Source organism: Nitratireductor mangrovi (assembly GCF_007922615.2).
GTDB lineage: Bacteria > Pseudomonadota > Alphaproteobacteria > Rhizobiales > Rhizobiaceae > Mangrovimarina > Mangrovimarina mangrovi.
The window spans coordinates 1013779-1128300 of record NZ_CP042301.2 but is presented as its reverse complement, the minus strand read 5'-3'; the positions used below and the strand labels follow the sequence as shown (position 1 = coordinate 1128300).

The following is a 114522-nucleotide window of genomic DNA, read 5'->3' as shown; positions in this document are numbered from 1 at the left end:
CGTCCCTTTTCGCCGATTTGAAGCGGCCCGTGCTTGCGGACTTTATACCCGGCCATCGCGGCCCGCTCGCCGGGCTTCACACCGGCCTGGTCTGGGCCGCGAACGAAGGATTCGATAGCCTGGCGAGCGTGGCCACCGACACGCCGTTCTTTCCGCAAGACCTGGTGGCGCGCATGGCGACTGCACGGCAAAGCGCGGGAGCGTCCATCGTGCTCGCCGCCTCGGGCGGCCAGTTGCATCCGGTCTTCGGCCTCTGGCGCACTGAGCTTGCCGACGAACTTGCGGACTTCTTGTCGAAAGCCGACGATCTCAGCGTCGCTGCCTTCTGTGCCCGGCATGAGACGGCAGCGCTCGAGTTCGCTGAACTGGAAACGGCCGCCGGAAAGATCGATCCGTTCTTCAACGTCAACACGCCGGACGATCTCGACGAGGTGCGGCGTCTTGCGAGAGAGACGCAATGACGGCACAGCGCGTATTCGGCATCACCGGCTGGAAGAATTCCGGCAAGACGGCGCTGACCACCGCGCTGGTCAGCGAGTTCCGGCGCCGCGGCTACACGGTCTCGACGGTCAAGCACGCGCACCATGAGTTCGACATCGATCACGAAGGCACCGATTCCTTTCGCCATCGCCAGGCCGGCGCCGGCGAGGTGGCGATCGTTTCCGGCCGGCGCTGGGCGCTGATGCACGAGCTGGAAGGCGAAAACGAGCCGTCGCTCGACGACGTCCTGGCACGGCTGTCGCCCTGCGATCTGGTGCTGGTGGAAGGCTACAAGCGCGACGCCCATCCGAAGATCGAGACACGGCGGCTCGAAGCGCGCAGCCGCGAGCCGCTGACCGCGATATCGCCCAACGTCGTCGCGGTCGCGAGCGACCACCCGATCGATAACGAGAACGTGCCGGTGTTCGCGCTCGACGACATCCGGGCCATTGCCGACTTCATCGAAAGCGCGTGCGGCCTCGCCAGAGCCCGAAGCTGATCGCGACCAGGCCCGCGAAGGCATGTCCTTTGCGGTTGCATTTCCCGCAACAACAATGGGAGTATCGGGTTTCGGCGCGCGTTTCGGCGCCCGCCCAACATCGCGGGCGGCGCGGGGGCGCAAGCCAGCCAATAAACAGAGAGGAACAACATGCGTATTCACCAGCGTCTGGCGATCACCGCTTCGGCCGCCTTCCTTGCCCTTTCCCTCGGCGCGGCACATGCCCAGGACATGATGAAGCTCAAGATCGGCACAGAGGGCGCCTATCCTCCGTTCAACAATCTCGAGGCCGACGGCTCGCTGGTCGGGTTCGACATCGACATCGCCAAGGCGCTCTGCGAGGAGATGAAGGCCGACTGCGAATTCGTCACGCAGGACTGGGACGGCATCATCCCGGCACTTCAGGCCGGCAAGTTCGACGCCATCATCGCGTCCATGTCGATCACCGACGAGCGCAAGGAAAAGGTCGACTTCAGCGAAAAGTACTACAACACGCCGCCGGCGATCGCCGTGCCCAAGGACAGCGACATCACCGAAGCGACGGACGCGGCACTCGCCGGCAAGGCGCTGGGCGCGCAATCCTCGACCACGCACTCCAACTATGCCGAGGAAAAGCTGCCGTCGACCGACCTGAAGCTTTATCCGACGCCTGACGAATACAAGCTCGACATCGCCAACGGCCGTATCGACGCCGTGATCGACGACGTCATCGTGCTTTCGGAATGGCTGAAGACCGACGACGGCGCCTGCTGCAAGATCCTGTCGACGCTGACGCCGGACCCGGTGATCAACGGCGAAGGCGCCGGCATCGCGGTGCGCAAGGGCGAAACCGAGCTGGCCGACAAGTTCTCGGCCGCCATCAAGGCGATCCGCGAGAACGGAAAATACAAGGAAATCAACGACAAGTACTTTGACGTTGATGTCTATGGCGGCTGACGCCGAATGAAGGCCGGGGCCGGACGGGCTAACCTGCCCGGCCCCTCTCTCCGCCGGGGCACCGGTGGGGGCAGGCCGACGGTCTCATGGACACATACCTGACACTTCTGAGCTTCGGCGACCAGGGCTGGGGCGACGAAATCGCCCTCGGCGTCGTCACCACGGTAACGCTGGCGCTCGCCACCCTGCCGGTCGGACTCTTCGTCGGTTTCCTGATCGCGCTCGCCAAGCAGAGCGAGGAATGGACGTTCCGGCTGGCGGCCGACATCTACACGACCATCTTTCGCGGCCTGCCGGAATTGCTGACGCTGTTCCTGGTCTATTTCGGCCTGCAGATCGGCTTCCAGCAGGTCTTTCGCGCCGTCGGCATCGAGACCGGCATCGAGATCAACGCCTTCCTGGCCGGCGTCATCGCGCTGGCCTTCGTGTTTTCCGCCTTCGCCAGCGAGGTGTTCCTGTCGGCGTTCCGGGCCATTCCGCGCGGCCAGTATGAAGGCGGCTACGCGCTCGGCCTGCATCATGGCAAGGTGATGCAGCTGGTGGTGCTGCCGCAGCTGATCCGCATCGCGCTCCCGGGCCTCTCCAATCTGTGGATGATCCTGCTGAAGGACACTGCTCTGGTCTCGGCGATCGGCCTCACCGACATATTGCGCCAGACAGGGGTGGCGGCGCGCAACACCAAGGAAGCCTTCCTGTTCTTCGGGCTGGCGGCACTGCTTTACCTGGTGCTGGCGCTGATTTCCTCCGTAGTGCTCGGCCGCATCGAGGCGGCAGCCAAACGCGGCGAGGCGGCCCGGTGAGCGCGCTCGACAGCATCGCAGACACCGTGCGGCCGCCCGCCCCGGCGCGTCCATGGACACCGGCGCGCATCGCCGGCAACGTTACCCTCGCCTTCTGGCTGATCGCCGGCGTGCTGCTTGCCTGGTACCTGGTTCTGGCGTGGGCGCCGGAGAAGGTCGCCAAATACGGGCCGAGCTACATTTCCGGCCTGCTCGTTACGCTGCAACTGGTCGGCATCTCGATCCTGATCGGCGCCGTCCTTTCAATTCCCGTCGCGATCGGGCGCATGTCGACAAATCCGGTCCTGAGCCGGCTTGCCTTCGCCTATGTCTACGTGTTTCGCGGCACGCCGCTGATCGCGCAGCTGTTCCTGATCTATTACGGGCTTGGCTCGTTCCGGCCGCAGTTGGAGGCCGTCGGCCTCTGGGCCTTCTTCCGCGAGGCCTGGAACTGCGCCGTCTTCGCTTTCGCGCTCAACACCGCCGCCTATCAGGCGGAGATCCTGCGCGGCGCCATCGAAAGCGTGCCGAAAGGACAATGGGAGGGTGCCGCGGCCCTCGGCCTCGGACGGTTCCAGACCATGTACAAGGTCATCCTGCCGCAAGCGATGATCGTGGCGCTCAGGCCCTACGGCAACGAGATCATCCTGATGATCAAGGGCTCGGCGATCGTGGCGCTTGCCACCGTCTACGACCTGATGGGCGAGACGCGCCGCGCCTATTCGCGCACCTACGATTTCCAGACCTATATCTGGGCGGCGATCTTCTACCTCGTCATCGTGGAAACCTTGCGCAATATCTGGAACCTGATCGAAAACCGCCTCACCCGGCATCTGAAGCGCTGACGCGCGGCAGGCCGGGAAGCGCAACCGAAAGAATGGAGGGCCGCATGGCCAAAGTCGCATTTCTGGGTCTCGGCGTGATGGGTTACCCGATGGCCGGGCACTTGAAGAACAAGGGCGGCCACGAGGTGACTGTCTATAACCGGACCGCCGAAAAGGCTGCGAAATGGGTCGAGGAGCATGGCGGCGGCCTTGCCTCGACGCCGGCGGCTGCGGCCGAAGGCCAGGACTTCGTCTTTTCATGTGTCGGCAACGACGACGATCTGCGCTCGGTCACGCTGGGAGAGGACGGCGCCTTCGCCACCATGAAAAAGGGCGCGGTCTTCATCGACAACACGACGGCTTCGGCCGAGGTCGCGCGCGAACTCGACGCGGCGGCGAAGGCTGGCGGCTTCGGCTTCCTCGACGCGCCTGTTTCCGGCGGACAAGCCGGCGCGGAAAACGGCGTCCTGACCGTGATGGTCGGCGGCGAGCAGGCAACCTTCGACAAGGCGAAGCCGGTGATCGACGCGTATGCCCGCATGGTCGGGCTGATGGGACCGGCGGGCGCCGGCCAGCTGACCAAGATGATCAACCAGATCTGCATCGCCGGGCTGGTGCAGGGACTGGCCGAGGGCATCCATTTCGGCAAGAAGGCCGGCCTCGACATCGACAACGTCATCGACGTCATCTCCAAGGGCGCGGCCGGCTCCTGGCAGATGGAAAACCGCCACAAGACCATGAACGCCGGCAAATACGATTTCGGCTTCGCGGTCGACTGGATGCGCAAGGACCTCGGCATCTGCCTGGCCGAGGCCGACCGCAACGGCGCCAAACTGCCGGTGACCGCGCTTGTCGACCAGTTCTACAAGGACGTGCAGGCGATGGGCGGCAGGCGCTGGGACACCTCCTCGCTCCTGGCGCGGCTGGAGAAGTAGGCAGGCGCAAGAACGCTTGGGAGCGACCTATTTTCAGGTTCTTGAGATCGCGGAAACGAACCGACGCTCAGTATGGCGAAGCCTACGCCGCACTGCTGTGTAGCAAGCGTCCGGACTTTCTGGTCACCAAAACCGGCCAACTCGCGTTGGCGGTTCTTACTGCCGGCGGGTTCCGGCATGACGTCTCCCTGAGAGATGCCTACGCGGACTATCTCCGGCTAGATATCTCGCTAAAGGATTCAATCACCCATCATGCGTCCGCTGTGGTCGCGGCTATCGATGCCAATCGGGCAAACTTCACCCTGAGCCTTGACGACATCCTGCCGGTCGTCCGCAGTCACGACTACGTCCGTGGGCTTCAGGACCTATTCCAAAAGCAAGGAATCGCCCTGGACCTGATCTGTGATGAAATCGCTGACCCGTTCGTTCTTCTGTTTTGCCAACACAAAGACGAGAATATGACCCTGCTGGGCTCCGAGTATCTGGGAAACGCCAAGATCGAAACTCTACGAGCCCTCAGCGTGAACAATCTTCGCCGCGCGTTCCCTACCGCCAAACATTTAAGGTCAGAGGATGGCCTCTATTTTGTAGCGGCTCGGGGAACTTTCGAGAGCAGCTTTCTCGTTGACAACGAGTTCTGGAGAGAAGTTACAGAACAATCCGGCGGAGATATCATTGCGATCGCTCCGGCACGTGGAACCGTCTTGTTCAGCGCCAGCGACACGACCGAGATTCGCGCGTACCTCCGTCGCCTTGCGAAACACATGTACGAGACTGAAAGCCATCCAATCGCCGACTCACTTCTTGTTCGGCAAGGGCATGTCTGGGTCACCGCAACAGATTGAGGATATCCGATGAGCGCCCTAGCTCCCGAGTCATCCGCCAGCGAGGTCATCGCCCATCTGAAGACGCTCGCCTCGGCCGACAACCGCGAGGGCATGAAGCGCTACGGCATCAAGACCGACCGCGCGCTCGGGATTTCGCACGGGGTTCAGCGCGATATCGCCAAAAAGATCAAGCGCAACCACGTCCGCGCCTTCGAACTCTGGGCGAGCGGCATCACCGAGGCGCAGTTCATCGCCGCGCGCAGCGCCGACCCGAAGCTGTTCACCGCCGCTGACGCAAGGCGCTGGGCGTCGGAATTCGATTCCTGGGATATCGTCGACGGCGTCGCCGACCTGTTCGTCGACACCGAGCCTTGGAGAGAGCTGATTGCGGAATTTGCCGAAGACGAGCGCGAGTTCGTGCGCCGCACCGCCTTCGCGATGATGGCGTGGGCTGTGGTGCACCGCAAGAAGGAGCCGGAGGAGACGTTTCTGGGCTTCCTCCCGCTGATCGAAAAACACGCGACCGACCCCCGCAATTTCGTCAAGAAGGGTGTCAGCTGGGCGCTGCGGTCGATCGGCAAGCGCTCCCCCGCGCTGAACGAGGCCGCGCTCGCGCTGGCGCAGCGGCTTGCCGACCGCGACGACCGTACCGCGCGCTGGATCGGCAAGGACGCGGTCAAGGAACTGACGGTGGAAAAGACGTTGGCACGGTTCGAAAGGAAGAAGGCGGCCGGAGCGCGTTGACGGCGGAGGCCGACGGCGTTCAAATGCGGCCATGTTCACCACCCTCCCCAGCATGCGAGCGCGAATTGCCGCGGTCGCGGTCACGATCTCCCTCGCCGTCGGCAGCGCTGGCGCGGCCGAAACGCTGCCGATCGGCTGGAACGATCTGCGCGCCGACATCAGCGGCGAACCGGCGGTCCCGGGCCAACAGGCCGAGCCCGGCAAGCATCTTGCGCAGGACCTTCGCGGCCGCGCGGTCGAGATTTCCGGCTACATGCTGCCGGTCGACCGCGAAGGCGACCTCGTCTACGAATTCATGCTGGTGCCGGCCAAGGGCAGTTGCAGCCACAGGGTGCCGGCGGCCAATCAGGTCGTGCATGTGTTTCCGAAGGAACCGTGGCGGGCACGCGGCATCTACGAACCGGTCTCGGTGACCGGGCATCTCAGGCTCGGGCTGTCGCAGACCCAGCTCTTCGTGCTCGACGGGGTCGCGGTGGTCGAATCCGGCTACCGGGTCGGACAAGCGAAAATCGCCCGCCTTGCCGAAGGGCCTGATGCGCCACCGGCCACGGGCGGCCGCAACCCGTGGAAGCGGCTTCAGCGGCAGTAGGCGTAGCGCAGTCCGCTCAGGCGGCGCTGGCGCTTTCCTTGTCGAGCACCATGTAGTCGAGCGGCAGCTGCGTCGTGTATTTGATCTGCTCCATCGCGAAGGCGGACGAGACGTCGCGGATCTCGATCTTCGAGATCAGCTTCTTGTAGAAGACGTCATAGGCGGCGATGTCCGGAACCACGACCCGGATCAGATAATCGACGTCGCCGCTCATGCGGTAGAACTCGACCACCTCCGGAAACTCCTGCACCACTTCCGAAAAACGCTTCAGCCATTCATGGCTGTGGGAACTGGTGCGGATCGAGATGAAGACATTGACGCGGGTGTTGACCCTGACCGGATCGAGGATGGCGACGCGGCGCTTGATGACGCCCTCCTCCTCCAGCTTCTGAATGCGCCGCCAGCACGGCGTCGTCGACAGGCCGACCTTCTTGGCGACATCGGCCACGGCCAATGTGGAATCCTCCTGGAGGAGGCGCAGGATTTTCTTGTCGAGACGGTCCATGACAGCACCCGTGAGAAATTTTTGCCGAATCTACGCCTCATCGCGCAAAGGACAAGAAATCTTTTCTCCCAGACGCTTAATTTCCGTAGCCGGTGTTCTCTCGCACCTGGCGCAGCCGGTCGGAAATTTCCCGTCTCAGCACCGGCAGCAATTCGGCCTCGAACCAGGGATGCCGCTTGAGCCAGCCGGTGTTGCGCCATGACGGGTGCGGCAAGGGCAGGATTTTTGGATGACCGCTCCCGGAAAACGTTTCCCGCCAGGCCGCAACCGTCTCGGTCAGCGATTTGTTGCGGCGCGGGCCGAGATGCCAGTCCTGGGCGTATTTGCCGATCGCCAGCAACAGCCCCGCCTGCGGCATGCGTGCGATGAGTTCGGCGCGCCAGGCCGGCGCGCATTCGCGTCGCGGCGGCAGGTCGGAGCCTTTGTCATTATAGCCCGGAAAACAGAAACCCATGGGCACGATGGCGAACAGTTCCGGATCGTAGAACTCCTCCCGCGTGACGCCGAGCCAGTCGCGCAGCCGATCGCCTGAACGGTCGTCGAACGGCAAACCCGACTCATGAACACGCAAGCCCGGCGCCTGGCCGGCGATCAGCACCGGGGCCGTCGACGACGCGACGACCACCGGGCGCGGCTCATGCGGCAAAGGCCTGCCTGCCGGCGTGTCGCGGCAGATGCGGCAGGCGCGGATTTTCCGCGTCAGTTCCTCGAGCGTTCCGGCGCCGTCGTCTTGCGTCATCACGCCTTGGCGCTGGGGCGGGCGGCGACGGCGGCGTACCAGCGCCTGACATTGGCCAGCTTCTCCGGCATCTCGATGCGGGCCGGCTTCATGAAATCGACGCCGATCATGCCGGTGATGTCGGCGATCGAAAACGTGTCGCCGGCCACGAATTCGCGTGTCGCGAGCTCGCGGTCGAGGATTTCCAGGAACTGGACCGCACGCGGCTTGTTGACCTCGCCCCATTCCGGCAATTGCGGAACCTCCCATTCCTTCATCGCCGGGTGGATATGGCGGAAAGCCTGGCTGACGCAGAGCATGAAGTTGAGCTCCATGCGCCGCTGCCACATCTCGACCTGCGCCTTGCCGACGGCCCCGCGGCCGAACAGAGCCGGCTCGGGATGAAGCTCCTCGAAATAGCGGCAGATCGCGACGGATTCCGTCAGGATCGTTCCGTCGTCGAGTTCGAGCACCGGCAGCCTTTGCAGCGGATTGCGTACCGTAACGTCAGCGCCGCGATGACCCATAGCGTTCATGTCGATCGGCACCAGCGGCACCTCTATGCCCTTTTCGGCCAGGAACATCCGCACGCGCCGGGGATTGGGCGCCCGCCCGCCGTCGAACAATTTCACGTCGTTCCTCCCGAATAACCGTCTCGAACCTGCCGCTCAGCGTGCACCAAACAGCGCCGTCACCCAAGCCCACAAGCGCGTGAAGAGACCGACCCCGTCGTCTGTAGCGTCACCATGCATGGCGCGCCAGTCACGCGGTTGGTCGAATTCGCCAGCCCAGATGCCGCGGCCGGCGGCGCGGGCCTCGGCCTCGGCATCCTCATAGCCGCCATACGCAACGGCCCAACCGTCCGCCACCTGGGAGCGGTTGAGGTCGGTTTCGCCCGCCATGCAATAGGCCAGGAGCCGCCCGAAGCGGTCGCGCTCGCCGCCGCTACAGACAACCTTTCCCGCATTCACAAGGCGCCGAAGCGCCTCCCGCGACTGCCGGCCGCAGGCATAATCGCCGCCGGCGCGTCGACAGGATTGCGCGAGTTCCGGTGCGTCGATGTCCTTCAGCCGCACACGGTCGCCGCCGATGGTGAGCGAATCCCCGTCATTGACGACCGCCGACCCGGCGAGCTCGACACTGGCAAAGCGTTCCAGTCGCCCCGCAACCATGAGCAGCAGACCGAGGATGGCGGCGGCCAGCAACGCATCCAGGAGCCAGCGAAAAGGGCTGCGGCTGGTGCTTGGCGGGCGGCGTCGGAACGAAATGCGGCTCATCCCCGGAAGGGTCTCTTAACCATTCGGAAGTAATTCTTCCCCGTTGATCCTCAACAGGAATTTCACCGGTCCGATGGCGCCCCGACCCTCGAAAACGGCGGACAAGAACATTGTGGACCGCACCCGGGCGCGCCGCAACGCCGATGTCGCCCGCACGGTGAAGGAGACGCGCGACCGGCTCTCACAGCAACCCGGCAATCCCGCTTTCGACCGCGAGATGCTGAAGCTGCACGCCGGTGCGCTGACGGCGAGCGCGGCGGTGCTGCCGCTTCTGGCCTTCGCCGTCGCTGTAGGCGGGCTCTTCATCGGCATGGGGGCGGCGGTGGCACTTTGGGCGGCCGTGACAGCGCTGTCCTATGTCGGCCTTTTCATCTATGCCCGCCATGTCAGGCACACCGACGCCGCCGACATCGATATCGGCGCCATCCATCTCCGCTTCCTCATCGCCCATGCGGCCACGGGACTGTGCTGGGCCTGGTTCGCCACGCTCGGCTGCGAACCCTGCCAGATCGAACAGTTTCCGATCATGAAGGCGGTGATCCTGCTGATCGCGGTGGCGGCAACCGCGATCCTTGCGCATGCGCTGCGCGGTTCGCTGCTCGCCACCTTCGCGCTGCCGGTCCTCGCCTATGTCGGCTTCGCCGCCAATCTCTGGCAGCCGGTCGAGGCGGCGATGGCCGGGCTGCTCGCCGCCTCCCTGCCCTTCTTCAGCTTCGTCTCCGGCCATCTTCACCGTTCGGCGGTGATGCTCCTGTCGTTCCGCACCGAAAAGGACGGGCTGATCGCCGAACTGGAAACGGCAAAATCGATCTCCGACGAAGCGCGCCGGCGCGCCGAGGAAGCCAATCTCGCCAAATCGCGCTTCCTGGCCTCGATGAGCCACGAATTGCGCACGCCGCTCAACGCCATCCTCGGCTTCTCAGAGGTGATGGCGGAGGAGGTGCTTGGGCCGCTGGAAAACCAGACCTATCGCGACTATGCGCGCAGCATCCACGATTCGGGCAACCATCTCCTGACGCTGATCAACGAGATCCTCGACATCTCGCGCATCGAGGCCGGCCGCTACAAGCTCAAGGAGGAGCCGGTCGACATCGCGCACACGGTGGAGGAATGCTGCAACCTGGTCGAGCTCAAGGCCCGCAACAAGGACTTGCGGCTGATACGCGAGTTCGAGCCCGACCTGCCACAGCTTTATGCCGACGAGCGCGCGGTCAGGCAGATCGCCCTCAACCTGCTTTCCAACGCCATCAAGTTCGCGCCCACCGGCAGCGAAATCAGGGTACGCGCCGGATGGACCACCGGCGGCGGGCAATATGTCTCGGTCAAGGACAACGGTCCCGGCATTCCGGCGGAGGAGATCCCGGTCGTGCTGTCGGCCTTCGGGCAAGGCTCGATCGCCATCAAGAGCGCCGAACAGGGGACCGGGCTCGGCCTGCCGATCGTGCAGGGGCTGCTCGACATCCATGGCGGGCGTTTTGAGCTGCGCTCCAAGCTGCGCGAGGGCACCGAGGCGATCGCCATCTTCCCGACCACGCGCGTGATGCCGTCGCTGCCGGGCGACGGCGCACGCCGCAAGACCTCGAGCGCGGCCTGACGGCAGCCGTTCAGCCGGCAGGCGACGGCAAGGGCCGCATGCCGGAAAGGCACAGGGTCGCCGCACGAACCATGCCGGCGGCAAGCGCGCCGGCGGCGCCCGCCGAACGCGCCGGCGCATCGCTCAGCATCGGTCGAAGCGAAAGCCGCTCGGCCGCCCGGCGGTGCGCAATCAGCGGCTCGATCGCCGCAAGGCGGCAATGCGCGATCGCGCCGGGTTCCACCGCATGGAGGACGGCGGCGGCGGCCGTTGCCGGCAGCCCGTCGAGGATGACCGGCACGTTCTGGGTGCGCGCCGCCAGGATGGCGCCGGCGATGGCCGCGAATTCGCGGCCGCCGACCCGACGCAGCGCCTCGAGCGGGTCGCCGAGATAGCCGGAATGGCATGCGAGCGCGGCATCGACCACGGCCCGCGCCGCCTCTGCCACGAGCGCCCCCTGCCCTTCGTCGTCGCCGATCCAGTCGGTACCGCCGCCGCCGAAAAGCGCCGCCAGCAGTGCCGCGGCGACGGTCTCGTTGCCCGCGCCGAGATCGGACATTACCACAAGATCCGCCCCTTCGGCGACCGCTTCCATGCCGAAAGCCATGGTGGCGGCGCAGCCGCGCTCGTCGAGAGCGGCCTCGCGGGTGATGTCGTCGGTGGGAAGGTCGAGAGCCAGGTCGAACACCTTGAGCGCGACGTCATTGGCAAGGCAGGCCTGATTGACCGCCGCGCCGCCGGCCGCGCAATGCTCGACCATGGCGGCGGTCCAGCCGGTAGCCCGCCCCGAGACGCCGTGGCGCTCCACACCGTGGGTGCCGGCAAAGACGGCGACCTGGGGCCGCGCCAGAACCGGCGGCATGCGCCCGCGCCATTCGGCGAACCATACGGCGAGGTCGCCGAGCGGGCCGAGACGTGCGACCGGTTCGAGCTCGCGGATCCGCGCGCGCGCCGCGCCGGCCGTGACCGGGTCCGGCGCCGGGAGTTTGCGCAGCAGCTGGCGGATATCGTCGAAAGGAAGGCCGGAAATCATGAAGGTCCATCGCCAAGGTGCGCCCGCCGCAATAGCCGCACTTGCCGGCCGGCACAATGGCCGGCGGCATGGCAGGGCGGAAACGGGTCTGCGTCTGCCGCCCGCCGACTTGCATCGCGGCGCGAAGTGAACCATGTGATTCCGACGCCAAGGGAGTCGGAATGGCTGCGATTGAATCGCCCTGCATCCTCGTCTGCTCGATCGACATGAAAACGGGCTATTGTTTCGGTTGCGGCCGCACGCGCGACGAGATCGCCGGCTGGATCGGCATGACACCGGACGAGCGCCGCGAGATCATGGGCGCGCTGGCGGAACGGCTGGCGACCGTGGAACGCAAGCCGCGGCGCGAGACCCGCCGTGCGCGCATGGCGCGCGAGCGCGGAACGGCGGGCTGACCCTTGCCGCGATTCTTCTGGATCATCATGGCACTGATCGGCGGCGGGCTCATCCTGCTGGTGACCAGCGGCGACCGCGGCACCACGCTCGGCATCGAAAGCGACGCGTTTGCCCGCACGCTCTATCTCGGCATCTGGGGCGTCGTGCTGGGCGCCAGCATCTTCGCCACCCGCGTGCCGCTCGGCGACGTTGCCCGCAATCTGGCGATCTGGCTGTTCATCATCCTGCTGCTCGTCGCCGGCTACCAGTATCGCTACGAACTCCAGGATGTCGCCAGCCGCATCACCGCCGGCATCGTGCCGGGCAGCCCGCTGTCGGTCGGCGCGGACGGACAAACGGTACGCCTCGACATGGGGATGGACGGCCATTTCGCCGCCCGCGCCGAGGTCGACGGCGCCACCATCCTGTTCCTGGTCGACACGGGCGCGACCACCACGGTGCTCAACGCCCGCGACGCGGCCGCGGTCGGCATCGACGTCGACGGGCTCTCCTATTCGATCCCGGTCTCGACCGCCAACGGCATGGCGCGCGCCGCAAGGGCCTCGGTCGACGAGATCCGGCTGGCGGGAATCGTCAGGCGCGGCATGACGGTGCTGGTCGCCGCGCCCGGCTCGCTCGACCGCAGCCTGCTCGGCATGAACTTTCTCGGTTCGCTTTCGGGCTTCGACGTGCGCGGCGACGTGATGATCCTGCGCGACTGACCGCCTGCTACAACAGGCTGGCCACGAAGCGGGCCGCCACGATCAGCAGGAACAGGCCGAAGCCGATCTCGAGATGCCGGCGTTTCAGGGCATGGGAAAGCCGCGCGCCGAGCGGCGCCACCAGGACGGTGACCGGGATGATCAGCGCCAGCGCGATCCAGTTGACGTAGCCGGTCGAGCCGACCGGCAGCAGCGGGTCGCCCCAGCCGGCCCAGATATAGCCGACGGTACCCGGAACCGCGATCAGCACGCCGACGCCGGACGAGGTCGCCACCGCCTGGTGGATCGGGCGGCCATAAAGCGTCATGAAGGTGTTGTTCATGACCCCGCCGCCGATCCCCATGAGTGTCGAAAAGAGCCCGATCAGGAAGCCGATTGCGGCGCGCCAGGGATGGCCGGGAATGGTGTCGCCGAGACGCCATGAATCGCGGTTGAAGACCAGGCGCAGCCCGACGGCAAGTGCGATCGCGGCGAAGATCAGCCTGAGCCCGGCGCTGGAGATGAAGGCCGCGATCAGGCTCGCCACCACGACCCCGGCCGGAACCGCAACGAGGAAGCTTCTCAGAAGGGCAGCATCGACGGCGCCGCGCGCGAAATGCGCCTGGAAGGAGCGCAGCGAGGTCGGCACGATGATGGCCAGCGAGGAGCCGACAGCGACATGCATGCGCACCGCCTCGTCGATGCCGAGCGGGCCCATGGCCTGGTAGAAGACCGGCACCAGCACCGCGCCGCCGCCGATGCCGAACAGCCCGGCAAGCAGGCCCGACACGGCACCGGCCGCAGCCGCGCCGGCGGCGAAGCCGAAAATCTCGCCGATCGGCATTTCCGTCATAAGGATCCCTCGCCCGCGCCGCGGTCGCCGCGGCCATGACATCGTTTCGGACGAAACCGGCGCCCGATCAAGCGCGAGGCGGCGTTATAGCCCGCAGGAAGGGATCACCATGGAGCTGCCTCGCAATGCAAAGGGCCGGACTGTGTCCGGCCCTTGTCAGTATTCGCTCGGCACGAAGGCTCAGAACTCTTCCCAGCCGTCCTCTTCCTGCGCGGGTTCGGCCTTGAGAGCGGCGTTGCCGGCGGTGGGATAGGATTTGGCGGCCGGCTTCGGCGCCGGTTGCGCCACCGGTTTCTCGGGCCGCGAAGCGGCGGCGGGCGCATCGGCAGCCGCACCGGAAAGGCGGAAGCGCGCCATGAGGTCGGCGAGGCTTTCGGCCTCGCGCGCCAGCTGGTGGCTGGCGGCGGTGGTCTCCTCGACCATTGCCGCATTCTGCTGGGTCACCTTGTCCATCTGGTCGACGGCGGTGTTGATCTCGCCGATGCCCGAGGCCTGTTCCTGTGCCGAACGCGCGATCTCGGCGACGACGCCGTTGACCAGAGAGACGTGCTCGGAAATGCGCTTCAGCGCCTCGCCGGTGCGGCCGACGAGGTCGACGCCGGTCTCGACCTGCTCGGTCGAGGTCGAGATCAGTTCCTTGATCTCCTTGGCCGCCTCGGCCGAACGCTGCGCCAGCGCCCGCACTTCCTGGGCGACGACGGCGAAGCCCCTGCCCGCCTCGCCGGCACGCGCCGCCTCGACGCCGGCATTGAGCGCCAGAAGGTTGGTCTGGAAAGCGATCTCGTCGATGACGCCGATGATCTGACCGATCTCGGTCGAGGATTTTTCGATGCCGCCCATGGCATCGATGGCCTGACGCACGACGGTGTCGCTCTTTTCGACCTCGCCGGTGGCGGCGCGCACCGCGTTGTGCGCCTCGGCCGCCCCGCGCGATGTCTGGTTGACGGTGTCGGTGATCTCGCCGAGCGCGGCCGCCGCCTCCTCGAGGCCGCTCGCCTGCTGCTGGGTGCGCATGGACAGGTCGTCGGCCGCGTTGGAGATCTCGCCCGAGCCGCTGCGGATCGCCGCCGTGGTCTTCAGGATGGCGGCAATGGTCTCCGAAAGCGTGCCGACGGCGCCGTTGAAGTCCTTGCGCAGCCCCTCATAGGCGTCGGGGAACGGCTCGTCGATGCGCGTCGTCAGGTCGCCCTTGGCGAGCCGCGCCAGGCCGTCGGCGATGGAGGTGACGACCTGCGTCTGCGCCTGCTCGGCTTCGGCGCGCAGCGCCTCGTTGCTGGCCCGCTCGGCATCGAGGGCCTCGCGCTGGTCGGCCGCCTCGAGTTCGGCCTGGCGCTCTACGACGGCCTGCTTGAAGGCGTGAAGGGCCTGGTTCATGCGGCCGATCTCGTCGCCGCGCGCCGAATGCGGCGGCTCGGCCGACAGGTCGCCCTGCGACAGGCGGTCGAGCACGTCGGTCACTTCCAGGAGCGGCTTCATGATCTGGCGCCGCGTCATGAGCAGGATGGCGCATGCGATCAGGCCGCCGAGGACGAGCAGGCCGATCATCAGGTTGCGGCCGACGGCGGCGAGCGACAGCGCAGCCCCGGCATCGCTCGCCGCTGCGGCTTCGATCTTGCCAGACGCTTCTTCCATCGCCACCGCGAGGGCGTCGAACTGCTTCTTGAATTCCGGGAATTTTTCCTGGGCGCCGAAGGCCGACGCCTGGGTCTCGTCGACGACGGCGCGGGCGCTGTCGAGATAGGCCAGAAGCGGCGCCTCGACCGCCTGCAACGAGGCGACGATCTCGGGATCGACCGCGCTTGCCTTGGCCTTCTCGATCGATTCCACGAAGAGCTTCGAGTGCTCCTCGAATTCGGCGGTGATTTCCTTGATGTCGAAGCCGATGCCGATCGACGTCGACTGGATCGCCGAGACGACGTCGGCGCGCAACGCGTCATGCATCATGTCGGCCGTCAGATGATGGCGCGCCACCTGCGCGTTGCGCAGCGAACCGTCGATGGCGCCGCCGAGCGTCACGGCAACATAGATGCCCGCCGCGGCCGTCGCCGCGCAGACAAGCCCGGCTGCGCCGACGCTGCCGGTCAGCTTGGTTTTGAGAGAAGCCATTTCGCCCCCTTGTTGAACCTGCCCATCCCCATGGTGCAGGCGAGAAGATGGCCAAAAACGGTTAACGGAGGGTGTGTCGCAGGCTCGTGCAAGACAAAGCCGCGGGCGGCCCGTCAGGCGGCCTCGCTGGCCGCGCTTTCGGCCACGGCGGCAAAGGCGGCACGCAGCACCCGGCCATCGGCGCCGGGCCGGGTCGCCTCGGTTGAGAGGATCTGGCGGAAGCGCCGCGCGCCGGGCAGCCCGTGGCACAGGCCGACCATGTGGCGGGTGACATGGGAAAGACGGCCGCCGGCGGCGATATGGGCGTCGGCGTAACGCGCCATCTCGTCGACCACCCCGGCAATGTCGGCGGCGACCGCGCCGGGATCGAAGAAGCGCCGGTCGGCCTCGGCCAGGATCGCCGGCGTGTGGTAGGCCGAGCGACCGAGCATGACGCCGTCGACATGGGCGAGATGGGCGGCGGCCTCGTCGAGCGTCGCGATGCCGCCATTGATGCCGACGAAGCGGTCCGGCAGGCGCGCTTTCAGCCGGTAGACGCGCTGATAGTCGAGCGGCGGGATGTCGCGGTTCTGCTTGGGGCTCAACCCTTCCAGCCAGGCCTTGCGGGCATGCACCCACAAGGCGTCGGCGCCGGCGGCGAAAACGCCGTCGGCGACTGCGTCGAGCGCGGACTCGGTGTCCTGATCGTCGACACCAAGGCGGCACTTGACCGTCACTGGAACCGCGACCGCGGCCTTCATGGCGGCGACGCAGTCGGCGACCAGGCCCGGCGTCCTCATCAGGCAGGCGCCGAACGTGCCAGACTGCACGCGGTCGGACGGGCAGCCGACATTGAGGTTGATCTCGTCATAACCGGACGCCGCACCGATCCGCGCCGCGTCGGCGAGCTTTCGCGGCTCGGAACCGCCCAGTTGCAGCGCGACGGGATGCTCGTCGGCGTGAAAGCCGAGCAGACGCTCGCGGTCGCCATGGATGACAGCGTCCGCGACCACCATCTCGGTGTAGAGCAGCGCATGCCGCGTCAGCCGGCGATGGAAAAACCGGCAATGCCGGTCGGTCCAGTCCATCATCGGCGCGATGGCAAACCGCAGCCGCGAATAGTTCATATTCGCGCGCATTCGTCCTGACAATATTTCGTCTCCAATGCACCTTTCAGATGCCTGTGCCAGATATAACCGGCGTCCCCTCCCCCCGCCAGTCTGTTGACACCACCATAGTCCAAGCGGACGAGGCACTCGTCAAAATCGATCAGCTACCGATCCAAAGCGGCAATCGGGCTACATTGCGCGCAGCGTCCGCTTCGCGCCCTCATTGTTGCCGTTCAATGTCGATCATTCCAACTCCGAAAGCCGCCGTTCATCCAATTGTTTCGGCGGCTTCGTACCCAAGAAGCGTCTATCTGCGCGAAGACCGCGATAGCGATATCCTCCGATGGTTCCTGCCGCTGGCCAAATCATTCATATCGGCTTGAATGGCAATCAGGGTCGCTGATTTGAGTGAGGGTACAACGCGAGGACGAAACCCCTTAGGGAGATAGCTTCTTGGCAACCTTGGATCCTCGCCTGATCCAGCTCTTCGAGACGCTTGTGGAATCCGAGGCGGACTGGCTCGTGCCGGCGATGGCAGTACAAGACAGAATTGCCAACGACTTCGAATAGCGCAACTTGGCGCGGCGAAGGTCATCCGAGGTGCGTTCAGACAGCCGCCCATCCCTGACGAAGTAATATCAACTGGGGCTTACCCCAGCGGCGACATGGAGATCGTGGCGTCGGGGAAGTCGTTCCGGTCGGAATTCTTGTCCCAGAACGAGCCTTCCAGCATCTGTGTTTCCTTGTTGAGATAGAACTGAAAGAAATGGCCGTCGAGAGTGAAGTCCATGAATTCGCCGGGCTGCTCAGAGGCGACGATTTCGCTGCATCGAGTTTCGCCGATGCAGTATTTTCCCTTGATCCGGTTGCCCGTTAGCGTGGCGGGATAAAGCGTCAGGTAGAAATAGGTATTGGCGTATTTACTGGCGGCAGCCGCGAATTTTGGATTGCTGGCCCATTGCCATTGCCCCCCGAAGTTCCATTCCTCGGCCAGCGCCGCAGGGACGCCAACAAGGAACAGCAGGGCGGCTATTGTCAGTTTTCTTTTCATGACGATGATCTTTCATGTCTGGTTATTCGGCGCGTTTTCCGCCACTACCCTATGGCCTCGAATTTTGGTTCCTCGGTGAAGTGTTCGTCCGCGACTTCGATTCACTGACAGCAACCGGACGCCCGATGCCCGACGCGCTTCCGTCTAGCGCTTGAATTGCGATATATGCCTCGTCTGCGTCTGGCATTTCGACATAGCCGTAACCCTTGGAGCGGCCAGTCTCCCGGTCTAGTATGACTCTTGCACTTGTGACCTCGCCAAATTCCCAGAACAGCTGGGAAAGCTCCTCGTCCGTCGTCTGAATCGGTAAATTTGCGACAAGGAGTTCCAATGCCGGCGCGCTGGTTGCTGTCGCCATCACGGTCGCTGCAGAGGCGATCAAGGTTTTCTTCATCGCGGTTGCTTATTGTTCTATTGAACTCGCTTCCAGCCGCCCGCGCCGTCGCTGGTCACCAGCGTCAGGCTGGCGGCGTCGATATCCTGGTAAGCATCCTGCCCCAGATTGAAGAACCAGGCTCTCCGCTGGAAGATGCGCCAGAAGGAGACGCCGTCATTTTCCCCGAACGGCCCGCAGAGCCCGACAGCACCATAAGGCTCTAAATATTCAGGCTTATCGTTCCTATGCTCGGGCATGAGGCCTATGACGATATGATCCGCCGGGAGGCCGGTGTAATCCGTGGGCAGAATGCCGCATTTCGGCTGCATGGCCGAGTCTTCCATCTCCGAGCGCACCCGTACCAGCAAATTGGCCCTTAGATCGCCCTCGCCAGGATCCGCGATCCGCACCAACGGATAGCCGGGCGGGGTGAACGGTTCTTCGGAGTAGGCGGCAAAAGCCGAGTCGACTACCGTCAATTCGGAGTAATGCGCGCCGCCGGCATAATCGAGCAGCGATTTGCGGCCCTTGCACTCGGGCACGTAATAAAGAAGATAGCCGGGGCCGTCGAGGGTTGGGAATGGCGTCTCATTGATCGCCCATTTGCAGTCCTTGTAGGGGTCGAAAAACGCTTCCTGCGAGGGCTTCTCCCCACCGATCAGCGCCGCCGCCTGCTCGTGGGTGAGGCCGGTGCCGGGAAGCTTGCCCGTATCATTGTCGCTCACACCGTTACCACCGGTGTCCGGCGGCGCGTCGACGACGAAGGTGATGGTCTGAGCGCCGGGCTCGACCTCCTGATAGGCGCAGGAGCCGCCATCCGTCGCCATCCACAGATGGCCGGCATAGGTGTTCATTTGTATCGACTGTCCGGGCGCGATCTGCCCATAGGGGTGCGAAGTCCCATTGGGGTCGATCCAGAACAGGTCGACCGGGACGGGAACGCTGTTGTCCACCCGGAAGGTCACCGCGGTTTCCGGCCCGTTCCGTTCGGTTCTCACCGACCCGGCCGGCTGGCACATCTCGAAGGTCGGGTACAGGTCCGTTTGCGATTGCGCGGTGGACGCAGCCGAGGCGTTGCCGCCCGCGCCCTGCCGGCTGACGCATTCCTCGATCTTGGTGATGACGGCGGCGGTGCCCTTCAGAGACAAGTCTATCGAGGCGCGGGCGATATCGAGGATGATTTCGCTGCCGTTTCGCACCTCGTCGAGTTCCTGAAGGCCCAGCCACATGAACGACCAGCCATTTGCGGCAACGCCGCTGGCGGGCATACGCCTGCCGTCGATCTCATACTCGCCCTGCCATTCGCCGGTGGAGGGTGCATAGGGCACGCCGAGCTGCCATTGCATCCCGTCAGTGCCCAGTCGCCATTGACCGCCAGCGTGCGTTTCCCCGGCACAATAGGCAAACTTGCCGTCCACCGTGGCGGACGAGACAGTCCAGCCGCCCGTCTCGCCATAGGCGGTTTCCCTGCCGCCGAAAATGTCATACCCGCCATAGACATTGGTTCCCGCCCATGCATGGCCAACAAGGGCCGGGGCGGCGAGGGCGAGAAGAGCAGTGCATCGTGCAAATCTTGTGATCATCTATCCCTCGATCGTCGTCATTCCGGTTGCGATGTGTTTGGCCTTCATCGACGCTTCGTGAAGAAGCTTCAGGCAGGCCCGCTGGTGCGGTTCATAGGCAGCCTACAAGAGCAGCCTCCCAACCTTTTCGGCGAAGCTCGGCACCGAATTCGATGCGCCCGCTGGCGGCCGCCATGATGAAGACCATGCAGCCGATCAGCCCCGGCGCCAGCGCGGATAGATTTCTCGGGTGAGAGAGGTGTTTTCGGCATGCGTGTTCTCCCTGCAGCTTGAAAGAAGCCCGGAGCGCAGGTGCTCCGGGTGGTCCATCACTGATATTGGCAAATCCTGGGCTCGACCGGCGCGCTCCAAATCACCAGTACCAGTTCTCACTTCGCAGGCCGATCTTTCCAGCGCCCAATGGGACTTGTCGCCAGAATCGTTACGGTACGACGGCTGTGCAGACGCCAGCTAGAGCAACAGCCAATCTCGGATCATACCAGTTCGAGTACCATTTTCCGTGATCGTATATTTTGTGATGGGTCAGCGAACAGACGCCCAGATGTCCTTTTAGTCCGAAATCGTACTCCGCCACTATTCTAAAGGACGAAGTCAGGTTTGGGCGTGCCCACAGCCCCACCCGAGATCTGAAACAAGGAATGGGGCTGCACGCGCCGCCAGAAGGCGCTACATAGGGATGGCAAACCGGGATCGAACGCGTTGTCGAAAGATTGCAGACAGTGGCGGGATCGGTTGTGCCCTCCGGCGCTCTCACATCGAGCGGGAAATGTCCTGGCGCCCCGCGATAAGTATAAACAGCGATAAGATCCTGTACCCCCACGTTCCCCGTGTTGAGCTGGTTGAACTTGTCCTGGCAATTGTTCGCATAAGCTCGGCCGGGGGTGCACCAAGTTCCGGAGAATCCTTGGTAGACGTCATTCGCGTTCAGGCCCGCCGCCCGCATGATTTGAATGTGCGTTCGCGGCCCTTCGTCAAATGTCTGGGGGTACACGCCCAACTGCCGAAAATAGTCACCGATGTTTTCGGGCGGGTAGTTCCCGGCTGCGAGCAGCGCGTAGGTCCACGTCGCGTTGTTCCCGATTTCGGGGCTCGCCGCCTGAATCATCGCGGTCGCGTATTCTATCTTGTGATTCATCGCTCTCATGAGCTGGATATAGCTAACGGCGCCTGCAGCCCAGGTCCTCTGGTCCGCGCTTGCACTTTGGGCCAGGGCGGGGCTGGCCGCGAAAGAAAGAAACAACACAACCAGAAATTCTGATACTCTTCTCACCGCTTCCTCCATCTACGTCTTTCGAATTCGGGGCAGCTGCCAAGCCGCTGGCCCACCCGCAGATATCTGTCTTATTAAGGAAGTCGGCGACGTCAGTCATACCTACTAGTGGGTATGCAAATGACTTTTCAGCGCGAGTTTGTTGCCGGTACCCAGTGTCAGAGCCGGTCGATCACGCGGCGCCAATGGCTGTAGAACAGGAGGTTGCCCGCTCCCTTGACGATTTCCCGCGTGGCGGTCGGCACCTGTTCGACGAAGGCTGCGGAGAATTCCGGCCGGGTGATGAGGTCGTCTGCGCCCTGGATGATATGCATGGGATGCGGCAGGGCGCGCGCCTCGGCTGTCATGTCGATGTCCATCGCCTCCCAGTCCCGGCAGAAGGCGTCCGGGCCCTGGACCAGCCCAAATTTGATGCCGTCCTCCATCAGGCGCAGCGTTTCCGGGTCGTCCAGCGCGCGCAGGTCGGCCTCGCTTTCCTTGACCGACTGGCGCAGAAAATCGTTGCCGTCCTGGCGGTTCACGTAAGAAAGGATCGCCCAGATCAGTACGTTGGCAAGGCTCGGCATGTATCTGAGCATGGTCGAGATCAGCTTCTGGCGCTGTGGCAGAAGCCTGTACCACTCGTCCTTCCAGATCGGCGCCCGCGTCAGCATTAAGATGGATGTAACCTTGTGCGGGAACATGCTGGCGAAACGGATTGCGTAGCTGGAGCCGCCGCTATGGCCAAGCAGCACGGCCTTCGGTGCGTCCAGGTGGGTCAACAGCTCGTCCGCATCGCGGGCGACCTGGTTGAACAGATCGTCGCGAGTGACGCCCGGGAGCGGGCCGGACCGCCCGTGCCCGGGGCGCAGCGGGGCGATGATCTTCAAGCCCCGTGCAGCCGCCGCGCGTATACCCGCTTCCGGCAGGACAAGGCCGTAGGGCATATTGTGGAAGGAAAGCACGGAGCGCCCGTCAGGAGCGCCCTGGACGATGTATTCCATCTGGCGACCGTCGCTTAATGTGAACATGCCGGAGGATGCCGATGTGCCGTCGACCAGGGGCGACTGATGGGGCGTCAGCGTGCCGTTTGGCGCAAGGATCCCAACCGCATACCCGCAGATCAGCCTGACCAGGCGCGGCAGATCGCGGGCCCGCGTCTTGTGCTTGATCGACTTGATTTGGCTCCTCACCGTCACCAGCGAGACCGAACGGTCGCGAGCGATTTCCTCTGCGTTGAGGCCGCTTGCGAGCAGCACGGCCACCGAGGCTTCCGCATTGGTAAGGCCGTAGGCATCGCGGAAACTGACCCGCGTTGCCTCGTCAAAACCGAAGTCTGCAATCGTTAGCAGAAAGAGGTCGCCGCCCTTCCGGCCGCTGAAACCCGGATGAATACGCTTCAGAAGGGCACAACTGTTCAACCCGTTCGCAAGATCCGTGGCAAGCGGAACCGACGCGAAATCGCCCGTCAAACCGAGAGCGGATACGGCTTTCCTGATTTTCGTCAATTCGTCGCGGCTTCCGGTCATGTCGGTCAACTTTGGGGTGCCTGTCAGGGATTGCCGCCGCGCCGAGCGGTTGGCCGCAACAACGCGCTCGCTGGCGTCAAAGACGATCGCCGGGCTTGGAACGCAATCGGCGATGAACTGGACTTTCTCGGCGTTATTGTCGAAATGTCCGATCCGCTGCTGGATCACGTTTGCAGTTCGGATGTGCTGTTCAAGATCGGCCAGCGCGTCTCGGTCGAAAAAGCGCTCTAGGCTGTCGGGGAGCCTATGGCCGGTCTCGCCGACCCCCTTGGTTCGTTCCACTATAGAACTCAACTGGTCCGCCAGGTCAGCGACCAGATCGTTGAACCCTTCTGGCGACAGCGTCGCTGCGTAAATCGTTGCGATCAGACTCTGCTTTGTGCGCTCTGACATCAACAAACCGCACGACGATCAGACGCCGCCAGCCCCCAAATATTAGCCCGAGTGCTTTCTGCATTCGGTTGCGCGATAAATCCAGCGTAATGTTGGGTCTAGGTTAGCGGGGGCATCACGCTGCGGAATCGAAGCTGCTCGCGCGTGACTGTCGCTCCACCTTTCAGCTCGAGAGCGGACAGGCCGCTAGCGGCCCCGAGGCTAAATGCGAGCAGACTTCCGGCATGATCGTCATAACCCCGGAACTTCTCCGGCTACTTGCGCTTGAAAACCAGCTGGCAGTCGCCGACCCTGTTATCGATGGAGGAAAGCCAGTTCCGGGCCGCCGCATCGCCGGCCAGATAGTCGTCGAGAAAAGCCAACGTCACCTGGAACACCGCGTCCTTCTGGCCTGGCACCTGCACCTGCTCGGGGACGGCTATGCCGCCGAGATAATGGTCGGCGTCGGTCAGCAACGCGAGATATTTGTCGCCCGGCGGCGCGAACTCGTAGGGCTCCACCTTCCAGTGCCAGTCCTGCCCCTTGGCGCCGCCGTCGCGCGTGCCGGTGACGTTCAGCATCGGTCCGGTGATCCCGTCCCACGAGCCCTCGCGCAGGCCCTGCTGGTCGCGACCCTGGGCGCTGAGCAGGATAGCCGCAGCGAACCGGTCGTCCCTGAAATTGGCAGCCCCCTCGCCCGGAAGGTCGATCTCGCAACCGGCGAAAAGCTGCGACGTGTAGGCGCCGAAAGAGTGGCCGGTGATTGCACCTTTGATCGATTTCGGCTGCGGCCCGCAGGTCTGCTCGAAAACCGTTTCGAGATTGTCCATGACGTGGCGCACGATCGCCAGCCGCGCCAGCCAGTACTCGGGCGTGTGCAATATCTCGAACAGCCGTGCCCGCATTTTCGGATGCGTCGCCCATGCAAGACCGTTACCGCCCGGTTCATAGCCGAGTCCGGGTTCTGCTCTGGCGACTGCGTCGACCCAGTCGCGAAAGGTCGGGATGATGACGAGGTAGCCGTTCGCGGCCCAGTGGCTGCAAAGTTCGGCATAGTCGAGCCCGCAGGCGCTCAGCCCGTGGCAGAAGACGGCAAATCCTTTGATCTCTCCGGTCTCCGGCCAGCGGCACACGAGCGGCAGCGGCGAAATGTCGAGAAGACCCGACGGCGTGATGTCCTCACGGAGCTTGACCGCCGCCGGGCGCGGGGAAGCGGGGTAGCGCGGCGGACCGGTCATGAGGCGATGCGCTCCGGCTCCCTGGTATGTTTGGCGCTCTGCTCCACCTCGGGCGCCAGGAGAAAGCAGTTGGCGACGCCGCCGCCGTCCACCGGGTAAGCTGGCGGCATTTCCGTCTGGCACCGCGGCATGACGAACGGGCAGCGGTTCTTGTAGGGGCAACCGACGTCGGCGATCCGCTGCATGTCCTGCGCCGGCTGCAGCTTGCGGCTTGCCCGGCGCGCGCGCTGGCGTTCGGGATCGAGCAGCGGCACCGCCTCGAGCAGCGCCCTGGTGTAGGGATGCGCAGGGTTCTTGTAGACCCGGTCCGATGGCCCCTCCTCCACGATGTGGCCGAGATACATGACCGCGATGCGGTCCGAGATGTGGTGCACCAGCGCCAGGTCGTGGGCGATCAGCAGGTAGGCGATGCCGAGCGCGTCACGACGTTCGTAAAGCAGGTTGATGATCTGGTTCTGCGTTGAAACATCGAGCGCGCTGACCGGCTCGTCGAGCACGATCAGCTTCGGCTGCAGCGCTAGCGCCGACGCGATCGCGATGCGCTGGCGCTGCCCGCCGGAGAACTGGTGCGGATGGCGCGACAGATGTTCTTCCGAAAGAGACACAAGCTTCAGAAGTTCGACCGCGCGCTCCCGCCGCCTAGCCTTGCTCATGCCGGTGTGGACGCGCAACGGCTCGGTAACGATTTCCTCCACCGTCATGGACGGGTTGAGCGAGGAATACGGGTCCTGGAACACCGCCTGGATCTGGTTGCGCACCTCGGAGGGATAGCGTGTCTTCATGGCCACGAGATCGTGGTCGCCGAAGCGCATGGATCCGGATGACGCAGGCACCAGCCCGAGCACCGTGTTGGCGATCGAGGATTTGCCCGATCCGGATTCGCCCACAAGCCCGAGCGTCTCGCCGGCACGGATTGAGAGGTTGGCGTCTTTCACCGCTACAAACGGCTTGCCGCCGAAGCCAAGCAGCGAGCGCCCCCAATAGGTCACCGACAGGTCCTTGATCTCGAGCAGAGGCTTGCCGATCATGTGCCCGGCCTCAAATCGAGTTCGTCGGCGCGAATGCAGCGGACCAGCCGTTCGCTGCCGGTCAATGGAATGCGCCGGTGGCAGGCGTCGATGGCGAAATCGCAGCGGTTGGAAAAGCGGCATCCCGTCGGCCACGATCCGGGCCGCGGGACGTTGCCGCGAATGGTCGGCAGCGGCGGATTGCGGTCGGAGGCATGCGGCATCGCGGAGAGCAGGCCGGCGGTGTAGGGATGCAGCGGCTTGTCGAACAGCGCGTTGACCTCGGCCATCTCCACCATTTCTCCCGCATACATCACGCTGATGCGATCGCAGATGTCGGCGGCCACGGCGAGGTCGTGGGTGATGAACAGGATCGCCATGCCGAACTCGTCCTGCAGGTCGCGGAAGAGATCGAGGATTTCCTGCTGCACCGTCACGTCGAGGGCGGTCGTCGGCTCGTCAGCAATGAGCAGCGAGGGATTGCAGCTCAGCGCGCGCGCAATCGCGATGCGCTGGGCCATGCCGCCTGAAAGTTCATGCGGATAGGCACGGGCGCGCATCACGGGCTGGGGGATGCCTACCCGTTCGATCAGGCCTACGGTCTCTTCCCAGGCCTGTTTATGTGAGAGTCCGTGCTTGGTGCGCAGCACCTCGGCGATCTGGCTACCAACCGTGAAAGCGGGGTTCAGGCTGGTCGTCGGGTCCTGGAAGACCATCGCCACTTCCTCGCCGCGCACCTCCTCGATCTCGGCGGATTTGAGGGGGCGCAGATCGGTGCCATTAAGAACGATCGAGCCCTTCGTGGTCCGAAGCGCCGGGCCCATCAGTCCGAGGATCGCCAACCCGGTCATGGTCTTGCCGCTACCGGACTCGCCGACGAGCCCGAGCGTCTCCCCGCGCGCTATCGTGAATGACAGGTCGGTGATGATTGGCACACCGTGATCGGAGCCGACCACCACTTCGAGGCCTTCGACACGCAACACCTCGTCGTCGCGCGCCTCCAGAGGTCGGGCCGGCAGGATGGTACCTGGAGCGTTTGCAGCGGGGCGGGGCGCTATCTCTTGGCGGGAAGCGGTTACGGCGATGCCTCGGCCTATCGAGTCGCGCAGAACGTCACCCAGAAGGTTCACAGACAACACCGTCAAGATAATGGCTATGCCGGGCGGGATTGCCAGGAACCAGTTCAACTGCATGAACTCGGCGGCGGTATTCAGCATCGTGCCCCAGCTTGCCTGCGGCGGCTGAACACCAAGACCGATGAAGCTGAGCCCGGCTTCAGAAAGTAGCACCGCGCCGACGGTCAGCGTCACCTGCACGATGAGGGGCGGCGCGATATTGGGGAATATGTGGCGCAACAGGATACGATTGTCCGAGGCGCCGACGACCTTGGCGGAGCGGACATAGACCTCCTCGCGCTCGGCCAGAACCACGCCGCGTGCCAGTCGCAGGAAGGATGTCGAAAACAGGATACCGAGCGCTATCATGGCGCGGTGAAGACCGGGGCCAAGGATTGCTATGATCACGATGGCGACCATGATGCCGGGGATCGACACTACGGCTTCCACGATGCGCATAACGGTCCAGTCCCACCATCCGCCGCGATAGCCGATGAACAGTCCGATCGGGACGCCCAGCAGCACGGCGATGGCCGTTGCTTCCGCTGCGGCGATCACGGCGATGCGGCAGCCGTAGATCAGCCGCGACAGCACGTCTCGCCCGAGATCGTCCGTCCCCAGCCAATGCTGCGCGGACGGACCCTGTAGCGCCTTGATCAGGTTCTGCCGCAACGGATCGTACGGCGAGATCACGTCGGCGAAGACGGCCAGGAAACAAAGCAGTGCCAGAATGAACACCGCAACGCCCACGATGGCGTTTGACGCGGTCATCCGCCGCGGCTTGCCGTAGGCGCCGGTGCCGTTACTTTCGGTATTCTCGACGGTCACGTTGGCCGCGCTTTGGGGTTAAGGAGCCCGTAGATCACGTCGGTGAAAAGCTGGACGGCCACGACCAGCCCCACCATGACGAGAACGAGCCCCTGCAGCATCGGAATGTCCTGCTGGCGCACCGCCGCGATGGCGAGCGTTCCGAGCCCGTTTATGGCGAAGACCTGTTCCACGATCAGCGCACCGCCCAGCAGAACCGTGATCTGAAAGGAAAGCACCGCCACAACCGGGATCATTGCGTTGGTCAAGGCGTGTTTGAAGAGAACGCGCCGCGCCGAAATACCCTGCGCCCGTGCTGCCCTGATGTAATCCTGCTGCAGAACGCCGACCATGGACGAGCGCACCTGCCTCGCTATCGCGGCGCTGGACGAAGTGCCGAGCGCAATCGAGGGAAGGATCACGCTGCGCAGCCACTCCCAAGGAGAATCCGTGATAGGCGTGAAACCGGTGGCGGGGAACCACCGCAGGCTCACCGCGAACACCGCCACGAGGATCAGTCCGAACCAGAAGTTCGGGATTGCCTGACCGAAGGTCGCGCCGAGCGTCGCGAAACGGTCGACCCATGAGCGCGGGCGAAGCGCGGCGGCAACGCCTGCGGCGACCCCGACGACGATGGCTATGAGCGCCGAAACCGCGGTCAGGGAAAGCGTGACGGGCAGCCGCTGCATCACGGCCCCCATCACACTCACGCTATTGAAGTAGGACGATCCGAGGTCGCCCTGCACCGCCCGGCTTAGCCACTGCACGTACCGGACGTGGATGGGTTCGTTCAGGCCCATGCGCTCCCGCAGCATCTCGTGCTGTTCGTCCGTACCCGTGTCGCCAAGAATGAGGTCGACCGGATCGCTGGGCAACAGCGACGTAAACGAGAACGTCAGCACCGACACGATGAACAGCAGGGGCACCAGCGCAAGAAGCCGCTGGAGGATGAGCCTGAACATGGAACCAGCTTGTCAGTCGTTTGCCTTCAGACCGCGAAGATTAATGGAATCCTCGCCGTACCGGTAGACAACCGTCGGATTGTCGGCCGTCGCGTTTGTGACGCCGATCAGGATCGGGGAGTTCGCCACGAAGATCAGGAACGCCTCTTCCGCGAGCCTCGCCGCCATCTTCTGGTATTCGGGTCCACGGACGTCGGTGTCCACCGACTCCAGGCCGGCGAGAGCCGAAGCCAGCAGTTCCTCGCTCGGCTTGGTCTGGAACGGATTGTAGGCAGCATCCTCATAGATATAGCGCAACGCCAGGAATTTCGGATCGTTGTTGGTGGCCCAAACGAGATTTGTGGCCGGGAAATCCGTCGTGCGGCTGCGGCGGGCCAGAGTACCCGGCTCGACCGGTACTATGTTCATCGTGATGCCGATTTCGTTGAAGAATCCTGCCAGCGCCTCCAGACGCGACTGGTAGATCGGGATCGAGGGCATGTCGAAGGTGAACCCATCCGGGAAGTCCGACTTGGCCATGTACTCCTTGGCCTTCTCGACATTGTAGGCATAGGCGCCCTCGACATCCGGATTGTGGGCCCAGTGCCCTTTTGGATAGGGCTGGTAGGTATCTTCCGACAGACCGAACAGGATCGCCTTGCCGAAAGCAGCGCGGTCGATCGAATGCGCCATGGCCTGACGCACGTTCACGTCGGCGAAAGCCGGTACCTGCGTGCCATTCCGGTCGGAAATGATGACGTGATAGTTCAGACCGCCGGTGTTGCGGACAAGCGTAAGATCCGGCGCACTGTCGATGATCGCCGACTGCGGGTTGGCGAGCCAGTTGCCGGCATCGATCTGACCGGTCTTGAGCGCATTGAGGCGCGCCGTGTCGTCCGGAATCTCCCAGACTTCATAGCGCTCGAGGCCGATCATGTCGGGGTCCCAGTAGGTCGGGTTCGGCGTGTAGACCTGAACCTCGCCCTCGCGCGATTCTTCCTTGCTGTGGACATACGGCCCGGTGCCGATGGGATTGCGGTCAATCGTGGGATCGGCCATCGCTTCCGGCGCCAGCATCATGCCACCCGTGTGGGTGAGGCTGTCGATGATGGCCGGATCCTTCTCCTTCAGCTTGATCGTGAAGGTGTATTCGTCGTTCGCTTCCGCGCTTTCGACGGTCTTCAGACCCTCGATGATCGCAAGTTCGACGCCGCGGTTGATGTTGGCCGCGGCGACCTCGGCGTTGAAAGCTTCGCCATTTGAGAACTTGACGCCCTCGCGCAGCGTGATCTTCACATTGAGGCCGTCGATCTCGTAGCCGGTCGCCAGAAGCGGAGCCGGCTTGCCGTTCTCGTCCCGCTCGAAAAGCGATTCATAGACCGGGCGCAGATAGGGAACGCCGCTGCCGCTCTGTTGCTGCGGGTCCATGGTGATGAGCTTCACCTGCTCTGCATATTTGAAGGCGCCGGATGGTTCGGCATATGCCGTCGTTGCGCCGATACTCATTGCGGCGCCTGCCGCAAGTGAGACAAACAGCCTTCTCGTAATCGGGTTCATTTCCATTCCTCCCTGTTAAGCGTCGGGAAGCTCGGTGTCTTTCCCGACAGGTAGCCCGTCATGTCACGTTCGCCCGGTGAGGCGAGGCCAACGCCGCGCCGGAATTCAGGAGATCGGTATCCGCTCCAAGCCGCGGCGCGGCAGGCAGCGACGGCGCTCCGAGATCACCCCAGCGGAAAGCCGGTCCAAGCGCGACCGGCTCGCCCTCAACGCCGATACCCGGTGTCTGCGGATAGAGCGTGGTGAGATATTCGCCGAGGTCGCGCACTTTTGACGAGGGCACGCCGTTCTCGTTGAGGTCGGCCTCAAGCGTATCGGCATTCATCGTTGCGAATGCGCTGGCAAGCTCGCGGCGCAATTCGTCAGTCGCCGCATTCGCCAAGAACGCGCCGGCACCAAGCCCCGCCGGCACGTGTGGCGGTTCGGCCAGGTCCGGCCTGCCGAGCTCGCGGCACAGTGTCCTGAACTGGCCCATCGTGTTGGCGGCAACGGATATGTGGCCATCCGCAGTCGCAAAGGTTTCCGCGCCCGGACTGCCGACGAAACCGCGGTTGCCGACGCGGTCGGGCGCCTTGCCGGTGGCCAGCGTGTTGGCGGTCGGGCCCGACATCAGAGCCAGCGCGCAGTCGACCATGGAAACGTCCAGCGTGATCGGCGCTTTGTCGCCGCGCAGCCGGCGAATGAGGGCAGCCATGATCCCTTCTGCCGCGCTCATTCCCGTCGCTATGTCGATGACGGGAAAGCCGACCTTGACCGGCGCATCATCGGCGGTGCCGCCCTGCAGCGCCATCATGCCGGTTGCGGCCTGTATGACATGGTCATAAGCGCCGCGCGTGCTGTTGGGACCGCCATGCCCCCATCCCGAGATCGAACAATAAATGACGTCCGGCCGGACAGCCCTGATATCGTCCGCACCGAGACCGAAACGTTTGGCGACGCCTGGTCTGAAATTCTCCACGAAAACGTCGCATGTCGCCGCAAACCGGAGGATGGCCTCGCGCCCCTCTTCGGTCGCAAGGTCCACGACGATCGATTTCTTGCCCGCATTGAGCGCGCGGAACCCGGGCGGCAGGCCATCGAATTCCGGCTGCATGTCCAGCGCCCTCATCGGATCGCCACCGCCCGGCCGTTCGACCTTGATCACCTCCGCGCCAAGACAGCACAGGTGATGCGTGGCGCACGGACCGGCGAGGACGTGGGTCAGGTCGAGCACTCGAAACCCGTCGAGCGGTAGCATGCGGTTCTCCTGTCGTGGGCGACGCAAGGCGCGTCGTCCGGAGCTGCGGGTGCACAGGCAACGGCTCCTCCCAGAGCCACATGCTTGACCATAGGAGCGGATCAGATGTTACCGGTAGTTATCTTTTCTAAGATCAGTGTTATGATCTGCTGAAAGCAAATAAGGGTTGCAGATGGACCTCAGGCAAATCCGCTATTTTGTCGCTGCCTGTGAGGAGGGCTCGCTGAGTGCCGCCGCGACGAGGCTGAACTGCACGGCATCGGGCGTCAGCCAGCAGATGAGCGCGCTGGAAGGCAGGCTCAAGACCGGCCTCTTCGAGCGCACGCGGCGCGGTGTGAACCCGACCGCGGCAGGGTGGCGGCTGTATGACCGGTGCCTTGCGGTCTTGAAAGCCGTCTCCGAGGCAGAAATGGAGATCGAGGACTTCTCGTCAGGGCTGAGCGGTTCTGTCTCGGCGGGTTTTGCGCCGGGCCTTGCCAAGGCGGTGCTGCCGGCGGCGCTTGCCCGCTTCGTGCGTGAATATCCCCGCATCGATGTCGACATCGCAAGCGGCACTGCGGACGCGCTCGTCGCCGAAGCATCGGGAGGCGCGCTGGACTTCTATGTCGGGCAATTCGCCAAACCGCAGGTGGGCCTGACCGCGACTGCCATCGGCAAGTTTCCCGTGGCCCTGATCTCGGGTTCGCGCCGCGGCCTTATGCCGATGCAGCCCGTGCGGCTAAACGAAATCGCCCCGCTGAAACTCTCGATACCGTCAGCCACCCACAGTCTGAGGCCCAAGATCGATGCCGCGATCCGCAACGGAGAGATCACGGTGGAGCGTACGATTTCGATTGCCAGCCTCTCAACGGGACTTGAATTTCTCAGTCTCAACGACTGGTCCACAATCCTGCCGTTCTGGATATGCCTCAAGGAACTGGGCAACGATCGCGTCACGGTCAATCCGATCGTGGACCCGGTTCTTGATGTCGAACTGGCACTCATCCATCCAACGCAGCGGCCCCTATCGCGTGCGTCACGCCAGCTGCATGACTATTTCCGGCAGGAACTGCAGCGCAGCGCCGAGGAATGGAACCGGATGGTTGGCTAGCTTCTGCTTTAAGCAAGTATAACGGAAATCGTTAGAAGAAATTAGTTTTCCTGATCCCTTGGCGAACCTAGGCTCGGTCGTGGAGGACTGCGGCCAACGCCGCGCATGTGTTTTCGGCGAGCCGCGCTCGCGAAAGCTGGGAGGAAGACATGACAATCCAACACAACGACAGCAGCATATCTGGCCGCAAGTTCAGCCGAAGGGCGTTTGGCGGGTTGACGCTGGCCACAGTGGCCGGCGCGCAGATGGCGGGCACATTGCCGGCAGCGGCGGCCGAACTCGAACTCAAGATGCAGTTCGCCTCGCCCGACGGCACACCCTGGAACGACATGGACCGCCGCTTCGCGAAACAGATCGAGGATATTACCGGCGGCCGCGCCGAAGTGGCGTTCTTCCCGCCGAATTCGGTTACGCCATTCAAGGACTGGCTGCAGTCCACCGGCGCCGGCCTGCTGGACATCGGTTTCGTCTGGCATCCGGTTCTGCCCGGCAAGTTTCCGCAGATGGATCTGTTCAGCCTGCCGGGCCTGTCCAAGAACCAGACGCTCGCCACGATCGTCTACTGGCGGCTTTGCGACCAGTTCCCCGAAATGGGCGAACTCTACAGCGATGCTGACAACGTGGTCGATATCGCCACCTTCGTGGCGATGGGTTCCCACCTGCATACCGCCGAACCGGTACGTACACTGGCTGACGTGAAGGGCAAGGTCTATGCAGCGCAGGACCCGGCCGGTGTCGCAGTGCTCGAGAAGCTTGGTGTCAGCGCCAGCGTGATGGTTGGACCCGATGCATACCTTGCTTTGCAACGGGGGGCGGTGGATGGGGTGTTGTGCGCCTGGGGCTGGGTCAACAACTTCAAGCTGAACGAAGTCACGACCTATCACACGCTGCTTAACCTCAATCCGGGCAGTTACTCGACCGTGATGAACAAGGACACGTGGAACAAGCTGACGCCGGCGGAACAGGCGCACATTTCGGACCTGCAGCCCGTCTACTTCTTTTATAACACCACCAATGGCGCGGCGGCCGCGACGGCAAGCATCCCGCCCGAAAACCTGTTCACTCTTTCGTCGGAGGACGCCGAAACGCTGGCCGGCGAGATGCAACCCTTCTGGGCCGAGTGGGTGCAAAAGGCGGACGCGGCCGGAATGCCGGGGCAGGAAATCCTCGACGAGGCCGTGCGGCTGATGAAACTCTACGACCAGAACTAGGCCGCACCCCTTCCACTCGCCGCCGGAAGCGTCGAGTAACCTCCCGGGCCGTGCCGGCCCAAGTCAGCCAGCACGGCCGAAACCAGTCTCACGCGAAGGACAAGAAGTGGCACAAGCGGCCGATTCCGGCGAAGGCGATCGCGGCTTGCCCGCCGGTCTCGAGCGGTTCGCACAGGCAATCCGGCGCCTGATCGACCTTCCGGCCCGCGCGTCGATCTACGTCGGGGCGGCAGCCCTCGCGGCGATGATGATCCTGACAGTCTCGGACGTCTCGCTTCGCAACATGTTCTCGCTTGTGGTGCCCGGGGGGATGGAGTTTACCGGGCTGCTGATGATCATCGTCGCCCTCACCCCGCTGGCCGCGGTGGAACGCGAGGGCGGCCACATAAGGGTGGATTTGCTGCTGCGCCTGGTGCCGGGCTGGCTGCGCGCGCCGACCATCGCCGGCGGCCTGCTGCTGACGCTGGCGACCATATTGATCACCGGCTACCGCATCTTCCTGCAGGCACGCTATCTCAGCGACAACGGCATCGTCACCGGTGTCACTGGTTTGCCGGAGTGGCCATTTGTTGCCGCCGCGACGCTGTTCATCCTCCTTTTCGCCCTCGCGCTTCTTGGCAGCCTCGCCTCCGCGCTGCACGCCACCGTACAGCTTCGCGACAGCCGGTCGCTTGCCGTCCTGCTGGCGTGGCCGGTCGCGGTCGGCCTCATCCTGCTTCTCGCGCTGTTTCCGCAATACGCGCCGTTCGAACTGCCGCGCAGCGCGCGCGGACTGTTCGCGATCAGCCTGTGCTTCATCCTGATCTTTCTCGGCGTCCACATCGCGGCGGCGATGGCCGTGACCGCGCTTGTCGGCATCAGCATCCTCGTCAGCTCGACGGCGAGCCTGACCAGTCTCGGGACCACCACCATCGATGTCGTTAGCGACCAGACATGGAGCGTCGTGCCGCTGTTCACCTGGATGGGACTGATCGTCGTCGCGTCGGGCTTTGCCGAAGACCTGTATCGGTCCGCCTATCGCTGGATCGGACACCTGCCCGGCGGGCTGGCATCCGCCAGCACGGTCGCCTGTGCCGGCCTGTCCTCGATTGTCGGCGATACTTTGTCAGGCGTCTATTCGATGGGCTCCATCGCCCTGCCGCAGATGCGCAAATACGATTACGACATGAAGCTCGCGACCGCATCGATCGCCTGCGCGGCGACGATCGGCGTGATGATCCCGCCGAGCCTCGCCTTCATCGTCTACGGCATGATTACCGAGGTTTCGATCGGCAAGCTGTTCATGGCGGGCATTTTACCCGGCATCCTTTTCGCCTTCATCCTCGTCGGCCTGATCACGATCCGCGCATGGCTGAATCCCGCGCTCGCGCCGCGCGGCGAGGTCAGCAGCTGGAATGAGCGGTTCTCTTCGAGCGCCAAGGTCTGGCCCATCGTCGTTCTGATGCTGCTGGTGCTCGGCGGCATCTATACGGGCGCGGTCACGCCAAACGAGGCGGGCGGCATCGGCGTGTTCGGCGCGCTGGTCGTTTCCGCGCTCACGCGCCGCCTGACATGGGCGACGCTGTGGCAGTCGATCGAGCGGGCACTGCTTCTGTCCGCGGCGATCATCATCATCTTCATGTTCGCGACGGCGTTCAGCAGGTTCATCGCCATCAGCGGCCTTACGCAGCAACTTGCCGATCTCATCATCGGATTCCAGCTCGGCACGTATCAGCTGATCGCCGCCATCCTCGTCTTCTACGTGCTGATCGGCATGTTCATGAATGCGCTGCCGGCGCTGGTGCTGACCGTGCCGCTGTTCTATCCCGTCGCGATGAGCGCCGGGTTCGATCCCGTCTGGTTCGGGGTGGTCGTCGTCATCATGGTCGAACTCGGTGTCGTCACGCCGCCGATCGGCGTCAACGTCTTCGCCATCGCGGCGATCGCCAGGGACGTCCCGATGTACGACGTGTTTCGCGGGGTGCTGCCGTTCTGGACCGCCTTCCTGATTCTGATCGTCCTCATTGTGGCCTTCCCGCAGATCAGCCTGTTCCTGCCCTCGCTGATGTAATCCTGTATCCGGTATCCGGGCAAAATTTTCCTGGCGAAGGCCCTCTGAGCCGTCGTTACCGAGCCGGCTTTGTGAATGTCTTGCCTGGGGCAGAGTGGGAACGTGATCCGGCGCGTATCATGGAAGCTGCCTTTTCGGCAATCATGACGACGGGTGAAGCCGTGTTCCCCGATACGATACGAGGCATGATGGATGCGTCGATCACGCGCAGCCCGTCCAAGCCGTGCACCTTCAGATCGGCGCCGACCACGGCCTTGTCGTCATTGCCCATCTTGCAGGTGCCGACCGGGTGAAAGATGGTCGTGGCGATATTGCCCACCTGTTCCAGCACGGCTTCGTCGGACTGGTGCTCGGTGCCCGGCAGGAACTCCTCGGGCAGGTAGGGTTGCATCGCGCGCGACGTCATCATCCGGCGGGCCTGGCGTACCGCCTTCACGGCGGTTTCGCGGTCGCTGGACGTCGACAGGTAGTTCGGCCGGATTTCCGGTTGCTCGAACGTGTCGGGGCTCTTCACATGCACGCTGCCGACGCTGTCGGGCCGCAGATTGCAGACCGAAACGGTGATTGCCGGAAACGGATGCAACGGGTCGCCGAGCTTGTCGGTCGACAAGGGCTGGACGTGGTATTCCAGATCGGGTGTGGCCTTGGCGGGATCTGACTTCGTGAACATGCCGAACTGGCTCGGCGCCATGGAAAGCGGACCGCTCTGCGTCAGCGCATAATGCAGCCCGACACGCGCCTTGCCCAGCGCGGTGCGCAGCATCGTGTTGAGCGTCCTGGCGCCTGTCACCTTGAAGGCCGTGCGGATCTGCAGGTGGTCCTGCAGGTTCTCGCCGACGCCCGGACTTTCATGCGCAACGTCGATGCCCAGATCGCGCAGCAGCTCCGGGCGGCCGATGCCCGACTGCTCAAGCAGCTTCGGCGAATTGATTGCCCCCGCTGTCAGCAGCACTTCGCCTGCCGCAGATGCTTCATGCATCACGCCGTCGCGGCTGAAGCGGATGCCGGTCGCCTTGGGGCCGTCCAGAACCAGCGCTTCGACATGCGCGTGGGTAACCAATCTGAGGTTAGGGCGCTTCAAGGCCGGACGCAGAAAGGCTTTCGACGCGTTCCAGCGCAGGCCGCGGCGCTGGTTGACCTCGAAGAACCCCGACCCCTCATTGTTGCCGTCGTTGAAGTCATCCCTCGGCAGTATGCCGAATTCCTTTGCGCCTTCCTGGAAGGCGCGCAGCACATCCCAGGTCAGGCGCTGCTTCGATACCTTCCACTCGCCGCCGGAACCATGCATGGGGCTGCTTCCGCCGTGATGGTCCTCCGATTTGAGGAACCAGGGCAGCACGTCGTCCCAGCCCCAGCCCGTGTTTCCGAGTTGGCGCCAAAGGTCGTAGTCGGCCGCCTGGCCGCGCATGTAGATCATGCCGTTGATGGAAGAGCAGCCGCCGAGGACCTTCCCGCGCGGATAGGCGATCGACCGGCCGTTGAGGCCGGGCTCGGCTGCGGTCTTCATCATCCAGTCGGTGCGCGGGTTGCCGATGCAGTAGAGATAGCCCACGGGGATATGCACCCAGTGGTAGTTATCGCTTCCGCCGGCCTCGACCAGCAGCACGCGGGTCGACGAATCCTCGGTCAACCGGTTCGCCAGAACGCATCCAGCCGTGCCCGCGCCGACGATGACGTAATCGTATTCGCCTTCGTTGTGGGGAGCCTTCATCATCAGGCTTCCAGATCCTTCCAGATCGGTTCCATGGCGGCGGTGAGCCGCGTCCATATCCCGTAGCGGCGGTCATAATGGGCTGCCATGCCGACCTCGGGCGCGTATGTTCGTTCCGGCCGTGTCATCGCCCGTACTGCCGCAACATCGTCGGCATGGATGCCCACGCCGACTGCCGCAGCGATTGCCGCGCCGAGCGCACCGGTCTCGCGCGCCTCTGCAACAGTCACGGGAACGCCCAGCCCGTCGGCGAACATCTGCGGCCAGCAGCGCGACCGCGAGCCGCCGCCCGACAATGCCGCCTTGTCGAAGCGGACACCGGCCTTGGCGAGGACTTCGACATGGCGCCGATGCTCGAACATCACCCCCTCGAACAGGGCCCGCAGCAGATGGCCCTCTCCATGCCAGCCGCCGAGGCCGTAGAACCCTCCACGCTGATGAGCGCCCATGCGGCCACCATAAAGAAACGGGTGGAACAGCGGGTCATCGGGCGCCGGCCTCACTGCCTCGACAAGCTCGTTCACCATCGCAAAGGGATCGTCGTGGTGGCCGCCGCGCTCGATCAGGGTACGCACATACCACTCCAGATTGGCCGCCGACGTCGCACTGTTTTCCATGTTGGCGAAGCGCCGGTCGCCGTAGGCCGAGATCATGAAGACGCGATCGTCGCGAACCGGCGCGTCGGAAAACACCTGGTTGATCGACCAGCTTCCAGCGACAATCGAGGCATCGCCCGGACCGACCGCGCCGGAACCCAGCGCCGAGGCGACGACGTCGAACAAGCCACCAACGACGGGCGTACCCTCGCGAAGACCGGTGGTCTCGGCAGCCGTCGCGGTAACACGGCCGGCGATGCCCGTCGGCTGGTGGAGCGACGGCAGCATGGCCCGAGCGTCCTCGAGACCGTAAAGCGCCAGCAATTCGCTGTCATAGGTTGCTTCCGGCAGCCGCAGCAGACCCGCCCCGGACATGTCGGAAATCTCGCTCGCGCGTTCTCCCGTCAGATGGAACGTGACGACGTCCTTGGCGAAGAGCAGAGTTCCAGCCTTTGCGTAAAATTCGGGCTCGTGGCGTTTCAGCCAGGCGAGCAGAACCGGCGTCTGAGACGGCCACGGCCGCTGCAGGTTGATGGCGTGCATTGCCGCGCCGCTAGCTGCGTCGAGCTCGCTCGCCAGTGCCGCCGCCCGCGTGTCCAGCGACTGGATGCCGACCAGCGCCTCGCCGTCGCGGTCAAGAAGATAAAGCCCGTTGCCGTGGCCGGCGGTCCCGACCGCCGCAATCTGCGCGGGTTCGATCCCTGCTTTTGCGATACAAGCACGGATGGCTTCACGCGCATTGGCCCACAACTCGTCCACGTCGCGCTCGACACAGCCGGGCTGCGGCGTGCGCGAGTGGCCATCGAGCCCGTGCATCGCGACCTGGCGGCCGTCCGCGTCGAACAGTACCGCCTTGATGACAGTGTTGCCGGCGTCGAGGCCGAGCAGATAGGGACCGTTCTCAGCCACGGTCGTAGATTTCCCAGGCTTCCTCTCCGTCGGCGCCACTGTGGATCATCGCCATCAGCGCGTTGACGACAGCCTTCGGGTTGTCGTGCTGGTAGATATTGCGTCCGTAGACCATGCCCTTCGCGCCCTGCTTCATCAGTGCGGCGGATTTCGCCAGAACCTTCTTCAGATCCTCCTTGCCGCCACCGCGCACAAGAACCGGAACGCGCGCCGCCTCCACCACCCGATGGAAATCGTCCGGATCGTCGGTCGGATCGGCCTTGATGATGTCGGCTCCCATTTCGGATGCCAGCCGAACCAGGGTGACGATCTTGTCGGCATCGCCGTCCACCTGATAGCCGCCGCGAACCTCGTTCGGGAGCATTACCAAGGGTTCGATCATCAGCGGCATGCCGTATCTGTGGCACGCCGCGCGCACCTTGCTGATGTTTTCGACGCACTGGCGAAAGAGCTCCGGCTCGTCAGGGAGCATGAACAGGTTCACGACGACGCAGGCGGCATCCATTTCGAGCGCGCCAATGATCGGTTCGTCGTGGTTCTGGAGCATGGACCACATGACCCGGTGGCGTTCGGCGTTGTAGGGATTGCCCATATCGATGCGCATGACGAGCGCCGGCTTGTCCTTCTCAGGCCGCGCCTGCAGCAGGTCCGCCTGGCCGTAGGCCATCTGAATGGCGTCGGGCTTTGCCTTGATCAGCGTGTCGACGACGCTCGCCATGTCCTCAAGCCCTACGAGGAAGCCCGGTTCGTTGCAGACACCGTGATCGATGGCCACGTCGAGGCAGCCCCCGTTGGTGAACATCCGGTTCATACGAGCCTTGGTACTTATGCGCATGTTTCGCTCCTGTCGCGGGTTCTGCGTTCGAGCATCTCAGCTGAGACGCCGTAGAACTCTTCAAGTTCGCTCCGGAAATCCTGGATCTCGTTGAGGGTCTTTGCTTCATCCCAACCGGCCTCTGCCGCCACGATCGCGGCCACCCGGTCGATAACGGTGTCCGAAATCTCGCCGCGGATGGCCAGAGGCGTGCGACGCAGCAGAATGTCGCCAAGTCGGCACACCAACTCCTGCTGGACGAGAAAGGCGATTTCCGCAGCGCTGGTGTGGCAAAGATTGTCCACAGGTGTATCGTCGGCCCGGTCCGCACAGAAGACCACCACCTCGTCGGCGCGCGTGCCGTAGAGATCAACGAGATAAGCGGCGCGGTCAGCCGAAATGGCGTGCCGGTCCGCCAGTTGCCCGGCATAGTCATCGGAAAAGCCGGCGCCACCGCCAATGGCCATGTCCAGGGTGCCGGTTTTTCGTGTCTGTTCGAGTTCGGCCAGCACCGCATCTACAGTCTGCTCGGCGAAGGCGCGGAATGTCGTCCACTTGCCGCCGACGAGGCAGAACTGCGGGATCGTGCCGTCAAGGCGATGGACGAAGTGACTTCGCGAAATCCGGCCGGTGAATTCGTGGTCGCTCAGCGGCAGCGGCCGGATTCCGCTGAAGCTGAAGACCACATCGTCACTACGGATGGCGACCGACGGGAAGACGGCACGCAACGCCTGGAAAATATAGTCGCGCTCCTCCGGTTCGCAGCGAACGCGACTTGCCTTGTCGACCCGGATGTCGGTCGCGCCCGCGAGCACCTTGCCGAGATAGGGAAAGACGATGCAGACCCTGCCGTCGGTGTTCTCGAAATAGATCATGTGCCCGTTGAGGGCATGGTAGAGCTCCGGGTTGTCGATGACGAGATGAGAGCCCTTGGTGCCCGCGACGAGAGGCTTTGAACCACGGCTGTTGTCCGTCAGCCTTTCGATGGCATCGTCCACCCACGCCCCGGTCGCATTGACGATGGCGCGTGCTTCCACCGCGAAAATCTCGCCCGACATCAGGTCTTCGAGGCTCAACCCGCCGTTGGGAGATGTCACCTCTGCATAGTTCAGCGCAACGCTTTCCGGCGAGAGCTTCTCGGCGTCCAGGACGAGTTCGATGCCCATCCTTTCGGGATAACTGATCCATGCGTCGTAGTAGGTCGCAGAACAACGCAGGTCTGGATTCAGCTTCGGCCACAAATGCAGCGTCTGGTCGCGACCGCGGAAGGTATGTTTCGGAAATGCTCGCCGACTTCGGGTAATCCAGTCGTACATCGTAAGGCCGATCTTGATCGGCACCGCGCCCCGGCTCGACGGCTGTCTGGAAAGCCCGAGGAAGCTCGCCGTGCCATTGAGGAGGCCCGAGAATATCGACGTGACCGGGATCGTCGTCGGCAGCGGCCTGACCATGTGTGGAGCGTTGGACAGCAACGCGTCACGTTCGCACAGTGACTCGCGCACCAGATCGAACTCGCCATTTTCGAGGTAGCGCAGCCCCCCGTGGATCATGCGCGATGGAGCGGCACTGCAACCGGAGCAGAAATCGTTGCGCTCGACCAGAAGCACGCGCAGGCCCTGCGCGGCGAGTTCGCGATAGACGCCTATGCCATTGATTCCGCCGCCAACGACGATGACGTCAAAGTGGCCATCACGGCGTAGTCCTTCTATCTTCTGGTCTCGTTGTTCTGGCATAGCTGCGCCGTTCGCCACGCTGTCGCGGCGGCTGGGCTCCATCGTTGAGGACGTTGAATCAGGCGTCGAGTTCGGTCAGGTTGCTCGTGGCGGCCTCGCTTATTGTCTGGAGTTCTTCGGCTGCGAGGCGGATGCGGGCCGCCGCGGCATTTTCCACTGCCTGTTCGGCATTGCGTGCGCCGCACAGGGAAAAGGTGATGCCCGGCTGCTGCAGCGTCCACGCGATTACGATCTGCGCGGGCGTGGCTCCGCGCGCGTCGGCGATCGGTCTGATCGTGGCCATCAGCCGCGCGACCTTCTGGCGGTTGGCGGTCGAAAAGAGCGGATTCTCCTTGCGCAGGTCGTCGCCTTCAAAGACGCGTTCGGGACCGATCTTCCCCGACAGCAGGCCAAGCGCCAGCGAAGAGTAGCTGAGCACCGAGACGTTGTGCTTGAGGCAGGCGGGAACGAGCGTTTCCTCGATCCCCCGCTTGACCATGTTGTATTCTTCCTGGATCGCGTCGAGTTTGCCGGTCGCCAGATAAGCAGCGAGATCCTCTTGCGACAGGTTGCTTGCGCCGATGGAGCGTATCTTGCCCTGCTGCTTCAGCTTCTGGAGGGCCTCGACCGTTTCCTCGATCGGTGTGGTCGGGTCCTGCCAGTGCGTGATGTAGTGGTCGATCCGGTCCGTGCCGAGCCGTTTCAGGCTCTGCTCGACTTCATGGATGATGGAGTCGGCGCCGAGGTAGCGATGCACCGGCCCGTCATCGTAGTCGAAAAAGTGGTTGCCCTTTTGGGTGTGCCAGACGAGGCCGCATTTGGTCGCCAGCACCACCTTGTCGCGGCGGCCGGCAATCGCCTTGCCGACGATCTCTTCGGACAAGCCCTGGCCATAGGCCGGCGCGGTATCGATGAGGCTGATGCCCTCGTCGATAGAGGCCTGGATCGCGGCGATGGATTTCGCCTCGTCCGTGCCGCCCCACATCCATCCACCGATCGCCCAGGTGCCCAGGCCCACCGCCGAGGCCCGGATTCCGGACGATCCGATTTCCCGGACGAGGACTTCATGCGACATCTTGCAACTTCTCCATTTTTTCAAGCACCGCCCCGGCGGTCACCTCGTCGACGACGAGGGAATTCAGAAAGCGGCCATTGAGCGCCGCCTGGATCGGCAGCACCTTCTCTGCGCCCGCCACCACGCCGATCCGGCGCGGGATTTGCGACAGTTCGGCCGGGTCGAGCGCCACGAGGCGTGAGTTGAGCGGGTAGTCGGCAAGCGTGCCATCTTCGCGAATCAGGTGGGCGAGAAACTCTCCGCGCACGCCGCTGCGGATGATCTGTTCGCGATCCGGGTTGGAGACGGGGTGCAGATCGTAGTAACTGGAGCCTGGTGTATCGATCGACCCGATGCCTACCACCGCGATCGCCGCCTTGCGGGCGAGATCGAACACTTCCCTTATCGACGCCATGCCGAGAAGCATGTTGCGTTGATCCTCGTTCTCCGCAAACAGCGGCGCGTGAACAAGCATGGTCTTGCCGCCCAGCCGCTCGGCGAGTTGTGTGGCGAGATGATTCACGTCCGTGTAGTACTTGCCCTGGACGCCTCCAGTCAGCGGAACCACGGTCACGTCGAACGCTCGTTCGGCCTGCATGTTCTCGACCACCGCGCTGACCGCCTTGCCGCCGGTGATGGCGATGACGTCGCCGTCGCGCAGCGTCTCGAGGACCTGGTTGGCCGCTGCCTTGCCAACCTGCTGCAAAGTCGATTCCGGGCTTCCCGAAACCGTGGGGGTAACCACGCTCGTTGCGAGCCCCGCAATGCGGTCCAGCCGCTTTTCGATCTCGACGAGGCGCTGGAACGGGCTTTCGATGGCGATCCTGACCATGCCGAGCTTGCGGCCCTGCGTGATCAGCCGGTTGACCTTCGAGGTCGACAGGTTGAGCGCCTTTGCGATCTCCGCCTGCTTCAGGCCGTCGACGAAGTGCAACACCAGAACCGTGTGGATCTGCCTGACCGCTTCGAAATCGGGTTTGTTCTCAGCCATGACTTTTCCAGCCCACCCAGCGCTCAGCCGCGGCGCTTGTTGAGGTAGTGGTCGATCGTCACCGCGCTGAGCAGAATCGAGCCGCGAATGATGTCCTGCCAGTAGACCGAAACGTCGAGCAGGGCGAGCGAACTGGAAACCACCGACAACAGGATGGTGCCGAGGATCGCGCCGAGGATCGTTCCGGTGCCGCCGGACAGGCTGGCGCCGCCGATCACCGCGGCTGCGATCACGTTTAGTTCCATACCGATGCCGAATGTCGGCTGCGCCGAGCCGAAACGCGCCATGTAGATGACGCCGGCAACGCCGCACAGCGCCGAGCACAGCGTCGTCGTCAGGAACACGACCTTCTTGGTCCGGATGCCGGAATAGGCGGCGGCCTTCTCGTTGCTGCCGGTGTAGAACACCTTGCGGAACATCGTGGTTCGGCGAAGCATGAAATCGAAGGCTACGACCACCACGACGAAGATGACGATCACGACCGGAATCATGCCGATCGATCCCTGGCCGATGAACTTGAACTCCGGTGGCAGCGTGAACAAGCCAAGCGGCCGCCCGCCGGTTCCGAGCAGGCAAAGCCCGCGAGCGATGACCATGACCGCCAACGACACGATGAAATGATGCAGCCCGACGCGGGTGACGAAGAAACCCATACCGGCACCTATGGCGGTACATGCCGCGATGGCGAGAATCGAGGCGGACCACGGATCCACCCCATTGAGAAACAGCAGGCCGGCAATCACCATCGCGAGCGCGGTAACTGATCCCACGGACAAATCGATACCGCCGGAAATAAGCAGTATGGTCATTCCGACGACAACGATGCCTTCGACCGCGAAGGCCATCGCCATGGCGCGCATGTTGGCCCAGGTCAGGAAATATTCCGACGCGAAGGACATGGCGATGAACAGCGCCAAGATGATGAATACAAGCCCGGTCTCGCGCATGCGAAGGAGCCGCCTGAGACCAGTGGCGGTCCCTCGCGTGCCTTCGTCGTTCTCGGGGGTCGCGGTTGTCACCGTCACCTGATCTCCTCCGCCGCTCATGATGCCAGACGCTGCTCTTCGCCGATCGAAGCCAGATACATGATGCGGTCCTCGGTCATGTCCGCGCCCGAAACCTCGCCGGTGATGCGCCCCTCGCGCACGACGAGTACACGGTCGCACACGCCGATCAGCTCCGGCAGTTCCGAGGAGATGACGACGATACCGACCCCGCTGCGCGCAAGGTCGCGCAGGATGCGGTGGATCTCCGCCTTGGCGCCGACATCGACACCGCGCGTCGGTTCGTCGAGAAAGATCACGCGGGGGTTCACTGACAGCATCTTGGCGATGGCGACCTTCTGCTGGTTGCCACCCGAAAGCGCGGAAACCGGCTGGCCGATATGGCCGTATTTCAGGTTGAGACTTGCGCCCAGGCGTTCGCCAAGCGCCGCCTCCCGATGCTCGTCTATGATGATTCCGCGCGACGCCACCTGCTCGACGCGCAGCGCCGACACGTTGGCGGCGATGGACATTTCTAGGAACAGCCCGTCGCCCTTGCGGTCCTCGGACAGGTAGACGACCCCGCTGTCGATGCTCTCGCCGTAGTTTGCCAGGCGCAACGGCTTGCCATGCAACTGGACCTCCCCCGTCACCTCGCCCTCAAGCCGGCAGATGCCGCGCGCGATCTCGCTGCGGCCCGCGCCGATCAGACCTGCAAGGCCAAGTATTTCGCCCTTGCGAAGCTGGAACGATACGTCGTGGAAGCGCGTCTTTTCGCTAAGGTTTCGGACTTCGAGGATGATCTCTTCGGAGCGCTCGCTGTCGCTCTGCTTCTCGGGATATAGACTGTCGATGACGCGCCCGACCATTGCGCTGACCACGTCGCGCGGCGTGGTGTCGGCGACGTTCATCGTCTTGATGTAGCGCCCGTCGCGCAGAACCGTGACGCGGTCGCAGTTTTCGAAGATTTCGACCATGCGGTGCGAAATATAGATGATGGAGATGCCCTGCTTGGCCAATGCGCGAACGATGTCGAACAGCACCTTTGCCTCGCGCTCGGTCAGCGCTGCGGTCGGCTCGTCAAGGATTAGCACGCGGCAGTCGAGTGTCAGCGCCTTGGCGATCTCGACCAGTTGCTGCTGCGATATGGAAAGACTGCGAACAAGTGCGGAAGGATTGATGTCGCCCAGCCGGCGCAGGATTTCCGCAGCGCGGCGCTCGATGCCGCGATAGTCCATAAGTGCGGCGCGGCTCGTGCTGGTAACGCCCATGAAGATGTTCTCGGCGACCGTGACGTCCGGGCACAGCGCGATCTCCTGGTGCACGAAGCCGATGCCGAGGCTTTGAGCCATGGCCGGCGAGGTTATGCGGACCTCCTTCCCGTCGAGGAACATCTGACCGGAGTCCGCCTGCAATATGCCGTCTATGATATTCATCAGCGTGGACTTGCCCGCGCCGTTCTCCCCGGCCAGCGCATGAATCTCGCCACGGCGAAGCTCGAAACTGACGTTTCGCAGCGCGCGGATCGGTCCGAACGACTTGCTGAGATCGGTGATCGCCAGGATCGTTTCGCTCGATGCGGTGTTCATGCCGTGCCTTGAAAAAGGTGGGTGCCATTGAGGCCCGCGCCGCCGCAAGCGGTGCGGCGCGGGTATCGCTCCTGCGGTCTGCTCAGCTCGGATCGCGACCTTCCATGTACGTGTTGAGGTCGAAGGAGTCAGCGTTCTCCTTGGTGATGACCGCGAACCCGTTATCGATGAACGGAATCTGCATCGGGTTGTAGCCCGACACCTTGTAGTCGTTGAACGGATCGAACATTTCGGGACGCGTCGCCAGGAACGTGGCGATGAAGCCCATGAAGCCCTGCACGCCCTGGTTGGGATTGAGCGACATGTGGATGTTGCCGGCCTTGATGTGCTCGAGCGTGGTCGGCGTCACGTCGGCATGCATGATGAGCACGTCGGCATCGGCTTCAAGCACGGCAGCGACCGCGCCTTCTGCCGAACCAGCTTCGGGAATCCACATAGCCTTCAGGTTAGGGTTGGCCTGAAGAATGGATGCCGTGGCGCGATAGGCGGCATTGCTGTCCTGGTTGGTCGCCTGACGGCCCACCAGCTTCATGTTGGGATAGTTCTGCTCGAAATAGTCGATCAGCGCGGTCACGCGCAAATCGTGATTGCTCTGGCCGGGGTTCTCGAGCACGGCGTATTCGGCGCTGTCGCCGACCTGCTTGACGATTTCCTCGGCAGCGAATTTCGCTTCCGCGAGGTTGTCGGAAGTGATGTAAGCCGTACGCTTCGAGTTTGGCGAATCCGCCGCAAAAGTAACCACCTGGACGCCATCTGCGATGGCCCGGTCAATCGGTTCGATAAACGGATCGGACTGCATGGGATGAAGCAGAATGCCCGAAGGTTTCTTGATCAGGTCCTGCTCGAAGGAGGCGATCTGCTTGGTGATGTCGTAATCGGGCGTGCCCGAAAAAGCGGTTTCGCAGCCCATGGCGGCCGCCGCCTGCTTGAAGCCCTGGTAGACGGGCACCCAATAGGGGTGGGCCGATACCATGACGTTCATCACGAATGTCTCTCCCGGCTCGCACTGGAATTTGCTTTCGGCGGCCGCGCCGCTTGACGACGCAAGGCCGAAAGACACCGTTGCCGCGGCAAGAAGCCCGGCCAATCCAATTCTGCTCATTTGATCCTCCGCTTGGTTTCCTGCCTTGGCCCGATCGTGTGACAAGCCGGCCTGCGCAAGAAATTTCATTCTGCGAATTTTATCGCAGGATGAAATCTAAAAACAGCACTCGTCCGAAGAGTCAACCGTTTTAGCAGAAAATTCATGCAATGAAATTTATTTCACGATCGTTCGTGACGCATCCCCGGTGGTGTGCCAGTCCATGGCCTGTTCGAACTCCTCCGGCACATCCTATCCAGGGCACCGGACTTTGCGCCGATGGGTTTTTTCAGAACGCACCTCGGGCCACAGCGAGGTCCCCCGTGCCCACCGCATGAACATCCGCAACGTGCCGATCTAATATCCAGCTGGTCGCCACGGGAGCCATCATCGTCGTAGGGTTCGCCACAGTCAGCCGCCGCCCTGACCTGACGCGCAGACGGCGAGCGCCACGAGCGGCCGCGGATCAGAGAGGCGCGACCTGCCCTTGCCGCCTGGCCGTTTGGTCCGGCGCCGGATCGTGTCCCGATGTCGACCTCAGCAACGTCGCCTTGGCCGACATGAGGTGCGCGCAGCAGGCAAGCTCAATCATCGAAGCGTTCCGGCTCAGCAGCGCCTCGATGTAGGTCAGGTGCTCGCGAATAGCCACTTCGTTGCGGTGCCGCTCATCCTGCTTGTTCCACTGGTAGTGGTAGTGGAAGATCAGCGTGATGATGTCGTAGAAGTCGTCGATGAAGCGGTTCGGCGCCGCCGAATTGATAAGTTGATGGAAGCGGCTGTCGAGGTCCGAGAAATCGTGATAGCGGTGCTCTATCTCGTCGAGGAGTTCCAGATGCTCCTCACGGAGCGTTGCAATCTTTTCCCATTGGGCTGAACTCGCCGGCAACTCGCCGAACGCTCGCGCTGAGCGGAGTTCGAACATTTCGCGTATCTCGAACAATTCGAGCGCGAAGGAGGCGGTGAATCCCTTGAAAACCCAGCCGGCGTTCGGGCGCTTTTCAATGAGCCCGAAATGCTGGAACCGGTTCAGAAACTCCCGGATGCCGGTGGTCGCCATCCCGAACTGCCGCGCGAGTTCCAGTTCGTTGATCGCCGTGCCCGGGCGCGCATTGTCGCGCAGCATCCATTCCATGAAGCGCTTTTCAACCTGGGCGGCCATCGGAACGGTTTCCGCTTTGGGAAACAGTTGCACCGTCCCGTTGACCGACCTGACCACGCGATGGCGACCGCTGCCGCCGATCATCCCCCGATCGTCCAAGGTCGAAAGGATCTTCCGGACGGTCGTGCGGCTGACCTTCAGTGCCCGGCTCAGCGTGTTTTCGGACGGCAGCGGATCGCCGTCGTTGAGCTTGGAAACAATATCCACGGCATCGTTGAAGGCGCGTTTGTAAACGGTGTCGGTTTTCACGTAATCAGCCGCTCTGTTCTGACCCTAATCCATAAAAAACAATTTGACGGGAGGTCAAGTATTGTTTTTTCTCTATAAGATACAATCTATTGGAGATTGCCCGAGGGAATGAGTGAGCAACGGGAAATTGCCCCCACTTCTCTTGCGGCGGAGCCGCCTCGCAGAGGTATGACAGCAGTATCGCTCGGGCTGCGTCTTCTGAGCGTCGGGCCGCTGCTGATCCTTTTCGCGCTGATCGTCGTCATCAGCTTTCTAACCCCGCACTTCCTCAAGCCGGGAAACATCAGCAACATTCTCGCCCAGACGGCAGTCATAGCGATCGTTGCGATGGGTCAGCATCTTGTCATTCTGACCCGCGGGATCGACCTGTCTGTCGGGGCAAACCTTGCGCTTGCCACCGTTATCGGCGCCCTCGCCTACCGTGTGGCCGATTCGTCTGTTGTCGTCATACTGGCGATGGTGGTGACGGGTGGGCTGGTCGGCGCCGTGAACGGCATAGTCTACGTCTTTGGACGCTTGCCGCACCCCTTCATCATAACGCTCGCCACGCTCAGCGTCTGCCGGGGGCTGGCCCTCGAATTCGCGGTCGGCCATACGACGATGCGCGGCATGCCGGATTTCGTCTCCTCGCTGGGCGGCTCCTGGATCTTCGGCGCACCGAATTCGTTCTTCGTCGTTTTTGGCGTGGCGGCAATTCTGCTGGTGCTGACCAGGATGATGGTATGGGGTCGGTGGACATACGCCGTCGGCGGAAAGCCTGAGGCGGCGGTGCAGATGGGTATCCCGGTGCGCTGGGTCCTCGTCTCGGCTTACGTGATCTCCGGCCTGTGCGCCGGCATCGGTGCTGTTGTGCTTGCGGGCCGCACGCAAGCAGGCTCGCCTCTCTACGGCAACCTGCTTGAACTCGATACGATCGCCGCCGTCATCATCGGTGGGGCGAGCTTCCTCGGCGGGCGCGGCCACATTGGCCATGCGCTGATCGGTGCGGTGATGATCGGCGTCATCCGCAATGCGCTCAATCTGCTCGGCGTCGATGTCTTCTTCCAGATGATTGCGATCGGCCTGGTCATCGTGATCGCCGTGGAAGGCGACGTGCTGCGCAACCACCTCGAGGCGCGGGCCAGGACCATGCAGGCTGGGAGGGCGTGATGAACACCTCGACACCGGCCCTTGCTGTGCATCAGGCCAGGAAACGCTTTGGCGCCGTGGACGCTCTCAGGGGCGTCAGTCTGGCGGCGCACGCCGGCGAGGTGCTTGCTCTGCTTGGCGACAACGGTGCGGGCAAGTCGACGCTCGTGAAGTGCATCAGCGGGGTGCACGCGCTCGACGAAGGAGAAATCCAGATCGACGGCGTTCCGGTCGCAATCTCAACCCCGGCTGCCGCGCGGAGCGCGGGTGTCGAGACCGTGTACCAGGACCTTGCGCTGTTTGATAATCTGACGCCGGCGCAGAACTTCTACTGCGGCCGGGAATTGTCTGGCCCCGCCTGGCTGCCCCGCGGCCTTCGGTTCCTCAGCAGCCGCGCGATGGACAGCCACGCGGCCGAAATAATCGACCGGCTCAAGGTCAAACTACCGAAGTTCGATGCCCCCGTGGCGTTGATGTCGGGTGGGCAACGGCAGGCTATAGCCGTCGCCCGCGCGGCCATGTTCGCCCGCAAGGTCGTCATACTCGATGAGCCCACGGCCGCCCTCGGGCTCCGTGAATCGCGAAAGGTTCTCGACCTGATCCTTCAGCTGCGAGCCGAGGGTAAGGCGATCATCCTGATTACGCACAACATGGAACACGTGATCGAGCTTGCGGACCGCGCGGTGGTGCTTCTGCAGGGCCGCAAGGTCGGCGAGTTGAAACCGGATCGCACCAATCAGCAGGAGCTCGTCTCAATGATCGTGGGTGCGGGGGCATAGAGGAATTCGCTGCCGCGCAGGCGGCGATGAGCGGGATCGGTTCAGATTGAAGCGATCCAGAATGGGAGGAGTAGGATGAAACTACGAATGCTACTGGCGGGACTGGCGCTTGCATTTGCAGGCTCTGGATCCGCATCGGCGGAGGACATCAAGCTGGGCTTCATAACGAAGTTCCCGGTTCCGTTCTTTGCCACGATGGAGAATGCCGCCAAGGCCTATGCCGAGGCCAACCCCGGCGTGGAAATCGTCTATGGCCAGGGCACCTCGGCCACCGACATCGAGGGGCAGATCGCCCTGATCGAATCGATGGTCACGCAGGGCGTGCAGGGCATCGCGATCACTCCCGTCGATCCGACCGTCGCATCCACACTGGACAAGGCGATCGAAGCGGGCGTGAAGGTTGTTCTCATGGACAACAATATTCCGGACTGGGATGGCCGCACGGCACTGGCCACCACCGACAACTACAACGCCGGCAAGATCGCCGGTGGGTACCTGAAGTCGGTGCTGAAGGATGGCGACACACTGGGCATTCTCGAAGGGGTGCCGGGCGTTCCCTCACTCGATGACCGCGTCAACGGCATGTTGGAAGGGCTTGAGGGCGTCAACGTCAACATCGTCGGCAGGGGTGCCACCAATTGCACCGAAGAGCTCGGCATCAATGTCGCCGAGGATCTGCTGACGGCAAATCCCGACCTGAGGGCCATCTATGCGGCCTGCGGACCGCCTGCCGCAGGTGCAGCCCGTGCCATCACCAATGCGGGCATCGCCAATGACGACATCGTTCTCGTCGGTTTCGACTTCTGCTGCGGCGAGGAAGAAGCGCTGGAGGCCGGTACCGAAGATGCAACGGTCGCGCAGTTCCCGTCCAAGATGGCGGAACTGGGTGTAGATGCTCTGGTCAAGGCCATTCGTGGCGAGAAGGTCGAGTCGCTGATCGACTCCGGTGCCGCTCTTGTCACCAAGGACAATATGGCAGAGTTCAAGTGAGTCGAACCGGGGGCCGGAGGAAAGCGCCGGCCCCCGTTCAATCTGTCAACAACTTACGCTGTTACTGGAGTGGCAGGCGGTGGAAGCGCTCGTTTGTTTAGAGCCCGGCAAGTTGAAACTGACCGAGCTGGCTGCCCCCAAGGCCAACCCGGGAATGGCATTGTTGCGCCCGCATCGGGTCGGTATTTGCGGCACGGACTATCATATTTTCGAAGGCAAGCACCCGTACCTCGAATACCCGCGGGTCATGGGACACGAGCTTGCGGTCGAGGTCGTGGAAGCACCAGCTGGTACCGGTTTCGCTGCCGGCGACATCTGTGTCGTCAATCCCTATCTGTCCTGCGGTCAGTGCGTGGCATGCCGGGCGGGGAAGCCGAACTGCTGTACAAAGATCTCGGTACTGGGCGTTCATCAGGATGGCGGAATGGCGGGGTTGCTCGCCCTGCCGGCGGGGAATCTCATTCCGGCCAATGGACTGACCGTCGACGAATGCGCAACGGTCGAGTTTCTGGCGATCGGCGCGCATGCCGTGCGTAGAGGCGGCACGACCGGCAATGATCGCGCCCTCGTCGTGGGCGCCGGCCCGATAGGCCTGGGTCTAGCGATATTCGCAGCGCGAGCCGGTGCGTCCGTGACGATACTCGATGTCGATCCGGAGCGTACGGCTGCGGCGGGCACGATTGCGAAGGTGGAAACCGTGGCCGCCGGCACCGATGCGCAACAAGCACTCGACCTTGTCACCGACGGCGACGGCTTTGACATCGTCTTTGATGCGACCGGCAGCCAGAAGGCTATGGAGAACGGCTTCGAATGCGTCGCCCACGGCGGGCGGTATGTTCTGGTCAGCGTGGTCAAGGATTCGATCACGTTTTCCGATCCGGATTTTCACCGCAAGGAGATGACGTTGCTGGGAAGCAGGAATGCGACGTCGGCGGACTTCGAAGAGGTTATCGCGGCGATCAAGGATGGGACGGTTCCAGTCGATCGCCTGATCACACATCGCACCAGCCTGCGCGATGCAGCCGAGGATATCCCTCGCTGGGCAACGCAGAAGAACGGGCTCATCAAGGCACTGATCGAAATCGACTGAGGAAGACGCCGCCCGTCCAGCCATGGCACACCAGTGCCGCGCCCCCCGAAACGCTCGATCACCGGCAGCAGCGTCAGCAGTCGTGCGTAATCCGCCGTGCCGTGCTGCAAGTCGACGGTCAGCGCGTCTCATCCGCCGGCCGCAAGCGCCTCGGCCGACAGGATCGAAGGGCAGGCAATCCAGCCATTCGCCGCTGCGCGGCCCTCCGCCCATATCTCGCGCAACGGATTGGCAAGTTCGGCCGTGCCGAGTTCAGGCCGCCATGAAATGGGTGAGCTTCACATTGGTGTAGTCGAGGATCGCCTGCCGCCCGCCTTCCCGACCCATTCCCGAATGGTCGACGCCGCCGAACGGCGCCTCGGCATGCGCGATCATGAAAGTGTTGACGCCCACCATGCCCGCCTGAAGCTTGGCGCTCAGCGCTTCCGCCTTGGTCTGGCTTGAAGTGAAGCCGTAGGCGGAAAGACCGTAGGGCGTGGAGTTGGCACGCTCGATCGCATCGTCGAAATCTCGGAACGTGGCGATGGGCGCCAGTGGGCCGAAGGGCTCTTCGCGCATGATGCGGCTGCCGTCGGGCACGTCGGAGAAAACGGTCGGTTCAAAGAAATGCCCCTTGTTCCGGCTCGCTGGCCGACACCCGCCGGTTAAGCACTTGGCGCCGTCGGCAACAGTTTCGTCCGACAGTTTTTCCACCCGGTCGCGCTGCGAGGCGAGCGTCAGCGGGCCCATCGTTGTCGCCGTGTCCTGGCTGTCACCCAGCACCAGAGCACGCGCTGCCTCCACCATGCCGTCGCTGAACCGCTGGGCGACGTTCTCATGGACATAGAACCGGTTGGGCGCGATGCAGACCTGACCGGCGTTTCGGAACTTGAACGCCGCGCATTGGGTGGCAGCGGCGTCCACATCGGCGTCCTCGCAAATCACCACAGGCGCATGACCGCCGAGTTCCATCGAGGCGCGCTTGACCGTTTTCGCGGCTTCAGCCAGCAGCATCTTGCCGACGCGCGTGGAACCGGTCAGCGAAATCTTGCGAACCTCCTCAGCCTCCATCAGCAGCGGCGTAACGATGTCCGCCTTGCCGTGCAGCATCTGCACCACACCTGCGGGCGCCCCGCCTTCAACGCAGGCCTCGGCGATCAGCGTAGAGGTGAGCGGCGTCTGCTCGGAGGGGCGGCAGATGATCGGGCAGCCGGCGGCCAGCGCCGGCGCGATCTTGCGCGCGATCAGGTTGACGGGGAAGTTCCAGGCGGTGAACGCCGCCACGACGCCGACCGGTTCCGGCACGGCTTGCAGCCGCCCGCCCTGGCGCGAGGGGATCGTCTCCCCGAAAAGCCGTTCGGCCTCGCCGGCGAACCAGTCGAACTGCTCGATCGCGATCGCCACCTCGCCGTCGGACTGGGCGATCGGACGTCCGATTTCCAGCGACAACGCTCTCGCGATATCGCTCTTCTTCCGTTCCATCGCGCGGGCGATGCCGCGCAACACCTTGGCACGCTCCCAGCCGTGCACGGCCGCCCATTTCGGAAACGCCTGGCGGGCGTGGTGCAGCGCCTCGGCAACCTCGTCCGGCCCTGCCGCCGGCGCCGTCCAAAGCACATCTTCGGTACAGGGATTGATCACCTCCGCTGGCGGTTGACCCGTGCTTGGGCGAAATCGTCCGGCAATCAGGAGGCTCGGCGTCGTTGCATTCATGGCATCTGCTCCGCTGTCACAGAATGGCCGGCTCGCCCGGCGCGGGGCCGAACCCAGTCTGCAAGAAATCGAAATCGCAGCCCTCATGCGCCTGCATGATGTGGCGCGAGAACATCCAGCCATAGCCGCGTCCGAAGCGTGGCTGCGTCGCCGGAAGCGCGGCGCGGCGGCTATCAAGCTCGTCCTGGCTCACCCGCATGTCGATACGCCGCGACGCGACATCGACTTCGATCACATCGCCTGTCTTCACCAGCGCCAGCGGTCCGCCGACATGCGCCTCGGGCGAAACATGCAGGACGCAGGCGCCGTAACTGGTGCCGCTCATGCGCGCGTCGGAGATGCGCAGCAAGTCGCGCACGCCCATCTTGAGCAGCTTCTTCGGGATCGGAAGCATGCCCCATTCCGGCATTCCGGGGCCGCCCTGCGGGCCTGCGCCGCGCATGACAAGTACGGTGTCGGCCGTCACGTCGAGATCCGGATCGTCGATCCCCTGTTTCAGCTCAGCGTAGGAATCGAATACAAGCGCCGGGCCGGCATGCTTCAAGAGGCGCGGGTCGGCCGCGGAGGGCTTCATCACGCAACCGTCAGGCGCCAGATTGCCATAGAGCACGGCCATCGCCGGTTCCGACGAAACCGGGTTGTCGAGCGGCCGGATGACATCGTCCTTGAACACCTCCGCGTTTGCATAGCTCTCGGCGAGCGAGCGTCCCGAGACGGTGATCGTGTCGGCGTGGAGGAACCCGCGGAGCCGGTTCATCAGGGCGCGTAGCCCGCCGGCATAGTAGAAATCCTCCATCAGGTAGTGGTCACCAGATGGCCTGACATTGGCGATGACCGGAACCCGCCTGCTTGCAGCCTCGAAATCGTCCAGTCCGACATCGTGGCCCGCTCGGCGGGCCATCGCAATCAGGTGGATGACCGCATTCGTCGAACAGCCCATGGCCATTGCGACAGCTATCGCATTCTCGAAGGCGTTGCGTGACAGGATCGCGGTAGGCCGCAAGTCCTCGTTGACCATTTCGACGATCCGTCGCCCGCTTTCCGATGCCATGCGTATGTGGTTGGCATCCGCGGCGGGGATCGAGGAGGCGCCCGGCAATGTCAGCCCCATCGCCTCGGCGATTGCCGTCATCGTGCTGGCGGTGCCCATCGTCATGCAATGGCCATATGAGCGGGCAATTCCCGCCTCTACGGCTTGCCATTCCTCATCGCCGATCGTGCCGGCCCGGCGTTCATCCCAGTATTTCCAGGCGTCCGACCCCGAGCCGAGGACCTCGCCGCGCAGGTTCCCGCGCAGCATCGGACCGGCAGGCATGAAAATCGCCGGCAGGTCCATGCTGATTGCGCCGAGGATCAGCCCGGGCGTGGTCTTGTCGCAGCCGCCCATCAACACCGCGCCGTCGATCGGATGCGACCTCAGCAATTCCTCGGTCTCCATCGCCAGCAGGTTGCGGTAGAGCATGGTCGTCGGCTTGACGAAATTCTCCGACAGCGAGATCGCCGGCAGCTCGAGCGGAAAGCCGCCGGCCTGCAGCACGCCGCGCTTCACATCCTCGATGCGCGCCCTGAAGTGCGCGTGGCAGGGATTGATGTCGGACCATGTATTGACGATCGCGATCACCGGCCGCCCGTTCCAGTCGTCCAGGCTGTAGCCCATCTGCATCAGGCGTGACCTGTGGCCGAACCCGCGCAGATCGTCGGTGTCGAACCATCGGGCGCTGCGTAGCGGTCGCTTGGTCATTGACTTGCGGTGACCCCGCCGTCGACGAAGACGATCTGCCCGGTCATGTAGCTCCCGGCAGGTGCGGCGAAGGCGATGATCTGCCCCACAACCTCGACCGGCTCGCCGATGCGGCCGAGCGGATTGCGTTCGAGGATGAAGTTGCGGAAATCTTCGCGTTCGAGATGGTTGCGTATGCGTTCCGACTGAATGAAGGTCGGCGCCACGCCGTTGACGGTGATGTTGTGCGGCGCGAGTTCCATCGCGTGCTGCTTCACCAGCATGGCGAGCCCGCCCTTGGTGGCGCAGTAGCCCGAATAGCCGCGCCCGCGCAGCGCCAGTTGCGAACGCACCGAAAGAAGGTGAATCTGGCGTCCGCCCTTGCCTTGGGCGATCTGCTGGCGCGCCACTGACTGTGCGAGGAACATCGCCGATTTGAGGTTGATCTGGTAGATCTCGTCAAACGCGTCTTCGGTCACCTCTAGCAGCGCCTGTTCCTTCTGGATGCCGACGCAGTTGACCAAGACATCAATACCGCCCAGCGCTTCCGCCACGCTTTCGGAGACTTTGGCAATCCTGTCGGGATAACGCGCATCGAGTTCCAGCCCGACGGCAGTTGCGCCGTGGTCCAGCAAGCGCTTTGCGAAAGCCTGTGCACGCGAGCCGTCGCGGCCGGCAATGGCGACTGCCGCGCCTCGCCGCGCGAAGGCCCAGGCAGTTGCTTCGCCGATTGCGCCGTAACCACCGGGAATGAAAACACGCAGGCCGGTAACGTCGAACAGCCGGTCGACGGCGCCAAATTCGACCTCCGGTGTCAGGTTGGGTTCTGGCCTGTTCATGCAGCGATCTCCACGCCGGCAGCCCTGTAAGCCGATTCCATAAGTCGCAAGGTCTCCAGATTGTCGAGGCGGTCCGTCTCGAATGGGGTGCCATGCCTCAGACCGGTGAGGAAGGAAGCGATCACGGCGTCGAAGCATTCCTGATAGCGGCCGAGCAGATCGACCTCTTCCGCCTCGCCCTCGGCGCCCACGAGGTAGACCCGGTTGTAATCCATGATGACCGTCGCGCGCGTGCCGATGATTTCGAGCCTGTCCCCATGCAGTTGGGGATAGCCCGGCGCGCAGATCGAGCCATCGGCGGTCGCGATCAGGCCGTCATCGCCTTCGAGCAGGATGGCCGCCGTATCCTCGCCGGGCAGGTCCTCGGCCAAACGGCTGAGGCGGGCAGCGATCACCCTTAGCGGTCCGCACAGACAACGCAGGACATCGAGATGGTGGATCATCGTTTCGAAGACGAGATTGCGCCGGAAACCCCGCAGATAGGGCTGCCGCTCCAGCAGGAACGGCTCCGCGCCATCGCGCGGGCACAAGCCGGAGCCGCGGCAGGAGATCGCGGCGTGACGGACCTTCCCGATGCGGCCTTCGTCGATCCAGCGGCGCACGGTCATGTAGTGCGGCCGGAAACGGTAGTTCTCGTGCACCATGAAGCGCACGCGATCACCGACGGCTTCGACCAGTGCTTCCGCTTCCGCGACCGTTTCGGTCATCGGCTTTTGCAGCATGACGTGGACGCCCTGGTCCGCTGCGAGCCGTGTGACCGGCGCATGTGCGCCGACCGACGCGGCGATGTCGACAACGTCGAAGCCACCGTCGCGAAACAAGGCCTCCGGATCGTCGTAGATCCGGTCGATACCGAACTCCGCTGCCCGGCTTTCTGCCTTGCCGCGGTCGATGTCGCACACGGCGACAACCGGAATGCCCGCCGCCTGCCAGGCCCGCAGATGATACACGCTGATCATGCCAGCGCCGGCCAGCGCCACCCTGATCGGGCTATCGCCGAAGGCGGCACTCATGCGGCGCGCTCCGTCAGGAGGTCGGCAAGGTATGCCCGGCACGGCTCATGTGCGATCAGGCTGTCATAGTCGGCAATGGGCGTGACGGAGCCGCGCTGCACGAAGACGAAGCGCTCGCAGATTTCCTTCATGATCTCCAGATGGAAGCGCTCGTTCGGATGCACGCACAGGAACACCAGCCGGCCCTCTCGGCGCAGCTTGCGGAAGAAGTCGAGCATGAAGCCGATATAGCCATCCTGCGTATTGAACTGCGGTTCGTCGAACAGGTGGACCAGCGGATAGTCGCTGCCGGCGCGCTCCATCAGCGCGTTGGGTTTGAGCGAACGGAAGCTGCGGACCTGATAGGATTGGTGATAGTGGATCGCCAGCCTGTCGCGCTCGTCCGTGCGCACACGATGAATGTCGCGGCCGCGCACCGTCACGCTGCCCGAAGTCGGGCTGTTGGAGCCGGTGATGAGCTCGAACAGCGTCGTCTTGCCCGAGCCGTTCGGCCCCATCATGCCGACGATCGCCGGCTCTTCGATCGCGAAATCGGCCTCGAGCCGGAACGTCTCCCGCGGATTGAGCAGGCCGCGACGGTAGACCTTCGTCAGCGATTTGACCTGAAGCATCGGTTCCATGTCACATTCCGATCAGGCTCTGGCGCAACTGCGCGTCGTCGAGAAGCTGGCGCGCCGGCCCTTCATGCACGATCCGCCCGTGATCCATCACATAGGCGCGGTCGGAGACCTCGAGTGCCGCCAGCGCGTTCTGCTCCACGATCAGTGACGAGATGCCTTCGGACTTGAGCAGCCGCACCGTGCGAAGCACGTCCTGCACGATCTTCGGCGCGAGCCCCTGGCTTGGTTCGTCGAACAGGACAAGTCCCGGAGAAGCGAGCAGGGCGCGCGATATCGCCACCATCTGCATTTCGCCGCCGGACAGGTTTTCGCATTCCCGTGGCATCAGATATTCGAGCGCGGAGAAGATGGCGAACATCTCCCCCAGTTCCCATGAGCGGAAACCGGTCTTCCGCCGCGCGATCTGAAGGTTGCGCGCCACTGTCAGCGTGGGGAAGACGCGCCGGTCGTCCGGCACCCAGCTGATGCCAAGGCCGGAAATACGATGTGTCGGCCAGGCCGTGATGTCGCTGCCGCCAAAGCTGATGCGGCCTGCCCGCGCGCGCGTCAGGCCGAGGATGGAGCGGATGGTCGTCGTCTTGCCGGCACCGTTCGGTCCCAGCAGCGCGACCACTTCTCCCTCGCCCACGGTGAGCGAGGTGCCGAACAGCGCCTGGGTCTCGCCGTAGAAGGCTTCGATGTTTCGGACATCAAGCATCGGCGGTCTCCCCGAGCGCGGAACGCCGAACCCATTTGTTCGATCGCAACTCGTCCGGCGTGCCCTCGGCGATCACCTGACCCCAGTGGATGACCGAGATGCGGTCTGCGAGATCGAACAGGAAACGCATGTCATGCTCGATCATCACGATCGTGTAGCGCTTGCGCAGCCGCCGCACGAGCGCGGCCAGATTGCGCGTCGCTTCCGCGCCAAGTCCCGATGTCGGCTCGTCGAGGAAAAGAAGCCGGGGCCGAGCGGCGAGCGCCACGCCGATCTCCAGCGCGCGGCGATCACCGTAGCTGAGCGCGGTCGCCTTGTCCCATGCACGCTCGGCGAGGCCCACCTGGTCGAGTATGTCGGTCGCGGCATCGACCAGCTCCGTCTCTGCAAACACGTTCCCGGTGAAGTTCAGGCGGCGCGCACGGAACTCCGGGAGGGCCAGCATGACGTTTTCGATGACCACTGAATCGTCGAACAGATTCATGATCTGGAAGGAGCGCGAAATGCCGAGCCTGGCGATCTGCTGGGGCGCCAGGCCGGCGATCGAGCGGCCCTCCAGCAAGATCTCGCCGCGATCCGGACGATGCAGACCGGTCAGAACGTGAAAACAGGTCGTTTTGCCCGCGCCGTTCGGCCCCATGATGCCGCTCACCTGCCCTTCCCGGATGGAAAGGGAAACGTTTTCCAGCACCACGCGGGAGCCGAACCGCTTGTGAAGATTGTGCGCCTCGAAGAACGCCATCAGACCTTCTCCGCAGCATATTCGGGATTGGCGCGCGCGCCGCGGACGCGCCGTCCGGCAAGATGGAACATGCCCGCGAGGCCTTCGGGTCTGATCATGACCATGACCACGAACATCAGCCCGTACCAGAGCAGCCATGTTTCGGTGAGACCGCCGAGCACGTCGCGCGCGATGAAGTAGATCAGCACGCCGAGCACCGGCCCCCAGAAGCTGACCAGTCCGCCGCCAACGAGCACCATCATCACGATCAGCCCGGACTGGTGAAGGCTCATCACATCAGGGTAGGCGCTCTGCTGCGCCATCGAGAACAGCCCGCCGGCGAGGCCGGCGAAGACGGCCGATATGACGAAGGCGGCCCATTTGAAGCGCCAGACGTCGTATCCGGCGAAACGCGCCCTTGTTTCATTCTGCCGGATCGCCTGCAGAACGCGCCCGAACGGCGAGTTGGCGAGGCGCCAGAGAATGAAGACCGAAACGAGCACAAAGGCGGCGGCAAGATAGAACAACGCAATGTTCTGGTTCAGATCGGCCTCGACGCCGAAGAAGCCAAGCGGCGGACGCGGGATTCCCAGCAGGCCGTCCTCGCCCCCGGTGACCGAATGCAGCTTCATGGAGGTGAACCAGAATATCTGGCCGAAGCCGATCGTCAGCAGCGCGTAGTAGATGCCGCGACGGTGCGACACGAACGCGCCGACAATGGCGCCGGCAAGCGCCGCGGCCGCAATCGCCGCCGCGAGGCCGCCCCAAAGGCTGATCGCGACATGCTGCTGAAACAGGCCGAACGCATAGGCTCCGATGCCGAGATATGCTCCGTGGCCGAACGAATGCAGTCCCGCATAGCCGAACAGCAGGTTGAAGCCCATCGCGAAGATGATCCAGATCGCGATCTCGATGCCGAGATACTGGTAGAGGCCGACCGCGGGCAGCCACCAGGGTGCCGTCAGCAGCGCGGCGGCGAGTATGCCGATCGGAAGCGCGCGGGATGCGGGCGAACGCGATGGAATGTCGGAAAGCGTGATCATGGTCAGTTTTCCAGGGCGCTCTTGCGTCCGAGGAGACCGCGGCTCCGGAACCCGACCACCAGTATGAGAAGGATGTACATCGACATCGTCGCCCACGCGCCCGCGTACGCGCCGGTCAGCCCGACGGCCAGCCCGACCATGATGGCCGCGACCACCGCGCCCCAGAAGCTGCCGATGCCGCCGACAACGATGATGAGAAATGCCGGGATGACGACGTCGATGCCGACATGCGGCCGCAGCCCCCAGATCGGCACCATGACGACACCGGCCAGCCCTGCAAGAGACGCCCCGAAGCCGAACACGAGAAGGCGCAGGCGGGAAAGGTCGTAACCGAGAGCACGCACCATTTCGCTGTCATGCGAACCCGCCTTGATGATCGCGCCATACGGCGTCCGTTCCAGGAACAGCCAGACCGCGACTATTGCCGCGGCGCTGAACGCCGCGGCGAAAAACTTGTACTTGGAGTAGATCAGCCCGCCGACGAAAACCGCGCCGTCGATGGAGCGCGGCAGCATCAGGTGCTGCTCGCCGGTGCCCCATACGAGCCGAATTGCCTCTTCGATGACGAGTGCGGCGCCAAACGTCAGAAGCAGGCCGTATAGCGGTGCCTTGCCGTATGTCGGCCTCAGGCACATTTCGAGAAGCAGGCCCGCACCGGCCGCCAGTATCGGGCCAAATATCAGCGCCGCAATGTAGCGGGATGCCAGCGGCAGGGACGTCCACCACTCGGCCGCCGCGGTGGCGCCCAGCCAGTCGCCGCCCAGCACGGTCAGCGCGAAATAGGCGCCAAGCGCAAACAGCGAACCATGCGCGAGATTGATCACCTCCATGACGCCGACGATCAGGGTGAAACCAAGCGCGATGAGTGCAAACAGCAGGCCGAGAGTGAGGCCGTTTAGAATATGTGGCAGGACGGCCATCATCGTGATGATATTCCAGGCTGTAGAATCCGCGACCGGCCGGCGGCCGGTCGCGGATCAATGTATGGGATCTTTCGGAGACTACGCGTCGAAGGTCGGCGTGTCCTCATAAGATTCCAGTTTGCACGCAGCCGCGGCGTCGCTGTCGAGTACAGCGTCGGGCGAGGAATGGTTGACGATCTTGAACATGTCGTCGGCATCCTGCGTCCCGCTGTTCGCGGTAGCCAGATAGATCGTCTGCTGGACCTGGTGGGTGACCGGATCGATCCACGCATCGTCGTGCTGCATGCGTTCCGCCGCCGGCATCTTGTGGCCTTCCAACTGCTTGATGATGGCGATGTTGTTGGTCGATCCGGCACGCTCGATGGCTGCCAGCAGCTCACGCGTAGCCATGTAGCCGTTGTAGAAGACGTTGCCGGGCACTCGCATCTGCGTATCGGGGTAGCGCTCCTGGTACTTCTTGACGAAGTCGGCAACGCCGGGCAGGTCCAGCTTGTAGTACCATGTCGTGCCGAACACGCCGAAGAGATTGTCGAGCGGCAGGCCATAGACATCCGGCCAATCCTGCTGGCTGTTGATCCAGGCCGGCTTCTCTCCCATGCCGAGCTGGGCCACCTGCTGGCGCATGGCCTTCTGGTCGTCGCCGCCGACTGCCGCCGACACGACATCCGGGCCCGACTGCTGGATCTTGAGCAGGGCGGCACTGAAATCGCGAGTGCCCTGCGGAACCAGAATTTCCTCCGTGACCGTGCCGCCATACTCCTCGAGCAACTTGCGCGTCGCCGCGGCGGTGTCGTGGCCCCACACATAGTCGTTGGTCAGCAGCAGCCAGTTCTTGCCGTAGGTCGCGATGGCATTCTTGACAGCGGCCTTGGCGAAATTGGTGCCGTTGCCGTCCCAGACGAACTTGACGCGATGGCAGTTGGCTCCGGATTCCGATGGCGAACTGGAGTTGGTGTTCAGGTAGATGACGCCGTATTTCTGCGCCACCTGGCTGATCGCATTCGCGACGCCTGAACTCACGGCGCCGATCAGGAAGCCGCATTCCTCGCGCGAGATCATACGTTCGGCGACACGGCTGCCGGTTGCCGGCGTCGTCTCGGTGTCGAGGTGCACGAACTCGATCTTGCGACCGAGCACGCCTCCCGCCTCGTTGGCCTCGTCGATGGCCATCATCATGCCGCGCCGGTCGCTAGCGCCGGAATTGGCGTACTGGCCGCTGGCGTCCGACGTGATGCCGATCTTGATCGGCTTGTCAGACCCTGCGGCCCATACGCGATTGTGCTTCCATGGCCCTGCAAAAGCGGCAATCGCGCCACCCGTGGCAGTCGCCCCCAAGAGTGAGCGACGGGAAATAAGCTTTTTCGACATGCGTTCCTCCCTGGACATTTTCTGCTTCGCCTCCGCCGTTCCCGGCGTCCAGCGCATATATAGAAAATATTTTCTATTAGAATGAATTTTCTTTCAGACCTTGTCAAGCGCGTGCGTTTGCGAAACTTTGGCTACGCGCATGACCAGCCAGAGATTCGCGAGGCCATTGGCGTTGAACGAGAATTCACCACCCGAGCAGACCACCGCTGCATCGGCCGAAGGGCCGGAAACGTTCGATGCGCTGCGCAAAAGCGTGCGCCACAGATTCGAGACTTTGAGCCGGCACCTGCAGCGCATAGCTCGTGCGACTCTGGAACAACCGAATACGATCGCACTCAACACCACCACCGAGATTGCTGCAGAGTTAGGGGTGCAACCCTCGACGCTGATCCGTTTTGCAAAGGAATTCGGCTACAGCGGCTTCTCCGAAATGCAGCGGATCCTGCGCCACCGTCTGATCGAGGGCGCTGCCGACATGCGCGAACAGGTCTACGAGACGCAGACATCGCGGCCTCCTGCCGACCTCGGCGCAATCCTCGAGGGATCGGTGGGCGCCTTGGAGGCGTCGCTCGAGGAACTCAGGAAAAATGTTTCGATTGAAGACCTGTCACGCGCCGTGTCCATGCTGCGCAGCGCCAATCACGTATACATTGCGGGGCTGAGGCGATCGCGCGCCATCTCCGCCTATCTTGCCTACGGGCTGGCGCGCTCCGAGCGGCAGTGCAGTGTCCTTGATTTCGGCGGCGGCATGGCCGCCCAGCAGGTCGTTAACATGCGGCCCGACGATCTTCTGGTGGCGGTCGCCTTTCAGCCCTATTCGGAACCTGTGGTCGATGTCGTCGTCGATTGCCATTTGAGCGGCAAGCAGGTGCTGGCACTCACCGACAATGCGCAAAGCCCTTTGGCCAGGCACGCAAAGTTGGCTTTTTACGTCGACAATGCGGCGACCGGACAGTTCAGGCCGATCTCCGGAGCCATCGCACTCGTGCAGACCCTGGTTTCGGGTCTCGGGCAGGAAGTAGGCACCGAGTGAGGTGGGCTACGGCGTCGAGCGCGTGAGGCATTTGACTACTGCGCCAGCCGCCATTCGGCCCCCCGGCAAATCGACGCTTCCGCTGTAGTTCCCAGGCCGCGCACGGCCAGCAGCCGCACGGGTGCCTCAATAACCGTCTGAACTTTCTGCGCTTTCGGTCCAGTGCATCAAGGGGGCGACGCCAGTTTCAGATGTGTTTCCGTCATTTACGCATTTTTCCTGCGTAATCCCGCTCGGTCGTCATTGTCACTGTCGCGATATGTGAGCCGTTTCGCTCCATTTTCCAAAACACGGGCAAGGCCGACCGAGCTCTACGGCAGCGTCAGCGCGTTGCGTATGAGCCGCCGAAGCTCGCCGGGAAAGTCGGCCTGCATGGCCAGAAACGCCTCGCCGCCGAAGACGGCTTTCAGCGTTTCGTCGGAGACGAGGAAATATTCGATGCTGCCGAGCAACTGGTAGGTGAGCACCCGGGCCTGCGAGGCGCTCACCTGCCTCGGCCCGGCCGCCTGCTGCAACAGCCCGGCCAGTGTCTTCAGGAAGTCGGCGAGATACCAGGTCCGCGCGTCGCGCGCGCGGGACCGGTTGTCGAGAATTTCCCGCATCAGAAGGATGCGCTCTTCCGGGTCGTTCCTGCCCATCTCGAGCAGGCCCAGCAGAATGCCTTCGAGCTGCTCCAACGGGTCGTCGGAACCCGCGACGATTCCGTCGACATGGTCTGACAGTCGCTCGGATATTGCGCGCAAGACTTCCGAATAGACGTCCTCCTTGCGGCGAAAATGGTAGATGAGCGCCTGCTTGGTCAGGCCAATCTCGCCGGCGATGCCGGACAGGCTGGCCCCGTAGAAGCCGTAGCTGGCGAATTGCCGCTTGGCGACGGCCAACAGTCGCGCGCGCGTGCCATCGATTTCATCGCTTTCTGAGTGAACGCCGGAGCGCGGTTCCTCGAGCATGGCGGCGACGATAGTCGACTGTCATGAGGGACGCAACGCCGACTTACCGATCGGTAAGGAAAGAGTTGACACTTACCGCTCGGTAAGGCAGTACGTGAACTTACCGCTCGGTAAGGATCAACACGATCAGGGGGACGGAAATGGACAAGCAGGCGCTTTACGAGAAGCACGGGGCGATCGCGACGATCACGCTGAACCGCCCGGAAAAGTACAATACCTTGCGCCCGTCGCTGCTGAACGATCTCGACGCGGCATTGCGCGAGGCCAATCTGGACAACGAGGTGAAGGTCATCATCCTCGCCGGCGCGGGCGACAGCTTCTGCGCCGGTTTCGACTTCTCCGCGGGCCTGGAGCATTACGAGGAGATCGTCGAGGAAAACTACGACCCCGGGATGGACGTGAACCTCGTCGTCAACCCGTACAAATCCTACCTGACGCAGTTCATGGGATTGTGGCGGGGCACCAAGCCGGTGATCGCCAAGGTCCACGGATATTGCATGGGCGGCGGCTCGGAAATGGCCCTGTGCGCCGATCTCGTGGTGGCCTCGGACGACGCCCGCATCGGCACGCCCTATGCGCGCGTGTGGGGTTGCCACCTTTCGGGCATGTGGATCTATCGCCTCGGCCTGGCCAAGGCCAAATATTACGCGCTGACCGGGGAATCCATCAGCGGCAGGGAGGCGGCCGACATCGAATTGATCAATTTTTCCTGCCCTCTGGAGGAACTCGACCGACAAGTGCAGGAACTGGCCGAAAGGCTCGCCCGGATTCCGCTGACGCAGCTGATTTCGATGAAGCTGATCGTCAACCAGGCCTACGACAATATGGGGCTCGGCTCGACGCAGATCCTCGGGCCGATCCTCGACGGCATCATGCGCAACACGCCGGAAGGGCGGGAATTCGTCAACGTCGCCAAGCAACACGGCGTCAAGGAAGCCGTCATCCGCCGCGACCGTCCGTGGGGAGACTACAGCCAGGCGCCGAAGGAGCAGCGCCCGCGCCTGAAAAGCGAACTGGGCCTGAAGTAGGCTTCCCTTACATCACGGCGCCGACTTGCCAGGGCACGAACTCGTTGTCGCCATAGCCAAGTTGTTCGGATTTTGAGCGCCGGCCCGAAGCCGTCTCGACCAGAAGGCGGAAGATGTCGCGACCCTTTTCCTCGACCGATACACCGTCGAGGATATCGCCGCAATTGGCGTCCATGTCCTCGGTCATGTTGGCATAGAGTTCGGAATTGGTGGCGAGCTTGATCGACGGTGCCGGCTTGCATCCGAACGCCGAGCCGCGGCCGGTGGTGAAGGCGACGATGTTGGCGCCGGAAGCCACCTGGCCCGTCACCGAGCACGGATCGTAGCCCGGCGAATCCATGAACACGAAGCCGCGCCTGTCGACCGGTTCGGCGTAGCGGTAGACGCCCGCCAACGGCGACGTGCCGCCCTTGGCGGCCGCACCGAGCGATTTTTCGAGGATCGTGGTCAGGCCGCCGAGCTTGTTGCCGGGCGACGGGTTGTTGTTCATGTTGCCGTCGAGCTTGGCGGTGTAGTCCTCCCACCAGCGGATCAGCTCGACAAGCTTCTCGCCGGTCCCGCGGTCGCAAGCACGACGGGTGAGCAGGTGCTCGGCACCATAGATTTCGGGCGTCTCCGACAGGATGGCGGTGCCCCCGGCTGCGACCAGCAGGTCTGCGGCATGGCCAAGCGCGGGATTGGCGGTCACGCCGGAATAGCCGTCCGAGCCGCCGCACTGCAGCGCCAGGGTCAAATCCGAAACCGGCATTTCCTCGCGTTCGACCGCGTTGACCGCCGGCAGCATGTCGGCGATGGCGGCAAGCGCGGCATCGATGGTGGCGCGTGTGCCGCCGCTGGTCTGGATCGTCATGGTGCGAAACGTCGGCGACTCGCTCAAACCGTACGCTTCCAGAAGCCGCGGCAGCTGGAAGACCTCGCAGCCGAGGCCGATCATCAACGCGCCGCCTACATTGGGGTTGGCGGCGTGGCCCCAGATCGTGCGCTGGAGCAGGTCATAACCCTCGCCACGGCTGTCCATGCCGCAGCCCGTACCATGGGTGAAGGCGGCGATGCCGTCGACATTCGGATAATCGCGCAGCATGCCGCTGTCGACGGCCGCGCGTGCTGCGAAGCGGGCGACCGAAGCCGAGCAGTTCACGCTGGTGAGGATGGCGATGTAGTTGCGGGTGCCGGCGCGGCCGCCGGGCCGGCGAAAGCCGCGAAAACTCGCCGGCAGGCCGGCCAGCGAGGGCGGCGACCATGTGTTTTCGGAAGCAAAGGCGTAGTCGCGCTCGAAGTCGGCGATGGCGCAATTGTGCTCGTGCACATGCCGGCCGGGCTCGATTTCGGAACTGGCAAACCCGATGATCTGGCCGAACTTGCGCACCGGCTCGCCCTTGTCGATCCGGCGCGTCGCCAGCTTGTGGCCACGCGGTATCGGCTCGGCCGCCGTCACGCCTTCCAGTTGCGTCCCGGCGGCAACGCGGTCGACGCAGACGACGACATTGTCGTCACTGTTCAGGCGGACGAAACGCGGGGTCTTATCGAGCATGGCTGCCTCTCCGGTGGCTTGGCGACGATCCTACACGCTTTCGCGGCGCCCGGTCACCGCCGACCTGAGCAAGGCCCGCATTAACCGGTGGACCTTCAGTTCGCGGACCTGTCCGCTGACGTCGAGAAAACCGGAGATGACTGCCCGGTGGTGCTCGTGCGGGAAGGCCATCGGGTCAGCTAGGCTGCGGACATGTGGGGCCGAGGGTCCCCAATCCTTTTTTCGGCAAGCGTTCCTCCCCTGCCATCGCATCGCTCGGCCAGCCGGCCGCGCGCTCCCCACGTGGGCGCCCCCTTCCCTACACGCCACCGTACAGCCTGGCAACAAGTCATCATACAAATGATGTTTTTTTGTATGTTGACATCCTCAATTCAGCGCCCTAGCCATGAAGGGAACGCTGAGGGAGGTTGGCGCTCGTCTGATGGCTTCGCTTGTCGATCGGGATTTGCTGTTTCCCGCCGAGCCGGCGGTTCGCGCCATTGCGAGGGCGCTCTACGAAAGCGTTGCCGGCCTGCCGATCATCAGCCCGCACGGGCACACCGACCCGCGCTGGTACGCGCTCGACGAAGCCTTTCCCGATCCCGCGCAACTGCTGATCGTTCCCGACCACTATGTGTTCCGAATGCTGTTCAGCCAGGGCGTGCGCCTCGAAGACCTCGGCGTGCCAACGGCGGACGGAAGCGAGGTCGAGATCGACGGGCGCAAGATCTGGCGGCTGTTTGCACGCAATTATCATCTGTTCCGCGCCACCCCGACCCGGCTGTGGATGGACTATGTCTTCTCCGAGCTTTTCGGCCTCGACCAGCGGCCCGACGAACGGAATGCCGACCGGCTCTACGACCAGATCTCGGAGCGGCTCGGCGAGCCGTCGTTCCGGCCGCGCGCGCTGTTCGAGCGCTTCAACATCGAGGCGATCGCCACCACGGAGGGCGCGCTCGACGACCTGAAGTATCACCGCATGATCCGCGACAGCGGCTGGAAGGGAAAGGTGGTCACCGCCTACCGTCCGGACGCGGTCGTCGACCCGGATTTTCCGGGCTTTGCCGCCAATCTCGACCAGCTCGGCGAGATGACCGGTGAGGACACCGGCACTTGGAGCGGCTACCTCGCCGCCCATCGCGCCCGCCGCGACTATTTCCGCTCCTTCGGCGCCACCTCGTCCGACCACGGCCACCCCGATGCCTGCACGGCCAACCTTTCGGCCACCGAGGCGGCGGCGCTGTTCGCCAAGGTGCTCAGCGGCGGGGCGGACACGGCCGAGCGGCGCCTGTTCCGCGGTCAGATGCTGACCGAGATGGCGAAGATGAGCCTCGACGACGGGCTGGTTCTGCAGATCCACCCCGGTTCCTGGCGCAACCATTCCGACGGCGTCATGCAGCGATTCGGTCGCGACAAGGGTTTCGATATCCCGACCCGGACCGACTATGTCGCCGCGCTGAAGCGGCTGCTCGACGCGGTCGGGCTGGAGCGCGACCTGACCGTGGTGCTCTTCACGCTCGACGAGAGCGCCTATTCGCGCGAACTGGCGCCGCTGGCCGGCGTCTATCCCGCGCTGCGGCTCGGCCCGGCCTGGTGGTTCTACGACAGCCCCGAGGGCATGCGCCGTTTCCGCGAGCTCACGACCGAAACCGCCGGCTTCTACAACACCGTCGGCTTCAACGACGATACGAGGGCATTCCCCTCGATCCCCGCCCGCCACGACCTGGCGCGCCGGGTGGACTGCGCCTTCCTCGCGCGCCTGGTTTCCGAGCATCGGCTCGGGGAGGACGAGGCGTTCGAGGTGGCGAAGGAGCTGGCCTATACGCTCGCCAAAAAGGCGTATCGGCTTTGATGGGCATGATGCCCGCATGCAAACGGGAGGAAACCATGTTGCATTTTACGAAGATCGCCACGGTGGCGGCCCTGGCCGGGGCGGTCATGGTCGGTGCGGCCAGCGCCCAGACGGTGCTGCGTTCGTCCGACACGCATCCGGACGGCTATCCGACGGTTGAGGCGGTGAAGCATTTCGGCAAGCTCGTCGAGGAGCGCACCGAGGGCCGCTACAAGGTTGAAGTCTATCACTCCGCGCAGCTCGGCCAGGAAGCCGACACCATCGAGCAGGTGCGCGCCGGCGTGATCGATCTCAACCGCGTTTCGCTCGGACCATGGAACGGGCTCATCCCCGAAACCACCGTGCCGTCCCTGCCCTACGTCTTCCGCTCCGTGGATCACGCCCGCAAGGTCATGACCGGCGAGATCGGCGAGGAGATCCTGGCCGCGTTCGAGGCGCATGGCGTGATCGGGCTCGCCTTCTATGACGGCGGCGCCCGCTCCTTCTACAATTCCAAGAAGCCGATCATGTCCAAGGACGACCTGGCCGGCATGAAGTTCCGTGTCATGCAGTCCGACATCTTCGTCGACATGGTGGCCGCGCTCGGCGCCACCGCAACTCCGATGCCTTATGGCGAGGTCTATTCGTCGATCGAGACCGGCGTCATCGACGGCGCGGAGAACAACTTTCCGAGCTACGACACCGCCAAGCATGCCGAGGTCGCCAAGCATTACGCGCTCGACGAGCACCTGATCGTTCCGGAAGTCTTCGTGATGTCAAAGGTCTCCTGGGACAAGCTGTCGGACGAGGACAAGGCGATCTTCAAGCAGGCCGCCAGGGACAGCGTCGAGAAGCAGTGGGAGCTCTGGGACGCGCAGGTGGCCGCCTCGCGCGCCAAGGTCGAGGAAGGTGGTTCGAAGATCACCACGCCCGAAAAGCAGCCCTTCATCGATGCGATGGGCCCGGTCTACGAAAAGCACGTGACCGATCCCAAGCTCCAGGACCTGGTCGCCCGCATCAAGGCGGTCGAGTAGCCCGCGGCGAAACGGCCGGGCCGCCGCAACAGGCGGCCCGGCACCGGCTTGCCCGAGCCGACCCGAAAGGCCGACACAATCATGTCCGACCAGGCGCTGAAACAGATCAAGGTGGACGCCGCGCAACTGCCGCTGCTGGCGCCCGTGGCGCGCGCGCTGTCGGCGGTTTCCAACACCGCGCTCTACCTCGCCGGCGCCGGCCTGGTCGCCATGTCGGTGATCGTCTTCTGGCAGGTGTTCCTGCGCTACGTGCTGAACTGGGGCAACGCCTGGACCGAGCTCAGCGCCAATCTGATCATGAGCTGGTTCATCTTCCTCGGGGCGGCGGTCGGCGTGCGCGAGAATTTCCACCTCGGCTTCGACGTGCTGCTCTACGTCTTGCCGGGCGGTAGCAAGAAGGTTTTGCGTACGCTCTCCGACCTGGTCGTGTGCGCCTTCGCGCTGGGCATGATCTATTACGGCATCACGCTGATGCGCCTGCAGTGGAACGAGGTCATGCCCGGTCTCGGCATCAGCGGGTCGTTCCGCTACATGCCGCTGACGGCGGGCGGCGTGCTCATCGGCCTGTTCGCGCTGGAGCGCATCGCATTGCGCTGGTCCGGCGTCGAGGTCGACCGCGACATTCACGATGACGCCCCGGCACATGACGCCGCGAAGGAGGGCTGACATGGCCGCCGCGATCCTGTTCGGAACCTTCGTGGTTCTCATGCTGATCGGAACGCCGATCGCCTTCTGCCTGGGCGTCGCGAGCTTCGCCACCATTCTCTATATCGGCCTGCCGCCGATGGTGGTCTTCCAGCAGATGAACTCCGGCATGAACGTCTTCACGCTGCTGGCGATCCCGTTCTTCATCTATGCCGGCGACCTGATGGTGCGCGGCGGCATTGCCCAGCGCATCGTCGCTTTCGCCGGCTCGCTCATCGGCCATCTGCGCGGTGGCCTCGGCCAGGTCAACATCGCCGCCTCGACGCTGTTCGGCGGCATCTCCGGTTCCGCCGTGGCCGAAGCCGCGGCCGTCGGCGGCCTGATGATCCCGCAGATGAAGATGCGCGGTTATGGCGCCGACTATGCGGTCAACGTCACCTCGATGGCGGCCCTGATCGCGCTATTGCTGCCGCCCTCGCACAACATGATCATCTATTCGATCTCGGCCGGCGGGAAGATCTCGATCGCCGACCTGTTCACCGCCGGCATCATCCCCGGCCTGATGCTGGCCTCGGCGCTGATGGTGACCGCCTATCTGGTCGCCCGCCGGCGCGGCTATCCGACCGAGCAGTTTCCGGGCTTTGCGCGGGTCGGCTGGTTCCTGCTCAACGCGCTTCCGGGCTTGATGCTGATCGGCATCATCTTCGGCGGCGTCCGCTCGGGCGTGTTCACGGCCACGGAGAGTTCGTGCATCGCGGTCTTCTACGCGCTCCTGGTAACCCTGATCGTCTACCGCTCGATGGGCTGGTCGGCCTTCGTCGACGCCACGCTCGGCGCGGTGCGGACGACATCCATGGTGCTGATCATCATCGGCACGGCCGCATCCTTTGCCTGGCTGATGGCGTTCCTGCGCATTCCGGCGACGCTGATCGACTGGATGGGCACGATCTCCCAGAACCCGCTGGTGATCCTGCTCCTGATCAACGTCCTGCTTTTGCTGCTCGGCACCTTCATGGACATGGGGCCGACCATCATCATCACCACACCGATCTTCCTGCCGGTCGCGACCCACTACGGCGTCGACCCGGTGCATTTCGGCGTGATCCTGATCCTCAATCTCGGGCTGGGGCTCAACACGCCGCCGGTTGGCGCGGTTCAGTTCGTCGCCTGCGCGGTGGGCAGGATATCGGTCTGGCAGGCCATGCGGTCGATCTGGCCGTTCTACGGAGCGGGCATCGTCGTGTTGCTGCTGGTCACCTTCGTCCCCGCATTCAGCCTCTGGCTTCCGAGCGTGTTCCGGTGACCGAGGCAGCGGACGGGAAGACAGGAATGGCCAACGAAACCACCATCGAGACTCGCATCGAGCGGCGCCCGAAACTGTCGGAGCGCATCGTCGCCTCGATCCGCGAGCAGATCGCCGCGGGCCGCTACGAACCCGGCAGCCGCCTGCCGACCGAAAGCCAGCTCACCCAGCTCTTCGGGGTGAGCCGTACCGTGGTACGCGAGGCGGTGGCGTCGCTCGCCGCCGACGGGCTTGTCGAGCCACGCCAGGGCGCCGGCGTCTTCGTGCGCGAGACGCCGACCACCACCTTCGGAACCATCTCGCTCGACATCGGCAACAAGATCAGCCACGCGCTCAACGTGCTCGAGGTCCGCATGGGCATCGAGATCGAGAGCGCCGGACTGGCGGCGGTGCGCCGCAACAACGCGCAGCAGGCGGCGATCCAGGAGGCGTTCTTCGAGTTCGACCAGCTGCTGGCGAAGAGCGAGGCGACCGGCCGCACCGATTTCGAGTTTCACCGCGCCATCGCCGCGGCTACCAACAACCCCTTTTACGTCGAGGTTCTCGATGCGCTCGGCACGCGCGCCATCCCCTGCGACATTACCTCGCCCTGGGGCACCGACAGCACCCTGACGAAGGAGTATCAGGAAGGTCTGCAGACCGAGCATCTGGAGATCCTGCGCGCCATCTCCGCCGGCGATCCCGACCGCGCCCGCAACGCCATGCGCACCCACCTGACGGCCAGCCAGGAGCGCTACTACAAGCGGCTCAATGGCGAACAGGCCGGCTACGTTTTCGGGCGCGACATGAGCGCCGCCCCTCGCAGCAAGCAGAAAGCAGGAAAGCATGAGTGACACCCACACGAGCCACCGGTCGCGCTTTGCGATCGACCCGGCAACCGCGGCGCGCATGGGCACCGAAGACCTGCGCCGGAATTTCCTGGTCGAAGATCTGTTCCAGCCGGGCAAGGTGAACCTCACCTACACGCATTACGACCGCATGATCGTCGGCGGCGCCACGCCGACTGCCAGGCCGCTGCCGCTGGAGGCGATCCGGCCGACCGGAACAAAAGCCTTTCTCGACCGGCGCGAACTGATCGCCGTCAATATCGGCGGTGCCGGCACGATCGAGGCGGGCGGCGAACGCCACCGGCTCGAGACGCGCGACATGCTTTATGTCGGCATGGGCAACGAGGTGAGCTTCGCCTCGGACGATGCCGCCAACCCGGCCCGGTTCTACCTGCTCAGCGCGCCGGCGCACCAGAGCCACCCGACGCGGCTGATCCGCATCGGCGAGGCGAAGCGGATCGACCTCGGCAGTCCGGAGACCTGCAACGAACGCTCGATCTTCCAGTTCATTCACCCCGAGGGCGCGAAAACCTGCCAGCTTGTCGTCGGCATGACCAATATCGCGCCCGGCTCGGTCTGGAACACCATGCCGGCGCATGTGCACGACCGCCGCATGGAGGCCTATCTCTATTTCGACCTGCCGGAGACGGCGCGCGTCTTCCACTTCATGGGCGAACCGACCGAAACCCGGCATATCGTGATGAGGAACGAGCAGGCCGTACTCTCGCCGCCATGGTCGATCCACTCCGGCTGCGGCACCGCCGGCTACACCTTCATCTGGGCCATGGCCGGCGACAATGTCGACTATACCGACGTCGAGATGGTGGATATGGGCGCGATCCGATGAGTGCCCCCTCGCCGTTCAGCCTGTCGGGTCGCACGGTGATGGTGACCGGCGCCAACACCGGCATCGGCCAGGGCATCGCGGTAGCAGTGGCCCGGGCAGGCGCCAGGGTGCTCGGTGTCGGGCGCTCCGCCATGGACGCAACCGCGCGACGCATCAATGACGAGGCCGGCAGCTTCGTGGCCATCACCTGCGACCTCGGCGACGCCAGGGCCGCGCGCGCCATGTTCGAGAAGGCCTGGGCCGAGCACGGACCGGTCGACGGGCTGGTCAACAATGCCGGCATCATCCGCCGCGCCGACGCGGTCGACTTTTCCGAAGACGACTGGGACGACGTGCTGGACGTGAACCTGAAAAGCATGTTCGTGCTGTGCCAGGCCCTCGGCCGGATGGCGATCGCGGCAGGCCGGCCGGGCAAGATCGTCAACATCGCCTCGGTGCTGTCGTTTCAGGGCGGCATCCGCGTCGCCTCCTATACCGCCGCCAAGCACGGCGCTGTCGGCGTCACGCGAATCCTCGCCAATGAGTGGGCCGGCAAGGGCATCAACGTCAACGCGATTGCACCTGGCTATATCGACACCAACAACACGGCGGCGCTGATTGCCGATCCCGACCGCAACGCCGCGATCCTGGCCCGCATCCCGGCCGGCCGCTGGGGCAGCCCGGAAGACATTGGCGGGACGGCGGTGTTCCTGCTCGCACCCGCATCGGACTACATGCACGGCGCCGTCGTGCCGGTCGACGGCGGCTGGCTCGCGAGATAGGTGGAGACAATGCCAAACGAGGTTTTCGCGCGCGGCGCGGGCGGCGACTGGGTGGATATGGCGCCCGGCAATCGCCGACGCGTCCTGCTCCACACGAAGGAACTGATGATGGTCGCCTTTGCCTTCGACAAGGGCGGCATCGGTGCGCCGCATTCGCACCCGCATGTCCAGGCGAGCTACATCGCCAGGGGCCGGTTCGAGGTGACGGTCGGCGACCGCACCGACACCCTTGCCGCCGGCGACAGCTTCATCGTTCCCTCGGGGACCGTCCACGGCGTCAAGGCACTCGAGGACGGGCTGCTGATCGACAGTTTCACGCCGCAGCGCGAGGATTTTCTGGAATAGACCTTCGCCGCTTCAGCAGTAGCCGCGAACGGCGCCCCGGCCATGCGGCATTGCACAATGAAGCGCGCTGGTACAGTAATGCGCCGTGTCCGCCGCTTCCCTGGCCATACTCGTCATCGACGAAAACCGCATCCGCGCCTCGATCATCGAGGCGGGGCTGCGCGAGGCCGGCCATGACCGGGTGACGCTCGTTCACGACGTCAGCGGCATTGCGCGCCGCATCACCGAGATCAATCCCGACGTCATCGTCATCGACCTCGAAAACCCCAACCGCGACATGCTGGAGGACATGTTCCGACTGTCGCGCGCGGTACGCCGGCCGATCGCCATGTTCGTCGACCGCTCCGACTCTGCCTCGATCGAGGCGGCCGTGGAGGCCGGCGTGTCGGCCTACATCGTCGACGGCCTGAAACGCGAACGCGTCAAGCCGATCCTCGACATGGCGATCAGCCGCTTCAACGCGTTTTCGCGCCTGACCCGCGAACTGGAGGACGCGCGCAGCGAACTCGCCGCGCGCAAGGTTGTCGAGCGCGCCAAGGGCATCCTGATGAAGTCGCGCGGGCTGTCGGAGGACGAGGCCTACAGGCTCCTGCGCTCGACCGCGATGAGCCAGAACCGCAAGATTTCCGAGATCGCACAGGGGCTGGTGACGGCGGCGGAACTGCTTGGACCGGAGGACGGGCAATGACCAGCGAAGCGCGCTACCGCATCACAGCCGCCTTCATGCCGCTGCTCGACAGCGCCCTGCTCGTCACCGCGCGCGACATGGGCTTCGCCGCCCGCGAGGAGGTGGACCTTACGCTAGTGCGCGAAACGTCGTGGGCCAATATCCGCGACCGCATGGCGGTGGGCCATTTCCAGGTCGCACACATGCTGGCGCCGATGCCGATCGCCTGCAATCTCGGGCTGACCCCGCTCGCGGCCCGTACGATCGCGCCAATGGCGCTCGGCCTCGGCGGCAACGCCGTGACGGTGTCGTTGCCGCTCTGGGAGGCCATGGCCGTCCCCGGCGCGGAACCCGACCTGTCGCCGCGTGCCGCCGGCGACGCGCTGCGCAAGGTGGTGGCCACCCGAGCGGCTTCGGGCGAGCGGTCGCTGCGGCTGGCGGTCGTCCATCCCCATTCCGGGCACAATTACGAGCTGCGCTACTGGCTTGCCGCCTGCGGTATCGACCCGGATCGCGACATCGAGATCGTCATCCTGCCGCCGCCCCTGATGGCCGACGCGCTCGGCTCGGGGACGATCGACGGCTATTGCGTCGGCGAACCCTGGAACACCGCCGCAGTCCAGCTCGGAACCGGCCGCATCGCCACCGTCAAGGCGGCGATCTGGCGCTCGAGCCCGGAAAAGGTGCTGGGCGCCGATGCGCGCTGGGCCGGCGAAAACCCTGAAGCGCTGGCCGCCCTGCTGCGCGCGCTTTACGCCGCCGCCCTGTGGTGCGCCGACAGCGCCAATCGTGACGAACTGGCCGCGCTGCTGGCCAATCCCGCCAATGTCGGCCGGCCGGCCGAATGGATGCTGCCGGCGCTTTCGGGAGAATTGCGCACGGGGGCAACGACAACGGCCGCCGTCGCCGACTTCTTCGTTCCGCATGCACGGGCCGCAACTTTCCCGTGGAAGAGCCATGCGCTGTGGTTCTACAGCCAGATGGCGCGCTGGGGCCAACTCGCGCATACGGCCGAAGCCGCCGCCGCGGCCCGCGACACCTACCGGCCCGATCTTTACCGGGACGCGCTCAAGCCTCTCGGCGTCGCCCTGCCCGGCGCCAACCTGAAGGTCGAAGGCGCGCTGCAGGCGCCGACACCGGTCGGCTCGGCCGGCGCCAGCCTCGTGCTCGGCCCGGACGGCTTCTTCGACGGCGGCCTGTTCGACCCGGACGATCTCGACGCCTATCTCGCCGCCCAGAACCCCGCTCTGGCCGGCCGCGGCTGACCGCCCTAAACTTGTGCGCTGCACAAAATTTGTGCGCCGACTGCGTCGTGCATCATCAGCAGTCAACCCGACAGCCATCGGCCTCCGGCGGTCCTTGTTCGCCAACTCATTGAAATAGCTTGATTTCGCGGCGCGCCCGAAATCTGGCACGCTTCCTGCTTACATATTTACGAGGCCCAGTGGCCACCCAATCGCGTCCAACGACGGGCGCCCAAGGCAAAGCTGCCGATCAGGTTGACGCGATCCCGGATGGACGGGCGCGCAAATCTGGCCGGCAGCTTTTCTTTTTGACTGACCCCAACCCGCGCAGCCCTCCCACTGCGCCGAACAGGAGAAGCAGGATGACAAGAACGATTGGAGCGGCACATAAGTTGAGACGGCTCGTCGCCGCGGCCAGCGTTGGTGCCGTCGCCGCAGCGGTGATGCCGAGCGCCGCCGACGCCGAAATGCTCGCTGTCGAAAAGGACGAACTGACCTTCGGCTTCATCAAGCTCACCGACATGGCCCCGCTCGCGGTGGCCAAGGAGCTTGGCTATTTCGAGGATGAAGGCCTTTACGTGACGCTCGAGCCGCAGGCGAACTGGAAGGTGCTGCTCGACCGCGTGATCACCGGCGAACTCGACGGCGCCCACATGCTGGCCGGCCAGCCGCTGGCAGCGACCATCGGCTTCGGCACCGAGGCGCATATCGTCACGCCGTTCTCGATGGACCTCAACGGCAACGGCATCACCGTCTCCAACGAAATCTGGGAGCTGATGAAGGCTCATGTGCCCATGGAAGACGGCAAGCCGGTTCATCCGATCAAGGCCGACTACCTGAAGCCGGTCGTCGACCAGTTCAAGGCCGAGGGCAAGCCATTCAACATGGGCATGGTGTTTCCGGTCTCGACCCACAATTACGAGCTGCGCTACTGGCTCGCCGCCGGCGGCATCCATCCAGGCTTTTATTCGCCGAGCGACGTGTCCGGCCAGATCCGCGCCGACGCGCTCCTGTCGGTGACGCCGCCGCCGCAGATGCCGGCGACGCTCGAAGCCGGCACCATCTACGGCTACTGCGTCGGCGAGCCGTGGAACCAGCAGGCCGTGTTCAAGGGCATCGGCGTTCCCGTCATCACCGACTACGAAATCTGGAAGAACAATCCGGAGAAGGTGTTCGGGCTCACCAAGGCGTTTACGGAGGAAAACCCAAACACGACGCTGGCGCTGACCAAGGCGCTGATCCGCGCCGCAAAATGGCTCGACGAGAACGACAACGCCAACCGCATGGAAGCGGTCGAGATCCTGTCGCGCTCCGAATATGTCGGCGCCGACGCCGAGGTCATCGCCAACTCGATGACCGGCACGTTCGAATACGAGAAGGGCGACAAGCGCGATGTCCCGGACTTCAACGTCTTCTACCGCTACTTCGCGACCTATCCCTATTATTCCGACGCCGTCTGGTACCTGACGCAGATGCGCCGCTGGGGCCAGATCGCCGAACCCAGGGCCGACAGCTGGTACGACGAAGTCGCCAAATCGGTCTACCGTCCGGACATCTACCTTCAGGCCGCCCGCATGCTGGTCGAGGAAGGCCATGTCGCAGAAGCCGACTTCCCCTGGGATTCGGACGGCTACCGGGCCCCGACCCCGGCCGCCGACATCATCGACGGTGTCGCCTATGACGGCCGGGCTCCCAACGCCTATCTCGACTCGCTTTCGATCGGCCTGAAAGGCCAGCAGAAGGTCGAAGGCGGCGAAGTCGTCGGCGGCTGAACCCGGACAGGCGGGTCCGCCCGGGCCCGCCGCCCACTCGAGAAAATGCAAGAGGACCGACGATGGCGAATGCCACCGACAACCTGGACGCCGGCGTAGCACGCCAGGAACGCCTGCACCTGATGATCAACCGCGCCGCCGGCTGGCTCGACGCGCTCGGGCTTGCCTGGATCACGCCGATCCTCAAGATCGCAGCGGGCGACAACCCACGCGAACAGTTCTCCGAGCTGCGCCGCGTGCTGGTCATCCCGCTGATCGGCATCGGCATCTTCCTGCTCGCCTGGGGCGTCCTTGCCCCGCGCGTCGAAACGTCGCTGGGTGCCGTGCCCGGCCCGGCGCAGGTCTGGGAGCAGGCGGTCAACCTCTGGGAGGATCACAAGGCCGAGCGCGAGAAGGAGGCTGCGTTCTACGAGCGGCTGGAGGCGCGCAACGCCAAGCTTGCCGAGGAAGGCAAGCACGACATGATCAAGATGCGCGCCTACACCGGCAAGCCGACCTATTTCGACCAGATCGTGACCTCTCTGCTGACGGTCGGCCTCGGCTTCCTGATCGCAACCCTGATCGCCGTCCCGCTCGGCATCGCCTCCGGCCTGTCAAAGACGTTCAGCGGCGCCATCAACCCCCTCATCCAGATTTTCAAGCCGGTTTCGCCGCTGGCCTGGCTGCCGATCGTCACCATGGTCGTGTCGGCGCTCTACCTCGACCCGAGCGACGCGCTGCCGAAATCGCTGGTGATCTCGGCCGTCACCGTCACGCTGTGCTCGCTGTGGCCGACGCTCATCAACACCGCCCTCGGCGTCGCCTCCATCGACAAGGACCTTGTCAATGTCGGCAAGGTGCTGCAGCTGTCGACGCCGACCACCATCCGCAAGCTGGTGCTGCCATCGGCCCTGCCGCTGATCTTCACCGGGCTCAGGCTTTCGCTCGGCGTCGGCTGGATGGTGCTGATCGCGGCCGAGATGCTGGCGCAGAACCCCGGCCTCGGCAAGTTCGTCTGGGACGAATTCCAGAACGGCTCTTCCTCGTCGCTGGCCCGTATCATGGTGGCCGTGCTCACCATCGGCGTCATCGGCTTCATGCTCGACCGCATCATGTATGCGCTGCAGTCGGCCTTCACCTTCTCGGCGAACCGGTAGGGAGAGTGTCGATGGCCTATCTCGAAATCTCGGGCCTCTCCAAGGCCTATGGCGAGGGTCGCCAGCGCACCGAGGTGCTCGACGACATCAACCTCGCCGTGGAGGAAGGCGAGTTCGTCGCCATCGTCGGCTTTTCCGGCGCCGGCAAGACCACGCTGATCTCGGCAATCGCCGGGCTGGCGAAGCCGGATTCCGGCACGATCTCCGTCGCCGGCAAGCCGATCGACGGACCCGGCCCGGATCGCGGCGTCGTCTTCCAGTCCTACTCGCTGATGCCGTGGCTTTCGGTGGCCGGCAATGTCGGCCTTGCCGTCGATGCCGTGCTCAAGGACCGCACGCGCGGCGAACGCGAGGCGATCACCCGCCGCTACATCGACATGGTCGGGCTGTCGCATGCCATCGACCGCCGGCCGGCGGAGCTCTCCGGCGGCATGCGCCAGCGTGTGGCTGTGGCGCGCGCCCTTGCGGCCCAGCCCGACATCCTGCTCCTCGACGAGCCGCTGTCGGCACTTGACGCGCTGACCCGCGCCAAGCTTCAGGACGAACTGGCCGAGATCTCTGCCAGCGAGAAAAAGACGATCATCCTGATCACGAACGATGTCGACGAGGCGATCCTGCTCGCCGACCGCATCGTGCCGCTCGATCCGGGCCCCAAGGCCACGCTCGGGCCCTCGTTCAAGGTCGACCTGCCGCGCCCGCGCGATCGCGGCGAGATGAACCATGACGACGCCTTCATCCGGCTTCGGGCCGAGGTAACGCAATATCTGATGGATGCCGGCGCGGCACGGGGCGGCGATGTCGAGAGCGGAATCGTCTTGCCCGACATCGTGCCGATCACCCGGACCGCAAAGCTGCCCGAAGCCTATGTGAAGGCGGCGCAGTCGCCGATCGAGAACCGCTATGTCGAATTCTACGAGGTCCGCAAGGTCTACCCGACCCCGAAGGGACCGCTGACCGTCGTCGACGGCTTCGACTTGAAGATGAACAAGGGCGAGTTCATCACCCTCATCGGCCACTCGGGCTGCGGCAAGTCGACGGTGCTGTCGATGGTTGCCGGGCTGAACCCGATTTCCAGCGGCGGCATCGTGCTCGACGGCAAGGAGGTCAGCGGCGCCGGGCCGGACCGGGCGGTCGTCTTCCAGGCGCCGTCGCTGATGCCATGGCTGACGGCGCGCGAAAACGTCGCCCTCGGCGTCGACCGCGTCTATCCCGACGCCAGCCCGGCCGAGCGCAAGGACGTGGTCGAATATTACCTGCACCGGGTCGGGCTGGGCGATGCCATGCACAAGAAGGCCGCCGAGCTTTCCAACGGCATGAAGCAGCGCGTCGGCATCGCGCGCGCGTTTTCGCTGTCGCCCAAGCTGCTGCTGCTCGACGAGCCGTTCGGCATGCTGGACTCCCTCACCCGCTGGGAACTGCAGGACGTCTTGATGGATGTCTGGGCCCGCACCAACGTCACGGCGGTCTGCGTCACCCACGATGTCGACGAGGCGATCCTGCTCGCCGACCGCGTCGTGATGATGTCGAACGGACCCAACGCGAAGATCGGCAACATCATGGAGGTCGACCTGCCGCGTCCGCGCTCGCGAAAGGCCCTTCTGGCCCATCCCGACTACTACGCCTATCGCGAGGAACTCCTCGACTTCCTGGAAGCCTATGAAGGCGGCGCCAACCCGGCGCCGGAGCTTCTCGAACAGATCAGACAGAAGCGCGCCGGACGCGGCGGATCGGCGCGCATCGTGGCAGCAGCGGAATGAGACGCATGACCGAAAAACTTGTCATCATCGGCAACGGCATGGCGCCGGGCCGGATGCTGGAGCATCTGTTCGAGGCCGAGCCCGGCCGCTACGCGGTCACCATCTTCAACGCCGAACCGCGCGTGAACTACGACCGCATCATGCTGTCGCCGGTGCTTTCCGGCGAGAAGAGCTATGAGGAGATCGTGATCCACGGCGATGGCTGGTACATCGACAACGGCATCACCCTCTACAAGGGCCACCGCATCGTCGCCATCGACCGCAGGGCGAAGACGGTCACGTCCGACCACGGCGTCACCGAGCCTTATGACCGGCTGGTGATCGCGACCGGCTCCGTGCCCTTCGTCATCCCGGTGCCGGGCCATGACCTGCCCGGCGTCTTGAGCTACCGCGATCTCGACGACGTCAACGCCATGATGCTGGCGGCGCAGTCGCGCGAGACCGCCGTGGTGATCGGCGGCGGCCTGTTGGGCCTCGAGGCGGCGGCCGGGCTGAAGGCGCGCGGCATGGACGTCACCGTGTTGCACCTGATGCCGACGCTGATGGAGCGTCAGCTCGACCCGGCCGCCGGCTACCTCCTGCAGAAGGCGGTCGAGGAGCGCGGCATCAAGGTCATCACGAAGGCCGAGACCAGGGCGATCCTGGGCGAGGACAAGGTCAGCGGCGTGGAACTGGCCGACGGGACGGTCGTCCCGGCGACGCTGGTCGTGATGGCGATCGGCATCCGGCCCAACGCCGCGCTCGCGAAGGATGCCGGTCTCGAGGTCAATCGCGGCATCGTCGTCGACGAGGGCATGGCAACGTCCGATCCGGCGATCCTGGCGCTTGGCGAATGTGCCGAGGTTGGCGGCAGGGTCTATGGGCTCGTGGCGCCGCTCTACGAGATGGCCCGGGTCGCCGCGGCGCGGCTGGCCGGCGATGCGAAGGCCGGCTTCGTCCACGCCGAGACCCCGACCAAGCTCAAGGTGACGGGTATCGACCTCTACTCGCTGGGCGACTTCGCCGACGGCGACGACCGCGAGGAGATCGTGCTCAGGGACGCCACCGCCGGCATCTACAAGCGCCTGGTCCTGAAGGACAACCGGTTGATCGGCACGGTGCTGTTCGGCGAGACCGGCGACGGCGCCTGGTTCAACGACCTGACCAGAAAGAAGGTCGACATCTCGGACATGCGCGACACGCTCATTTTCGGCCAGGCGTTCCAGGGGGGCGCCCCCATGGACCCTCTGGCGGCCGTTGCAGCCCTTCCCGATGATGCGGAAATCTGCGGCTGCAACGGCGTTTGCAAGAGCAGGATCGTTGGTGCGATCACCAGCAAGGGCCTGACGTCGCTCGACGACGTGCGCGCCCATACCAAGGCCTCGGCCTCGTGCGGCACCTGCACCGGGCTGGTCGAGCAATTGATGTCGCTGACGCTTGGCGACGCCTACAACCCGGCCGCAGTGCAGCCGATGTGCGGCTGCACCGAACTCGGCCATGACGACGTGCGCCGGCTGATCAAGGCCAAGAAGCTCAAGTCGATCCCGGCGGTCATGCAGGAGCTCGAATGGAAGACGTCGTGCGGCTGTGCCAAATGCCGGCCGGCGCTCAACTACTACCTCGTCGCCGACTGGCCGGACGAATATGCCGACGACTACCAGTCGCGTTTCGTCAACGAGCGCGTCCACGCCAACATCCAGAAGGACGGCACCTACTCGGTTGTGCCGCGCATGTGGGGCGGCGTAACTTCATCCAGGGAATTGCGCGCCATTGCCGATGTGGTCGACCGCTTCCAGATTCCGACCGTGAAGGTTACCGGCGGCCAGCGCATCGACATGCTGGGCATCCGCAAGGAGGACCTGCCGGCGGTCTGGGCCGATCTCGGCAAGGCGGGCTTCGTTTCAGGCCACGCCTACGCCAAGGGGTTGAGAACGGTGAAGACCTGCGTCGGCTCGGACTGGTGCCGCTTCGGCACCCAGGATTCGACCGGGCTCGGCATCCGCATCGAAAAGTTCATGTGGGGCTCGTGGACGCCGGCCAAGGTCAAGATGGCGGTGTCGGGCTGTCCGCGAAACTGCGCCGAGGCGACCTGCAAGGATGTCGGCGTGGTCTGCGTCGATTCCGGTTACGAGATCCATTTTGCGGGCGCGGCCGGCCTCGACATCAAGGGCACCGAGGTGCTCGGCCAGGTGAAGACCGAGGACGAGGCGCTGGAGCATATCGTGGCGCTCACCCAGATGTATCGCGAGCAGGCGCGTTATCTGGAACGCATCTACAAATGGGCGAAGCGCATCGGCTACGACGAAATCCGCCGCCAGATCATGGAGGACGCCGACAAGCGCAAGGCCTTTTACGACCGCTTCGTGTTTTCGCAGAAATTCGCCCAGGTCGACCCGTGGTCGGAGCGGGTCTCCGGCAAGGACAAGCACGAGTTCAGGCCGATGGCGGCGGTGGGGTTCAAGGAGGCGGCCGAATGACGACGCCTCACGCCGCGCTCACGATCTCCGCCACCTTTTCCGGCATGGCAGCGATCACGCGCGCATACGCGACCGCAAAGTCCGGCGGGCTGACGCGGGCCTGCTCCCAGTCGCGAAGCGTGCCCACCGGAACCCGAAAGCGACCGGCAAATTCCTCCTGGCTCAGTCCCAGGCCGGTACGTGCCGTGCGAATGACCCGGCACTTCTGGGCACGGTCCAAGGCGTCCTGCGTGACGTGGAAGTCCTCGGAATCACCCGGGTCAACCGAAATCGCGATATGCCCTTTCCTCGCCATCATTGCTTCTCCTGACGGATATGAAACGCGGCTTGCGATCGCATCCTTGCCGGGATCGAAGCGCGGCTCATCCACCTGACCAAGGTACGGAAAATCCGTATGGACGTCAAGTTCGACCGTTTCAGCCTGGTGGCTACTGGAGTGAGCACATGAAATGGACCGCGATCGGCAACATCGACGATATCCCACCGCGAGGCGCGCGCTGCGTGGCGACCCCGCAAGGCCGCATCGGCGTCTTCCGCACCGCTGACGACCGTGTCTTCGCTATCGAGGACCATTGCCCGCATCGCGGCGGTCCGCTGAGCCAGGGCATCGTGCATGGCACCTCGGTGACCTGTCCGCTGCACAATTGGGTGATCTCGCTGGAAACCGGCGAGGCGTTGGGCGCCGACGAAGGCTCGGTCAGGACCATCCCGCTCAAGGTCGAGGATGGCCGGCTGTTGATCGCGCTGGAAGCGGTCGGCGCGGCGGCGGCCTAGCCATGTCGGACGGACAGGCGCGCGAGGTGAGGACCACTTGCCCTTATTGCGGGGTGGGATGCGGCGTGCTGGCCGGGGTCGCCGCGGATGGCAGCGTGTCCGTTCGCGGCGACCCCGAGCATCCGGCCAACGCCGGCAAGCTCTGTTCCAAGGGCGCCGCGCTCGCCGAAACGCTGGGCCTCGGACAGCGCGTCCTGACACCGGAAATCGGCCGAAAACCAGCCACTTGGGAGGACGCGCTCGACAAGGTCGCCAACACTTTTTCGCGCACCATCGCCGAGCACGGACCGGACGCCGTCGCCTTTTACGTCTCCGGCCAATTGCTGACCGAGGACTATTATGTCGCCAACAAGCTGATGAAGGGCTTCATCGGCTCCGCCAACATCGACACCAATTCGCGGCTTTGCATGGCCTCCTCGGTTGCCGGCCACAAGCGCGCCTTCGGCGAAGACCTGGTGCCCGGCGTCTACGAGGATTTCGATCTGGCCGACCTGATCGTGCTGGTCGGCTCCAATACGGCCTGGTGCCATCCCATCCTTCATCAGCGCATGCGCGCGGCCCGCGACCGGAGCGGAACCCGTATCGTGGTGATCGACCCGCGCGGCACCGCGACCAGCGCGGAGTGCGACCTGCACCTCGCCCTGCGGCCCGGAACCGACGTCCAGCTCTTCAACGGGCTCCTGGCCCATCTCGTCCGCACCGGAGCGGTCGACGCCGACTATGTCGCAACACACACAACCGGCTTCGATGCCGCCGCGGCTCTGGCTGCAGCCGACGCGCCGGCGCTCGAACGCGTCGCCGAAATCTGCGACCTCGCGACCGGCGACATCGAGCGCTTCTATGCGTGGTTCGCCACGACGCAAAGGACCGTTACCGTCTACAGCCAGGGGGTCAACCAGTCGGCGCACGGCACCGACAAGGTGAACGCCATCCTCAACTGCCACCTTGCCACCGGGCGGGTCGGCAAGCCGGGCGCCTCGCCCTTTTCGGTGACCGGCCAGCCGAACGCGATGGGCGGGCGCGAGGTCGGCGGCCTCGCCAACCAGCTTGCCGCCCATATCGGCTTCGACGATCCGGCCGCGGCCGACAGCGTGGCGCGTTTCTGGCGGGCACCCTCGATGGTCCGTTCCGCCGGCCTCAAGGCGGTCGACATGTTCGAGGCGATCTCCGACGGCCAGGTCAAGGCGCTCTTGGTCATGGGCACCAACCCCGCCGTCTCGATGCCCAACGCCCGACGGGTACGCGAGGCGCTCAGGAGATGCGATTTCGTTGCCGTTGCCGACGTCGTCCGCACCGACACCACCGCCTTCGCCGACGTCTTGCTGCCGGCGGCCGCCTGGGGCGAGAAGGACGGCACCGTCACCAATTCGGAGCGCCGCATCTCGCGCCAGCGCCGCTTCCTGCCCTTGCCGGGTGAATCCAGGCCGGACTGGTGGATCATTACCGAGGTCGCGCGCCGCATGGGTTTTGCCGATGCCTTTGCCTATGCAAGCCCGGCGGAAATCTTCCGCGAGCACGCGGCGTTGTCCGCGTTCGAGAACGACGGCGGCCGCCTGTTCGATCTCGGCGCCCTGAAGGAGACGGGTGACGCCGGCTACGACGACCTGCAGCCCTTCCACTGGCCGGCGAGGGAAGGCAAGTCGGGCGGCGAACGGGTTCTGGGCGACGGCCGCTTCCCGACCGCGGGCGGCAAGGCGCGCTTCGTCGCGGTGCGCCAGGAAGGCCCTGCCCTGCCCGCCGAGCCGACCAGGCCGCTGGTCCTCAACACCGGACGATTGCGCGACCAGTGGCACACCATGACCCGCACCGGGCTGGTGCCGCTCCTGATGGCCAACGCGCCCGAGCCGGTCGTCGACCTCGCGCCGGCCGACGCGGCTGCCATCGGCGTCACGGACGATGCGCTGGTTTCGGTCGACAGCCGCTTCGGCAATGTTCGTGCAAAGGTTCGGGTGACGCGGACCCAGCGGCCCGGCGAGGCATTTCTGCCGATGCACTGGAGCGGCCGCTTCGCCGCGCGCGCCGCCGCCGGGCTGGTCTCCAATCCGGCCACGGACCCGCATTCAGGGCAGCCGGAGCTGAAGCATGTCCCGGTCAGGATCGTCCCCGAGACGATCGGCTGGGAGGGCCTGCTCATCACCCGGCGCGACCTGCGCCCGACCGGGCTCGTTCACTGGAGCCGCGCGACCGTCGACGGTGGCTGGGCCTACCGCCTCACCGGTGGCGAGACGCCCGACCAGGGCGTGCTGCTGGCCCGCGGCCTTGTCGACGCCGCCGATCGCAACCGGCTCATCGAATATACCGACCGCAAGAGCGGGACGTTCCGGGCCGCGGCGCTCGATCGCGACGGTGTCCTCGCCGAGGCCGTGCTCGTGGCCGCTCCCCGGCAACTGCCGGAGGCCGCCTGGCTTCTGTCGCTGCTGGCGGCCGGCGAACCGCTTTCCGATATCGAGCGGCGCGCCTTGCTGTCGGGCCGGCCGCCGGTGCCCCAGCCGGACATCGGCCGCATCGTCTGCTCCTGCTTTGCCATCGGCGAAAGCCAGATCGCGGCCGCCGCCGCCGCCGGCGCGATGAGCGTCGCGGCGATCGGCAAGGCCTTGCAGGCGGGAACCAATTGCGGCTCTTGCCGCGCCGAGATCAGGGAGATCGTTGATGAAAACCGTCTTCAGGCGGCCGAGTGAGGCGGCCCCGCCACGGGTCGCGCCGCTGGCAGTGCTGCCGGTCTTTTTCGACCTGACCGGCAAGACGGCCATCGTCGCTGGCGGCTCCGACGCCGCCGCATGGAAGGCCGAACTGCTCGTCGCGGCAGGCGCCAGCGTCGAAATCGTCGCCCGCGAAAGCGCGCTCGGCAAGGAGATGCGGCGCCTGCTGGCGGAGCACGGCGATGCCATGCGGCATGCCGATGCCGACTGGCGGTCGCGGCCGCTTGCCGGCGCCGCCATGGCCGTCGCCGACGCTGAAAGCGATGAGGAGGCCCGGGCCTTCGCGGCGGCGGCGCGTGGCGCGGGGGTGCCCTGGAACGTGATCGACCGGCCGCAGCATTGCGGTTTTCAGTTCGGCTCGATCGTCAACCGCTCGCCCGTCGTCGTCGGCATTTCCACCGCAGGCGCCGCCCCGGTGCTGGGCCAGGCCGTGCGCCGCCGCATCGAAACACTGCTGCCGGCCTCGCTGGCGGCATGGGCCAGCTTCGCACGGCGGATGCGCGACAGGGTCAACACGCTGCGCGCCCCCGGTCCGGGTCGCCGCGCCTTCTGGGAAACGCTGGTGGACAACGCCTTCGGTGAGCCGCCGGCACAAGACGACGCCGCGACACTCCGGCATCTGATCGCGCGATCGGGCGGTTCGGCCGCAACCGGCCATGTGAGCTTCGTCGGCGCCGGCCCCGGCGATGCCGAACACCTGACGCTCAAGGCGGTGCGCGCGCTGCAGGCCGCCGACGTGATCCTGTTCGACGATCTGGTGTCGGACGAGGTGCTGGAACTCGCCCGCCGCGAGGCCAAACGCATCCTGGTCGGGAAGCGCGCCGGCCGGCCGAGTTGCCGGCAGCACGAGATCAACGACATGATGGTCAAGCTCGCCAGAGCGGGCCGGCGCGTGGTGCGGCTGAAGTCGGGCGACCCGATGATTTTCGGACGCGCCGGCGAAGAGATCGCCGTTCTGGAACAGGAGCGTATCGGCTACGACGTGGTGCCCGGCATCTCGGCCGGCGCAGCCCTTGCCGCGACGCTCGGGGTCTCGCTGACCCATCGCGACGCGGCACGCTCGGTGCGCTTCGTCACCGGTCACTCGAAGAATGGCGGCCTGCCCGACGATATCGATCTTGCGGCGATTGCCCATCCGGCCGCGACCACCATCGTCTATATGGGCGCGCGAACCGCGGGCGAACTCGTTGCCAGACTGATCGCGCGCGGGATGCCTATGGCCACACCGTGCGCGATAGGGGCGTCGTTGGGCCGACCTGACCAACAGGTGACGTTGTCCACACTGGCGAACCTCGAGGGCGATGTGGCGGCACTCGCCAGTGGCCAGCCGATCGTGATCGGCATCGGACGTATCTTCGCCAGCGCGTCGGCAGCGGCGCACCAGCCGGCGCCGTCGACCTTGCAAGCCGCCGCGGGCTGACAGCGGAAAAGAAGAAGGGTCGGCGCATCATGCGCCGACCCCTCTCCGGGAGTGTTCCCGCTCCGGCTAGAGCGTGATGCGGTATTTGGCGAAACCTTCGGAACCCTCGCCCGCCGGCTCGATCGCAACGCCCTTGACGTCGGCGATGAACTCCTTCGCCTTCGGCCCGGTCTCGAAGATCACCGTGGCGCCTTCGACCGGAGCAAACGACCAGTTCGCGTCGGCCGACGGGTTGATCGTGCCCTGCTCGACGATGTAGCGCACGATGACGTCACGGTTGGTATCCGGCGCCTGGAAAACGACCTTGTCGGGGCCGATTTCGGGGAAGTTGCCGCCGCCGCCGGCACGGTAATTGTTCGACGCGACGACGAACTTCTGGGCCGGATCGATCGGCTTGCCGTCGAACATCAGGTCGACGATCCGGTTGGCGCCCTCATTGATGAGATTGCCCTTGGGATCGTATTTCGGCGGCTGCGACAGATCGATCTTGTAGGTGACCCCGTCGATGACGTCGAAATTGTAGGATGGGAACTCGCCGTTGATCAGCGGCTGGTCGGCCTTGCCGGGCTCGACCTGGTTGAAGATGCCGGCCGACATTTCCAGCCAGTCCTTGACCTGGGCGCCGGTGATGACCACCGCCTGTACCGTGTTCGGGTAGAGGTAGAGGTCGGCGACGTTCTTGATCGCCACGTCCCCTGCGGGCACGTCGGTATAGTAATCGGGGCCGCCGCGACCGCCGGCCTTGAAGGGTGCTGCCGCCGACAGGACCGGCAACCCCTTGTGCTCGGTCTCGCTCAGCATGTCGGTGATATACCAGGTCTGCGCCTGCGAAACGATCTGCACCGACGGGTCGTCGGCGACCAGCGCGAAATAGGAATGCAGCGGAGCCGAGGTCTTGCCGACGGCGGTGCGGACATATTTCAGCGTCGCCTCGTGCACGTCCCGCACCGCGTCCTCGACCTCCGGCTTGCTTTCCACCAGCGGTTCGCTCTTGCGGTCGACTCGCTTGAAGATCGGCCGCGCCTCGGAGGTCGAGGCGGTGATCTTCCAGTCGTTGCCGTCGCGCTCCAGCATCAGGTCGATCAGGCCGAGATGCGAGCCCCAGAAGCCGCCCATCACCCCGGGCTTGCCGGCCACCGTGCCGGCGGCGTTGTCGACGCCGGCCATGCCGTCGAACTTCGGACCCGGGAAGTCGAGATGGCTGTGACCGGTGACGATGGCGTCGATACCGTCGACGCCGGCAAGGGCGATCGAGGCGTTCTCGGCATTCTCGACATAGCCGGCCTCGCCCATGCCGGAGTGGGACAGCGCAATGATGACGTCGGCGCCCTCCTCCTTCATCTGCGGCACCCAGGCCTCGGCCGCCTTGACGATGTCGCGGGTCATCGCCTTGCCGGCCAGATGGCGTCCGTCCCAGGTCATGATCTGCGGCGGCACGAAGCCGATCAGGCCGACCTTGATCGGATGCTCGTTGCCGGCACCGTCCTTCACGGTCTTGTCGAGGATGACGTAAGGCTTGATGAAGAGGTCGTCGTCGCGCGCGCTGGCGGCAAGCTGGCCCTTGGTCAGGTTGGCGCACACGAAGGGGAAGTTGGCCCCGTCGAGCACCTTGAACATGAAGTCGAGGCCGTAATTGAACTCGTGGTTGCCGAGCGTGGAGCAGTCGTAGCCGAGCGTGTTCATGGCCGAGATGATGGGATGCATGTCGCCATCCTTCATGCCGCGCTCATAGGCGATGTAGTCGCCCATGGGATTGCCCTGCAGGAAGTCGCCATTGTCGATCAGCATCGAGTTGCCGGCTTCGGCGCGGATCTGGTCGATGATGGATGCGGTGCGCGCCAGGCCCATCGTGTCGTTGGGCCGGTCGCCGTAATAATCGTACGGGAAGACGTGAACGTGCAGATCCGTCGTCTCCATGATCCGCAGATGCGCCTGATTGGCCTGGGCGCGGGCCGCGAAGGGATGCAGCATGACGAGAGAACCCAGCGCGGCCGCTCCGGAAAGGAACGAGCGACGGGAAATCGGGTGAAGCATTTCGGTCATGGTCGGTCTCCCTGAATTCCTGGAACGGGTCGCCGCGGCCGGCACGACGGCTCGGGCGCGCGTGTCCCATGCACAGATTTCGATGACGGTTGGATGACCGGTCCGGGGAACGGCGGTCGCACCAACCCTCATGAGGGGTCGAGTTTCTGTCCGATTGCGCGGCCGCGCAAGGCTTTGCCCCACCCCGGGACGAAATTATTTCGCCGGCTCAGTGGGCTCAGGCGACGCTGCTGGCACGGTCACGGTCGTTCCGGCCGAAGCGCTCCTTGATCAGCCCCATCGCCTGCTTCGCCGAAAGCGGCGGACCGAAGTAGAAGCCCTGCAGGCTGTCGACACCGATGCCGCGCAGGAAGGCTTCATGCTCGGCCGTCTCCACGCCCTCGGCGGTGACGTGCATGCCGAGCGCCCGGCCAATCGTGACGATGGATCGCAGGACGCTCACCGCGCGCTTGTCGCCATGGCCGCGCACCACCAGCGACTGGTCGATCTTGAGCTTGTCGAAAGGGATACGCTGCAAGGAGGAAAGGCTGGAGTAGCCGGTGCCGAAATCGTCCATGGCGACGGTGACGCCAAGCGTGTGCAAGTCGGCGACGACGGCCGCAACCGGCTCCAGACCGCCGCGATAGGCGCTTTCGGTGATCTCCACCTCGAGGCGGCCGGGCGCCAGGCCGGTCTCCTCCAGCACCGCCGCGACCCAGGCCGGAAAATCCCCGGCCTCGAGCTGGCGCGGCGAGATGTTGACAGCAATGCGCAGCTCGGCCGGCCAGCCCGCCGCCTCCCGGCAGGCTGCCGCCAGCGCCCATCCGCCGATGCCGACGATGCTGCCCGACTGCTCGGCCAGGTCGATGAAATCAGCCGGCGGAATCACCCCCAGCCGCGGATGCCGCCAGCGCACGAGCGCTTCGAACAGAAACGGTTCGCCTGTGCGGGCCGAGGCAACCGGCTGGTATTCCAGGAACATCTCCTCCTTCTCGACCGCGTTCCAGAGGTCGAGCTCGAGCTGCTTGCGCAGCGCGAAGGCGGCGCCGTCCTCGCTGCTGGCCAGTTTCACCTGATCCTTGCCGCCGGCCTTGGCGCAATAAAGCGCGATATCGGCCAGCTGCATCAGCTGTTCCGGCTCCTGGCCATCGTCGGGCATGATGGCGATGCCGGCGCTGACGCCGACCTTGTAGCTGCCGGATTGCAGCGCCAGCGGCCGCGCCACTTCATGCACGACCTTGCCGACGATGTCGCGCAAGCGGGCGGGATCGAAATCCTCCTTGATCTCGATGATGGCCGCGAACTCGTCGCCGCCGATGCGGCTGAGGAAGGAGTCGCGCGGAAGAAACCCGGCAATGCGCCGGCTGGTGGTGCGCAGCACCTGGTCCCCGACCGAGTGGCCGGCCGTGTCGTTGATGGCCTTGAAGTCGTCGAGGTCGAACAGCACCAGAGCGAAGCGGCGGCCGCCCGCTTCGGTGAGGCCCCGCGCCCGCGCCAGCTCGTGGTTGAAACGGGCCCGGTTGCCGACGCCGGTCAGCGTGTCGTGGTGGGCGAGATATTCAAGCTCGCGTTCGCGGGCCTTTTCGGAGCCGATGTCGCGGCCCATGCCGCGGAAGCCGTCAAACCTGCCGGCGCGATCGTAGGTCGGGGTACCGGTCATCGACCACCAATGCTCCTCGCCATCGATGACGAGCAGGATCGGGCAGTCCCGGAACGGTTCGCCGCGCTGCAGATGCACCAGCACGTCCTCGCGTCGGTCGCCGGGACAGGGCGCGGGCGACTTGAGGTCGGCCAGCAGGTGATCGAACCTGCGGCCGTCGAGTTCCCCGAGGGCCATGCCGAAGCGTTGGGCAAAGTGGTCGGACACCCGCAACAACCTCAGACGCGAGTCGCATTGCCACAGCCAATCGCTTGAATTTGCTTCGAAATCGTTGAGAAGAAGCGAGATGAGCTGCTTCTGCTCACCGACCTTGGCAAGGGCCAGGGAGCGCTCGGCGAAGGAAACCGCGTATTGGCGCAGCGCGATCGGGAAGGCCAGCACGTAGATACAAAGCAACTGCAATTCGAACGCATGGGCGGCGACGCCGGAACGGATCAGGGTCGCCGCGAAAAACACGACGATCGGCGTCGAAAAGGCAATGAACGCCAACGGCAATGCCGCCAGGAAAAAGGCCGACGATGCCAGATAGGCGGTGATGGCGACCAGGATGACGCGGCGGACGTCTTCGGAGGCCTCCTGATAGAAAAGGAGTGGCAAGGCACCCCAGAGCAGGCCGAAGGCGAAATAGGCTGCGACACTGCGCCAGTACTGCGCCCGGACCTCTTCGCGCGACGGCCGCTGCATGGCGAGCCCGGGGCCGCTGAGAATGTCGACGACGACCATCGCCAGGACGACCGCGAACCAGGCCGTCGCCGACGCTTCGTGGCCCGCGGCCGCGAGCGTCTTGAAGACGATCAGGGCGCCGAGAAAGATCGCCACCAGGGCAACCAACCGCAGCTTGTTGAGCGCCTCGACCTGGTCGATCTTGAACAGCGTTCGCTGCCCGGCCGTCATCGGCCTCAGGCCGAGCAGGCGCGTGAAGCTCCGCTCAAGCGACCGCGCCGGCCGAGCCGCCATTTTCCAGACCGAAGGCATGATCCGTTCCGCGAAAGTCCTCTCTCGAGGCGCGAAACTAGGTGCGGCGGGAAACAAAAAACCTTACCGGTTCGATCGAATTTTAGCTTTCCGTGAAATATTTTTGCTGCGCGATAAATCTTGTCCGGTGCCGTTTGCCGATACGGGCCGCGGGCGCTAGCCTGTCCCTTCCGCGGCGTGCCGGCGGCGCCGCGGTCGCGGCAATGACAGGTCCGGCCAGGGATGCCGATGCAGGACACGTTTCAACAGATCGCGGCAGCGGTGGCCGAGTTTGTCGCCGCGGCCCTCGATTATGCCTCAGACCCGTGGCTGCTCTACCAGATCGTCATCATCGCGGCGCTGTTCGGTCTCGCCAAGCTGGCCGGCCGCCCCGCCGAGGCGCGGCTCGAGGGCCAGGCGCGCCATATCAAGGGTCAGCCTGGCCTGCTGCGCGTCGTCGTCGCCACCATCCGCCGCACCGACTGGATCGTCTTCGTCCTGCTGCTGTTCTTCGCGCTGACCATCCTGCGCGCGGTGACGTGGCCAAGCAGGACATGGCTGATCTCGATCGCCCTGTCGCTTGCCGTCGTCTGGGTACTGGTCTCGATCGCCTCGCGCGTCATCCGCAACCGCATCGTGTCGCGCACCGTCGCGTGGCTGCTGTGGCTCTATGCGGCGCTGGTGATCCTCGGCCTCGACGCACGTGCTGCGGCGCTGCTCGAAAGCATCGCGCTGCCGATCGGCGAGATTCGGCTCACCGCACTGACCGTGCTGAAGGCGGCGCTGCTCTTGACGGTGGCGATCTGGTTCGCAAACACCATCGGCAACTTCATCGACCGCCGGGTGCAGGGATCGAGCGAACTGACGCCCTCGATCCGTGTGCTGATCGGCAAGATCGCCAAGATCGGCCTGGTGCTCCTGGCCGGCGTGGTCGCGCTGTCGGCCGTCGGCGTCGACCTCACAGCCCTCACCGTGTTCTCTGGAGCGGTCGGCGTCGGCCTCGGCTTCGGCCTGCAAAAGGTCGTCTCCAACTTCATCTCGGGGATCATCATCCTGCTCGACAAGTCGATCAAGCCGGGCGACACGATCTCGCTCGGCGACACGTTCGGCTGGATCAGGGAGCTGCGCGCCCGCTTCGTCTCGGTGGTGACCCGCGACGGCCGCGAATATCTGATCCCCAACGAGGACTTCATCACCCAGCGGGTGATCAACTGGTCGTTCAGCGACGAACTGGTGCGGCTCGACGTTGAGTTCGGGGTCTCCTACGACGCCAATCCGCACAAGGTGAGCGAACTGGCGATCGCCGCCGCGGTGACCGTCGGCCGCGTGGAGGCCGACCGCAGGCCGGTGTGCTGGATGACCGGCTTCGGCGAATCCTCGCTCGACTTCGTGCTGCGCTTCTGGATCCGCGACCCGCAGCAGGGCCTGACGAACGTGCGCGGCAAGGTGCTTCTGGCCCTTTGGGACGCGTTCGACGAGAACGGCATCGCCATCCCCTACCCGCACCGCGAGATCATCATGAAGAAGCCCGCCCCGCCTTCCCGGCCGCGGCGCAAGCCGAAGCCCGACGACTGATCCTCAGGCGTGGTCGGGCCTGATCCCGAGCGCCGTGCGGTCGATCACCTCGCGCAAGGCAAAGGACGAGTTGATCTTGATGACGTGCGGCATCGCGGTAAGCCATTCCTTGTGGATGCGTTCGTAATCTTCGAGGTCGCGCGCGGCGATCCTCACCACGTAGTCGTACTCGCCCGACATCAGATGACACGACAGCACGTTCGGACACCGCTTGATGGCCGCCTCGAACTCCGCCAGCGACTTCTCGAACTGGCCCGACAGCGAAATGTGCACGATCGCCGTCATCTTGTAGCCAAGCGAGGCGTTGGACAGCTTGGCGTGGTAGCCATGGATGACGCCCGACTTTTCGAGGCCGTCGAGGCGACGCGAGCACGCCGACTGCGACAGTCCGACCTTTTCGGCCAGCGCGGCATTGGAGATGCGGCCATCCTTCTGCAGCGCGTCGAGAATGGCGATATCGATCCTGTCCAAACCGTTCATCAAATTGTCCTGCCTGCGTCGACGTCGGGGAGGGACTAAACAAGCGCGACTGCAACGGCAAGCGTTTCCTTGCTGCCGCTCCTGCCCCGCCCGATCATGACCACATTGCGGCGCTAACATGGCATTGGAGGGACCGCTTCCATGGAGGGAACCATGAGAAGACTCGTCATCCTTGCCGCCGCCTTCGCGTTTGCCCTTGGCACGGGCATCGCCATGGCGCAGACCATGTCCACGACATCCGGCGATCAGGCAAGCCTGTTCTGCGACCTGTGCAAGGCTCAGGACTGCTCGTGCAACGCCGCCGGAGACGCCTGCGTCAATTGCGGCGGCAGCCTGACCGCTAATCCCGGCCCGTCTGCCGACGCACAGGTGACGCGCCGCATGTGCCAGCGCGCCAAGGGCAGCTTCTCCCGCGGCGCCTGCAAGCTCAAGCAGAAATGACAAGCCTCCGGCGGGCGGCACCTGCCCGCCCGCCGGATCGTATGGCCAGCACTATCCTTGCTTCCGATACCGCTACAAATCTCCGCGCCTCGCCACAAGGCGATGCGTAATTTTGCGCAATCTGGCCAAAATGGACAAGAAACCACGATTTATTGACCCAGAGGCACCCCACTTCGCAAGCACGTTCGATGCCGTTTGTGATCTAATTGGCGGTAGTTGAACACGATTGCACATCGCGAGGAGGTTTCTGGATGCGCGTCGGTTGCCCCAAGGAAATCAAGAATCACGAATACCGGGTCGGCCTGACGCCGGGCTCGGTCCGCGAATATGTCGCCCATGGCCACGACGTGCTGGTCGAGACCGGCGCTGGCGCCGGCATCGGCGCTGACGACAACGCCTACCGCGCCGCCGGCGCGCGCATCGCCAAGACGGCCGAGGAGGTCTTCGCCAAGTCCGACATGGTCGTGAAGGTGAAGGAACCGCAGCCCGGCGAATGGGTACAGCTGTCGGAAGGCCAGATCCTCTACACCTATCTGCATCTCGCGCCGGACCCGGCCCAGACCAAGGGCCTCGTCGATTCCGGCGTGACGGCAATCGCCTACGAGACGGTGACCGACGACCGCGGCGGCCTGCCGCTGCTGGCTCCGATGTCGGAAGTCGCCGGCCGGCTGGCGATCCAGGCCGGCGCGACGGCGCTGCAGAAGGCCAATGGCGGCCGCGGCGTGCTGCTCGGCGGCGTGCCGGGCGTGCTGCCGGGCAAGGTCGCGATCATCGGCGGTGGCGTCGTCGGCCTGCAGGCGGCCAAGATGGCGGTCGGCCTCGGCGCCGACGTCACCATCATCGACCGCTCGATCCCGCGCCTGCGCCAGCTCGACGACATCTTCAACGGCCGCATCCACACCCGCTACTCGACCGTCGAGGCATTGGAGGAAGAATGCTTCTCGGCCGACGTCGTGGTCGGCGCGGTGCTGATCCCGGGCGCCGCGGCGCCGAAGCTCGTCAGCCGCGAGATGCTGTCCGGCATGAAGCCGGGCGCCGTGCTCGTCGACGTCGCCATCGACCAGGGCGGCTGCTTCGAGACCTCGAAGCCGACGACCCATGCCGAGCCGACCTACGAGGTCGACGGCATCATCCACTATTGCGTCGCCAACATGCCGGGCGCCGTGCCCGTCACCTCGGCGTACGCGCTCAACAACGCAACCCTGCACCACGGCCTGCAGCTTGCCGACAAGGGCCTGCGGGCGCTTGCCGACGACCCGCACCTCAGGAACGGCCTCAACGTTCACAAGGGCCGCATCACCAATCGCGCGGTCGCCGAGGCGCTCGGCTACGAGATGGCCGAACCGCAGGCGGTGCTCGCCGCGGCGGCATAGGCGGCGGCAAAAGTTCCTCCCCGCTGGCCCGCGGGCGCAAGCCTGCGGGCCTTCTTTGTCACACTCCGTCTATTCGAAGTCGATTGCGACCCGGAACGGCTTCGGAGACCGGGCATCGTTGTTGCCGTCCCTGATCTCGAAGCGGTAGAGGCCGGGTCCTTTCACCGGAAAGCGCGCGTCGGTCACGCCGCCCTTGCGCGGCGGCCCGACCCAGCCGCTCGCCTGACCCTCGCCGTCCCAGAGACGCACATACATGTCGAGCTCCTCATCGACCTCATCGATCAGGACGGAGAACTCTCCCGCCCTGGGCGCCTCGGCGGCGTACCAGTCGACGTCGCGCAGGGGCAGCATCGTGGCCAGGAAGGGCTTGCCGAGCATGGCCGGTGTCGCGGTCCCGAAGCTGTCATTCGGTTCGGCGCGATCGCCCGTGGCGGTGAACACGGTCTTCAGCGTGGCATGCTCGATCGAGCGTTCGTCATTGTTGCCGTCCGACACCTGCAGATAGTAGGTACCGGCTTCCGGAAGGTCGGCGAAGCCCTCGGTCAGGCCGCCCTTGCGGTATGGCGCGACCCAGTCGCGAATGACGTCGCGATTGGCGTTCCAGACCCGGTAGTGAAGGTCGAGATTCTCCGGGCCCTCGTCGATGGTGACGAACAGCTCTCCTTGTGACGGCGCGTCGATGCGGAACCAGTCATTGTCTCGCCGGGGCAGGATGTTGAACAGAATTTCTCCACCCGGCGTAAGCGGGGCGGCCTCGGCCGGGCTGTCGTTGGGTTCGTATTGGTCCGGCTGCGGCGTGAATGTCAGCTCGTATTCGAATAACTCGGCGCTGGAGGCATCGGAATTGCCGTCGGCGATCTCGATGAAGTAGCGCCCAGGCCGCGGCAGGTCGGCAATGCCCTGGTTGTCGCCGCCCTTGCGCAGCGGCGCGATCCAGTCCTGGATGACGTCCTTGTTGGCGTTCCAGACCCGCATGTAGATATCGAGTTCCTCCGGCGAGCCGGTCGCCAGCATGGCAAGCTCTCCGGGGTGATCGACATCGAGCGACAGCCAGTCGCGATCGCGGCGCGGAAAGATCGCCAGCCGGTGTTTGCCGCTGGGCGGCAAGTGGGCTGCTTCGCCGAAGGTCTCGTTCGGCTCGGTCTCGTCGCGCACCGGCACGAACTCGGCCGTGAAGGCGAACGTGTCGGAGCTGGCAGCGTTGTTGTTGCCATCGGCCATCTCGATGACGTAGACGCCCGGCAATGCCAGTTCGGCCTCGAAGACGGTGTCTCCGCCTTCCCGCGCGGGGCCCTGCCAATCCCTGACTACGTCCCCGTCGAGGTTCCAGAGCCGCATGTAGATGTCGAGATCGTCCGGCACCTTTTCCGCGAACAACTTCAGGAGGCCCGGCTCGCCAATCCAGATTCGGTACCAGTCGCGGTCGCCGCGTGGAAAGATCGATGGGTTGAAGGCCGCCGGCAGCGGGATCGGCCGCGCCGTCCCGATCGTGTCGTTGGGCTCGAGCGGATCGTTGGAAGGCACGAAGTCGAACGAGAGCGCAAAGGTCTCGCTGCTTTCGTTGTTGTTGTTGCCGTCGGCAACCTCGACCCAGTAGCCACCGGGACCGGGCAGCGAGAACGCGGCGTCCAGGGCGCCGCCCTCGCGCGCGGCGCCTTGCCAGTCCTGCACGACGGCAACGTCGGCGGTCCACACCCGCGCATAGAGGTCGATATTGTCCGGCGCCTTGCCGGTGGTCAGCCGCAGGAGGCCGGCAATCGGAACCTCGATACGATACCAGTCCTTGTCTCCGCGCGGCGTGATGCGGCTTTCGACCTGACCGCCGAGCGGAACGTTCTGGGCGCTGCCATAGCTGTCATTGCCGTCCCGCTCGCTGAGCGGGCGCCGCTCGGCGCGCCGGAAGGCCGGATCAACCGGTGCCTTGACGGCCTCGGCCCAGGCCGGCTTGTGAATCACTTTCGACCCGAAGAACCGCTCCGTGCGTGCCGACCGCACGACGCTGGAATCGTCCCCAGTCTCCGCGGCGGCGACCTGCGTTTCCTCCTCGGCGTCCGTTTCAGGCGCCTGCACCGCAGGCTCGTCGGTTCCCGCGCGCGTCGCAGCCGCGGCATCCTTGATCGCGGCTGCCGCTTCATCGGCGGCGATGGCGACCTCGATCGCCGGCGCCGGCTTCAGATAGACCTCGTCGACCAGACGGACCAGAAGCTCCGGCCGCTGCTGCCCGCCGGTGGCGTCAAGCACGCGCCCGGCCGCACGCCGGAACATCAGGCCGACCTCAACGCCCGGCTCGGCGATTTCCTCCAGCAGAGCCGTTGTGTAGGGTGAATGGTCGCCGGTGCCGTCGCTCGCCACCTCGCCTGCCGCGGCAGCATAGGCAACGATGGCGCCACGGCCGGAAAGCTCCATCACCGTCAGGCCCTGCAGCGGCCGCGCGGCGCGATCCTCGCGCACGCTGCGGGCGATGATGTCGACATAGGGATTGTCACGGCAGGCATCGAGCACGATCAGGGCGACGCGCGCCGACGCCTCCATGTCGGCGACGACTTCGCCAATGTCGATCGCCGAGTAGCGTAGCGCGCGCTCGCTCGACACGTCGACATCGACGGGCAGGAGGAAATTCTGACCTCCGATCTGCATGCCGTGACCGGCGTAGAACAGGAAGGCGACGTCGGCGCCATCGAGGGTACGGCTGAATTCGTCGATCGCCGTGATCACGCCGCGCCGGTCGACATTTGTGGCGAGCATGACCTCGAAATCGAGGCCCTTGAGGGCCTCGGCGATGGCCTCGGCGTCGTTGATCGTGTTGACAAGCTGGCCGGTGCCTTCATAGGCGCCGTTGCCGATCACCAGGGCCACTCGCTTGTCGGCCCAGGCCGTCGTCGCCATCCCGGCAATAGCAAGAATGGCTGCCAGGCATGCGGAAAGAATACGCATGATCCACCCCACGTGTTGATTTCAACTCGTTTGCCCATCAACCAGTTTACGAAAAAACGTGGCGAAAAGGCGAGGCAATCATGCTGCGCGCCTTCAATCCGGCAGGCGAGCCCGCGCGGCGGGCCCTTCAGGCCCGCTCGATCCGGCACTGATAGCAGTTGTTTTTTGCCGAGCGCAGGTGGAGATAGGCAACATCCTCGCGTTGCAGCAATTCGTGCGCGCGGGTGCAGATGTGCTGCTTGGGCGTCACCGCGCCGGTCCCGTAGACGATGCGGTCGTCATGGCCGTAGCCGCGCAGCAGCCATTCGGTGCCGGCGCGGTAGATTTCGGGCATGACATCGGTCTCGACAGCGCGTTCGCATTCCTCGGCGCACAAAAGGATGGGCCCGGTCTCGGCATAAGGCTGCAGTTCCGGAAACGGCCGGTAGGAAAGCGTCAGGCACGCGCTGCCAACCTTGATATGACGCAGGCAATGACGGCACTGGAAGCCGTCGTCGGTGCAGACCTTCCTTTCGGGTAGCAGACCATAGGCGTCAGTTGCGCCGCGCTGAAAGGCGCGCGCCGTCTCGGTCGGCATCGCGACGAACCTGATCAGTCCCATCATCGTTCTCCATTTTCTGTTGGCGGGCGATACTGCGCGCATTGGCCCGCGCCGCGACACCCGTTTCAGGACAAGTCAGGACAGCGCCGCCGGCGCATTCACCGCGGCGGTGTCGGCTGCTAGTCTCCGGCTTCCGTCCTCGTTCCGACAGGCCCGCCATGAACCTCGCCGAACTGATCGACCGCTATTGTGCCGTCTGGAACGAGACCGACGCGGCGCGCCGCCGGGCGATGCTGGACGCCGTGTGGGCGGAAGACGCGACCTACACCGACCCGACCGTTCACGCGCGGGGCGTGGACGAACTGGTCGCCCATATCGGGACGGTGCAGGCGAAACGGCCGGGCGCGCGCATCCTGCGCACGAGCACGGTCGAGGGCCATCACGGCATGGTGCGTTTCCACTGGCATGCCGCGCTCGCCGACGGTACCACGCTGCCGGAAGGGATCGACATCGCCTGGCTCAGCGAGGACGGTAACCGGATCGAAAAGATCGTCGGCTTCTTCGGACCATTGAAGCGCTCCTGAGACAACGAAGCGTCAGGTCCAGGGCTCGACCTCCTCCTCCGACCAGGAAACCGGCGCGAAACCCATCTTCTGGTAGAGTTGCAGGGCCCGCGGGCTGTCGAGCGTGTTGGTGTGGATCGTCACCTTTTCCGGCTCGTGCGCCCACGCGGCGAAGATCGCGGCGGAAAGGAAGAAGCGCGCCAGACCGCGCCCGTGAAAATCCGGCACGAGGCCGAAATAGAGGATCTCCGCCTCGTCCGGCATCCGGGCAAGGTCCAGTTCGAAGAACCCGGCCGGCACGCCATCGACGTAAAGCACCTCGATTTCGGTCGAGCCGGCGTGAATGGCCGCCGCCAGCGCCTTGTCGGCGATCCTGCGCCGCATCGTCCAGTGATGCGGCTTGCCGACCTGCTCGTAGAGGTAACGGTAGAAGTGGACCGGCATGTTTTCGGCCCGCATCACCGCGAGACGCGGACCAAAGGGCATCGGCACGCGGTGAGCGGGCAACGCCGTCATTTCGAGATGGGTGACGCGAGCCTTGAGCTTCGCCTTGCGCCTCGTCATCTCGCCGGCTTCGCCGGACCGGTCTCGACCGGCGTGTCGGCGCGGCCACCCCATTCGGTCCAGGAGCCGTCATAAAGCCGGTTGTCGGTATGGCCGAGGGTTTCGAGCGCCAGGGTGATGATCGCGGCGGTCACCCCGGAACCGCAGGAGGTCACCACAGGGCCTGAAAGGTCGACGCCGGCATCAGCGAACATCTTCTGCAATTCGTCGGGCGGCAACAGCGCGCCATTGCGTGACAGGGCCATGGCCGGCACGCTGCGCGCCCCCGGCATGTGCCCGGAGCGCATGCCCGCGCGCGGTTCGGGGTCGGTTCCCTCGAAGCGTCCGGCCGGGCGGGCGTCGGCGATCTGGGCCGTTTGCCGATCCACGATCGCACGCATGTCGTCGAGCCCGGCCACGCGGCTCGCCTGAAAATCGGTTTCGAAAACACAGGAAGCAATCTTGGTCGGCTTGTCGGTAACGAAGCGCCCTTCGGCCTTCCAGCGATCGATGCCGCCCTCGAGAATGAAGACCTTCTTCGCACCCATCACCCGGAACATCCACCAGACGCGGGCGGAGGAGAACAGGCCCGGACCGTCATAGACGATGATGGTGTCGTCTTCCGAGATTCCCATCGAGGCGGCGAAGGTGGCAAAGACGCGCGGCGACGGCAGCGCATGCGGCAGGTCGGAATCGGGATCGACCACCAGATCCTGATCGAAAAAGACGGCGCGCGGAATGTGGCCGGCGTCATATTCGGCGCGTGCGTCGCGGCCCTGCGCCGGCAGATACCAGGAGGCGTCGACCACCGAGAGACCGGGATCGTCGAGATGCTCCGCGAGCCACTCGGTCGATACGAAGAAGGAGGGATGGTCGGTCATTTGCTCTCCTGCAACGCCTGCAACGTGTCCGAAACACGGTTGTTCCCTGTCGCATTTTTGCTGCCATGAGGGAAGGCGTGGCCGTACTGGAGCGGAAGGCCCGCGATGACAGGAACGCCGCCATGATCGCCATCGAACAGACTGCAGATATTCCCGAGATCCAGCTGGCGGGCGCGGTGGCCCGTTTCGTGTCGGTGGCCGCGACCGCCTACGCCGCGGCCGGCGTATCGGCCGCCGAGCATCTTCGCTCGTTGGCCTTTGCTCCGGTGCGCGCGGCCGTGACGCAGCCGCCGGCGGTGGCGTCGATTGGCACAGCCATAGAGGCAGCGCCGGCTGGCGACCTGGCGCTGACCCTTGCCGAATGCGCCTCCCGGCTGGTCTGGTCGACGGGCACCCTGCCGCGCCCGGCGTCGATCGAGGGCGGATACGCCTTCGTCGAGATTGTCGGCCCGGACGGGTTGGCGTTTTCGGACCAGGTCCGCTTCGGGCTCTATCTGCAGGCGCCGGAGCGTTTTTATCCACCCCACGACCACGAAGCCGAGGAATTCTACTTCGTGCTGTCGGGCGATGCAGAATGGCAGCGCAATGACGGCGCCTTCGAGAAAAGGTCGCCCGGCACGCTCGTGCACCATGCGCCCTGGGACCGGCATGCGATGCGAACCGGTCAGACGCCGCTGCTGGCGATGTGGCTGTGGACGGGCAATCTCGACATGGGCACATACAGGATCGACGCCGACAGCGCGGCATAGGCAGCCGCGGAGCACAGAGCCCGCGCCAGCATCGCCATTGTCTCCGGCTCAGGGCAGCGTATGCTGGAGCGCGATTGGAGGTGCCCCATGCGCTCGATTATCCTTGCCGCTCTTGCCTTTGGTCTTCTCGGTCCGATGACAAATCCCACCTACGCAGCGACCGACCAATCTCCGCCGCCGGCTTCCGAAGAAAGCGGCGGCCACCAGTGCGAGCGCAGCAAAGGCGAACCGCAGACTTCGTAAGCTCTCTTCCCGGACGGGCTCAGACGGGCGGCAATGCTCCGAAGCGAATCCTGAAGCGGCGGTTTTCGCGGCCCTTCTTCTCGATCTTGCCGATGTGGATTTCGCCGACTTCCTGTGTTTCCGAGACGTGAGTGCCGCCGCAGGGCTGGCTGTCCACGCTGGCGTCCTCGCCGATGCAGACGAGGCGGATACGGCCGGCTCCGGCAGGCGGGCGCACATTCTTCGATTTCACGAGGTTCGGATTGGCAGCGAGTTCGTCCTCGGTGATCCACCGCGTGAAGATGGGATGATTGGCGGCGACCAGCGCCATCATGTCCGCCGTGACGCCCTCCTTGGTGACACCGGCGTCGGGCAAGTCGAAATCGACCCGCGATTCGTCCTCGCCGACCGCCGCCCCGGTGATCGGATAGGGGCAGACGACGCTCAGCAGATGGCAGGCCGTATGCATGCGCATCAGCTTGTAGCGTCGGGCCCAGTCGACATGCAGCACCAGCGTCTCGCCGATCTCGGGCCTGACGGCATCCGGTAGCGGCAAATGGATGATCTCCTCCTTGGTTTCGCCGGTGATCGTGCCGGCAACAGCGATCTTCGTGCCGTCGGAGCGTTCGAAAAAGCCCGTATCGCCTGGCTGGCCGCCGGAGGTGGCGTAAAAATTGGTCCGGTCGAGCAGGATGCCGCCACGGTCATTGATGCCTGTCACTTTGCCCTCTGCAGTCGACAGGTAGGCGTCCTCACGAAACAGCGCTTCGGTGACGCCCATCAGGAGACCTCCTCGTAGGGCACGGCGATCTCGCTCTTAGCTTCCATCCATTCCGGCACAGGCAAGTCCTTGGAGCGCAGGAAGTCCGGATTGAAAAGCTTCGACTGGTAGCGGGTACCGTAGTCGCAAAGGATGGTCACGATGGTGTGGCCGGGACCGAGTTCCTTGGCCAGCCGGATCGCGCCGGCGATGTTGATGCCGGTCGAGCCGCCCATGCACAGGCCTTCCTCGCGCACCAGGTCGAATACGATCTCGACCGCCTCGGCGTCGGGAATCTGGTAGGAAAAATCGGGCGCGAACCCTTCCAGATTGGCGGTGATGCGGCCCTGGCCGATGCCTTCGGTGATCGAGGAGCCTTCCGCCTTCAGCACGCCGTCGGTGTAGAAGGAATGGAGCGCGGCGCCGAGCGGGTCGGCGAGCGCGATCTTCACGTCCTTGCTTTTCGCCCTGAGGCCCTCGGCGACGCCGGCAAGCGTGCCGCCGCTGCCGACCGCCGAAACGAAGCCATCGACCTTGCCGCCGGTCTGCTCCCAAATCTCGACCGCCGTCGTTCCGACATGGCCTTCTCGATTGGCGACATTGTCGAACTGGTTGGCCCAGATGGCGCCATCGGGCTCGCTTCTGGCCATCTGCTCGGCCAGCCTTCCGGAAAGCTTCACGTAGTTGTTGGGGTTGCGATAGGGAACCGCGGGCACCTCGATCAGCTCGGCGCCGAGCACGCGGATGGCGTCCTTCTTCTCCTGGCTCTGGGTCTCCGGAATGACGATGACCGTGCGGTAGCCGAGCGCCTTGGCGACGACCGTCAGGCCGATGCCGGTATTGCCCGCCGTTCCTTCGACGATTACCCCGCCCGGCCTCAGCAGACCGCGCTTTTCGGCGTCGCGGATGATGAACAGCCCGGCCCGGTCCTTGACCGACTGGCCCGGATTCATGAATTCGGCCTTGCCGAGGATCTCGCAGCCGGTTTCCTCGGAGGCACGCTTGAGCCTGATCAGCGGCGTGTTTCCGATGGCATCGATCACCGATCGGTACATGATGGCTTCCTTGTCTGTTCGCGCCGCGGCGGGCCGGAAAATGCGGCCCGGCATGCGGCCAGGATTGTTTTCAGGTCTAAGGAGGCACCGGGAGGCTTTCAAGAAGGGATTTTTCGCGGTTGCGGGGCCAGCGGTGAAAATTTCCTCGGGCCAGCGAACTCCGCGCCATGGCACAAATGCCGCAGCCGCAACTTTTGCGGAGGCCGGCCGTTGCTCATGAAAGCTTTTCAACCGCGAGCCGGACCCAGGTCGCAAACATCTCCGCGAGGACCAGCCAGATGAGACTGACGCCGTCATCCATGCCTCTGCAGGCTCGTGCGACATCGTCGCGACCTCGCAAAGGCCTGAGCCGATGAAGCTTTACCGCGCCAGCCCCAAGGACGGACCGGCATGGGTTACCGGCGCCAGCACCGGCATCGGCCGGGCGCTCGCCCTGGAACTTGCGCGCAAGGGCTATGTCGTGGCCGCGACAGCGCGGCGCGAGGCCCTGCTCACCGAACTGGCGCGCGAAGCCGAAGGGCTGGCGGGCCGCATCTTGCCCTGCCCGGCCGACGTCACGGACAGCGCCGCCATGGCGGGTCGCGTCGAGCAGATCGAGCGCGATCACGGTCCCCTCGCGCTGGCGATCTTCAACGCCGGCGACTATTTCCCGACACGCGGCGAGGCACTGTCGACCGAGGAATTCATCGCGACCTATCAGGTCAACCTGTTCGGCGTCGTCCACGGGCTGGTGCCGGCCGTCGAGCGCATGAAGGCTCATGGGCGCGGCCACGTCGCCGTGATCGGCTCGGCCTCGGCCTATGGCGGACTGCCTCGGGCCGCTGCCTACGGCGCCAGCAAGGCGGCGCTCAACAACATGGCGGCCGCGCTGAAATTCGACTTCGATCTCCTCAACATCCGCATCCAGGTTTTCAATCCAGGTTTCGTCGACACGCCGCTCACGAAGACAAACCGCTTCGCCATGCCGGCCCTGATGACGCCGGAGGCCGCCGCAAAGCGCATGCTCGCGGGGCTCGAAACGGGCGGCTTCGAGATCAGCTTCCCGCGCCGCTTCACCTGGGCCATCAAGCTTGTCAACATCCTGCCCTATCCCGCCTATTTCGCTCTCGTCAAACGGTTCACCGGCTGGCACAGGCGCAATTTGCACCAGTAACGGTCAACACCTGACCGGCGATTGCGCGATCGCTCGTCACGGTCATAATGTCCGGGTAGCCGACGGAGGAGTTCATGCGCCGCATGGCGATCGCAATCCTGGTCATCGCCGTGGCGCTTGCCGCCGCATGGTTTTTCGGCCCGCGCGTTTCGCGCAATGCCGAACTGACCTTCGATCCGGCCGCCATGGGCAGCGACGTCGAGGCGTGGCTCGCCGAATCCGAAGCGAAGTTCCCCGACATCAAGGACGGACTTGCAAAGGAGATCGTCTGGGCCTTTCCGGCGTCGAAGGCGCGCACGCCGCTTGCAATCGTCTATGTGCACGGTTTTTCGGCCAGCAAGGGCGAAATCCGTCCGGTACCCGACCGCGTCGCCGAAGCGCTTGGCGCCAATCTGTTCTTCACGCGCCTTGCCGGACACGGACGCGGCGGGCCAGCCATGGCCGACGGCAGCGTGAATGCCTGGATCAACGACTATGCCGAGGCTCTGGCGATCGGACACCGGCTCGGCGAAAGGGTCGTGGTCATCGCCACCTCGACCGGCGCCACCATCGCAGCATGGGCCGCAACGCGGCCCGCCTTTGACGACGAGGTCGCCGGACTGGTGCTGGTGTCGCCCAATTTCGGCATCCAGGCGGGCGGCGCAACCCTGCTGACCGGCCCGTGGGGCCTGCAACTGGCCCGCCTGCTGGTCGGCGCGGAACGTGGCTTCGAGCCGGTCAACGAGGCCCATGAACGGCTGTGGACCACCCGTTACCCGACCGAGGCGCTGCTTCCGATGGCGGCGTTCGTCGACATGGCGGCCGGGGCGCCGGTGGAAAAGGCAACGACGCCGGCGCTCTTCATCTATTCGGACAAGGACGCTGTCGTTCGCGCCGACATCACCGATACGATCGCGGCGCGCTGGGGCGCGGCGCATGAGGAGTTGAAGGTCGAGGACAGCGGCGACCCGTCCAACCATGTGATTGCCGGCGACGCGCTGTCTCCGGCGACCACGGAACCGGTCGCTAACCGGATCACCGAATGGATCCGCAAGACGGTCGAGTAGCGCCCCCGTCTCAGCGCGCGAACAAGGTCAGGCAGGGCGGGTTCTCGATCGTCGAACGGGTGGTGCCGCCGAAGAACATCTCCTTCAGCCGGGAATGGCTGAAGGCGCCCAGCACCAGAAGATCGGCATTCTTTTCCGCCACCACCGACGCAATCGTCTCGGCGACCGAAGCCTCGCCCGAGCGGCGGCTGTCGACGACGACATTCGCGCCCTGGCGCGCCAGCGTCGCAGCAATCTCGGTGCCGGGAAGCGGACCCTGCTCGCCCGGGTTTTCGACCGGATTGATGGTCAGCACCGTCGTCTGCTCCGCCTGACGGATGAAATCGAGCGCGTCGAAGGCGGCGCGCGCGGCCTGGCGCGAGCCGTTCCACGCAAGCACGATTCGTTTCGCCTCGGTCGAGGCCTTGCCGCGCCACGGGACAACGAGCACCGGCCGGCCGGCGCCCTGGATCAGGGTCTCGATATCGGGCGAACCCGACGCTCCCTTGTCGGGATCGACCTGCCCGGCGATGACGATGTCGCCGCAACGGGCACTTTCGAGCGCCGAAAGCGCGCTGTCGCCGGAAAAGCTGAACATGGAACGCCATTCGGAAGCGACGGCCTCGCGCGACATGCGGTCGGAGAAGAGCTTTTCGAGCTTTTGCGCCCGCTCGCGGCTCATATCCTCGCTGGCGCCCATCATGGCGGCATCGGGAAAGCCCATCGGCGAGGCGACCGGAACCGGCAACGGTTCGGCATGGACGCCGACCAGATGCGCCTGCGCCCGCGACGCCAAGGCGACAGCGACGTCAAGAACGCGCCGGGCGTCATCCTCGTCCTGGAGTACCGCGACGATCGTCTTGTAGGACATGGGAACCTCCGTTGTCTGCAGCCCGCAGGCTTGTCGGAAGAACCCTATTCTACACCTTTCCGTTCCGGCTTTGACCGAAATCAGGTTGGACCGATTTCACAGGCGCCCGGGCGGGTGCGTTATCGCGGCCACCATTTCCTCGACAGCCGAGCGCGCGGCATCAAGCGCCTCCGTCGACCGCGCGCGTATCACCAGCTCGGTCCAGAACTTGCCGTCGAGATATTTCGGATAGGAGCCGATGATGGTCGCGGGGTGGGCAACCTGGATCGCGGTCAGCGCATCGCCGACCGTGCCCTCGCCCACCGGACAATGGACGGTGGCCGACAGCAGTTTCGTGCCTGTCTTCAGCGTCGGCATCACATTGTCGAGCATCGCCTGGAAGATCGACGGCACGCCGGCCATGACATGAACGTTGCCGATGCGGAACCCCGGCGCCATCGAGACCGGGTTGTCGATGTGCTCGGCGCCACGCGGCATGCGCGCCATGCGCTTGCGCGCCTCGGTGAAGGCGATGCCACGCTCGGCGTAGTTCTGCTCCAGCATGGCATAGGCGCGGTCGTCATATTCGCACGGCAGACCGAACGCCTTCGAAACCGCCTCGGCGGTGATGTCGTCATGGGTCGGCCCGATGCCGCCGGTGGTAAAGACATAGTCGTTGCGGGCCCTGAGCGTATTGATCGCCTCCACGATCGCGTCCTGCTCGTCCCCAACGATGCGCACCTCCTTCAGGTCGATCCCGACGGCGGTCAGCATGTCGGCGAGATGACCGATATTGCGGTCCTTGGTACGGCCGGACAGGATTTCGTCACCGATGACGATCATGGCCGCGGTCACGATTTCACTCATGTCAGTCCCTCGCGAAGGCTTGGCGCCACATAACGCCCCCTCGCCGGGATCGCAACTGGACGTCTGCCACGCAGGAAGACAGGAAGCCGGAACATTTGCCCCGCCCGCCGCTTCGCGGCAATGTGTTTCCGGCCATGAACGACACCGAACCGGACGACAGGCAACTGGCGGCGCGCTACCGGCCGCGCATCGAGGACGAACTGGCCGAACTCGCCGCGCAGTCGCGCGACACGGCCGCCGACCGCGCACCGGTGGAACTCGACCAGCAGAGCGTGGGCCGGCTTTCGCGAATGGACGCGCTCCAGGTACAGGCGATGGCGCAGGCCGTCGAAACGCGGCGCCAGCAGCGGCTCACGCGCCTGAACCGGGCCCTGCGGCGGCTGGACGAGGGCGAGTTCGGCTACTGTCTGGAATGCGGGGATTTCATCGACTGGAAACGGCTCGACATCGATCCGACATCGCCACTGTGCGTGTCCTGCGCCGGCAGGTCGGCCGGTTGACGGACCGCCGACGCCGCAGCCAAATAAGCTGTCGCTCGCTCCGAACGGAAGCTGGTCATGAAAGCCGTCATCTACGAAGCCTTCTCGCAGCCGCCGCAGATTCGCACGGTGCCCGACCCCGAACCCGAGCGCGACGGCGTGGTGGTCAAGGTCATGGCGACGGGCGTCTGCCGCAGCGACTGGCATGGCTGGGTCGGCCACGATCCTGATATCACGCTGCCCCACGTTCCCGGGCATGAACTCGCCGGTGTCGTCGCCGCCACCGGGCGCGACGTGAAGCGTTTTCGCGAGGGCGACCGGGTCACGGTACCCTTCGTCGGCGGCTGCGGCAGCTGCCCTCAATGCGCTTCGGGTAACCAGCAGGTTTGCGACCGGCAGTTCCAGCCGGGCTTCACGCATTGGGGCTCGTTTGCCGAGTTTGTACGGCTCGACCACGCCGACCTGAATCTGGTCCGCCTGCCGGACCACATCGACTTTGCCACCGCTGCCTCGCTGGGTTGCCGTTTCGTCACGTCGTTCCGGGCCGTCGTCGACCAGGGCCGGACGAAGCCCGGCGAATGGCTGGCGGTGCATGGCTGCGGCGGTGTCGGCCTCTCCGCGATCATGATCGGGTCCGCCCTCGGCGCACAGATCATCGCGGTCGATATCGATGCCGAAAAGCTCGCCCTCGCCCGTTCGCTGGGCGCGGCAGTGGCGATCGACGCGGCGGCGACCGACGACGTTGCCGCCGCCATTCGGGAGGCATCGGGCGGCGGTGCGCATGTGTCGCTCGACGCGCTCGGTCATCCGCAAACCTGCTTCAACTCTATCGCCTGCCTGAGAAAACGCGGGCGGCACGTACAGGTCGGGCTGATGGCCGGTGAGCACGCGCAGCCGGCGGTGCCGATGGGGCGCGTCATTGCGGACGAGCTTGAGATCGTCGGCAGCCACGGCATTCAGGCGCATCGCTACGATGACATCCTGGCAATGATCCTCGCCGGGCGTTTCGCGCCCGAACGCCTGATCGGGCGACGCATCAGCCTTGAGGAATCGATCCAGGTGCTGACGACGATGGATCGGTTTCAAGAGACCGGGGTCGTGGTGATCGACCGGTTCTGATCGCCGGTTGCAGATGCGGGACGGCACGCTACTCTGCCCGCACCGCATTTTCCGGAGCACCGCCAACTTGCTGACATTCATCCTCTGGCTCGCCGTCCTTGCGGCCCTCGCCGTCGCCGCGCTCATCGCCTATTACGCATGGACGACCAGAAAGCTCGCCGCCACCGCGGAAAAAAACATCCCCATGGCCGGCAACACTGTCAGGATCGGCGGCGACACGATCCACTATGTCGAGGAAGGCGACGGCCCGCCGATCCTGTTCATTCACGGGCTCGGCGGCCAGTTGCATCATTTCCGCCAGCCGCTGTTCGCCGCGCTCAGGGACGACTATCGCCTCGTCGCGATCGACCGGCCGGGGTCGGGCTACTCGGTCAGGAACGGCAGCGGCGCCGGCATCAGGGCTCAGGCCGGGGTGGTCGCGAAGCTGATCGAGCGGCTGGGGCTGGAAAAGCCGCTGCTGGTCGGCCATTCGCTCGGCGGCGCGATCGCGCTGGCCACCGCGCTCGACCATCCCGAAAAGGTGTCGGGGCTCGCCCTGCTGGCGCCGCTCACCCACCATCAGGGCCAGCGCCCGGAGGGCTTCAAGGGGCTCTACATCCCCTCGCCCGCCAAGCGCGCCTTCCTGGCCCACACCTTCGCCATCCCGATGGCCCTGAAGCAGGCCCAGGTCACGCTCGATTTCGTCTTCGGCCCGCAGACCGTCACCGAGGATTACGCGATCGGCGGCGGCGGATATCTCGGATTGAGACCAAGCCATTTCGAAGCCACGGCGGCGGACTTCGTCGCCGGCGGCGAGGATTTGCCGGCGCAGGAAAAGCGCTATGGCGAGTTGGCGATGCCGGTCGGCATCCTGTTCGGCGACAAGGACCGCGTGCTCGACCACCGCGTGCACGGCCTTGCGATGGAAGGCAAGGTGAAGGGCCTAGACCTCGAAATCCTCGAAGGCATCGGCCACATGCCGCAATTCGTCGAACCGGAGCGCAGCGCCGCCTTCATCCGCCGGATGGCGGAAAAGGCCTTCGCCCGGTGACGCCCCCTGCGACGCACGCCGGACGGTTCCCAACGTCCGGCGGATGCTCTAGACAAATCGCCGGCTTGCCCCCTTGGCGGAACTGGTAGACGCAAGGGACTTAAAAGCCCCTGAACCTTATCTACACTAGGGATAATATCCCTCTAACGGCGTGATTTTCTTCGGAGAATTGCGCCGCTCTCTCATTTTCCATGATGTCTACACCTGTGCAAAGGGATTTCGTGGAAACCCGACTTGTGGGAATTTTCCTGTGGTAATGCTGAAAAAGGAGAAATTCGGAATGATGACCGGAAAGGGGTCTACAGAAGGACCGACTATACCACCAACGCGAATGGGGGTGTTTGACAGCTAGGGCCTGAATGCCCACCCTCTAGGGCTACCCACAAGGGAGGCCCTACCAGTGTTCGAACCAACCACCATTGCCCTTCTGTACGTCATGCTCTGTGGCCAGCCCGCCGACGAGGCTGACTGCAAAAGCCGGCTGACAGAATACGCCAACTACGATCAGTGCGTCTCGGATGCCCGCTTCCAACGAGGCTACCTAGAGACTAAACACCCGAAGCTCCGCGTGCATACGGAATGTGTGTACGTGGGGCCAGCGGAGAAGGAGGTTAGATAGACACTTCTGCCTATGACCCTCTCCTTGTAGAGAGGCAAAAAGACATTGAAGCCGACATGGCTTCCAAAGGGGCCGACAGGTACGACGCGCAGTTCCACAAGGCGCTTGAGGGCGACAGGTTCGCTGATACGTACCCCGGCTCCATCCTCACCAAGCTGACAGTCGAGAAGCTCTCTGACGCCATTGCCGAGTGGCGCACAGAGGCTCTTTCAGGACCCCTAGGGCGGCGCAATAGGTCCGCCAAGGCTATCGAAGGGATGGACACTAGAGCCATCGCCTACGTGGCTATCAGGAGGTCAACGGACAACCTCTCCCTATTCCCAGAGATAGACCGTGCGAAGGCCGCTTGGGATAAGTACAACGATGCCCGTCGTGATATGTGGTAATCCTGTGGTAATCCCTGTGGTAAACGCCTCGCGGACGTGGCGAAACTGGTAAACGCGACGGACTTAAAATCCGTTACCTTTCAATGGTTTGCGGGTTCAAGTCCCGCCGTCCGCACCACCTCCAAAAGAGACTTAAGATCCCTCGGCCAATTGGCCGTGCCGGTTCGAGCCCGGCAGGGGGCACCAGCCATGCACCTACTGGTCGTTGGCGGGGGCCGGTGCGTCCTGGGCGGGCGCTTCCTCGGCCGGCGGGTTCACGTTCACGTCCGGTACCTCGACCTTGACCTCGTCCGGCATGTCGATGCTCGCCGTGGTGGAACGGTCCAGAAGATCGCCGCCGAAGAGCACGGCAACCACGATCAGCGCGACGACCAGCCCGCCGACCACGAACCAGCCGGCGCCGCCGCCACCGCCCGCCGTCACCACAGTTGTCCGCTCACGATCTTCACGAGGTTCACGTTCCATCTTCCTGTCCTTTCGTGTGAATTCGGTGATCAATTGCTCAGCCGGCCGCGAGGCCGGCGAACGTGATCACAGCAGCCAGACCGAACACCGGGCCGATCAGCCAGCGCGCTTCCCAGACACTGTTCTGCATTGTTCTGCCCCTTGCGAACCGTTTGCCGGAAAACACTTCTCGGACGAAACGGTTCCGCCTCAGGGTGCAAAATTACCCGGCGGGGTGAGCATCGTGACGATGTTCAGAACGTCAGGCCGTGGCCGTCATCGCCGGCAGGGAAATGGCTACCGCAACCGAAAGGGGCATCAGTGCCGCTGTGACTTCACAACCGTGCCAGAATGGCGTCGAGTCGCGACCCGAGGGCGTCGTTCCCGCCGGCATCGCCCTCCCCGGCATCGCCCCCCCTGCCCGCGAGGTGATCCTGCCAAAGCGCGGTCGCGGCGCTGATTCCGTTGGGCAGTCCGAGCGCCGCAACGGTCGCGGCGACCTCGCGCATCTCGGCGGCGCGCCGCGCGCCATGCACGGTCATGCGCTCAAGGTTGTAGGCCGTGCGTGCGCGCCAGTCGATGTCGGGATCGGAGGCCTGCAGGGAAGCGAACACGCTCTCCTCGACGCCGGCGCGCCGCGCGGCGAGAAAACATTCCGCCGTCAGCGCCTCCAGGCCCTTGATCATCACCGAGCGGATCATCTTGATCGCCGAGGCCTGACCGACCGCCTCGCCCGCAATCTCGGGACACATGCCGAGCGCGAGCAGCGTCGTTCGGGCCGCCGCCGCATGCGGACCCGAGACGAGCAGCGGCACCTTGTGCCTTTTCGGATGGACCGGCGCCATCACGGCGACATCGACGTAGGAACCGCCGGCCGCCTCGATCGCTTCCGCCGCCTGGCGCTTGGTGTCCGGCGCGCATGAATTGCAGTCGAGCCACAGGCTTCCCTTCGGCAGGATAGGTGCCGCGGCGCGCGCGGCGGCTAGCGCCTGGTCGGCGGTGACCACGCTGAACACCACGTCGGCCCCATCC

Annotated in this window: 105 protein-coding genes and 1 tRNA gene (2 of these 106 cut by a window edge); 51 read left to right on the top strand and 55 right to left on the bottom strand. The window is 64.6% G+C overall.

Annotated features, from left to right (window positions below; all coding sequences use genetic code 11):
- The 9 genes from mobA to FQ775_RS05435 all read left to right on the top strand — a co-directional run.
- Positions 1-461, top strand: partial view of a molybdenum cofactor guanylyltransferase MobA gene (mobA, locus tag FQ775_RS05475; protein WP_146298415.1) — the 3' portion only. 166 nt of this gene lie to the left of the window's left edge; only the last 461 of its 627 coding nucleotides appear in the window; its start codon lies beyond the left edge, outside the window; it ends in the stop codon at positions 459-461.
- Positions 458-979 carry a molybdopterin-guanine dinucleotide biosynthesis protein B gene (gene mobB / locus FQ775_RS05470; RefSeq protein WP_146298414.1) on the top strand — a complete coding sequence of 174 codons (522 nt, stop codon included), beginning with the start codon at positions 458-460 and terminating at the stop codon, positions 977-979. Before mobA ends, mobB begins: the two co-directional genes overlap by 4 nt.
- Before the next feature lie 150 nt (positions 980-1129).
- A complete protein-coding gene (locus FQ775_RS05465; protein ID WP_146298413.1) occupies positions 1130-1915 on the top strand; it encodes an ABC transporter substrate-binding protein in 786 nt (261 codons plus the stop codon).
- Positions 1916-2001: 86 nt separating this feature from the next.
- The gene (locus tag FQ775_RS05460) at positions 2002-2715 is read left to right on the top strand and encodes an ABC transporter permease (protein WP_146298412.1); all 714 of its coding nucleotides are present in this window, start codon (positions 2002-2004) and stop codon (positions 2713-2715) included.
- Entirely contained in the window at positions 2712-3539 is an 828-nt protein-coding gene (locus FQ775_RS05455; RefSeq protein ID WP_246730270.1) for an ABC transporter permease, read from the top strand. The genes FQ775_RS05460 and FQ775_RS05455 overlap by 4 nt, the downstream gene beginning before the upstream one ends.
- A gap of 44 nt (positions 3540-3583) precedes the next feature.
- Positions 3584-4453: an NAD(P)-dependent oxidoreductase gene (locus tag FQ775_RS05450; protein WP_146298411.1), complete on the top strand. Its 870-nt coding sequence runs from the start codon at positions 3584-3586 to the stop codon at positions 4451-4453.
- A 41-nt stretch (positions 4454-4494) separates the two neighbouring features.
- On the top strand, positions 4495-5298 hold the full coding sequence (locus FQ775_RS05445; RefSeq protein WP_146298410.1) for a DUF1444 domain-containing protein: 804 nt from the start codon (positions 4495-4497) through the stop codon (positions 5296-5298).
- Between the two features lie 9 nt (positions 5299-5307).
- Complete coding sequence (locus FQ775_RS05440; RefSeq protein ID WP_146298409.1) at positions 5308-6024, top strand: DNA alkylation repair protein; 717 nt, start codon at positions 5308-5310, stop codon at positions 6022-6024.
- Between the two features lie 31 nt (positions 6025-6055).
- Positions 6056-6613 (top strand): DUF3299 domain-containing protein, encoded by a 558-nt coding sequence (locus FQ775_RS05435; protein ID WP_246730269.1) that lies wholly within the window; start codon positions 6056-6058, stop codon positions 6611-6613.
- A gap of 16 nt (positions 6614-6629) precedes the next feature.
- On the opposite strand, the gene FQ775_RS05430 is transcribed toward FQ775_RS05435, so the two are convergent.
- The 4 genes from FQ775_RS05430 to FQ775_RS05415 all read right to left on the bottom strand — a co-directional run bounded on the left by FQ775_RS05430 (position 6630) and on the right by FQ775_RS05415 (position 9113).
- Positions 6630-7118: an Lrp/AsnC family transcriptional regulator gene (locus FQ775_RS05430; protein WP_146298408.1), complete on the bottom strand. Its 489-nt coding sequence runs from the start codon at positions 7116-7118 to the stop codon at positions 6630-6632.
- A gap of 76 nt (positions 7119-7194) precedes the next feature.
- Positions 7195-7857: a uracil-DNA glycosylase family protein gene (locus FQ775_RS05425; RefSeq protein ID WP_146298407.1), complete on the bottom strand. Its 663-nt coding sequence runs from the start codon at positions 7855-7857 to the stop codon at positions 7195-7197.
- Positions 7857-8468: a glutathione S-transferase gene (locus FQ775_RS05420; protein WP_146298406.1), complete on the bottom strand. Its 612-nt coding sequence runs from the start codon at positions 8466-8468 to the stop codon at positions 7857-7859. Before FQ775_RS05420 ends, FQ775_RS05425 begins: the two co-directional genes overlap by 1 nt.
- A gap of 36 nt (positions 8469-8504) precedes the next feature.
- Positions 8505-9113, bottom strand: coding sequence for a thermonuclease family protein (locus FQ775_RS05415; protein ID WP_146298405.1), 609 nt, complete (start codon positions 9111-9113; stop codon positions 8505-8507).
- Positions 9114-9186: 73 nt separating this feature from the next.
- Here FQ775_RS05415 and FQ775_RS05410 point away from each other — a divergent pair, with 73 nt between their 5' ends.
- Positions 9187-10707 (top strand): sensor histidine kinase, encoded by a 1521-nt coding sequence (locus FQ775_RS05410; RefSeq protein WP_146298404.1) that lies wholly within the window; start codon positions 9187-9189, stop codon positions 10705-10707.
- A gap of 10 nt (positions 10708-10717) precedes the next feature.
- On the opposite strand, the gene FQ775_RS05405 is transcribed toward FQ775_RS05410, so the two are convergent.
- The gene (locus FQ775_RS05405) at positions 10718-11719 is read right to left on the bottom strand and encodes a nicotinate-nucleotide--dimethylbenzimidazole phosphoribosyltransferase (protein WP_146298403.1); all 1002 of its coding nucleotides are present in this window, start codon (positions 11717-11719) and stop codon (positions 10718-10720) included.
- A 161-nt stretch (positions 11720-11880) separates the two neighbouring features.
- Between FQ775_RS05405 and FQ775_RS05400 the strand changes: the two genes are divergently transcribed.
- On the top strand, positions 11881-12114 hold the full coding sequence (locus FQ775_RS05400; RefSeq protein WP_146298402.1) for a DUF1289 domain-containing protein: 234 nt from the start codon (positions 11881-11883) through the stop codon (positions 12112-12114).
- 3 nt (positions 12115-12117) lie between these two features.
- Positions 12118-12816, top strand: coding sequence for a TIGR02281 family clan AA aspartic protease (locus FQ775_RS05395; protein WP_167812769.1), 699 nt, complete (start codon positions 12118-12120; stop codon positions 12814-12816).
- A gap of 7 nt (positions 12817-12823) precedes the next feature.
- Here FQ775_RS05395 and FQ775_RS05390 read toward each other — a convergent pair whose 3' ends face one another.
- The 8 genes from FQ775_RS05390 to FQ775_RS05355 all read right to left on the bottom strand — a co-directional run bounded on the left by FQ775_RS05390 (position 12824) and on the right by FQ775_RS05355 (position 22366).
- Positions 12824-13648 carry a sulfite exporter TauE/SafE family protein gene (locus FQ775_RS05390; protein WP_146298401.1) on the bottom strand — a complete coding sequence of 275 codons (825 nt, stop codon included), beginning with the start codon at positions 13646-13648 and terminating at the stop codon, positions 12824-12826.
- Positions 13649-13828: 180 nt separating this feature from the next.
- Positions 13829-15754, bottom strand: a complete 1926-nt coding sequence (locus FQ775_RS05385) for a methyl-accepting chemotaxis protein (protein ID WP_146298400.1) — start codon at positions 15752-15754, stop codon at positions 13829-13831.
- A gap of 113 nt (positions 15755-15867) precedes the next feature.
- Positions 15868-16872 (bottom strand): tRNA dihydrouridine(20/20a) synthase DusA, encoded by a 1005-nt coding sequence (gene dusA / locus FQ775_RS05380; protein ID WP_246730268.1) that lies wholly within the window; start codon positions 16870-16872, stop codon positions 15868-15870.
- Positions 16873-17491: 619 nt separating this feature from the next.
- Positions 17492-17893, bottom strand: coding sequence for a hypothetical protein (locus FQ775_RS05375; protein WP_146298399.1), 402 nt, complete (start codon positions 17891-17893; stop codon positions 17492-17494).
- A gap of 49 nt (positions 17894-17942) precedes the next feature.
- Positions 17943-18251, bottom strand: a complete 309-nt coding sequence (locus FQ775_RS24150; protein ID WP_146301832.1) for an RNA recognition motif domain-containing protein — start codon at positions 18249-18251, stop codon at positions 17943-17945.
- Between the two features lie 53 nt (positions 18252-18304).
- Positions 18305-19852 (bottom strand): VHL beta domain-containing protein, encoded by a 1548-nt coding sequence (locus FQ775_RS05365; RefSeq protein ID WP_146298398.1) that lies wholly within the window; start codon positions 19850-19852, stop codon positions 18305-18307.
- A 421-nt stretch (positions 19853-20273) separates the two neighbouring features.
- Entirely contained in the window at positions 20274-21134 is an 861-nt protein-coding gene (locus FQ775_RS05360; protein WP_146298397.1) for a hypothetical protein, read from the bottom strand.
- A 146-nt stretch (positions 21135-21280) separates the two neighbouring features.
- Positions 21281-22366 (bottom strand): alpha/beta hydrolase, encoded by a 1086-nt coding sequence (locus FQ775_RS05355; protein ID WP_167812768.1) that lies wholly within the window; start codon positions 22364-22366, stop codon positions 21281-21283.
- A gap of 123 nt (positions 22367-22489) precedes the next feature.
- Here FQ775_RS05355 and FQ775_RS05350 point away from each other — a divergent pair, with 123 nt between their 5' ends.
- The gene (locus FQ775_RS05350; RefSeq protein WP_167812767.1) at positions 22490-22861 is read left to right on the top strand and encodes a hypothetical protein; all 372 of its coding nucleotides are present in this window, start codon (positions 22490-22492) and stop codon (positions 22859-22861) included.
- Positions 22862-23277: 416 nt separating this feature from the next.
- Here FQ775_RS05350 and FQ775_RS05345 read toward each other — a convergent pair whose 3' ends face one another.
- The 6 genes from FQ775_RS05345 to FQ775_RS05320 form a co-directional block, all read right to left on the bottom strand.
- Positions 23278-24240: an alpha/beta hydrolase family protein gene (locus tag FQ775_RS05345; RefSeq protein WP_146298395.1), complete on the bottom strand. Its 963-nt coding sequence runs from the start codon at positions 24238-24240 to the stop codon at positions 23278-23280.
- Positions 24237-25268, bottom strand: a complete 1032-nt coding sequence (locus tag FQ775_RS05340) for an oligopeptide/dipeptide ABC transporter ATP-binding protein (protein ID WP_146298394.1) — start codon at positions 25266-25268, stop codon at positions 24237-24239. Before FQ775_RS05340 ends, FQ775_RS05345 begins: the two co-directional genes overlap by 4 nt.
- A complete protein-coding gene (locus FQ775_RS05335; RefSeq protein ID WP_146298393.1) occupies positions 25265-27190 on the bottom strand; it encodes a dipeptide/oligopeptide/nickel ABC transporter permease/ATP-binding protein in 1926 nt (641 codons plus the stop codon). Before FQ775_RS05335 ends, FQ775_RS05340 begins: the two co-directional genes overlap by 4 nt.
- Positions 27187-28131 carry an ABC transporter permease gene (locus FQ775_RS05330; RefSeq protein WP_146298392.1) on the bottom strand — a complete coding sequence of 315 codons (945 nt, stop codon included), beginning with the start codon at positions 28129-28131 and terminating at the stop codon, positions 27187-27189. The genes FQ775_RS05335 and FQ775_RS05330 overlap by 4 nt, the downstream gene beginning before the upstream one ends.
- Positions 28132-28143: 12 nt before the next feature.
- The gene (locus FQ775_RS05325; RefSeq protein ID WP_167812766.1) at positions 28144-29616 is read right to left on the bottom strand and encodes an ABC transporter substrate-binding protein; all 1473 of its coding nucleotides are present in this window, start codon (positions 29614-29616) and stop codon (positions 28144-28146) included.
- A gap of 109 nt (positions 29617-29725) precedes the next feature.
- Positions 29726-30904 carry a CaiB/BaiF CoA transferase family protein gene (locus FQ775_RS05320; RefSeq protein WP_146298390.1) on the bottom strand — a complete coding sequence of 393 codons (1179 nt, stop codon included), beginning with the start codon at positions 30902-30904 and terminating at the stop codon, positions 29726-29728.
- A gap of 172 nt (positions 30905-31076) precedes the next feature.
- Here FQ775_RS05320 and FQ775_RS05315 point away from each other — a divergent pair, with 172 nt between their 5' ends.
- The 3 genes from FQ775_RS05315 (at position 31077) to FQ775_RS05305 (ending at position 35255) form a co-directional block, all read left to right on the top strand.
- Positions 31077-31994, top strand: a complete 918-nt coding sequence (locus FQ775_RS05315) for a LysR family transcriptional regulator (protein WP_146298389.1) — start codon at positions 31077-31079, stop codon at positions 31992-31994.
- Between the two features lie 107 nt (positions 31995-32101).
- Positions 32102-33205: a TRAP transporter substrate-binding protein gene (locus FQ775_RS05310; protein ID WP_146298388.1), complete on the top strand. Its 1104-nt coding sequence runs from the start codon at positions 32102-32104 to the stop codon at positions 33203-33205.
- A 106-nt stretch (positions 33206-33311) separates the two neighbouring features.
- Positions 33312-35255 (top strand): TRAP transporter large permease, encoded by a 1944-nt coding sequence (locus FQ775_RS05305; RefSeq protein ID WP_146298387.1) that lies wholly within the window; start codon positions 33312-33314, stop codon positions 35253-35255.
- A gap of 55 nt (positions 35256-35310) precedes the next feature.
- Here the strand turns inward: FQ775_RS05305 and FQ775_RS05300 are convergent, their stop codons facing one another.
- The 10 genes from FQ775_RS05300 to FQ775_RS05255 form a co-directional block, all read right to left on the bottom strand.
- Positions 35311-36969: a GMC family oxidoreductase gene (locus FQ775_RS05300; RefSeq protein WP_146298386.1), complete on the bottom strand. Its 1659-nt coding sequence runs from the start codon at positions 36967-36969 to the stop codon at positions 35311-35313.
- Positions 36969-38471: an FGGY-family carbohydrate kinase gene (locus tag FQ775_RS05295; protein WP_146298385.1), complete on the bottom strand. Its 1503-nt coding sequence runs from the start codon at positions 38469-38471 to the stop codon at positions 36969-36971. Before FQ775_RS05295 ends, FQ775_RS05300 begins: the two co-directional genes overlap by 1 nt.
- On the bottom strand, positions 38464-39306 hold the full coding sequence (locus tag FQ775_RS05290; RefSeq protein WP_146298384.1) for a class I fructose-bisphosphate aldolase: 843 nt from the start codon (positions 39304-39306) through the stop codon (positions 38464-38466). The genes FQ775_RS05295 and FQ775_RS05290 overlap by 8 nt, the downstream gene beginning before the upstream one ends.
- Entirely contained in the window at positions 39297-41018 is a 1722-nt protein-coding gene (locus FQ775_RS05285; RefSeq protein WP_146301831.1) for a glycerol-3-phosphate dehydrogenase/oxidase, read from the bottom strand. The genes FQ775_RS05290 and FQ775_RS05285 overlap by 10 nt, the downstream gene beginning before the upstream one ends.
- Positions 41019-41076: 58 nt before the next feature.
- The gene (locus FQ775_RS05280) at positions 41077-42072 is read right to left on the bottom strand and encodes an aldo/keto reductase (RefSeq protein WP_146298383.1); all 996 of its coding nucleotides are present in this window, start codon (positions 42070-42072) and stop codon (positions 41077-41079) included.
- On the bottom strand, positions 42062-43042 hold the full coding sequence (locus FQ775_RS05275) for a sugar-binding transcriptional regulator (RefSeq protein WP_146298382.1): 981 nt from the start codon (positions 43040-43042) through the stop codon (positions 42062-42064). Before FQ775_RS05275 ends, FQ775_RS05280 begins: the two co-directional genes overlap by 11 nt.
- Before the next feature lie 23 nt (positions 43043-43065).
- Positions 43066-43989 carry an ABC transporter permease gene (locus tag FQ775_RS05270; protein ID WP_246730348.1) on the bottom strand — a complete coding sequence of 308 codons (924 nt, stop codon included), beginning with the start codon at positions 43987-43989 and terminating at the stop codon, positions 43066-43068.
- 95 nt (positions 43990-44084) lie between these two features.
- Positions 44085-45614, bottom strand: a complete 1530-nt coding sequence (locus FQ775_RS05265; RefSeq protein WP_146298380.1) for a sugar ABC transporter ATP-binding protein — start codon at positions 45612-45614, stop codon at positions 44085-44087.
- 82 nt (positions 45615-45696) lie between these two features.
- Entirely contained in the window at positions 45697-46716 is a 1020-nt protein-coding gene (locus FQ775_RS05260) for a substrate-binding domain-containing protein (protein WP_146298379.1), read from the bottom strand.
- A 445-nt stretch (positions 46717-47161) separates the two neighbouring features.
- Positions 47162-48103, bottom strand: coding sequence for a GntR family transcriptional regulator (locus FQ775_RS05255; protein WP_146298378.1), 942 nt, complete (start codon positions 48101-48103; stop codon positions 47162-47164).
- Between the two features lie 168 nt (positions 48104-48271).
- On the opposite strand from FQ775_RS05255, the gene FQ775_RS05250 reads away from it, so the two are divergent.
- The 4 genes from FQ775_RS05250 (at position 48272) to FQ775_RS05235 (ending at position 52090) form a co-directional block, all read left to right on the top strand.
- The gene (locus tag FQ775_RS05250; RefSeq protein WP_146298377.1) at positions 48272-49252 is read left to right on the top strand and encodes an ABC transporter permease; all 981 of its coding nucleotides are present in this window, start codon (positions 48272-48274) and stop codon (positions 49250-49252) included.
- On the top strand, positions 49252-50010 hold the full coding sequence (locus tag FQ775_RS05245; RefSeq protein ID WP_146298376.1) for an ATP-binding cassette domain-containing protein: 759 nt from the start codon (positions 49252-49254) through the stop codon (positions 50008-50010). Before FQ775_RS05250 ends, FQ775_RS05245 begins: the two co-directional genes overlap by 1 nt.
- Before the next feature lie 75 nt (positions 50011-50085).
- Positions 50086-51000: a sugar ABC transporter substrate-binding protein gene (locus tag FQ775_RS05240; protein ID WP_146298375.1), complete on the top strand. Its 915-nt coding sequence runs from the start codon at positions 50086-50088 to the stop codon at positions 50998-51000.
- A 79-nt stretch (positions 51001-51079) separates the two neighbouring features.
- Positions 51080-52090, top strand: a complete 1011-nt coding sequence (locus tag FQ775_RS05235; RefSeq protein WP_146298374.1) for a zinc-binding alcohol dehydrogenase family protein — start codon at positions 51080-51082, stop codon at positions 52088-52090.
- Between the two features lie 252 nt (positions 52091-52342).
- Here the strand turns inward: FQ775_RS05235 and FQ775_RS05230 are convergent, their stop codons facing one another.
- From FQ775_RS05230 to FQ775_RS05185, 10 genes are all read right to left on the bottom strand, one after another.
- The gene (locus FQ775_RS05230; RefSeq protein ID WP_167812765.1) at positions 52343-53782 is read right to left on the bottom strand and encodes an NAD-dependent succinate-semialdehyde dehydrogenase; all 1440 of its coding nucleotides are present in this window, start codon (positions 53780-53782) and stop codon (positions 52343-52345) included.
- Positions 53783-53798: 16 nt separating this feature from the next.
- Entirely contained in the window at positions 53799-55523 is a 1725-nt protein-coding gene (araD, locus tag FQ775_RS05225) for an L-arabinonate dehydratase (RefSeq protein ID WP_146298372.1), read from the bottom strand.
- Entirely contained in the window at positions 55520-56341 is an 822-nt protein-coding gene (locus FQ775_RS05220; protein ID WP_146298371.1) for an SDR family NAD(P)-dependent oxidoreductase, read from the bottom strand. Before FQ775_RS05220 ends, araD begins: the two co-directional genes overlap by 4 nt.
- Positions 56338-57354: a Gfo/Idh/MocA family protein gene (locus FQ775_RS05215; RefSeq protein ID WP_146298370.1), complete on the bottom strand. Its 1017-nt coding sequence runs from the start codon at positions 57352-57354 to the stop codon at positions 56338-56340. Before FQ775_RS05215 ends, FQ775_RS05220 begins: the two co-directional genes overlap by 4 nt.
- Positions 57351-57974, bottom strand: coding sequence for an ATP-binding cassette domain-containing protein (locus FQ775_RS05210; protein ID WP_146298369.1), 624 nt, complete (start codon positions 57972-57974; stop codon positions 57351-57353). Before FQ775_RS05210 ends, FQ775_RS05215 begins: the two co-directional genes overlap by 4 nt.
- 1 nt (position 57975) lies before the next feature.
- Positions 57976-58671: an ABC transporter ATP-binding protein gene (locus tag FQ775_RS05205; protein WP_146298368.1), complete on the bottom strand. Its 696-nt coding sequence runs from the start codon at positions 58669-58671 to the stop codon at positions 57976-57978.
- Positions 58664-59413 carry an ABC transporter ATP-binding protein gene (locus tag FQ775_RS05200; RefSeq protein WP_146298367.1) on the bottom strand — a complete coding sequence of 250 codons (750 nt, stop codon included), beginning with the start codon at positions 59411-59413 and terminating at the stop codon, positions 58664-58666. The genes FQ775_RS05205 and FQ775_RS05200 overlap by 8 nt, the downstream gene beginning before the upstream one ends.
- Complete coding sequence (locus FQ775_RS05195) at positions 59413-60435, bottom strand: branched-chain amino acid ABC transporter permease (RefSeq protein ID WP_146298366.1); 1023 nt, start codon at positions 60433-60435, stop codon at positions 59413-59415. The genes FQ775_RS05200 and FQ775_RS05195 overlap by 1 nt, the downstream gene beginning before the upstream one ends.
- A 2-nt stretch (positions 60436-60437) precedes the next feature.
- Positions 60438-61358: a branched-chain amino acid ABC transporter permease gene (locus FQ775_RS05190; protein ID WP_146298365.1), complete on the bottom strand. Its 921-nt coding sequence runs from the start codon at positions 61356-61358 to the stop codon at positions 60438-60440.
- A 78-nt stretch (positions 61359-61436) separates the two neighbouring features.
- Positions 61437-62726 (bottom strand): ABC transporter substrate-binding protein, encoded by a 1290-nt coding sequence (locus FQ775_RS05185; RefSeq protein ID WP_146298364.1) that lies wholly within the window; start codon positions 62724-62726, stop codon positions 61437-61439.
- Between the two features lie 139 nt (positions 62727-62865).
- On the opposite strand from FQ775_RS05185, the gene FQ775_RS05180 reads away from it, so the two are divergent.
- Positions 62866-63759, top strand: a complete 894-nt coding sequence (locus FQ775_RS05180; protein ID WP_146298363.1) for a MurR/RpiR family transcriptional regulator — start codon at positions 62866-62868, stop codon at positions 63757-63759.
- A gap of 311 nt (positions 63760-64070) precedes the next feature.
- On the opposite strand, the gene FQ775_RS05175 is transcribed toward FQ775_RS05180, so the two are convergent.
- A complete protein-coding gene (locus tag FQ775_RS05175; protein WP_146298362.1) occupies positions 64071-64709 on the bottom strand; it encodes a TetR/AcrR family transcriptional regulator in 639 nt (212 codons plus the stop codon).
- A gap of 140 nt (positions 64710-64849) precedes the next feature.
- On the opposite strand from FQ775_RS05175, the gene FQ775_RS05170 reads away from it, so the two are divergent.
- Positions 64850-65737 carry a crotonase/enoyl-CoA hydratase family protein gene (locus FQ775_RS05170; RefSeq protein WP_146298361.1) on the top strand — a complete coding sequence of 296 codons (888 nt, stop codon included), beginning with the start codon at positions 64850-64852 and terminating at the stop codon, positions 65735-65737.
- Positions 65738-65744: 7 nt separating this feature from the next.
- Here the strand turns inward: FQ775_RS05170 and FQ775_RS05165 are convergent, their stop codons facing one another.
- The gene (locus FQ775_RS05165; protein WP_146298360.1) at positions 65745-67268 is read right to left on the bottom strand and encodes a UxaA family hydrolase; all 1524 of its coding nucleotides are present in this window, start codon (positions 67266-67268) and stop codon (positions 65745-65747) included.
- Positions 67269-67689: 421 nt separating this feature from the next.
- Between FQ775_RS05165 and uxaC the strand changes: the two genes are divergently transcribed.
- From uxaC to nirB, 14 genes are all read left to right on the top strand, one after another.
- On the top strand, positions 67690-69099 hold the full coding sequence (uxaC, locus tag FQ775_RS05160; RefSeq protein ID WP_146298359.1) for a glucuronate isomerase: 1410 nt from the start codon (positions 67690-67692) through the stop codon (positions 69097-69099).
- 35 nt (positions 69100-69134) lie between these two features.
- Positions 69135-70112 (top strand): TRAP transporter substrate-binding protein, encoded by a 978-nt coding sequence (locus FQ775_RS05155; RefSeq protein WP_146298358.1) that lies wholly within the window; start codon positions 69135-69137, stop codon positions 70110-70112.
- Between the two features lie 81 nt (positions 70113-70193).
- Complete coding sequence (locus FQ775_RS05150) at positions 70194-70778, top strand: TRAP transporter small permease (protein ID WP_146298357.1); 585 nt, start codon at positions 70194-70196, stop codon at positions 70776-70778.
- 1 nt (position 70779) lies between these two features.
- Entirely contained in the window at positions 70780-72060 is a 1281-nt protein-coding gene (locus FQ775_RS05145) for a TRAP transporter large permease (protein ID WP_146298356.1), read from the top strand.
- A gap of 26 nt (positions 72061-72086) precedes the next feature.
- Positions 72087-72893 carry a FadR/GntR family transcriptional regulator gene (locus FQ775_RS05140; RefSeq protein ID WP_146298355.1) on the top strand — a complete coding sequence of 269 codons (807 nt, stop codon included), beginning with the start codon at positions 72087-72089 and terminating at the stop codon, positions 72891-72893.
- Complete coding sequence (kduI, locus tag FQ775_RS05135; RefSeq protein WP_146298354.1) at positions 72886-73734, top strand: 5-dehydro-4-deoxy-D-glucuronate isomerase; 849 nt, start codon at positions 72886-72888, stop codon at positions 73732-73734. The genes FQ775_RS05140 and kduI overlap by 8 nt, the downstream gene beginning before the upstream one ends.
- Positions 73731-74495, top strand: coding sequence for a 2-dehydro-3-deoxy-D-gluconate 5-dehydrogenase KduD (gene kduD, locus FQ775_RS05130; protein ID WP_146298353.1), 765 nt, complete (start codon positions 73731-73733; stop codon positions 74493-74495). Before kduI ends, kduD begins: the two co-directional genes overlap by 4 nt.
- Before the next feature lie 9 nt (positions 74496-74504).
- Entirely contained in the window at positions 74505-74840 is a 336-nt protein-coding gene (locus tag FQ775_RS05125) for a cupin domain-containing protein (RefSeq protein ID WP_146298352.1), read from the top strand.
- An 85-nt stretch (positions 74841-74925) separates the two neighbouring features.
- Positions 74926-75528, top strand: a complete 603-nt coding sequence (locus FQ775_RS05120; RefSeq protein WP_146298351.1) for an ANTAR domain-containing response regulator — start codon at positions 74926-74928, stop codon at positions 75526-75528.
- Positions 75525-76772 (top strand): CmpA/NrtA family ABC transporter substrate-binding protein, encoded by a 1248-nt coding sequence (locus FQ775_RS05115; protein ID WP_146298350.1) that lies wholly within the window; start codon positions 75525-75527, stop codon positions 76770-76772. The genes FQ775_RS05120 and FQ775_RS05115 overlap by 4 nt, the downstream gene beginning before the upstream one ends.
- 422 nt (positions 76773-77194) lie before the next feature.
- Positions 77195-78523, top strand: coding sequence for a CmpA/NrtA family ABC transporter substrate-binding protein (locus FQ775_RS05110; RefSeq protein WP_246730347.1), 1329 nt, complete (start codon positions 77195-77197; stop codon positions 78521-78523).
- Positions 78524-78585: 62 nt separating this feature from the next.
- Positions 78586-79659 carry an ABC transporter permease gene (locus FQ775_RS05105; protein ID WP_146298348.1) on the top strand — a complete coding sequence of 358 codons (1074 nt, stop codon included), beginning with the start codon at positions 78586-78588 and terminating at the stop codon, positions 79657-79659.
- An 11-nt stretch (positions 79660-79670) separates the two neighbouring features.
- Positions 79671-81416, top strand: coding sequence for an ABC transporter ATP-binding protein (locus FQ775_RS05100; protein ID WP_167812764.1), 1746 nt, complete (start codon positions 79671-79673; stop codon positions 81414-81416).
- Between the two features lie 5 nt (positions 81417-81421).
- Positions 81422-83872, top strand: a complete 2451-nt coding sequence (nirB, locus tag FQ775_RS05095; protein ID WP_146298347.1) for a nitrite reductase large subunit NirB — start codon at positions 81422-81424, stop codon at positions 83870-83872.
- 7 nt (positions 83873-83879) lie between these two features.
- Here the strand turns inward: nirB and FQ775_RS05090 are convergent, their stop codons facing one another.
- On the bottom strand, positions 83880-84170 hold the full coding sequence (locus FQ775_RS05090; protein ID WP_206064831.1) for a helix-turn-helix domain-containing protein: 291 nt from the start codon (positions 84168-84170) through the stop codon (positions 83880-83882).
- Positions 84171-84316: 146 nt separating this feature from the next.
- On the opposite strand from FQ775_RS05090, the gene nirD reads away from it, so the two are divergent.
- From nirD to cysG, 3 genes are read left to right on the top strand one after another with little or no spacing between them, the layout of a single operon-like run.
- Positions 84317-84646, top strand: coding sequence for a nitrite reductase small subunit NirD (nirD, locus tag FQ775_RS05085; protein ID WP_146298346.1), 330 nt, complete (start codon positions 84317-84319; stop codon positions 84644-84646).
- A 2-nt stretch (positions 84647-84648) separates the two neighbouring features.
- Positions 84649-87324: a nitrate reductase gene (locus tag FQ775_RS05080; RefSeq protein ID WP_146298345.1), complete on the top strand. Its 2676-nt coding sequence runs from the start codon at positions 84649-84651 to the stop codon at positions 87322-87324.
- Positions 87296-88765, top strand: coding sequence for a siroheme synthase CysG (cysG, locus tag FQ775_RS05075; protein ID WP_146298344.1), 1470 nt, complete (start codon positions 87296-87298; stop codon positions 88763-88765). Before FQ775_RS05080 ends, cysG begins: the two co-directional genes overlap by 29 nt.
- A gap of 66 nt (positions 88766-88831) precedes the next feature.
- Here cysG and FQ775_RS05070 read toward each other — a convergent pair whose 3' ends face one another.
- Complete coding sequence (locus FQ775_RS05070) at positions 88832-90808, bottom strand: bifunctional 2',3'-cyclic-nucleotide 2'-phosphodiesterase/3'-nucleotidase (protein ID WP_146298343.1); 1977 nt, start codon at positions 90806-90808, stop codon at positions 88832-88834.
- 217 nt (positions 90809-91025) lie between these two features.
- Positions 91026-93422, bottom strand: a complete 2397-nt coding sequence (locus FQ775_RS05065) for a putative bifunctional diguanylate cyclase/phosphodiesterase (protein ID WP_146298342.1) — start codon at positions 93420-93422, stop codon at positions 91026-91028.
- Positions 93423-93650: 228 nt separating this feature from the next.
- Between FQ775_RS05065 and FQ775_RS05060 the strand changes: the two genes are divergently transcribed.
- Positions 93651-94976: a mechanosensitive ion channel family protein gene (locus tag FQ775_RS05060; RefSeq protein WP_146298341.1), complete on the top strand. Its 1326-nt coding sequence runs from the start codon at positions 93651-93653 to the stop codon at positions 94974-94976.
- Positions 94977-94979: 3 nt separating this feature from the next.
- On the opposite strand, the gene FQ775_RS05055 is transcribed toward FQ775_RS05060, so the two are convergent.
- Positions 94980-95456 (bottom strand): Lrp/AsnC family transcriptional regulator, encoded by a 477-nt coding sequence (locus FQ775_RS05055; protein ID WP_146298340.1) that lies wholly within the window; start codon positions 95454-95456, stop codon positions 94980-94982.
- Between the two features lie 153 nt (positions 95457-95609).
- On the opposite strand from FQ775_RS05055, the gene FQ775_RS05050 reads away from it, so the two are divergent.
- On the top strand, positions 95610-95897 hold the full coding sequence (locus FQ775_RS05050) for a hypothetical protein (RefSeq protein WP_146298339.1): 288 nt from the start codon (positions 95610-95612) through the stop codon (positions 95895-95897).
- Between the two features lie 251 nt (positions 95898-96148).
- On the top strand, positions 96149-97270 hold the full coding sequence (ald, locus tag FQ775_RS05045; RefSeq protein WP_146298338.1) for an alanine dehydrogenase: 1122 nt from the start codon (positions 96149-96151) through the stop codon (positions 97268-97270).
- 69 nt (positions 97271-97339) lie between these two features.
- On the opposite strand, the gene FQ775_RS05040 is transcribed toward ald, so the two are convergent.
- Both FQ775_RS05040 and FQ775_RS05035 read right to left on the bottom strand, forming a co-directional pair.
- Complete coding sequence (locus FQ775_RS05040) at positions 97340-100204, bottom strand: caspase family protein (protein WP_146298337.1); 2865 nt, start codon at positions 100202-100204, stop codon at positions 97340-97342.
- A gap of 127 nt (positions 100205-100331) precedes the next feature.
- A complete protein-coding gene (locus FQ775_RS05035; protein WP_146298336.1) occupies positions 100332-100805 on the bottom strand; it encodes a DUF1203 domain-containing protein in 474 nt (157 codons plus the stop codon).
- A 158-nt stretch (positions 100806-100963) separates the two neighbouring features.
- Between FQ775_RS05035 and FQ775_RS05030 the strand changes: the two genes are divergently transcribed.
- Entirely contained in the window at positions 100964-101329 is a 366-nt protein-coding gene (locus FQ775_RS05030; protein ID WP_146298335.1) for a nuclear transport factor 2 family protein, read from the top strand.
- A gap of 12 nt (positions 101330-101341) precedes the next feature.
- Here the strand turns inward: FQ775_RS05030 and FQ775_RS05025 are convergent, their stop codons facing one another.
- The gene (locus FQ775_RS05025) at positions 101342-101872 is read right to left on the bottom strand and encodes a GNAT family N-acetyltransferase (RefSeq protein ID WP_146298334.1); all 531 of its coding nucleotides are present in this window, start codon (positions 101870-101872) and stop codon (positions 101342-101344) included.
- Entirely contained in the window at positions 101869-102732 is an 864-nt protein-coding gene (gene sseA, locus FQ775_RS05020; protein WP_146298333.1) for a 3-mercaptopyruvate sulfurtransferase, read from the bottom strand. Before sseA ends, FQ775_RS05025 begins: the two co-directional genes overlap by 4 nt.
- A gap of 122 nt (positions 102733-102854) precedes the next feature.
- On the opposite strand from sseA, the gene FQ775_RS05015 reads away from it, so the two are divergent.
- The gene (locus FQ775_RS05015; RefSeq protein ID WP_167812763.1) at positions 102855-103481 is read left to right on the top strand and encodes a dimethylsulfonioproprionate lyase family protein; all 627 of its coding nucleotides are present in this window, start codon (positions 102855-102857) and stop codon (positions 103479-103481) included.
- A gap of 262 nt (positions 103482-103743) precedes the next feature.
- Here the strand turns inward: FQ775_RS05015 and FQ775_RS05010 are convergent, their stop codons facing one another.
- On the bottom strand, positions 103744-104484 hold the full coding sequence (locus FQ775_RS05010; RefSeq protein WP_432420047.1) for an alanyl-tRNA editing protein: 741 nt from the start codon (positions 104482-104484) through the stop codon (positions 103744-103746).
- Positions 104484-105518, bottom strand: a complete 1035-nt coding sequence (locus FQ775_RS05005) for a cysteine synthase A (protein ID WP_146298330.1) — start codon at positions 105516-105518, stop codon at positions 104484-104486. The genes FQ775_RS05010 and FQ775_RS05005 overlap by 1 nt, the downstream gene beginning before the upstream one ends.
- A gap of 352 nt (positions 105519-105870) precedes the next feature.
- Here FQ775_RS05005 and FQ775_RS05000 point away from each other — a divergent pair, with 352 nt between their 5' ends.
- Both FQ775_RS05000 and FQ775_RS04995 read left to right on the top strand, forming a co-directional pair.
- On the top strand, positions 105871-106671 hold the full coding sequence (locus tag FQ775_RS05000; RefSeq protein WP_146298329.1) for an SDR family NAD(P)-dependent oxidoreductase: 801 nt from the start codon (positions 105871-105873) through the stop codon (positions 106669-106671).
- Between the two features lie 74 nt (positions 106672-106745).
- Positions 106746-107717, top strand: a complete 972-nt coding sequence (locus tag FQ775_RS04995) for an alpha/beta hydrolase (protein WP_146298328.1) — start codon at positions 106746-106748, stop codon at positions 107715-107717.
- Between the two features lie 10 nt (positions 107718-107727).
- On the opposite strand, the gene FQ775_RS04990 is transcribed toward FQ775_RS04995, so the two are convergent.
- Together FQ775_RS04990 and FQ775_RS04985 are read right to left on the bottom strand one after the other, a co-directional pair.
- Positions 107728-108567: a universal stress protein gene (locus tag FQ775_RS04990; RefSeq protein ID WP_146298327.1), complete on the bottom strand. Its 840-nt coding sequence runs from the start codon at positions 108565-108567 to the stop codon at positions 107728-107730.
- A 96-nt stretch (positions 108568-108663) separates the two neighbouring features.
- Positions 108664-109413 carry a competence/damage-inducible protein A gene (locus FQ775_RS04985; protein ID WP_146298326.1) on the bottom strand — a complete coding sequence of 250 codons (750 nt, stop codon included), beginning with the start codon at positions 109411-109413 and terminating at the stop codon, positions 108664-108666.
- A gap of 134 nt (positions 109414-109547) precedes the next feature.
- Between FQ775_RS04985 and FQ775_RS04980 the strand changes: the two genes are divergently transcribed.
- The 5 genes from FQ775_RS04980 to FQ775_RS04960 all read left to right on the top strand — a co-directional run bounded on the left by FQ775_RS04980 (position 109548) and on the right by FQ775_RS04960 (position 113164).
- Positions 109548-109913 (top strand): TraR/DksA family transcriptional regulator, encoded by a 366-nt coding sequence (locus tag FQ775_RS04980; protein ID WP_146298325.1) that lies wholly within the window; start codon positions 109548-109550, stop codon positions 109911-109913.
- 57 nt (positions 109914-109970) lie between these two features.
- On the top strand, positions 109971-111011 hold the full coding sequence (locus FQ775_RS04975; protein WP_146298324.1) for a zinc-dependent alcohol dehydrogenase family protein: 1041 nt from the start codon (positions 109971-109973) through the stop codon (positions 111009-111011).
- Between the two features lie 67 nt (positions 111012-111078).
- Complete coding sequence (locus tag FQ775_RS04970) at positions 111079-112041, top strand: alpha/beta fold hydrolase (RefSeq protein WP_246730267.1); 963 nt, start codon at positions 111079-111081, stop codon at positions 112039-112041.
- Between the two features lie 675 nt (positions 112042-112716).
- On the top strand, positions 112717-113046 hold the full coding sequence (locus FQ775_RS04965) for a hypothetical protein (protein WP_146298323.1): 330 nt from the start codon (positions 112717-112719) through the stop codon (positions 113044-113046).
- 30 nt (positions 113047-113076) lie between these two features.
- Positions 113077-113164 (top strand) — tRNA-Leu (locus tag FQ775_RS04960).
- Between the two features lie 77 nt (positions 113165-113241).
- Here FQ775_RS04960 and FQ775_RS04955 read toward each other — a convergent pair.
- Together FQ775_RS04955 and FQ775_RS04950 are read right to left on the bottom strand one after the other, a co-directional pair.
- Entirely contained in the window at positions 113242-113511 is a 270-nt protein-coding gene (locus FQ775_RS04955; RefSeq protein ID WP_206064830.1) for a hypothetical protein, read from the bottom strand.
- A gap of 314 nt (positions 113512-113825) precedes the next feature.
- On the bottom strand, positions 113826-114522 hold the 3' portion of the coding sequence (locus FQ775_RS04950; RefSeq protein ID WP_146298322.1) for a DUF1932 domain-containing protein. It continues 212 nt past the right edge of the window; 697 of the gene's 909 nt are visible here — the last part of the coding sequence; its start codon lies beyond the right edge, outside the window; it ends in the stop codon at positions 113826-113828.

Coding starts and splice junctions, on each gene's coding strand:
- FQ775_RS04965 (WP_146298323.1), top strand. CDS start 112,717: ATGGCTTCCAAAGGGGCCGACAGGTACGACGCGCAGTTCCACAAGGCG.
- FQ775_RS05260 (WP_146298379.1), bottom strand. CDS start 46,716: ATGAGCAGAATTGGATTGGCCGGGCTTCTTGCCGCGGCAACGGTGTCT.
- FQ775_RS05170 (WP_146298361.1), top strand. CDS start 64,850: ATGGACAAGCAGGCGCTTTACGAGAAGCACGGGGCGATCGCGACGATC.
- FQ775_RS05450 (WP_146298411.1), top strand. CDS start 3,584: ATGGCCAAAGTCGCATTTCTGGGTCTCGGCGTGATGGGTTACCCGATG.
- FQ775_RS05220 (WP_146298371.1), bottom strand. CDS start 56,341: ATGAACAGGCCAGAACCCAACCTGACACCGGAGGTCGAATTTGGCGCC.
- FQ775_RS05200 (WP_146298367.1), bottom strand. CDS start 59,413: ATGGCGTTCTTCGAGGCGCACAATCTTCACAAGCGGTTCGGCTCCCGC.
- cysG (WP_146298344.1), top strand. CDS start 87,296: ATGAAAACCGTCTTCAGGCGGCCGAGTGAGGCGGCCCCGCCACGGGTC.
- FQ775_RS24150 (WP_146301832.1), bottom strand. CDS start 18,251: ATGGCGACAGCAACCAGCGCGCCGGCATTGGAACTCCTTGTCGCAAAT.
- FQ775_RS05080 (WP_146298345.1), top strand. CDS start 84,649: ATGTCGGACGGACAGGCGCGCGAGGTGAGGACCACTTGCCCTTATTGC.
- FQ775_RS04980 (WP_146298325.1), top strand. CDS start 109,548: ATGAACGACACCGAACCGGACGACAGGCAACTGGCGGCGCGCTACCGG.
- FQ775_RS05030 (WP_146298335.1), top strand. CDS start 100,964: ATGAACCTCGCCGAACTGATCGACCGCTATTGTGCCGTCTGGAACGAG.
- FQ775_RS05390 (WP_146298401.1), bottom strand. CDS start 13,648: ATGACGGAAATGCCGATCGGCGAGATTTTCGGCTTCGCCGCCGGCGCG.
- FQ775_RS05010 (WP_432420047.1), bottom strand. CDS start 104,484: ATGGGCGTCACCGAAGCGCTGTTTCGTGAGGACGCCTACCTGTCGACT.
- FQ775_RS05270 (WP_246730348.1), bottom strand. CDS start 43,989: ATGCGCGAGACCGGGCTTGTATTCATCATCTTGGCGCTGTTCATCGCC.
- FQ775_RS05140 (WP_146298355.1), top strand. CDS start 72,087: ATGGCCAACGAAACCACCATCGAGACTCGCATCGAGCGGCGCCCGAAA.
- FQ775_RS05205 (WP_146298368.1), bottom strand. CDS start 58,671: ATGCTTGATGTCCGAAACATCGAAGCCTTCTACGGCGAGACCCAGGCG.
- FQ775_RS05375 (WP_146298399.1), bottom strand. CDS start 17,893: ATGAAAAGAAAACTGACAATAGCCGCCCTGCTGTTCCTTGTTGGCGTC.
- FQ775_RS05330 (WP_146298392.1), bottom strand. CDS start 28,131: ATGTTCAGGCTCATCCTCCAGCGGCTTCTTGCGCTGGTGCCCCTGCTG.
- FQ775_RS05195 (WP_146298366.1), bottom strand. CDS start 60,435: ATGATCACGCTTTCCGACATTCCATCGCGTTCGCCCGCATCCCGCGCG.
- FQ775_RS05040 (WP_146298337.1), bottom strand. CDS start 100,204: ATGCGTATTCTTTCCGCATGCCTGGCAGCCATTCTTGCTATTGCCGGG.
- FQ775_RS05265 (WP_146298380.1), bottom strand. CDS start 45,614: ATGAACACCGCATCGAGCGAAACGATCCTGGCGATCACCGATCTCAGC.
- FQ775_RS05440 (WP_146298409.1), top strand. CDS start 5,308: ATGAGCGCCCTAGCTCCCGAGTCATCCGCCAGCGAGGTCATCGCCCAT.
- FQ775_RS05340 (WP_146298394.1), bottom strand. CDS start 25,268: ATGATCGGCAAGCCTCTGCTCGAGATCAAGGACCTGTCGGTGACCTAT.
- FQ775_RS05185 (WP_146298364.1), bottom strand. CDS start 62,726: ATGTCGAAAAAGCTTATTTCCCGTCGCTCACTCTTGGGGGCGACTGCC.
- FQ775_RS05215 (WP_146298370.1), bottom strand. CDS start 57,354: ATGAGTGCCGCCTTCGGCGATAGCCCGATCAGGGTGGCGCTGGCCGGC.
- FQ775_RS05385 (WP_146298400.1), bottom strand. CDS start 15,754: ATGGCTTCTCTCAAAACCAAGCTGACCGGCAGCGTCGGCGCAGCCGGG.
- FQ775_RS04985 (WP_146298326.1), bottom strand. CDS start 109,413: ATGAGTGAAATCGTGACCGCGGCCATGATCGTCATCGGTGACGAAATC.
- FQ775_RS05065 (WP_146298342.1), bottom strand. CDS start 93,422: ATGCCTTCGGTCTGGAAAATGGCGGCTCGGCCGGCGCGGTCGCTTGAG.
- araD (WP_146298372.1), bottom strand. CDS start 55,523: ATGACCAAGCGACCGCTACGCAGCGCCCGATGGTTCGACACCGACGAT.
- FQ775_RS04955 (WP_206064830.1), bottom strand. CDS start 113,511: ATGGAACGTGAACCTCGTGAAGATCGTGAGCGGACAACTGTGGTGACG.
- FQ775_RS05360 (WP_146298397.1), bottom strand. CDS start 21,134: ATGGAGGAAGCGGTGAGAAGAGTATCAGAATTTCTGGTTGTGTTGTTT.
- FQ775_RS04990 (WP_146298327.1), bottom strand. CDS start 108,567: ATGTCCTACAAGACGATCGTCGCGGTACTCCAGGACGAGGATGACGCC.
- nirB (WP_146298347.1), top strand. CDS start 81,422: ATGACCGAAAAACTTGTCATCATCGGCAACGGCATGGCGCCGGGCCGG.
- mobB (WP_146298414.1), top strand. CDS start 458: ATGACGGCACAGCGCGTATTCGGCATCACCGGCTGGAAGAATTCCGGC.
- uxaC (WP_146298359.1), top strand. CDS start 67,690: ATGGCTTCGCTTGTCGATCGGGATTTGCTGTTTCCCGCCGAGCCGGCG.
- kduI (WP_146298354.1), top strand. CDS start 72,886: ATGAGTGACACCCACACGAGCCACCGGTCGCGCTTTGCGATCGACCCG.
- FQ775_RS05055 (WP_146298340.1), bottom strand. CDS start 95,456: ATGAACGGTTTGGACAGGATCGATATCGCCATTCTCGACGCGCTGCAG.
- FQ775_RS05300 (WP_146298386.1), bottom strand. CDS start 36,969: ATGATGAAGGCTCCCCACAACGAAGGCGAATACGATTACGTCATCGTC.
- FQ775_RS05400 (WP_146298402.1), top strand. CDS start 11,881: ATGGCTGCGATTGAATCGCCCTGCATCCTCGTCTGCTCGATCGACATG.
- FQ775_RS05115 (WP_146298350.1), top strand. CDS start 75,525: ATGACCAGCGAAGCGCGCTACCGCATCACAGCCGCCTTCATGCCGCTG.
- FQ775_RS05100 (WP_167812764.1), top strand. CDS start 79,671: ATGGCCTATCTCGAAATCTCGGGCCTCTCCAAGGCCTATGGCGAGGGT.
- FQ775_RS05180 (WP_146298363.1), top strand. CDS start 62,866: ATGACCAGCCAGAGATTCGCGAGGCCATTGGCGTTGAACGAGAATTCA.
- FQ775_RS05365 (WP_146298398.1), bottom strand. CDS start 19,852: ATGATCACAAGATTTGCACGATGCACTGCTCTTCTCGCCCTCGCCGCC.
- nirD (WP_146298346.1), top strand. CDS start 84,317: ATGAAATGGACCGCGATCGGCAACATCGACGATATCCCACCGCGAGGC.
- FQ775_RS05060 (WP_146298341.1), top strand. CDS start 93,651: ATGCAGGACACGTTTCAACAGATCGCGGCAGCGGTGGCCGAGTTTGTC.
- FQ775_RS05000 (WP_146298329.1), top strand. CDS start 105,871: ATGAAGCTTTACCGCGCCAGCCCCAAGGACGGACCGGCATGGGTTACC.
- FQ775_RS05405 (WP_146298403.1), bottom strand. CDS start 11,719: ATGATTTCCGGCCTTCCTTTCGACGATATCCGCCAGCTGCTGCGCAAA.
- FQ775_RS05430 (WP_146298408.1), bottom strand. CDS start 7,118: ATGGACCGTCTCGACAAGAAAATCCTGCGCCTCCTCCAGGAGGATTCC.
- FQ775_RS05345 (WP_146298395.1), bottom strand. CDS start 24,240: ATGACCGGTCCGCCGCGCTACCCCGCTTCCCCGCGCCCGGCGGCGGTC.
- FQ775_RS05005 (WP_146298330.1), bottom strand. CDS start 105,518: ATGTACCGATCGGTGATCGATGCCATCGGAAACACGCCGCTGATCAGG.
- FQ775_RS05110 (WP_246730347.1), top strand. CDS start 77,195: ATGCCGAGCGCCGCCGACGCCGAAATGCTCGCTGTCGAAAAGGACGAA.
- FQ775_RS05315 (WP_146298389.1), top strand. CDS start 31,077: ATGGACCTCAGGCAAATCCGCTATTTTGTCGCTGCCTGTGAGGAGGGC.
- FQ775_RS05275 (WP_146298382.1), bottom strand. CDS start 43,042: ATGGCTGAGAACAAACCCGATTTCGAAGCGGTCAGGCAGATCCACACG.
- FQ775_RS05155 (WP_146298358.1), top strand. CDS start 69,135: ATGTTGCATTTTACGAAGATCGCCACGGTGGCGGCCCTGGCCGGGGCG.
- FQ775_RS05460 (WP_146298412.1), top strand. CDS start 2,002: ATGGACACATACCTGACACTTCTGAGCTTCGGCGACCAGGGCTGGGGC.
- FQ775_RS05240 (WP_146298375.1), top strand. CDS start 50,086: ATGAAACTACGAATGCTACTGGCGGGACTGGCGCTTGCATTTGCAGGC.
- FQ775_RS05250 (WP_146298377.1), top strand. CDS start 48,272: ATGACAGCAGTATCGCTCGGGCTGCGTCTTCTGAGCGTCGGGCCGCTG.
- FQ775_RS05415 (WP_146298405.1), bottom strand. CDS start 9,113: ATGAGCCGCATTTCGTTCCGACGCCGCCCGCCAAGCACCAGCCGCAGC.
- ald (WP_146298338.1), top strand. CDS start 96,149: ATGCGCGTCGGTTGCCCCAAGGAAATCAAGAATCACGAATACCGGGTC.
- FQ775_RS05410 (WP_146298404.1), top strand. CDS start 9,187: ATGGCGCCCCGACCCTCGAAAACGGCGGACAAGAACATTGTGGACCGC.
- FQ775_RS05210 (WP_146298369.1), bottom strand. CDS start 57,974: ATGGAACCGATGCTTCAGGTCAAATCGCTGACGAAGGTCTACCGTCGC.
- FQ775_RS05320 (WP_146298390.1), bottom strand. CDS start 30,904: ATGCTACCGCTCGACGGGTTTCGAGTGCTCGACCTGACCCACGTCCTC.
- FQ775_RS05230 (WP_167812765.1), bottom strand. CDS start 53,782: ATGAATGCAACGACGCCGAGCCTCCTGATTGCCGGACGATTTCGCCCA.
- sseA (WP_146298333.1), bottom strand. CDS start 102,732: ATGACCGACCATCCCTCCTTCTTCGTATCGACCGAGTGGCTCGCGGAG.
- FQ775_RS05165 (WP_146298360.1), bottom strand. CDS start 67,268: ATGCTCGATAAGACCCCGCGTTTCGTCCGCCTGAACAGTGACGACAAT.
- FQ775_RS05245 (WP_146298376.1), top strand. CDS start 49,252: ATGAACACCTCGACACCGGCCCTTGCTGTGCATCAGGCCAGGAAACGC.
- FQ775_RS05090 (WP_206064831.1), bottom strand. CDS start 84,170: ATGATGGCGAGGAAAGGGCATATCGCGATTTCGGTTGACCCGGGTGAT.
- FQ775_RS05465 (WP_146298413.1), top strand. CDS start 1,130: ATGCGTATTCACCAGCGTCTGGCGATCACCGCTTCGGCCGCCTTCCTT.
- FQ775_RS05175 (WP_146298362.1), bottom strand. CDS start 64,709: ATGCTCGAGGAACCGCGCTCCGGCGTTCACTCAGAAAGCGATGAAATC.
- FQ775_RS05285 (WP_146301831.1), bottom strand. CDS start 41,018: ATGCCAGAACAACGAGACCAGAAGATAGAAGGACTACGCCGTGATGGC.
- FQ775_RS05070 (WP_146298343.1), bottom strand. CDS start 90,808: ATGACCGAAATGCTTCACCCGATTTCCCGTCGCTCGTTCCTTTCCGGA.
- kduD (WP_146298353.1), top strand. CDS start 73,731: ATGAGTGCCCCCTCGCCGTTCAGCCTGTCGGGTCGCACGGTGATGGTG.
- FQ775_RS05050 (WP_146298339.1), top strand. CDS start 95,610: ATGAGAAGACTCGTCATCCTTGCCGCCGCCTTCGCGTTTGCCCTTGGC.
- FQ775_RS05145 (WP_146298356.1), top strand. CDS start 70,780: ATGGCCGCCGCGATCCTGTTCGGAACCTTCGTGGTTCTCATGCTGATC.
- FQ775_RS05025 (WP_146298334.1), bottom strand. CDS start 101,872: ATGACGAGGCGCAAGGCGAAGCTCAAGGCTCGCGTCACCCATCTCGAA.
- FQ775_RS05150 (WP_146298357.1), top strand. CDS start 70,194: ATGTCCGACCAGGCGCTGAAACAGATCAAGGTGGACGCCGCGCAACTG.
- FQ775_RS05435 (WP_246730269.1), top strand. CDS start 6,056: ATGTTCACCACCCTCCCCAGCATGCGAGCGCGAATTGCCGCGGTCGCG.
- FQ775_RS05035 (WP_146298336.1), bottom strand. CDS start 100,805: ATGGGACTGATCAGGTTCGTCGCGATGCCGACCGAGACGGCGCGCGCC.
- FQ775_RS04995 (WP_146298328.1), top strand. CDS start 106,746: ATGCGCCGCATGGCGATCGCAATCCTGGTCATCGCCGTGGCGCTTGCC.
- FQ775_RS05290 (WP_146298384.1), bottom strand. CDS start 39,306: ATGCGCATAAGTACCAAGGCTCGTATGAACCGGATGTTCACCAACGGG.
- FQ775_RS05105 (WP_146298348.1), top strand. CDS start 78,586: ATGGCGAATGCCACCGACAACCTGGACGCCGGCGTAGCACGCCAGGAA.
- dusA (WP_246730268.1), bottom strand. CDS start 16,872: ATGCGCGCGAATATGAACTATTCGCGGCTGCGGTTTGCCATCGCGCCG.
- FQ775_RS05325 (WP_167812766.1), bottom strand. CDS start 29,616: ATGAGTATCGGCGCAACGACGGCATATGCCGAACCATCCGGCGCCTTC.
- FQ775_RS04975 (WP_146298324.1), top strand. CDS start 109,971: ATGAAAGCCGTCATCTACGAAGCCTTCTCGCAGCCGCCGCAGATTCGC.
- FQ775_RS05015 (WP_167812763.1), top strand. CDS start 102,855: ATGATCGCCATCGAACAGACTGCAGATATTCCCGAGATCCAGCTGGCG.
- FQ775_RS05125 (WP_146298352.1), top strand. CDS start 74,505: ATGCCAAACGAGGTTTTCGCGCGCGGCGCGGGCGGCGACTGGGTGGAT.
- FQ775_RS05350 (WP_167812767.1), top strand. CDS start 22,490: ATGAATACGCTTCAGAAGGGCACAACTGTTCAACCCGTTCGCAAGATC.
- FQ775_RS05190 (WP_146298365.1), bottom strand. CDS start 61,358: ATGATGGCCGTCCTGCCACATATTCTAAACGGCCTCACTCTCGGCCTG.
- FQ775_RS05280 (WP_146298383.1), bottom strand. CDS start 42,072: ATGTCGCATGAAGTCCTCGTCCGGGAAATCGGATCGTCCGGAATCCGG.
- FQ775_RS05425 (WP_146298407.1), bottom strand. CDS start 7,857: ATGACGCAAGACGACGGCGCCGGAACGCTCGAGGAACTGACGCGGAAA.